This window comes from Pseudomonas sp. CFBP 13727 (assembly GCF_014841915.1).
Taxonomy (GTDB): domain Bacteria; phylum Pseudomonadota; class Gammaproteobacteria; order Pseudomonadales; family Pseudomonadaceae; genus Aquipseudomonas; species Aquipseudomonas baltica.
Window position 1 is genome coordinate 166901 of record NZ_JACYUT010000003.1, and the last position, 113929, is coordinate 280829.

The 113929-nt window shown below is 63.2% G+C and carries 102 protein-coding genes and 1 pseudogene (2 of these 103 cut by a window edge); 48 read left to right on the forward strand and 55 right to left on the reverse strand.

Annotation, left to right across the window (positions count from 1 at the left end; genetic code table 11):
• The 4 genes from IFT76_RS11405 to leuS all read right to left on the reverse strand — a co-directional run.
• On the reverse strand, window positions 1-604 hold the 5' end (the start) of the coding sequence (locus tag IFT76_RS11405; RefSeq protein ID WP_192058444.1) for a lytic murein transglycosylase. The gene continues 716 nt to the left of window position 1, outside the view; 604 of the gene's 1320 nt are visible here — the first part of the coding sequence; it begins with the start codon at window positions 602-604; its stop codon lies off the left edge, out of view.
• 271 nt (window positions 605-875) lie between these two features.
• Complete coding sequence (gene holA / locus IFT76_RS11410; protein ID WP_192058446.1) at window positions 876-1913, reverse strand: DNA polymerase III subunit delta; 1038 nt, start codon at window positions 1911-1913, stop codon at window positions 876-878.
• Window positions 1914-1987: 74 nt separating this feature from the next.
• Complete coding sequence (locus IFT76_RS11415) at window positions 1988-2593, reverse strand: LPS-assembly lipoprotein LptE (protein WP_122475517.1); 606 nt, start codon at window positions 2591-2593, stop codon at window positions 1988-1990.
• A 72-nt stretch (window positions 2594-2665) separates the two neighbouring features.
• On the reverse strand, window positions 2666-5272 hold the full coding sequence (gene leuS, locus IFT76_RS11420) for a leucine--tRNA ligase (protein ID WP_192058448.1): 2607 nt from the start codon (window positions 5270-5272) through the stop codon (window positions 2666-2668).
• Between the two features lie 250 nt (window positions 5273-5522).
• On the opposite strand from leuS, the gene IFT76_RS11425 reads away from it, so the two are divergent.
• Both IFT76_RS11425 and IFT76_RS11430 read left to right on the forward strand, forming a co-directional pair.
• The gene (locus IFT76_RS11425) at window positions 5523-5855 is read left to right on the forward strand and encodes a hypothetical protein (protein ID WP_122475513.1); all 333 of its coding nucleotides are present in this window, start codon (window positions 5523-5525) and stop codon (window positions 5853-5855) included.
• 59 nt (window positions 5856-5914) lie between these two features.
• Window positions 5915-6679: a YdcF family protein gene (locus IFT76_RS11430; RefSeq protein ID WP_192058450.1), complete on the forward strand. Its 765-nt coding sequence runs from the start codon at window positions 5915-5917 to the stop codon at window positions 6677-6679.
• Between the two features lie 119 nt (window positions 6680-6798).
• Here the strand turns inward: IFT76_RS11430 and lnt are convergent, their stop codons facing one another.
• The 5 genes from lnt to miaB all read right to left on the reverse strand — a co-directional run bounded on the left by lnt (window position 6799) and on the right by miaB (window position 12240).
• Window positions 6799-8316 (reverse strand): apolipoprotein N-acyltransferase, encoded by a 1518-nt coding sequence (lnt, locus tag IFT76_RS11435; RefSeq protein WP_192058452.1) that lies wholly within the window; start codon window positions 8314-8316, stop codon window positions 6799-6801.
• Between the two features lie 33 nt (window positions 8317-8349).
• Complete coding sequence (locus IFT76_RS11440) at window positions 8350-9189, reverse strand: HlyC/CorC family transporter (protein ID WP_122475507.1); 840 nt, start codon at window positions 9187-9189, stop codon at window positions 8350-8352.
• A 6-nt stretch (window positions 9190-9195) separates the two neighbouring features.
• Entirely contained in the window at window positions 9196-9696 is a 501-nt protein-coding gene (ybeY, locus tag IFT76_RS11445; RefSeq protein WP_185795146.1) for an rRNA maturation RNase YbeY, read from the reverse strand.
• Window positions 9689-10696 (reverse strand): PhoH family protein, encoded by a 1008-nt coding sequence (locus tag IFT76_RS11450; RefSeq protein WP_122475502.1) that lies wholly within the window; start codon window positions 10694-10696, stop codon window positions 9689-9691. Before IFT76_RS11450 ends, ybeY begins: the two co-directional genes overlap by 8 nt.
• 215 nt (window positions 10697-10911) lie before the next feature.
• Window positions 10912-12240 carry a tRNA (N6-isopentenyl adenosine(37)-C2)-methylthiotransferase MiaB gene (gene miaB, locus IFT76_RS11455; protein WP_122475500.1) on the reverse strand — a complete coding sequence of 443 codons (1329 nt, stop codon included), beginning with the start codon at window positions 12238-12240 and terminating at the stop codon, window positions 10912-10914.
• Between the two features lie 133 nt (window positions 12241-12373).
• On the opposite strand from miaB, the gene IFT76_RS11460 reads away from it, so the two are divergent.
• The gene (locus IFT76_RS11460; RefSeq protein WP_043192686.1) at window positions 12374-12700 is read left to right on the forward strand and encodes a DUF1820 family protein; all 327 of its coding nucleotides are present in this window, start codon (window positions 12374-12376) and stop codon (window positions 12698-12700) included.
• A gap of 24 nt (window positions 12701-12724) precedes the next feature.
• On the opposite strand, the gene IFT76_RS11465 is transcribed toward IFT76_RS11460, so the two are convergent.
• The 4 genes from IFT76_RS11465 to IFT76_RS11480 form a co-directional block, all read right to left on the reverse strand.
• On the reverse strand, window positions 12725-13276 hold the full coding sequence (locus IFT76_RS11465) for a tetratricopeptide repeat protein (RefSeq protein ID WP_192058454.1): 552 nt from the start codon (window positions 13274-13276) through the stop codon (window positions 12725-12727).
• 471 nt (window positions 13277-13747) lie between these two features.
• On the reverse strand, window positions 13748-15031 hold the full coding sequence (gene hemL, locus IFT76_RS11470) for a glutamate-1-semialdehyde 2,1-aminomutase (protein ID WP_122475496.1): 1284 nt from the start codon (window positions 15029-15031) through the stop codon (window positions 13748-13750).
• Window positions 15032-15048: 17 nt separating this feature from the next.
• Window positions 15049-15675 (reverse strand): thiamine phosphate synthase, encoded by a 627-nt coding sequence (gene thiE / locus IFT76_RS11475; RefSeq protein ID WP_122475493.1) that lies wholly within the window; start codon window positions 15673-15675, stop codon window positions 15049-15051.
• Between the two features lie 34 nt (window positions 15676-15709).
• Entirely contained in the window at window positions 15710-16507 is a 798-nt protein-coding gene (locus tag IFT76_RS11480; protein ID WP_122475492.1) for a hydroxymethylpyrimidine/phosphomethylpyrimidine kinase, read from the reverse strand.
• A 153-nt stretch (window positions 16508-16660) separates the two neighbouring features.
• Between IFT76_RS11480 and IFT76_RS11485 the strand changes: the two genes are divergently transcribed.
• From IFT76_RS11485 to IFT76_RS11495, 3 genes are all read left to right on the forward strand, one after another.
• Window positions 16661-19084: a hybrid sensor histidine kinase/response regulator gene (locus IFT76_RS11485; protein WP_192058456.1), complete on the forward strand. Its 2424-nt coding sequence runs from the start codon at window positions 16661-16663 to the stop codon at window positions 19082-19084.
• 81 nt (window positions 19085-19165) lie between these two features.
• The gene (gene amn / locus IFT76_RS11490) at window positions 19166-20635 is read left to right on the forward strand and encodes an AMP nucleosidase (RefSeq protein ID WP_192058457.1); all 1470 of its coding nucleotides are present in this window, start codon (window positions 19166-19168) and stop codon (window positions 20633-20635) included.
• Window positions 20636-20753: 118 nt separating this feature from the next.
• On the forward strand, window positions 20754-21320 hold the full coding sequence (locus tag IFT76_RS11495; RefSeq protein ID WP_192058753.1) for a pseudouridine synthase: 567 nt from the start codon (window positions 20754-20756) through the stop codon (window positions 21318-21320).
• A 69-nt stretch (window positions 21321-21389) separates the two neighbouring features.
• On the opposite strand, the gene IFT76_RS11500 is transcribed toward IFT76_RS11495, so the two are convergent.
• Window positions 21390-21866: an Lrp/AsnC family transcriptional regulator gene (locus IFT76_RS11500; RefSeq protein ID WP_122475484.1), complete on the reverse strand. Its 477-nt coding sequence runs from the start codon at window positions 21864-21866 to the stop codon at window positions 21390-21392.
• A gap of 472 nt (window positions 21867-22338) precedes the next feature.
• Here IFT76_RS11500 and IFT76_RS11505 point away from each other — a divergent pair, with 472 nt between their 5' ends.
• Window positions 22339-23370, forward strand: coding sequence for a DUF6515 family protein (locus tag IFT76_RS11505; protein ID WP_192058459.1), 1032 nt, complete (start codon window positions 22339-22341; stop codon window positions 23368-23370).
• Window positions 23371-23752: 382 nt separating this feature from the next.
• On the opposite strand, the gene IFT76_RS11510 is transcribed toward IFT76_RS11505, so the two are convergent.
• Window positions 23753-24622, reverse strand: coding sequence for a cation diffusion facilitator family transporter (locus IFT76_RS11510; protein ID WP_122475480.1), 870 nt, complete (start codon window positions 24620-24622; stop codon window positions 23753-23755).
• A 9-nt stretch (window positions 24623-24631) separates the two neighbouring features.
• On the reverse strand, window positions 24632-25051 hold the full coding sequence (locus tag IFT76_RS11515) for a polyribonucleotide nucleotidyltransferase (RefSeq protein ID WP_192058461.1): 420 nt from the start codon (window positions 25049-25051) through the stop codon (window positions 24632-24634).
• 166 nt (window positions 25052-25217) lie between these two features.
• Between IFT76_RS11515 and hrpB the strand changes: the two genes are divergently transcribed.
• A complete protein-coding gene (gene hrpB / locus IFT76_RS11520; protein ID WP_192058463.1) occupies window positions 25218-27725 on the forward strand; it encodes an ATP-dependent helicase HrpB in 2508 nt (835 codons plus the stop codon).
• A gap of 8 nt (window positions 27726-27733) precedes the next feature.
• On the opposite strand, the gene IFT76_RS11525 is transcribed toward hrpB, so the two are convergent.
• From IFT76_RS11525 to IFT76_RS11535, 3 genes are all read right to left on the reverse strand, one after another.
• Window positions 27734-28990, reverse strand: coding sequence for an OprD family porin (locus IFT76_RS11525; protein ID WP_192058464.1), 1257 nt, complete (start codon window positions 28988-28990; stop codon window positions 27734-27736).
• A 42-nt stretch (window positions 28991-29032) separates the two neighbouring features.
• Entirely contained in the window at window positions 29033-30337 is a 1305-nt protein-coding gene (locus IFT76_RS11530; RefSeq protein WP_192054825.1) for a CitMHS family transporter, read from the reverse strand.
• Window positions 30338-30414: 77 nt separating this feature from the next.
• Window positions 30415-31497, reverse strand: a complete 1083-nt coding sequence (locus IFT76_RS11535; protein ID WP_192058466.1) for a 4-oxalomesaconate tautomerase — start codon at window positions 31495-31497, stop codon at window positions 30415-30417.
• 157 nt (window positions 31498-31654) lie between these two features.
• Between IFT76_RS11535 and IFT76_RS11540 the strand changes: the two genes are divergently transcribed.
• Window positions 31655-32545, forward strand: coding sequence for a LysR family transcriptional regulator (locus IFT76_RS11540; RefSeq protein WP_043192710.1), 891 nt, complete (start codon window positions 31655-31657; stop codon window positions 32543-32545).
• Window positions 32546-32606: 61 nt separating this feature from the next.
• On the opposite strand, the gene IFT76_RS11545 is transcribed toward IFT76_RS11540, so the two are convergent.
• The 8 genes from IFT76_RS11545 to rutR form a co-directional block, all read right to left on the reverse strand.
• Window positions 32607-33383: a substrate-binding domain-containing protein gene (locus IFT76_RS11545; RefSeq protein WP_192058467.1), complete on the reverse strand. Its 777-nt coding sequence runs from the start codon at window positions 33381-33383 to the stop codon at window positions 32607-32609.
• A gap of 235 nt (window positions 33384-33618) precedes the next feature.
• Complete coding sequence (locus IFT76_RS11550) at window positions 33619-34410, reverse strand: outer membrane protein OmpK (protein WP_192058469.1); 792 nt, start codon at window positions 34408-34410, stop codon at window positions 33619-33621.
• A 180-nt stretch (window positions 34411-34590) separates the two neighbouring features.
• The gene (locus IFT76_RS11555) at window positions 34591-35349 is read right to left on the reverse strand and encodes an SDR family NAD(P)-dependent oxidoreductase (protein ID WP_192058471.1); all 759 of its coding nucleotides are present in this window, start codon (window positions 35347-35349) and stop codon (window positions 34591-34593) included.
• 27 nt (window positions 35350-35376) lie between these two features.
• A complete protein-coding gene (locus IFT76_RS11560) occupies window positions 35377-36303 on the reverse strand; it encodes an ABC transporter permease (RefSeq protein WP_192058473.1) in 927 nt (308 codons plus the stop codon).
• Window positions 36303-37415 carry an ABC transporter permease gene (locus tag IFT76_RS11565; RefSeq protein ID WP_192058475.1) on the reverse strand — a complete coding sequence of 371 codons (1113 nt, stop codon included), beginning with the start codon at window positions 37413-37415 and terminating at the stop codon, window positions 36303-36305. The genes IFT76_RS11560 and IFT76_RS11565 overlap by 1 nt, the downstream gene beginning before the upstream one ends.
• Window positions 37408-38922, reverse strand: a complete 1515-nt coding sequence (locus IFT76_RS11570; RefSeq protein WP_192058476.1) for an ABC transporter ATP-binding protein — start codon at window positions 38920-38922, stop codon at window positions 37408-37410. The genes IFT76_RS11565 and IFT76_RS11570 overlap by 8 nt, the downstream gene beginning before the upstream one ends.
• Window positions 38919-40010 (reverse strand): BMP family ABC transporter substrate-binding protein, encoded by a 1092-nt coding sequence (locus tag IFT76_RS11575; RefSeq protein WP_185795164.1) that lies wholly within the window; start codon window positions 40008-40010, stop codon window positions 38919-38921. The genes IFT76_RS11570 and IFT76_RS11575 overlap by 4 nt, the downstream gene beginning before the upstream one ends.
• Window positions 40011-40222: 212 nt before the next feature.
• The gene (gene rutR / locus IFT76_RS11580; RefSeq protein ID WP_192058478.1) at window positions 40223-40945 is read right to left on the reverse strand and encodes an HTH-type transcriptional regulator RutR; all 723 of its coding nucleotides are present in this window, start codon (window positions 40943-40945) and stop codon (window positions 40223-40225) included.
• A 281-nt stretch (window positions 40946-41226) separates the two neighbouring features.
• Here rutR and rutA point away from each other — a divergent pair, with 281 nt between their 5' ends.
• Genes rutA through rutF form a run of 5 tightly spaced genes read left to right on the forward strand, consistent with a single transcriptional unit; the run spans window position 41227 to window position 44758 of the window.
• A complete protein-coding gene (gene rutA / locus IFT76_RS11585) occupies window positions 41227-42309 on the forward strand; it encodes a pyrimidine utilization protein A (RefSeq protein ID WP_122475453.1) in 1083 nt (360 codons plus the stop codon).
• Window positions 42309-43049: a pyrimidine utilization protein B gene (rutB, locus tag IFT76_RS11590; protein ID WP_192058479.1), complete on the forward strand. Its 741-nt coding sequence runs from the start codon at window positions 42309-42311 to the stop codon at window positions 43047-43049. Before rutA ends, rutB begins: the two co-directional genes overlap by 1 nt.
• A gap of 10 nt (window positions 43050-43059) precedes the next feature.
• Window positions 43060-43443 carry a pyrimidine utilization protein C gene (gene rutC / locus IFT76_RS11595; RefSeq protein WP_122475450.1) on the forward strand — a complete coding sequence of 128 codons (384 nt, stop codon included), beginning with the start codon at window positions 43060-43062 and terminating at the stop codon, window positions 43441-43443.
• Window positions 43444-43463: 20 nt separating this feature from the next.
• Entirely contained in the window at window positions 43464-44246 is a 783-nt protein-coding gene (gene rutD / locus IFT76_RS11600; RefSeq protein WP_192058481.1) for a pyrimidine utilization protein D, read from the forward strand.
• Entirely contained in the window at window positions 44243-44758 is a 516-nt protein-coding gene (rutF, locus tag IFT76_RS11605) for an NADH-dependent FMN reductase RutF (protein WP_122795430.1), read from the forward strand. The genes rutD and rutF overlap by 4 nt, the downstream gene beginning before the upstream one ends.
• A gap of 9 nt (window positions 44759-44767) precedes the next feature.
• On the opposite strand, the gene IFT76_RS11610 is transcribed toward rutF, so the two are convergent.
• Window positions 44768-45421 (reverse strand): YciC family protein, encoded by a 654-nt coding sequence (locus tag IFT76_RS11610; protein WP_122475444.1) that lies wholly within the window; start codon window positions 45419-45421, stop codon window positions 44768-44770.
• A gap of 221 nt (window positions 45422-45642) precedes the next feature.
• On the opposite strand from IFT76_RS11610, the gene IFT76_RS11615 reads away from it, so the two are divergent.
• The 5 genes from IFT76_RS11615 (at window position 45643) to IFT76_RS11635 (ending at window position 50029) form a co-directional block, all read left to right on the forward strand.
• Complete coding sequence (locus IFT76_RS11615) at window positions 45643-46365, forward strand: DUF2076 domain-containing protein (RefSeq protein WP_192058483.1); 723 nt, start codon at window positions 45643-45645, stop codon at window positions 46363-46365.
• Window positions 46366-46560: 195 nt separating this feature from the next.
• Window positions 46561-47040 carry a LabA-like NYN domain-containing protein gene (locus IFT76_RS11620; protein ID WP_043192734.1) on the forward strand — a complete coding sequence of 160 codons (480 nt, stop codon included), beginning with the start codon at window positions 46561-46563 and terminating at the stop codon, window positions 47038-47040.
• 12 nt (window positions 47041-47052) lie between these two features.
• Complete coding sequence (locus tag IFT76_RS11625; RefSeq protein WP_185795169.1) at window positions 47053-47664, forward strand: 3'-5' exonuclease; 612 nt, start codon at window positions 47053-47055, stop codon at window positions 47662-47664.
• A gap of 91 nt (window positions 47665-47755) precedes the next feature.
• Window positions 47756-48655: a drug/metabolite exporter YedA gene (yedA, locus tag IFT76_RS11630; RefSeq protein WP_192054804.1), complete on the forward strand. Its 900-nt coding sequence runs from the start codon at window positions 47756-47758 to the stop codon at window positions 48653-48655.
• A 39-nt stretch (window positions 48656-48694) separates the two neighbouring features.
• A complete protein-coding gene (locus IFT76_RS11635; protein ID WP_192058484.1) occupies window positions 48695-50029 on the forward strand; it encodes a DEAD/DEAH box helicase in 1335 nt (444 codons plus the stop codon).
• Window positions 50030-50145: 116 nt separating this feature from the next.
• Here the strand turns inward: IFT76_RS11635 and IFT76_RS11640 are convergent, their stop codons facing one another.
• The 7 genes from IFT76_RS11640 to IFT76_RS11670 form a co-directional block, all read right to left on the reverse strand.
• Complete coding sequence (locus IFT76_RS11640; RefSeq protein ID WP_192058486.1) at window positions 50146-51372, reverse strand: TIGR03862 family flavoprotein; 1227 nt, start codon at window positions 51370-51372, stop codon at window positions 50146-50148.
• Window positions 51373-51710: 338 nt separating this feature from the next.
• Window positions 51711-52625: a lysine exporter LysO family protein gene (locus tag IFT76_RS11645; RefSeq protein WP_192058488.1), complete on the reverse strand. Its 915-nt coding sequence runs from the start codon at window positions 52623-52625 to the stop codon at window positions 51711-51713.
• Between the two features lie 140 nt (window positions 52626-52765).
• The gene (locus tag IFT76_RS11650) at window positions 52766-54505 is read right to left on the reverse strand and encodes an acetyl/propionyl/methylcrotonyl-CoA carboxylase subunit alpha (RefSeq protein WP_192058490.1); all 1740 of its coding nucleotides are present in this window, start codon (window positions 54503-54505) and stop codon (window positions 52766-52768) included.
• Complete coding sequence (locus IFT76_RS11655) at window positions 54502-56121, reverse strand: 5-oxoprolinase/urea amidolyase family protein (RefSeq protein ID WP_192058492.1); 1620 nt, start codon at window positions 56119-56121, stop codon at window positions 54502-54504. Before IFT76_RS11655 ends, IFT76_RS11650 begins: the two co-directional genes overlap by 4 nt.
• Window positions 56122-56130: 9 nt before the next feature.
• Complete coding sequence (locus IFT76_RS11660; protein ID WP_197975864.1) at window positions 56131-56928, reverse strand: putative hydro-lyase; 798 nt, start codon at window positions 56926-56928, stop codon at window positions 56131-56133.
• Window positions 56929-56933: 5 nt separating this feature from the next.
• Window positions 56934-57704, reverse strand: coding sequence for a LamB/YcsF family protein (locus tag IFT76_RS11665; RefSeq protein ID WP_192058494.1), 771 nt, complete (start codon window positions 57702-57704; stop codon window positions 56934-56936).
• A 28-nt stretch (window positions 57705-57732) separates the two neighbouring features.
• Complete coding sequence (locus IFT76_RS11670) at window positions 57733-58980, reverse strand: NRAMP family divalent metal transporter (protein ID WP_185795177.1); 1248 nt, start codon at window positions 58978-58980, stop codon at window positions 57733-57735.
• Window positions 58981-59234: 254 nt separating this feature from the next.
• Here IFT76_RS11670 and IFT76_RS11675 point away from each other — a divergent pair, with 254 nt between their 5' ends.
• From IFT76_RS11675 to IFT76_RS11690, 4 genes are all read left to right on the forward strand, one after another.
• Window positions 59235-59900 (forward strand): GntR family transcriptional regulator, encoded by a 666-nt coding sequence (locus IFT76_RS11675; protein ID WP_122475418.1) that lies wholly within the window; start codon window positions 59235-59237, stop codon window positions 59898-59900.
• Window positions 59901-60071: 171 nt separating this feature from the next.
• Window positions 60072-60632 (forward strand): GNAT family N-acetyltransferase, encoded by a 561-nt coding sequence (locus IFT76_RS11680; RefSeq protein ID WP_192058497.1) that lies wholly within the window; start codon window positions 60072-60074, stop codon window positions 60630-60632.
• Between the two features lie 93 nt (window positions 60633-60725).
• Window positions 60726-61595 carry an acyl-CoA thioesterase II gene (gene tesB / locus IFT76_RS11685; RefSeq protein WP_122475415.1) on the forward strand — a complete coding sequence of 290 codons (870 nt, stop codon included), beginning with the start codon at window positions 60726-60728 and terminating at the stop codon, window positions 61593-61595.
• A complete protein-coding gene (locus IFT76_RS11690; RefSeq protein ID WP_192058499.1) occupies window positions 61592-62179 on the forward strand; it encodes an HAD family hydrolase in 588 nt (195 codons plus the stop codon). Before tesB ends, IFT76_RS11690 begins: the two co-directional genes overlap by 4 nt.
• 42 nt (window positions 62180-62221) lie before the next feature.
• Here IFT76_RS11690 and ypfJ read toward each other — a convergent pair whose 3' ends face one another.
• Entirely contained in the window at window positions 62222-63109 is an 888-nt protein-coding gene (gene ypfJ / locus IFT76_RS11695; protein ID WP_122475412.1) for a KPN_02809 family neutral zinc metallopeptidase, read from the reverse strand.
• 142 nt (window positions 63110-63251) lie between these two features.
• On the opposite strand from ypfJ, the gene pcaH reads away from it, so the two are divergent.
• Window positions 63252-63971: a protocatechuate 3,4-dioxygenase subunit beta gene (gene pcaH, locus IFT76_RS11700; RefSeq protein WP_122475410.1), complete on the forward strand. Its 720-nt coding sequence runs from the start codon at window positions 63252-63254 to the stop codon at window positions 63969-63971.
• 11 nt (window positions 63972-63982) lie between these two features.
• Window positions 63983-64588: a protocatechuate 3,4-dioxygenase subunit alpha gene (gene pcaG / locus IFT76_RS11705; protein WP_192054795.1), complete on the forward strand. Its 606-nt coding sequence runs from the start codon at window positions 63983-63985 to the stop codon at window positions 64586-64588.
• Window positions 64589-64714: 126 nt separating this feature from the next.
• Here pcaG and IFT76_RS11710 read toward each other — a convergent pair whose 3' ends face one another.
• Window positions 64715-65539, reverse strand: a complete 825-nt coding sequence (locus tag IFT76_RS11710) for an aldo/keto reductase (protein ID WP_192058500.1) — start codon at window positions 65537-65539, stop codon at window positions 64715-64717.
• A gap of 24 nt (window positions 65540-65563) precedes the next feature.
• A complete protein-coding gene (locus IFT76_RS11715) occupies window positions 65564-67285 on the reverse strand; it encodes an FAD-dependent oxidoreductase (protein ID WP_192058502.1) in 1722 nt (573 codons plus the stop codon).
• 143 nt (window positions 67286-67428) lie between these two features.
• Here IFT76_RS11715 and IFT76_RS11720 point away from each other — a divergent pair, with 143 nt between their 5' ends.
• The 3 genes from IFT76_RS11720 to IFT76_RS11730 all read left to right on the forward strand — a co-directional run bounded on the left by IFT76_RS11720 (window position 67429) and on the right by IFT76_RS11730 (window position 70266).
• Complete coding sequence (locus IFT76_RS11720) at window positions 67429-68205, forward strand: IclR family transcriptional regulator (RefSeq protein ID WP_192058504.1); 777 nt, start codon at window positions 67429-67431, stop codon at window positions 68203-68205.
• Between the two features lie 123 nt (window positions 68206-68328).
• Window positions 68329-69381 (forward strand): Gfo/Idh/MocA family oxidoreductase, encoded by a 1053-nt coding sequence (locus IFT76_RS11725; protein ID WP_192058506.1) that lies wholly within the window; start codon window positions 68329-68331, stop codon window positions 69379-69381.
• A 69-nt stretch (window positions 69382-69450) separates the two neighbouring features.
• Window positions 69451-70266, forward strand: coding sequence for a sugar phosphate isomerase/epimerase family protein (locus tag IFT76_RS11730; protein ID WP_192058507.1), 816 nt, complete (start codon window positions 69451-69453; stop codon window positions 70264-70266).
• Window positions 70267-70336: 70 nt separating this feature from the next.
• Here IFT76_RS11730 and IFT76_RS11735 read toward each other — a convergent pair whose 3' ends face one another.
• Window positions 70337-71677 carry an MFS transporter gene (locus tag IFT76_RS11735; protein WP_122795411.1) on the reverse strand — a complete coding sequence of 447 codons (1341 nt, stop codon included), beginning with the start codon at window positions 71675-71677 and terminating at the stop codon, window positions 70337-70339.
• 543 nt (window positions 71678-72220) lie between these two features.
• Between IFT76_RS11735 and quiC the strand changes: the two genes are divergently transcribed.
• Window positions 72221-74131 (forward strand): 3-dehydroshikimate dehydratase QuiC, encoded by a 1911-nt coding sequence (gene quiC / locus IFT76_RS11740; RefSeq protein ID WP_192058509.1) that lies wholly within the window; start codon window positions 72221-72223, stop codon window positions 74129-74131.
• 94 nt (window positions 74132-74225) lie between these two features.
• Complete coding sequence (locus tag IFT76_RS11745) at window positions 74226-74897, forward strand: TetR/AcrR family transcriptional regulator (protein ID WP_122475393.1); 672 nt, start codon at window positions 74226-74228, stop codon at window positions 74895-74897.
• 80 nt (window positions 74898-74977) lie between these two features.
• Here the strand turns inward: IFT76_RS11745 and IFT76_RS11750 are convergent, their stop codons facing one another.
• The 3 genes from IFT76_RS11750 to IFT76_RS11760 all read right to left on the reverse strand — a co-directional run bounded on the left by IFT76_RS11750 (window position 74978) and on the right by IFT76_RS11760 (window position 78300).
• Window positions 74978-75829 carry a shikimate dehydrogenase gene (locus IFT76_RS11750; RefSeq protein ID WP_185795190.1) on the reverse strand — a complete coding sequence of 284 codons (852 nt, stop codon included), beginning with the start codon at window positions 75827-75829 and terminating at the stop codon, window positions 74978-74980.
• A 96-nt stretch (window positions 75830-75925) separates the two neighbouring features.
• Window positions 75926-77011, reverse strand: coding sequence for a tRNA (uridine(54)-C5)-methyltransferase TrmA (trmA, locus tag IFT76_RS11755; protein ID WP_122475390.1), 1086 nt, complete (start codon window positions 77009-77011; stop codon window positions 75926-75928).
• Window positions 77008-78300: an NCS2 family permease gene (locus IFT76_RS11760; protein ID WP_122475388.1), complete on the reverse strand. Its 1293-nt coding sequence runs from the start codon at window positions 78298-78300 to the stop codon at window positions 77008-77010. Before IFT76_RS11760 ends, trmA begins: the two co-directional genes overlap by 4 nt.
• 236 nt (window positions 78301-78536) lie before the next feature.
• Here IFT76_RS11760 and IFT76_RS11765 point away from each other — a divergent pair, with 236 nt between their 5' ends.
• The 10 genes from IFT76_RS11765 (at window position 78537) to IFT76_RS11810 (ending at window position 88763) form a co-directional block, all read left to right on the forward strand.
• Window positions 78537-79055 (forward strand): (2Fe-2S)-binding protein, encoded by a 519-nt coding sequence (locus IFT76_RS11765; RefSeq protein ID WP_192058757.1) that lies wholly within the window; start codon window positions 78537-78539, stop codon window positions 79053-79055.
• Entirely contained in the window at window positions 79052-80041 is a 990-nt protein-coding gene (locus IFT76_RS11770) for an FAD binding domain-containing protein (protein ID WP_122800663.1), read from the forward strand. The genes IFT76_RS11765 and IFT76_RS11770 overlap by 4 nt, the downstream gene beginning before the upstream one ends.
• Window positions 80038-82227: a xanthine dehydrogenase family protein molybdopterin-binding subunit gene (locus IFT76_RS11775; protein ID WP_122475385.1), complete on the forward strand. Its 2190-nt coding sequence runs from the start codon at window positions 80038-80040 to the stop codon at window positions 82225-82227. The genes IFT76_RS11770 and IFT76_RS11775 overlap by 4 nt, the downstream gene beginning before the upstream one ends.
• A 471-nt stretch (window positions 82228-82698) precedes the next feature.
• The gene (locus tag IFT76_RS11780) at window positions 82699-83289 is read left to right on the forward strand and encodes a hypothetical protein (protein ID WP_192058511.1); all 591 of its coding nucleotides are present in this window, start codon (window positions 82699-82701) and stop codon (window positions 83287-83289) included.
• Window positions 83290-83688: 399 nt separating this feature from the next.
• Window positions 83689-83826 (forward strand): hypothetical protein, encoded by a 138-nt coding sequence (locus IFT76_RS11785; RefSeq protein WP_192058513.1) that lies wholly within the window; start codon window positions 83689-83691, stop codon window positions 83824-83826.
• Between the two features lie 61 nt (window positions 83827-83887).
• Window positions 83888-85144 carry a transporter gene (locus IFT76_RS11790; RefSeq protein ID WP_192058514.1) on the forward strand — a complete coding sequence of 419 codons (1257 nt, stop codon included), beginning with the start codon at window positions 83888-83890 and terminating at the stop codon, window positions 85142-85144.
• Between the two features lie 29 nt (window positions 85145-85173).
• Entirely contained in the window at window positions 85174-85776 is a 603-nt protein-coding gene (locus tag IFT76_RS11795; protein ID WP_244647943.1) for a C39 family peptidase, read from the forward strand.
• A gap of 328 nt (window positions 85777-86104) precedes the next feature.
• Entirely contained in the window at window positions 86105-87541 is a 1437-nt protein-coding gene (locus IFT76_RS11800; protein ID WP_122475379.1) for a cytochrome ubiquinol oxidase subunit I, read from the forward strand.
• A gap of 2 nt (window positions 87542-87543) precedes the next feature.
• Window positions 87544-88551 (forward strand): cytochrome d ubiquinol oxidase subunit II, encoded by a 1008-nt coding sequence (cydB, locus tag IFT76_RS11805; RefSeq protein WP_122475377.1) that lies wholly within the window; start codon window positions 87544-87546, stop codon window positions 88549-88551.
• 50 nt (window positions 88552-88601) lie between these two features.
• A complete protein-coding gene (locus IFT76_RS11810) occupies window positions 88602-88763 on the forward strand; it encodes a DUF2474 domain-containing protein (RefSeq protein WP_082223659.1) in 162 nt (53 codons plus the stop codon).
• 96 nt (window positions 88764-88859) lie between these two features.
• On the opposite strand, the gene IFT76_RS11815 is transcribed toward IFT76_RS11810, so the two are convergent.
• Entirely contained in the window at window positions 88860-89984 is a 1125-nt protein-coding gene (locus tag IFT76_RS11815) for a methyltransferase (protein WP_192058518.1), read from the reverse strand.
• Window positions 89985-90283: 299 nt separating this feature from the next.
• Here IFT76_RS11815 and IFT76_RS11820 point away from each other — a divergent pair, with 299 nt between their 5' ends.
• The gene (locus tag IFT76_RS11820) at window positions 90284-91060 is read left to right on the forward strand and encodes a ferredoxin--NADP reductase (RefSeq protein WP_122475374.1); all 777 of its coding nucleotides are present in this window, start codon (window positions 90284-90286) and stop codon (window positions 91058-91060) included.
• Between the two features lie 228 nt (window positions 91061-91288).
• On the opposite strand, the gene mscL is transcribed toward IFT76_RS11820, so the two are convergent.
• The gene (gene mscL, locus IFT76_RS11825; protein ID WP_192058520.1) at window positions 91289-91741 is read right to left on the reverse strand and encodes a large-conductance mechanosensitive channel protein MscL; all 453 of its coding nucleotides are present in this window, start codon (window positions 91739-91741) and stop codon (window positions 91289-91291) included.
• 211 nt (window positions 91742-91952) lie between these two features.
• Here mscL and radA point away from each other — a divergent pair, with 211 nt between their 5' ends.
• From radA to IFT76_RS11840, 3 genes are all read left to right on the forward strand, one after another.
• Window positions 91953-93320 (forward strand): DNA repair protein RadA, encoded by a 1368-nt coding sequence (gene radA, locus IFT76_RS11830; protein ID WP_122475371.1) that lies wholly within the window; start codon window positions 91953-91955, stop codon window positions 93318-93320.
• A 151-nt stretch (window positions 93321-93471) separates the two neighbouring features.
• Window positions 93472-94707: a M20/M25/M40 family metallo-hydrolase gene (locus IFT76_RS11835; RefSeq protein ID WP_185795198.1), complete on the forward strand. Its 1236-nt coding sequence runs from the start codon at window positions 93472-93474 to the stop codon at window positions 94705-94707.
• A 112-nt stretch (window positions 94708-94819) separates the two neighbouring features.
• Window positions 94820-95512, forward strand: coding sequence for an HAD-IA family hydrolase (locus tag IFT76_RS11840; protein WP_185795199.1), 693 nt, complete (start codon window positions 94820-94822; stop codon window positions 95510-95512).
• 51 nt (window positions 95513-95563) lie between these two features.
• Here IFT76_RS11840 and IFT76_RS11845 read toward each other — a convergent pair whose 3' ends face one another.
• Together IFT76_RS11845 and IFT76_RS11850 are read right to left on the reverse strand one after the other, a co-directional pair.
• Window positions 95564-95932, reverse strand: coding sequence for a PilZ domain-containing protein (locus IFT76_RS11845; RefSeq protein WP_192058522.1), 369 nt, complete (start codon window positions 95930-95932; stop codon window positions 95564-95566).
• A 40-nt stretch (window positions 95933-95972) separates the two neighbouring features.
• Complete coding sequence (locus IFT76_RS11850) at window positions 95973-96434, reverse strand: methyltransferase family protein (RefSeq protein ID WP_122475364.1); 462 nt, start codon at window positions 96432-96434, stop codon at window positions 95973-95975.
• A 172-nt stretch (window positions 96435-96606) separates the two neighbouring features.
• On the opposite strand from IFT76_RS11850, the gene IFT76_RS11855 reads away from it, so the two are divergent.
• From IFT76_RS11855 to yjiA, 3 genes are all read left to right on the forward strand, one after another.
• Complete coding sequence (locus IFT76_RS11855; protein ID WP_192058524.1) at window positions 96607-98673, forward strand: carbon starvation CstA family protein; 2067 nt, start codon at window positions 96607-96609, stop codon at window positions 98671-98673.
• Window positions 98674-98691: 18 nt separating this feature from the next.
• On the forward strand, window positions 98692-98889 hold the full coding sequence (locus IFT76_RS11860; protein ID WP_122475360.1) for a YbdD/YjiX family protein: 198 nt from the start codon (window positions 98692-98694) through the stop codon (window positions 98887-98889).
• Between the two features lie 146 nt (window positions 98890-99035).
• Complete coding sequence (gene yjiA / locus IFT76_RS11865) at window positions 99036-99995, forward strand: GTPase (RefSeq protein ID WP_244647944.1); 960 nt, start codon at window positions 99036-99038, stop codon at window positions 99993-99995.
• A gap of 161 nt (window positions 99996-100156) precedes the next feature.
• On the opposite strand, the gene glyA is transcribed toward yjiA, so the two are convergent.
• Both glyA and IFT76_RS11875 read right to left on the reverse strand, forming a co-directional pair.
• Window positions 100157-101410, reverse strand: coding sequence for a serine hydroxymethyltransferase (gene glyA / locus IFT76_RS11870; protein WP_122475357.1), 1254 nt, complete (start codon window positions 101408-101410; stop codon window positions 100157-100159).
• A 231-nt stretch (window positions 101411-101641) separates the two neighbouring features.
• Window positions 101642-104257, reverse strand: a pseudogene (locus IFT76_RS11875) (sensor domain-containing protein); the annotation flags it as partial.
• 1099 nt (window positions 104258-105356) lie between these two features.
• Between IFT76_RS11875 and ettA the strand changes: the two are divergent.
• Window positions 105357-107021 (forward strand): energy-dependent translational throttle protein EttA, encoded by a 1665-nt coding sequence (ettA, locus tag IFT76_RS11880; RefSeq protein WP_122475355.1) that lies wholly within the window; start codon window positions 105357-105359, stop codon window positions 107019-107021.
• Between the two features lie 84 nt (window positions 107022-107105).
• Here the strand turns inward: ettA and IFT76_RS11885 are convergent, their stop codons facing one another.
• From IFT76_RS11885 to IFT76_RS11915, 7 genes are all read right to left on the reverse strand, one after another.
• Window positions 107106-107603, reverse strand: a complete 498-nt coding sequence (locus IFT76_RS11885) for a GreA/GreB family elongation factor (protein ID WP_122475353.1) — start codon at window positions 107601-107603, stop codon at window positions 107106-107108.
• A 178-nt stretch (window positions 107604-107781) separates the two neighbouring features.
• Window positions 107782-109023, reverse strand: coding sequence for an NAD(P)/FAD-dependent oxidoreductase (locus IFT76_RS11890; RefSeq protein WP_192058528.1), 1242 nt, complete (start codon window positions 109021-109023; stop codon window positions 107782-107784).
• Between the two features lie 11 nt (window positions 109024-109034).
• The gene (locus tag IFT76_RS11895) at window positions 109035-109751 is read right to left on the reverse strand and encodes an ABC transporter permease (protein WP_192054774.1); all 717 of its coding nucleotides are present in this window, start codon (window positions 109749-109751) and stop codon (window positions 109035-109037) included.
• Window positions 109751-110467: an ABC transporter permease gene (locus IFT76_RS11900; protein WP_192054773.1), complete on the reverse strand. Its 717-nt coding sequence runs from the start codon at window positions 110465-110467 to the stop codon at window positions 109751-109753. The genes IFT76_RS11895 and IFT76_RS11900 overlap by 1 nt, the downstream gene beginning before the upstream one ends.
• Window positions 110468-110517: 50 nt before the next feature.
• Window positions 110518-111276 carry a transporter substrate-binding domain-containing protein gene (locus tag IFT76_RS11905; protein WP_192058530.1) on the reverse strand — a complete coding sequence of 253 codons (759 nt, stop codon included), beginning with the start codon at window positions 111274-111276 and terminating at the stop codon, window positions 110518-110520.
• Window positions 111277-111305: 29 nt separating this feature from the next.
• Window positions 111306-112169 (reverse strand): MurR/RpiR family transcriptional regulator, encoded by an 864-nt coding sequence (locus IFT76_RS11910; RefSeq protein ID WP_192058532.1) that lies wholly within the window; start codon window positions 112167-112169, stop codon window positions 111306-111308.
• 141 nt (window positions 112170-112310) lie between these two features.
• A protein-coding gene (locus IFT76_RS11915; protein ID WP_192058534.1) for an Lnb N-terminal periplasmic domain-containing protein crosses the window boundary here: on the reverse strand, window positions 112311-113929 show its 3' portion. The gene runs 235 nt beyond the window's last position; only the last 1619 of its 1854 coding nucleotides appear in the window; the start codon falls outside the window, past its right edge — the gene reads right to left on this strand; the stop codon is at window positions 112311-112313.

A 113929-nucleotide genomic window follows, 5' to 3' on the forward strand; every position in this document is an offset into this window, starting at 1 on the left:
GGATCTGCAACGCCGCCAGCAGCTGGCTCTGGGCGAATTCGGGGCGACGGCCTTCGTAGGCCAGGGTCGCCAATGAGCGGATTACCGATTTGTCACCCTGGATCTGGCCGAAGCTGCTTTCCATGCCCCATACGGCAACCAGTACCTGGCGTTCGACGCCGTAGCGCTGTTCGATGCTCGAGAGCACGTCGGCGTACTGCTCGAGCATGGCCTGACCACGGCGCAGGCGGGTCGGGGAGATCGCCCCGTCCAGGTATTCCCATACCGGGCGGCTGAATTCGGGCTGGCTGCGATCGGCCTTGATCACGCTCATGTCCGGTGTGACGCCCTCGAAGGCGCGGTCGAATAGCTGCGCGTCGACGCCGCTGCGCAGGGCTTGCTGACGAAAGCCCTGCTGCCATTCGGCGAATGTCTGGGTGGGCAGCACCGGGGTGTCGACGCTGCTTGGCGCGGGCGCCATGGGCACCGGCAACGCAGGCTGGACGATGGGGGCAGGCAGGGTATCGGCGACGGTGGGTTTTTCCGCGCAGGCGACCAGCAAGGCCAGGCAGGTAGTCACGGCGAACTGGCGCATGGGCCAGCCTGAGGTACGACGAGAAGACATTCACAAGTCCAGGGCTTTCGGGGCAGAGGCAAACCTTAACATGCCAGCCGAATCAGTAGCATGGGTTTAGCCTTGTCAGCGATCACCCCGACAGACCGCAGTGCAGCTTTCGCGGCCACGGACCGCTCCTACGGGGATCACGGTCACCCTGTAGGAGCGGTCATCGGCCGCGAAGGGTTCGGCGCGGTTGACCAGCCATACCGCACGCCGCTTTCGCGGCCACACCGCAGGTCACCTGTGGGAGCGGGCTCTGCCCGCGAAGGGGGCGCTGCTATTCTGCGGGCAGGCTCAGCCGTTGGCCGGCCATCAGCAACGACAACCGCGACAGGCCTATCCATACCGACCCTGGCGCCTGGCCCTTGATCTGCGCGTCGATGCGCTGGGCATCCTGCAGCAGCTGTGCCCAGCGCAGCGCCGAATGCCGCTGCAGGGCCTTGCTCATCAATGGCTTGCGCTTGTCCCACACTGGCGGACGGGCCTGGCTGAAGGCCTTGTCCAACGGTACGCCCTGGCTGTACTGCTGCGACAGGCTGGCCAGCAAGCGCAGCTCACGGGCCAGCGCCCAGAGAATGACCGGTGGCTCGACACCCTCGCCACGCAGCCCTTCGAGCATGCGCAAGGCGTGTTCGGCCTGGCCGTTGAGGATCGCGTCGATAAGGCCGAACACGTCGAATCGGGCGCTGTCGGCAACCGCCGATTGCACCGTCTCCAGCGTCACCTGACTACCCTCGGCGAGCAGCTTGAGCTTCTCGATTTCCTGCGCTGCCGCCAACAGGTTGCCTTCCACCCGAGCGGCGATCAGCTCGACCGCCTCCGGTTGCGCAGCCAGCCCAGCCTGGGCCAGGCGCTGGCGGATCCACTGCGGCAACTGCTGCGCATCGACCGGCCAGATCTGCACGAACTGGGTCTGCGCGCCATCGACCAGCGCCTTGCCCCACTTGGTTTTCTGCGCACTACCGTCCAGTTTGGGCAGGCTGATCAACAGCACGGTATCTTCGGCGGGCCGCGAGCAATACTCGATCAGCGCCGCAGCGCCCTTGTCGCCTGGCTTGCCCGACGGCAGGCGCAGTTCCAGCAGGCGCCGCTCGGCGAACAGCGACAGGCTGGCGCCGGCCTGCAGCAGCGTGCCCCAGTCGAAATTGTTGTCGGCGCTGAACACCTGGCGCTCGTCGAAGCCCTGCTGGCGCGCCGCCGTGCGAATGGCGTCGGCCGCCTCCTGACAGAGCAGCGGATCGTCGCCACTCACCACGTAGACGGGCGCGAGCGGCCCTTGCAGGTGCTTGCCGAGTTGGGCGGGGCTGATCTTCATGGACGCATCGACAGGATTCAAATCTTCACGGGGGCAATGACAGCGAAAAGGGCGCTTGAGCGCCCTTGTCTGCCTTACTGGTTGGGAATCTGGATCGGCGACTGCTGTGGCGTCGAATCCATCACGCGCTGAGCTTCGGCAGCAGCGTCGGCTTCAGCCTTGGCACGGGCGTTGGCGTCCACCTGGAGCTTTTCCAGCTGTGCAGGGGTGATCTGCTGCAGACGCAGCATCATGCGCTGCACCAGTTCGTTGCGCATTTCACGGCGCACCTGGCTCGCCTCCTGATCGGAGCCGGTCAGGTTGTTGCCGTCGTGAACGTAAACCTTCTGCACTTCGAGCTTGTCGTTGAGCAGCGTCAGGTTGTTCTGCCCGCGGATCTCGTACTGCAGCGTGTTGCTCAACTCGTACTCGGACGAGCGCGCCGAACCGCTGTAGCTGGCCGTGCGCTGGTCGCCACGCTCGTCCACCAGGTCCAGGGTGTATGGAGCGCCGCTGGCCACGTTGACGCCGCTGCCCTGCAGCGCCTTGCGCAGTTGCACCACGGTCTGGCCGTAGGCGTCGCGGGCAGTGAGGTTGAGTTCCTTGATGGCCAGCTGGTTGGTGCCGGTACCCCGGAGCTGGAAACCACAGGCGCTCAGCAGGACAGCCAGGCCCATAACCAGCAGATTGCGTTTGATCATCTTGTTGCTCCCTTGAAACCTTGTTGGCTGTGGCGTGCTTGACGGGCGCCCGATGAAGCGGGCGCCGGTCGATCAGCTGGCGACGATGTTGACCAGTTTACCCGGTACGACGATGACCTTGCGGATGGTCAGGCCGTCGGTGAAACGCAGCACGTTCTCGTTGACCCGTGCGGCGGCTTCGATCTCTTCGCGGCTGGCGCTGGCAGGCATGTCGATCTGCCCACGCAGCTTGCCGTTGACCTGGATGACCAGCTGCAGGCTGTCCTGCACCAGCGCCGATTCGTCCAGCGTCGGCCAGTTGGCGTCGATCACGGCGTCGGTGTGGCCCAGTTGCTGCCACAGCTCATGGCTGATGTGCGGAGTGATCGGCGCCAGCAGCAAGGTCACGGCTTCCAGGCCCTCGTGCAGCAAGGCACGGTCCTGGTCGGTGGCCTGCGGGGCTTTTTCCAGCACGTTCATCAGGGTCATCACCTGGGCGATGGCCGTGTTGAACTTGTGGTTCTGGCCCACGTCCTGGCTGGCCTGCTTGATCGCCAGGTGAATGGCGCGGCGAATGGCCTTCTGCTCGTCATCGAGCGCGGCGACGTCGAGGGGCGCGTGCGAACCCTGGCCAACATGGGCCTGGGCCAGACGCCAGACGCGCTTGAGGAAGCGGTGCGAGCCTTCCACGCCGGAGTCGGACCACTCCAGGCTCATGTCGGGTGGCGAGGCGAACATCATGAACAGGCGGCAGGTGTCGGCGCCGTACTGGTCGATCATCGATTGCGGGTCGACGCCGTTGTTCTTCGACTTGGCCATCTTCTCGGTGCCGCCGATTTCCACCGGCAGGCCGTCGCTGATGAGCTTGGCCGAGATGATCTTGGCCTTGGCATCGCGTACAAGTTCGACGTCGGCCGGGTTGAACCAGGTCTTGCTGCCGTTGGCTTCGAGACGGTAGTAGGTTTCGGCGATGACCATGCCCTGGGTGAGCAGGTTCTTGAACGGCTCGTTGGAGCTGACCAGGCCTTCGTCGCGCATCAGCTTGTGGAAGAAGCGTGCGTACAGCAGGTGCAGGATCGCGTGCTCGATACCGCCGATGTACTGGTCCACGGGCAGCCAATGGTTGGCCGCTGCGGGGTCGACCATGCCGCCTTCATAGTGCGGCGACGCATAGCGGGCGAAGTACCAGGACGATTCCACGAAGGTGTCCATGGTGTCGGTTTCGCGCTTGGCCGGCGCGCCGCATTTTGGACAGCTGCACTCGTAGAACTGGGGCATGCGCGCCAACGGCGAACCGGCGCCATCGGGGACGACGTCTTCGGGCAACACGACCGGCAGTTGATCTTCCGGGACCGGCACGTCGCCGCAGGCGTCGCAGTGCACGATCGGAATCGGGCAGCCCCAGTAGCGCTGGCGGCTGATGCCCCAGTCGCGCAGGCGGAACTGGGTGCGCGACTTGCCCAGGTCCTTCTTGATCAAGGCCACTTCGATGGCATCGAAAGCACCTTCGAAATCGAGCCCGTCGAATTCGCCGGAATTGATCAGCGGACCGTGCTCGTTGTAGGCCGCGACCCAGGGCGCAGGCGTCAGGTCGCCCGCGCTGGTGCGCACCACCGGCTTGATCGGCAGGTCGTACTTCAAGGCGAACTCGAAGTCGCGCTCGTCGTGGGCCGGCACGGCCATGACCGCGCCGTCGCCGTAGTGCATCAGTACGTAGTTGGCGACCCAGACTGGCAGCTTCTCGCCACTGAGCGGGTGCTCGACGAACAGCGTGGTCGGCATGCCGCGTTTTTCCTGGGTGGCCACGTCGGCTTCGGCCACGCTGCCGCTCTTGCACTCGTCGATGAACGCCTGCAGCGCAGAATCGGAGCGTGCTGCCAGGGTGGCCAGGGGGTGCTCCGCAGCGACGGCCACGTAGGTGGCGCCCATCAGCGTGTCGGGACGGGTGGTGAAGACCTTCAGCGTGCCGGCTTCGCCAATGGAGGCCTGGTGGTACGGGAACTGGACTTCCATGCCCTTGGACTTGCCGATCCAGTTGCGCTGCATGGTCTTGACCTGTTCCGGCCAGCCCGGCAGTTCGTCGAGGCTTTCCAACAGCTCATCGGCGTATGCAGTGATCTTGAAGTAGTACATCGGTATTTCGCGCTTCTCGATCAGCGCGCCCGAACGCCAGCCACGACCGTCGATGACCTGCTCGTTGGCCAGTACCGTTTGGTCGACCGGGTCCCAGTTCACGGTGCCGTTCTTGCGGTAGATCACGCCTTTTTCGAACAGGCGGGTGAACAGCCACTGCTCCCAGCGATAGTAGTCGGGCTTGCAGGTGGTGACTTCGCGCGACCAGTCGATGGCCAGGCCCAGGCTCTTGAGCTGGGTCTTCATGTAGGCGATGTTTTCGTAGGTCCACTTGGCCGGCGCGACGTTGTTCTTCATGGCCGCGTTTTCCGCCGGCATGCCGAACGCATCCCAGCCCATCGGCTGCAGGACGTTCTTGCCCTGCATGCGCTGGTAGCGCGCGATCACGTCGCCGATGGTGTAGTTGCGCACGTGCCCCATGTGCAGTTTGCCGCTGGGGTAGGGGAACATCGACAGGCAGTAGTACGTGTCCTTGCCTGGCTGTTCACTCACTTCAAAAGACTTCTTCGCATCCCAGAAAGACTGGGCGGCGGCTTCGATTTCGCGGGGCTGATAGAGTTCGTGCATGGCTACTTTGCGCTGAGAAATGGGTGACCTTATCCGGCAGCTGCTAAATAGGCTGAGCCTGTTGGCAAGGTACGATGATATTAAACGCCGTAGCATACATGACCCCCCTCTATCGAGGGAAACCTTGATTGCAGCTGCCTGGACGTGGCAGGCACTTGACGCATTCCGTTGGTCGCTGCAACCGGCTGATTTTCCAGCCAGCGCTAAGCTGATGAAGCAAAGAACGTTTTTTCTCAAGTGAGGTGAGCGAATGCTGGAGCCGCCTATCAAAGCCACGCAGCCCGATGTCTACGAGCGACTCATCGACCGCTTGGGGCTAGCCCTGGATGTGGCCCGCACTGCGGTGCGCCTGCGCGATGAAAAACCTGCGGAACTGGAGTTGCGCGGTTTGAGCCGGGCCGAATACGAACTGATCGATGCCTACCTGCACGCTTGTGGCGAACGTGCCTGCGTCGAGCCCCAGGCTCCGGCCCCGGTCGCGCCTGCGCTGAAGCCGTCGGCGAAAGTGTACTGGCTGCACGAGCACGATCGGCGCCGTTCGCCAATCGGCAGGCACGGTCACGGGTATTCGGGAAAGTCGTGACGGCAGTTGTTCGTCATCGTGGCAACCCTTAGGCTTCGGGCATCTTCTGGAGATGCCCGATGTTTTCCCGCTTTGTGCTCAAACAGCTGTTATTGCCCCCCGGTATCTTTCTCGTCCTATTGTTGGCGGGCTGGTGGCTGCGCCGTCGTTGGCCGCGCCTGGCCGGGGCCTGTTTCGTGGTCGGGCTGGGCGGGCTGTGGTTGATGAGCCTGCCGGTGGTGGTGCAGGGTGCGGCTGGCTGGCTGGAAGACCAGCCGGCACTGCCTGTGCAAGAGTGGAGCAGCCTGGCGCAGCGTGCCGACGCCATCGTCATTCTCGGCGCCGGTCGCGAGCGCGGCGACCCGGCCTGGGATGGCATCGACCAGCCTACCGGCGTCGCGCTCGAGCGGGTTCGCTATGCGGCGCGGCTGGCCAAGGCATCCGGGTTGCCGGTGCTGACGTCCGGCGGCTTGCATTTCGGCTCGCCGCCCAGCGAAGCGTGGATCATGGCGCAGTCGTTGCGCGACGATTTCGGCACTTCCGCGCGCTGGATGGAAGAGCGCAGCCGCACGACCTGGGAGAACGCCCGGTTCAGCGCCGAACTGCTTGCCCAGCATGGCATCAAGCGTGTGGTGGTGGTGACCCAGGCCTGGCACATGCAGCGCTCGCGCTGGAGCTTCGAGCAGAACGGGTTGGAAGTGGTGCCGGCGCCGGTGGGGTTTCTGGGCACCGACAATGCACGGCCGCTGGGAGGCTGGCTGCCTGAGAGCAAAGCCATCTGGCAGAACGGCCAGCTGCTCAATGAAGCGGTGGGGTTGGTAGGGTACAAGATGTTTTATCGGTGATCTTGAGGGCCTCTTCGCGGGCAGAGGGCTCGCCGCCCGCCCCGCGCCCACAAAGAACGGGCTACAACACGAACCGGTGGGAGCGGGCTCTGCCCGCGAAGAGGCCAGCACAAACGCCATCAAACCCTGCCAGCAGCCCTTCTACGCAGCAACGCCCAACCCAGCAGCAATACGCACACTACTGTCATCGGCCACGAGCGCAGCAATAGATAAGGCGTCAAACCCTGCATGGGCGTCACCTCCCCATACAGCACCGCCTCTTCGAACTGCGGCACCTGAGTGGTGATGTTGCCGAACGGATCGATCAGCGCCGTGACCCCGTTGTTGGTAGCGCGAATCATCCAGCGCCCGGCCTCCAGCGCGCGCATCTGCGCCATTTGCAGGTGTTGCAGCGGGCCTATCGAGGTGCCGAACCAGGTGTCGTTGCTGATCGTCAGCAGCAGGTCGCTGCGCGCGGCCATGCTCGCCGCCAGTTCCGGATACACCACTTCGTAGCAGATGAACGGCGCGATCCGATACCCCTTGGCCTGCAGCAACGGCTGGTCGGCCGGGCCGCGGGCAAAGTCGGACATGGGCAGGTCGAAAAACGCGATCAGGCCGCGCAACAGATCCTGCAAGGGCACGTATTCACCGAAGGGTACCAGCTTCTGCTTGCGATACAGGCCTTCGCCTTCACCCACCACGGTGATGCCGTTATAGAACCGGCGCTGCCCGTCCTCGACCTGGCGAATGGGGACGCCGGTGATCAACGCCGAATGACGGTCGCTGGCAAACCGGCCCATCACGGCCAGGTAGCCCTGGGCCGAGTCCATGAGCACCGGCACCGCCGTTTCCGGCCAGACGATGATATCCGCCGGCTTGGAGACGAACGTCTTGTCGCGGTACAGCTGCAGTTGATGGTCGACCGCTTCGGGGTTCCATTTGATGCTCTGGGCAATGTTGCCCTGCACTGCGGCCACCGTGAGTGGCTCGCCCGCAGGCGCCGTCCACCCGTGCCCCTTGAATGCCAGGCCCAACAGCCAGGGCGCCAGCAGCAGGATCACGCCTGCGGCGAGCAACGGCTTGCGCTCGCGCAGGCGCGACAGGTTGCACAACAGCGCTGCGCTCAGGGCCAGGGCAAAGGACACCAGCCACATGCCGCCCATGGGTGCAAGGCCGGCGAGCGGGCCGTGCAGCTGGCTGTAGCCACTGTAGAGCCAGGGAAAACCGGTCAGAAACCAACCGCGGAACGCTTCCTGGCCCAGCCACAGCGCAGCGAAAGCAAGCGCGTCGGCCAGCGGCGCATCGGTGCGCCGGAACCAGCGCGCCCAGGCCCAGGCGGGCAGGGCGAAGAACAGTGCCACGGCGGCGACGAAGCCGAGCATCAGCAGCGCCGCCAGCACCACCGACGCACCGCCGTAGGTGTGGATGCTGACGTAGATCCAGCTGGTGCCGGCGCCGAACAGGCCGAAGCCATAGCACCAGCCACGGCCCAGCGCCTGGCGTGGTTTCAACTCGCGCAGACCAAGGTAGAACAGGGCCAGCGAAAGCAGGGCCAGCGGCCAGATATCGAATGGGGCCAGGAACAGCGGGGTCAACCCGCCGGCCGCCATGGCCAGCAGGTTACCGGGCCAGCCGGGGCGGGTGATCCAGCGCATTATTTTCCTTAACGAGGAGTCTGGGCAGAGGCCTCAGCGAGCGATTGGCGTGAGGCGCAGCAAATGGATGCGGCGGCTGTCGGCATTGAGGATGCGAAAGCGATAGGCACCGATCTCGGTCGTCTCGTTGCGCTTGGGCAGATGGCCGAAGGCACTCATCACCAGGCCGCCGACGGTGTCGAATTCGTCGTCCGAGAACTGGCTTTCGAAGAACTCGTTGAAGTTCTCGATCGGCGTCAGCGCCTTGATCAGGAAGTCACCGCTGGGCAGCGGCTTGATGTAGCTGTCTTCCTCGACGTCGTGCTCGTCCTCGATGTCGCCGACGATCTGTTCCAGCACGTCCTCGATGGTCACCAGGCCCGCCACACCGCCGTATTCGTCGATGACGATGGCCATGTGATTGTGGTTGGCGCGGAACTCGCGCAGCAGCACGTTCAGGCGCTTGGACTCGGGCACGAAGGTGGCCGGACGCAGCAGGTCCTTGATATTGAAGTTCGCGTGGTCGTTCTGCAGGATCAGCGGCAGCAAGTCCTTGGCCAGCAGCACGCCGATCACGTCGTCGTGATTCTCGCCGACCACCGGGTAGCGCGAGTGCGCAGCGTCGATGACCGCGGGCAGGAATTCCTGCAGCGTCTGGGTGGACTTGATGCTGATCAGCTGCGAGCGCGGCACCATGATGTCGCGCACTTGCAGGTCGGCGACCTGGATGGCGCCTTCCACGATGGTCAATGCTTCGCTGTCCAGGAGCTTGTTCTGGTGCGCTTCGCGCAGCAGTTCCAGCAGTTCCTGGCGGTTCTTGGGCTCATGGGCAAAAGCCTGGGTCAGTTTACCCAACCATGACTTCTGCCCGTTGCTCGATCGATCTTCGCTCATAGCCCTTTACTCGTGATCCTTGCCAATTGCTTTGGTGGGGGTGTCGTCGACGTGTTCGTCGGCGGCATAGGGGTCCGGATGACCCAATTGTGCAAGCAACTCTCGTTCCAGTGCTTCCATTTCCTCGGCCTCATCGTCGTCGATGTGGTCGTAGCCCAGCAGGTGCAGGCAGCCGTGCATCACCAGGTGCGCCCAGTGGGCGTCCAGGGCCTTGCCCTGTTCGGCGGCTTCGCGTTCCACCACCGGCACACAGATGACCAGGTCGCCCAGCAACGGGATGTCGAGCATCTCGTCCGGCACGTCCGCAGGGAATGAAAGCACGTTGGTTGCGTAATCTTTGTGACGATAGGTCAGATTCAGCTCGCGGCCTTCGGTTTCATCGACCAAGCGAATGGTCATCTCCGAATCGGCGCTGCGCTGGCGCAACGCCAGCTCGCACCAGCGGCGGAACTCGGCGTCGCTCGGGCCAGGCGCGGTGCTGGCCCGTTGCAGGTCAAGCTCAAGCATCGCGGCGTTTGTCCCCGGCCTCGTTGACGGTGGCGGGCTGGGCGTCGAAGCGCTCGTAGGCCTCGACGATGCGCTGCACCAGCGGGTGACGGACGACGTCCTTGGGCTTGAAGTGGGTGAAGCTGATGCCCGGTACGTCCTTGAGCACTTCGATGACCTGGCTCAGGCCCGACTTGGTGCCCTTGGGCAGGTCGACCTGGGTGATGTCACCGGTGATCACCGCCGTGGAGCCGAAACCGATCCGGGTCAGGAACATTTTCATCTGTTCCACGGTGGTGTTCTGGCTTTCATCGAGGATGATGAAGCTGTTGTTCAAGGTGCGTCCGCGCATGTAGGCCAGCGGCGCGATCTCGATGACCTGTTTCTCGATCAGCTTGGCGACGTGTTCGAAGCCGAGCATTTCGTAGAGCGCATCGTAGAGCGGGCGCAGGTAGGGGTCGATCTTCTGTGCCAGGTCGCCGGGCAGGAAGCCAAGCTTTTCGCCCGCTTCCACGGCAGGGCGCACCAGAAGAATGCGTCGGACCTGCTCGCGCTCGAGGGCATCGACGGCGGCGGCCACGGCCAGGTACGTCTTGCCAGTACCTGCCGGGCCGATCCCGAAGTTGATGTCGTTGCTCAGGATTTCCTTGACGTAGCGCTGCTGGTTCAAGCCGCGCGGCTTGATCATGCCCTTGCGGGTACGCAGCGCGACCGGGACTTCTCCGGACGCTGGATCGTCGAGTTCCTGGACCGCCGACTCCTGCAGAAACAGGTGGACCGTATCGGGGGACAGCTCGGTGGCCTTGGTTTCCCGGTACAGGCGGCGCAGCAGGTTTTCTGCTGAGCGCGTGTGTCGGGCGTCGCCGATCAGTTCGAACTGATTGCCACGGTTGCGGATTTCGATTTCCAGGCGCTGTTCGATCAAGCGCAGATGCTCGTCGAATTGCCCGCACAGGTTGGCGAAGCGGCGAGCCTCGAAAGGCTCGAGCAGGAAGCGATGTGGTTCGATAGGTGCGTTCAAGGTCGTATTCGGCCGCCCGACGGCAATTGAAATAAGTCCAAGGATAACCCCTGTCAGGGGCGGGGCGAAAGGGGTGGGCGGCGAATGGCCTTGGCCAGCGCCTGGCTGGCTGCCGGCGGTGCGGCTTTCGCGGCCACTGACCGCTCCTACAAGGATCGCGGTCACCCTGTAGGAGCGGTCATCGGCCGCGAACGTCGCGCCGCGGTGTGGATCTGTCAGGCCAGCAGTTCGCCGCGCAGCGAGTGGGGGCGGGCCTCGGCAATGTGGATGTCGACGAACTGGCCGATCAGCCGTGCATCCGAGCAGGTGAAGTTGACGATACGGTTGTTCTCGGTACGCCCCTGCAACTGGCCGGGATCCTTGCGCGAATAATCGGTGACCAGAATGCGCTGGGTAGTGCCCACCATCTGACGACTGATCTCGAAGCCCTGCTGGTTCAGCCGATGCTGCAGCGCATCCAGGCGCTGTTTCTTCACCGTCTCGGGCGTGTCGTCGGCCAGATCCGCCGCCGGCGTACCAGGCCGCTGGCTATAGATGAAGGAGTACGAGAAATCCATGCCCACATCGGTAACCAGTTTCAGGGTCTGCTCGAAGTCTTTCTCGGTTTCGCCGGGGAAACCGATGATGAAGTCCGAGCTGATGCAGATGTCCGGTACCGCCGCCTTGAGCTTGCGCAGCTTGGATTTGTATTCCAGCACCGTGTGGCCGCGTTTCATGGCCGCCAGCACGCGGTCCGAGCCCGATTGCACCGGCAGGTGCAGGTGCTTCACCAACTGCGGCACTTCGGCATGGGCCAGGATCAGGCTGTCGGAAAACTCCAGTGGGTGCGAGGTGGTGTAGCGGATGCGCTCGATCCCGTCGATCTGTGCCACCACCCGGATCAGCTCGGCCAGGTCGGCCAGGCGACCGTCGTCGGTCTGGCCGCGGTAGCCGTTGACGTTCTGCCCCAGCAGGGTGACTTCGCGCACGCCGTTGTCGGCCAGGTGCATGACCTCGGCCAGGACATCGTCGAACGGTCGGCTGACTTCTTCGCCGCGGGTGTAGGGCACCACGCAGAACGTGCAGTATTTGCTGCAGCCTTCCATCACCGAGACGTAGGCGGTCGGGCCGTCGATGCGCGGTTCGGGCAGGTGGTCGAACTTCTCGATCTCGGGGAAGGAGATGTCCACCTGCGGCAGGCGGGTGATGCGCGCCGCGTCGATCATCTCGGGCAGGCGATGCAGGGTTTGCGGGCCGAACACCACATCGACGTAGGGCGCGCGATCGCGGATGGCTGCGCCTTCCTGGCTGGCCACGCAGCCGCCGACCGCAATGACCATGTCCGGCTTGGCCAGCTTCAGTTCGCGCCAGCGGCCCAGTTGCGAATAGACGCGGTCCTGGGCGCGCTCGCGGATCGAGCAGGTATTGAGCAGGATCACGTCGGCGTCTTCTGCGCGTGCCGTGACTTCCAGGGCTTGATGTTCACCCAGCAGGTCGACCATGCGCGAGCTGTCGTACTCGTTCATCTGGCAACCGTGGGTTTCGATATAAAGCTTCTTGGCCATGGGGTGATCATCAAGTGGTTCAAAGAACCGCGCATTATAGTGCCCGTGGTCGGTGGTTCCTAGCATTGCCTGTCGGGCGGCTATGCTATAGTTTTCGCCCTCTTTCAAGCTCACGACCTTATATCTGCCGACGATGACCAAACGCGAAGCTCCAATCTACAAAGTGATTTTCCTCAACCAGGGCCAGGTATTCGAGATGTACGCCAAGCAGATCTACCAGAGTGATCTGTGGGGCTTTCTGGAGGTCGAGGAATTCGTCTTTGGCGAGCGCACCACCGTGGTCGTCGACCCCAGCGAAGAAAAGCTCAAGGCTCAGTTCGAAGGCGTGACGCGCAGCTTCGTGCCCATGCACTCGATCGTGCGGATCGACGAAGTGGAGCGTCTGGGCACGCCGAAGATCAGCGAGGCACGCATGACCGGCAATGTAATGCCATTCCCGATGCCGATGCCCGACAAGTAGTCATCAGTCGGGCCGCTGCCAGGCTCAGGGCAGCGGGGCGAAAGGCGAGCGGCGGTCATCGGCCGTCTGCAATTCGAGCAGGTACTTGCGGAAAATCTGCCCCAGCACCTGAGTGGCCACTTCGAGGTCTTCGCGGCGCATCTGCCCGGACACCTCGTCGGCGACGTCCAGTGCATCCTCGGCGCCATTGACCGCTGCCATCTTCAGCACGATATAGGCCTGGATGTTGTTGGCCGCCACGCCTTCGCCCTTGAAGAACATGGTGCCCAGGTGATACTGGGCCTCGGCATGGCCTTGCAGGGAGGCTAGTTCGAAGTAGCTGAGGGCCTGGTTCAAGTCGCGTTCGGTTCGAGTACCGTCGTAATAGAACTGACCGAGTTCGAATTGCGCCTGGGCGTCGCCGTCCTTTGCAGCCTGCTGACACGCAGTCAGCGCCGCGGGCAATGCCTGGGCAGAGGTATTGAGGGTGCAGCGACCCACCGCCGGAATCAACAACGAATTGCCGCCTGCGGTAGCCATTAGCGGCTGAAGAAGCAACAGGCAGCCCAATGCAAGGGCGCGGCCGGTGCGGTTCATGGGGATCGACTTACCTCTGCGAAATGCGGGCGGACCCGACGTCGAAACGTGGCGGGTGCTGCATTATGAAATAAGCGGGGGGGCTGTTACAAAGTCTTTACTCGTTTTTCTGCGATATCGCCCAGATGGCAATGTTTCACGGGGTGCCAGCCGCGGCAGCGGTCCGTGGCCGTAGACAATCCAGCACGCTGTGTCAGGCGCACCGTGTTGCCTTCTTCGCGGCCGCTGACCGCTCCTACGGATTTAGATGCAACCCTCTGCGTAGGAGCGGTCCGTGGCCGCGAACGATGCGCTGCGGTCGGCCAGGCATACCGCAGCGTCCTTTTCGCGGTCGCTGACCGCTCCTACGGATTTAGATGCAACCTTCTGCGTAGGAGCGGTCCGTGGCCGCGAACGATGCGCTGCGGTCGGCCAGGCATACCGCAGCGTCCTTTTCGCGGCCGCTGACCGCTCCTACGGGAGTGAAGGTGGTTATTTCAGCGCAGCAAACGCTTTCTCGGCAGCATCCAGGGTAATCGCCAGCTCGGCATCGCCGTGGGCGATGGACGTGAAGCCTGCCTCGAATGCACTTGGCGCCAGGTACACGCCGCCGTCGAGCATCAGGTGGAAGAAGCGCTTGAAGCGATCGGCGTCGCTGGTCATGACGTCTTCGAAGGTGACGATGTCATCGGCGCCGCTGAAGTACAGGCCGAACATGCCCCCGGCCTGAGTGGTGACGAACGGGATGCCCGCGGCATCGGCACGCTGCTGCAGGCCGTCGAGCAGGCGTGCGGTGTAGTCGCTCAGCTCGTCATGGAAACCGGGGCGGCTGATCAGCTTCAGGGTGGTCAGGCCAGCGGCCATGGCCAGCGGGTTGCCCGACAACGTGCCGGCCTGATAGACCGGACCCAGCGGCGCAATGTGCGACATGATCTCGCGCTTGCCGCCGAAACAGCCGACGGGCATGCCACCACCGATGATCTTGCCGAAGGTGCTCAGGTCCGGCGTCACGCCATAGTAGGCCTGGGCACCACCGAGGGCCACGCGGAAACCGGTCATGACTTCGTCGAAGATCAGCACCACACCGTACTGGTCACAGAGGCGACGCAGGCCTTCCAGAAAACCGGGCGCTGGCGGTACGCAGTTCATGTTGCCCGCCACCGGTTCGACGATGATGCACGCCACTTCATCGGCGACTTCGGCGAGCATCTGCTCTACTGCGGCAATGTCGTTGAACGGCAGGGTCAGGGTGTGTTTGGCGAACGCCGCCGGCACGCCAGGCGAGCTGGGCACGCCAAGGGTCAGGGCGCCGGAACCGGCCTTGACCAGCAGGCTGTCGGAATGACCGTGGTAGCAACCCTCGAACTTGATGATGCTGTCGCGCCCGGTGAAACCACGGGCCAGGCGAATGGCGCTCATGGTTGCCTCGGTCCCCGAGCTGACCATGCGCACCATTTCCATGGACGGCACGATCGCGCAGACCAGGTCTGCCATCTGCGTTTCCATTTCGGTGGGGGCGCCGTACGACAGACCATGTTCAAGCTGCCTGCGCACCGCATCGAGCACGTCCGGGTGGCTGTGGCCGAGAATCATCGGACCCCATGAACCCACGTAGTCGACGTAGCGCTTGTCGTCTTCGTCGGTGACATAGGCGCCGGCGGCGTGCTTGAAGAACAGCGGCGTGCCGCCCACGCTCTTGAAGGCGCGCACGGGCGAGTTGACGCCCCCGGGGATGTGCTTCTGGGCGTTGGCGAACAAGGTTTCGGAACGGGACATAGATAAGCTCTCTTGCATCAGGCAGTTTCGAACAACGCGTTCAGCGCGCGGGCGCGGCGGGTGACTTCCTGGGCCGTGTCGGCGCCGAACAGCGCATGCACCACGGCCAGCAGGTTGGCACCCTGGGCCACCAGCGGGGCGGCGTTGTCCAGGGTGATGCCGCCAATGACGGCAATCGGCAATTTCAATTCGGCACGCGCCTGCGCCAACAGTTCCAGGCTGGCAGGCGATGCGTCGGGCTTGGTCTGGGAGGCGAAGAAGCGTCCGAAGGCCACGTAGCTGGCCCCTTCGCGGGCGGCCTGGTGGGCCAGGTCGAGACGGTTGTGGCACGTGCTGCCAATGATCGCCCTGCGCCCAAGCAAGGCGCGTGCAGGCGTCAGCGGGCCATCGGTCTGCCCCAGGTGCACGCCGACGTTGAGCCGCGCGGCCAACTCGGCGTCGTCGTTGATGATCAGGTGCGCCTTGTAGCGCTCGCACAGCTGGCGCAATTTCTCGGCTTCGCGCAGGCGCCGGGCGTCGTCGTTGCTCTTGTCACGGTATTGCAGCAGGGTAATGCCGCCGTCCAGTGCAGCCTCGACGTACTTGAGGAACTTGCCGGCCAACAGCTGGCTGTCGGTGATGGCATAGACGCCACGTAGGTTCATCGCTCGGTCCTGAGGCAGGGGGCAGGGGTTCGGCTCAAGAGCAGAAATCCAGGGGCAGGCGGCGCGGCACGAATTGCCCGTGGCCCAACTGCTCGGCGTCGCGCAAGGTGCGCCAGGTGTAGTCGAGCGCCGACTGCACCGCGCTTTCCAGGCCTTCGCCCAACGCCAGGCGGCCGGCCAGGGCGCTGGCCAGGGTGCATCCGGAGCCATGGTAACTGCCAGGCAGACGCTGGCAGGTGAACGTGCGACGACTGCCGTCGCGGCTGTACAGGCGGTTGTGCACTTCGTGCTCGTCGCCATGGCCGCCGGTGATCAACAGGTGCTTGCAGAACGGCAGCAGCTTGTGTGCGCATTCATCGGCGCTGCCGTCGGGCAGGTCGGCGAGAATGCGCGCTTCGGGCAGGTTCGGCGTCGCGATGGTCGCCAGCGGCAGCAGCTGTTCGCGCATCGCGTAGCCGACCTCGTCCTTGCCCAGGCTACCGCCACCACCGGCGCGCAATACCGGGTCACAGACCATCGGCAGATGGGGGTGGGCGGACAACAGCTCGACCACGGTTGCGACCATGTCTACCGAACCGAGCATGCCCAGCTTGACCGCCGCCACCGGCGAGTCGCTGAGCACGGCATTGGCCTGGGCCAGGATCCACTCGCGGTCGAGCACGCGGAAATCGCTGACATTGACCGTGTTCTGCACGGTCAGCGCCGTGATCGTCGGCGCGGCATGGCAGCCCTGCGCGAGCAAGGCTTCGATATCTGCCTGCAGGCCGGCGCCGCCACTGGGGTCGTGGCCGGAGAGACAGAGGACAACGGGGCGGGAACTATAGATATTCATGGTGCGCGAGCTTATCACGGCGCACGCCGTTGTAGCAGGGCCGCAAGCGGCGGTGCGCGTGTCTGACGGTCTGCGTTGGCGACCGGCGTTCGCGCTTTGCAGGGGGGGTATGTATCATATTGACACTACGCTGCAACACATCCCGAAGGCACCATGCGCTATTTGCTTATCTTGATAATGGCCTGGCTGCCCATGCTGGCAGGTGCGGTCGACTTCGACGAGACCACCCGCAGCCTCGCCCTGGGCCGCACGATGCAGGTCTACGAAGATGTGTCGGGCGACGCCACCATCGAGCAGATCACCACCGACCTGGCCCCTGCCTTTCGTCAGCATCACAGCGACGTGCTCAATGCCGGTTACTCGCAGTCCGTGTACTGGCTGCGCATCGATCTGCGCTATGTACCGCGCGCCGACGGATCATCGCACAGCTGGTTGCTGGAGCTGGCCTATCCGCCCATGGACCATCTGGAACTGTTCTTGCCCGATGCCGCCGGCCAGTACCACTCGGTGCAGCGAACCGGCGATGCCTTGCCGTATGCCAGCCGCCAGATCAAACAGAACAACTACTTGTTCGAACTGCCGTTCCAGCCAGGTGAAGCGAAGACCGTGTATCTGCGCCTGCACAGCCAGGGCTCGGTGCAGGCGCCGGTCAGCCTGTGGTCGGCCAACGCGTACCTCGAGGCACAACCTTCAAGGCTGTACGTGCTCGGGCTGATCTACGGCGTGCTGCTGGGCATGCTGGTGTACAACCTGTTCATCTTCCTCAGCGTGCGTGATCGCAGCTACCTGTACTACATCGTCTATATCGCGTCGTTCGGCCTGTATCAGGTGTCAGTGAACGGTGCCGGGGTCGAGTATTTCTGGCCCGACAACCCATGGTGGGCCAACGCGGCCACGCCGTTCTTCATTGGCGCGGCCGGCTTCTTCGGTTGCCAGTTCTCGCGCAGCTTCCTGCAGACGGCGCGGCACAGCCGCTGGATGGATCGACTACTGCTCGGCCTGATGGTCTACGGCGCCGTGGTCATGGTGCTGTCGCTGTCGACCAGCTACGCCTTGGCATTGCGCCTGGCCACGTTGCTGGCGCTGTGTTTCACCGTGGTGATCTTCTCCGCTGGCATCCTCGCCTGGCTGCGTGGCATGCGGCTGGCGCGTTACTTCATCATTGCCTGGAGCGCGTTCCTGCTGGGCGGCATCGTCAATACCCTGATGGTGCTGGGCTATCTGCCCAATGTGTTCATCACCATGTACGCCAGCCAGATCGGTTCGGCGCTGGAGGTCGGCCTGCTGTCGCTGGCCCTGGCCGACCGGATCAATGTGCTGCGCGACCAGCAGGCGCAGACCTTGAAGGAAGCCGGGCTGAAGCTTGAGCAGGCGAACCAGGAACTGGCGGCCAGCAACCGGCTCAAGGACGAATTTCTCGCCACCGTCACCCATGAGCTGCGCACCCCGATGAATGGCGTGATCGGCTCCCTGGAACTGATGCAGACCGTGCCCATGGGGCCGGAGCTGGCGCAGTACCAGCACACCGCGGCAGGTTCGGCGCGGCACATGATGCGCATGGTCGACGACATCCTGATCCTCACCGAGCTGCAGGCCGGGCGGCTCTATCCGCGCAACGAACCGTTCAGCCTGCAGGCGCTGCTGGACAGCATGCAGATGCAATTCAGCCGCCAGGCCCAGAGCAAGGGGCTGGCGTTCACCGTGGAGCGCGTAGCCGGTCTGCCCGACCGCCTGCAGGGCGATTCGCAGAAGCTTGCCCTGTGCCTGGGCTGCCTGATCGACAACGGCATCAAGTTCACCCGCGAAGGCAGTGTCAATGTGCGCGTCAGTGGCGGCGAGCCAGCAAGTGATCACCTGCAGATAACCTTCACGGTCAGCGACAGCGGCATCGGTTTCAGTCATCGCGACGAAGAGACCCTCTACCAACGCTTCTACCAGCTCGACGGCTCGGTGACCCGCGAGTACGGCGGATTGGGTATAGGCCTGGCGATCTGTCGGCAGCTGGCCGAGCTGGTAGGCGGGCAGCTTCATCATCAGTCCGAGCCCGGACGCGGCAGCTGTTTCGAACTGAGCGTGCGCCTGGGGGTTGTCGAAGCGCATCCGGGCCGTGCCTTGAGCACCCGCGCCGGTGCCCTTGGCGCGCAGCGCGCCGCCCATGAATGCACCGTATTGCTGGTGGACGCCAACAGCGTCGACCAGTTGGTGGTGCGGGCCATGCTGCTCAAGCTCGGCTACCGCGTGCGCACCGCCGAGGACGGCGCCGGTGCGCTGGCCCTGCTGGCTCGCGAGCGTTTCGATGCCGTGCTCATCGAGCACAGCCTGCCCGCAGAGAGCGCTCTGCACACCACCCGCGAACTGCGCAGCGTGCCGGGGTGCGAGCAATTGCCGGTGCTGGCGATCACCGAACCCGGCCAGGCCCGGCGCGAGGCGTGCCTGGCTGCCGGGGTATCGATCTGCCTGGCGCGCCCGGTACGCTTCGAAGAGCTTCAGGCGGTTCTGCACGGCTGCATCCTCAGCCATCCCAAGCCTGTGTCGCCACCGATTGCAGATGCGCCCCCCGGCGCTGCCCCGGCGTAACCAACGCCGTCGCACCGGGGGTGCCTTTCGTCGGCATTGCAGGCAAGATGCAAGCCTGCCAGATCAGCCAGGACATGCCCCATGAGTAATGCTCCAGACTTCGTAGTTGTGCAAACTGCCGAACAAGCCGTGGATCGGTTGGCAGAACTGCACGAACGGGCCACTCGCGCCTTGAGCCAGGCGCTCAAGCGCTACCTTAAGGATCGCAGCGAGCCGGATGCGGCCGAGCGCGATCTGTTTCGCTACCCTGAACTGCGCCTGACCTACGCCTACGGCGGCGAACTGCCTGCCATCACCCGAGCCTACGCCAAGGTCAACCTGCCTGGCGTGTACTCGGTAACCGTGACCCAGCCGGCCGCCTTCCGCGGTTATCTGCTGGACCAGTTGCGGCCGCTGATGCGCGACTTCGCGGTCACCATCGAAGTCGGTGTCAGCGAGCAGAACATCCCTTATCCCTATGTCGTCGACCAGGGCGACGAGCTGGCCGGCAGCGGTGTGACCGCGGCCGCTCTGGCGCGGGTGTTCCCCAGCACCGACCTGTCTGCCGCCACCGACGGCATCGCCGACGGCCTGTACGACTGGGCCACTGCCGATCCGCTGCCGTTGGCGCTGTTCGACGCCGCGCGGGTGGATTTCTCCCTGCGTCGCCTGATCCACTACACCGGCAGCGACTGGAAGCACGTGCAGCCGTGGATCCTGCTGACCAACTACCATCGCTACGTCGACCAGTTCGTCACCCACGGCCTGGAACAGCTGCGCAACGACCCGCGCTTCGTGCGCCTGGTGATGCCCGGCAATGTGATCATCGAAAAGAGCATGGACAACGGCGAGGCCCAGGCGCTGGTGGCCAGCGTGGTATGGCACCGCTATCAGATGCCGGCGTATCACCTGATTGCCGAGGACGGCGACGGCGTGACCCTGGTGAACATCGGCGTCGGCCCTTCGAACGCCAAGAACATCACCGACCACCTGGCCGTGCTGCGCCCGCATTGCTGGCTGATGATCGGCCACTGCGGTGGCCTGCGACAGTCGCAGACCATCGGCGACTATGTGCTGGCCCACGCCTACATGCGCCAGGACGGCATTCTCGATCGCGTCCTGCCACCGAACATCCCCATTCCGGCCCTGGCCGAAGTGCAGCTGGCATTGCAGGAAGCGGCGGCACAGGTCACCGGCGAGCGTGGCGACGACCTCAAGAAGCGCCTGCGCACCGGCACCGTGCTGACCTACGATGACCGCAACTGGGAGCTGCGCTGGGCCCAGGAGCGACCGCTGATCAATCTGTCGCGCGCCGTGGCGGTGGACATGGAGAGCGGCACCATTGCCGCCCAGGGTTATCGCCTGCGGGTGCCGTACGGCACTCTGCTGTGCGTGTCGGACAAGCCGTTGCACAGTGAGATCAAGCTGCCGGGCTCGGCCAACGCGTTCTACAACCGCGCGGTCAGCCAGCATCTGAACATCGGCATCACGGCCTTGAACCTGCTGCGTACCCAGCTCAATTCGCTGCACTCACGCAAGCTGCGCAGCTTCGACGAGCCGCCGTTCCGCTGACAGGTTTGCCGTGGCTGGCAAGGGCCTCTAGCATGAGCGCCCTTGCCAGCCCGAAAGCCGCTTCGTCATGCCTCTTCCTCCTCGCTTCAACAAACGTCCACCCACCAGCGGCCGCCGTGTGGCCAAAGCCCCGCCGGCCCAACCGCGGCTGGTGCTGTTCAACAAGCCGTTCGATGTGCTGACCCAGTTCAGCGACGGTGAAGGGCGGGCGACGCTGAAGGATTTCATCGACATTGCCGGGGTCTATCCGGCCGGTCGCCTGGACCGTGACAGCGAGGGGCTGCTGTTGCTGACCAACGACGGCCAGTTGCAGGCGCGCATTGCCGACCCGAAGCACAAGCTGGCCAAGACCTATTGGGTGCAGGTGGAAGGCGTACCCGACGAAGACCAGTTGCAGCGTCTGCGCACCGGGGTCGAGCTCAACGATGGCATGACTCTGCCGGCGCAAGCGCGGCTGCTGGACGAGCCGGACCTGTGGCCGCGCGATCCGCCCGTGCGCTTTCGCAAGAGCATACCTACCCATTGGCTGGAGCTGGTGATCAAAGAGGGGCGCAACCGTCAGGTGCGGCGCATGACGGCGGCGGTGGGCCTGCCGACCCTGCGCCTGGTGCGGGTGCGCATCGGCGACTGGAGCCTCGAGGGCCTGGGGCAGGGCGAGTGGCGCGAGGTGCCGGCCAGTCTCTAGCCAGCCTGCACCCCTGTGGGAGCGGGTTCTACCCGCGAAGGAGCTTCAAGTCTGGCTCAGGCCTGAAGCTCAGCGTAGATGGGTCAACGGCAGTTCAGTGCTGGCCATGACCTGGTTGAGAACGAAGCTGGAACGCACGCTGGTGACGCCCTCGATCCGCGTCAGGTGGCCCAGCAGCAGCTTCTGGTAGTGGTCCATGTCCGGCACCACCACCTTGAGCTGATAGTCGGCATCCATCCCGGTCACCAGGCTGCATTCGAGTACCTGAGGCAGTCCGCGAATCGCCGCTTCGAAGGTTTCGAAGCGTTCCGGCGTGTGCCGGTCCATGCCGATCAGCACGTAGGCAGTCAGGCTCAACCCCAGCTTCTTGCGGTCCAGCAGGGCGACCTGACGGGAAATGTAGCCGTCGTCTTCGAGCTGCTTGACGCGCCGTGAGCAGGGCGACGGCGAGAGACCGATGCGTTCGGCCAGTTCCTGGTTGGAAATGCGCGCGTCACGCTGCAGTTCCGCCAGAATGCTCAGGTCATAGCGATCAAGCTTGCTCATCAAATCTGCCTTCGTGTTTTGCGTTGCGGCAAATTATCTATCCGAAGGCAAAAATTGCGCAAGTGCTGTGTAAATCAGCAATGTTCGCAATCGGCTGCTGCGTCCGTGGCGCTATTGTTATTCACAGAATCACTGCCCGGACACACGTCCACTGCGATCCGCTGAATCAAGCGAATTGCGGCCACCGCCCCCACCGGGGTCGCGCTGGCCCCCGGGCTGCATGCGGCCCAGAAGGCAGCGTGAGGTGAGCCGACGTCACAAGCGTCGAGCAAGGACACAGTTTCGCGAGAGGAGGCCTGCGGGTCTCCTCTTTTTTCGTCTGCGAAATATGTGTGACCGGTGCCTGGCGTGCGGTCATGAACGCGCGGTACGTGCCGATATCCTTTGCAGGCACCTGACGGGATCTTCACAGAACCGCGTTCGGGTTTGTCAGTCTGATACTGGGTCGCCCCCTTTTTCTACGAGGAACAGCATGAACTTGCCCCTATGGCGTATGGCCGGTGTCGCTGTGCTCTGCCTGGCTGTGGGCGCGCCTGCGTATGCGGAAGGCCCGCAAGACCAGTTGCGCGGCAGTTCCAATGGTGGCCAGCGTGGGCAGGGAGGGGGTAATGCCGGGCCTGGGCAGCCGCAAGGCGGTGGGCAGTACCGCCCACAGCAAGGTGGCAATCAGGGTCAGTGGCAGGGGCGACCGCCGCAAGGCAATCAGGGCCAGTGGCAAGGTCGGCCAGGCGGCGGCAGCCAGAACCAGTGGCAAGGCAACCAGCCGGAGCAGGGTCGTCCAGAACAGGGTCGCCCGGATCAGGGTCGTCCCGAAGGTGGCCAGCAGGACAATCGGCCGCCGATCATCGGCAAGCCCGACGCAGTGCGCCAGACCCAGGCGCCGCTGCGCGGCAGTTATCCAGACCTGCGGCGCGACAACGACAGGCGCTGGGAGGGCGGTCGAGACCGTTGGCCCGGCGGCCACGGCGGTGGTTGGGGGCCTGGCCCGCAGTATCGTCCGGGGCAGGTGATTGATCGCTTCCCCGGCCAGAATTATCGCGTGCCGTATCGGGGGCAGGATTACTACTACTCCGGTGGGTACTGGTATCGGCCGCAGGGTCCGCAATACGTGGTGATCGAGCCGCCGCGCGGCGTTCGGGTGCGCGTCTTGCCCGACTACGCCCAGCGCATGTGGATCGGTAGTTCGGTGTTCTTCGTCGCGGCCGGTACCTACTATCAATGGGCCGACAATACCCAGGAATACGTGGTGGTTAATCCCCCAGTGAATGCCAGCACCCCGCAACCAGCGCCGACCTTGACCAACTATGACGTCGCAGCCTATCCGGCCCAGGGCCAGAGTCCGCAGCAGATCGCTCAGGATCAATACGAGTGCAAGCGCTGGGCTGTCGAACAGAGCCGCTTCGACCCAGCCAGTGCTACCTATGCGCCGTCGCCGGAAGTGGTCAGCGTGTACCGGCAGAGCCTGGCCAATTGCTTCGCGTCACGTGGGTACACGGTGAATTGATAGGCCTTGCAGCGCTGCAATGGGGCACCGCGTTCTGGCTGACACATCGCATCCACCGCCGACGCGGCTCGCGCCGCTGCTACGGGGACTGCGTTTTGGCTGACATACCGCATCGGCCGCCGACGCGGCTTGCGCCGCTGCTACGGGGACTGCGTTTTGGCTGACATACCGCATTCGTCGCCGACGCGGCTTGCGCCGCTGCTACAGGTATCGCGTTTTGCCTGAGACACTGCATTCGCTGCCGACGCGGCTTGCGCCGCTGCTACAGGCATCGCGTTTTGTCGGCACGCGGCATGGGTTTACGTGGTGCCGAGATCCCCTGTAGCAGCGGCGCGAGCCGCGTCCGGGGACACTGCGGTTTTGCAGGCTGACCGCGCTTCTCTCAAATGGGGTCTGCGTGAACCAGCACTTCGGCACGTGGATACCGGCTTTCAATGGCAACTTCCACGCTCTCGCAGATGCCATGGGCCTCGGCCAGCGACAGCTGCCCCGGCAACTCGAGATGCAACTGCACGAACCAATGATTGCCCGACATGCGCGTGCGCAGGTCATGGGCGCCAAGCACGCCCGGCACATCGCACGCCAGCGCCAGCATCTGTTCACTGACATCCACTGGCAACTCCTTGTCCATCAGAATCGCCGTGCTTTCGCGAGCGATCTGCACCGCGCTCCACAAGATGTACAGCGCAATGCCCAGGCCAAAGAAAGCATCCAGCTGCGGCCAACCGTAGCTGGCCAGGACCAGCGCTACTAAAATGCTGCCATTGAGCAGCAAGTCGGAACGGTAGTGCAGCGAGTCCGCCCGCACGGCGGTCGAACCGGTTTCGCGAACGACCTTGTATTGCAGGGCCAGCAGCGCCACGGTCAGCGCCAGCGAAAGAATCATCACCGCGATGCCCACCCCGGCCGCGCCCAGCGGCTGCGGGTCCTGCAGCTGTTTCCATGCCTGGTACCCGATCAACACCGCGCTAGAACCGATGAACAACGCCTGGGCCATCCCCGCCAGAGCCTCGGCCTTGCCGTGTCCATACCGATGATCGTCATCGGCCGGACGCAGCGCATAGTGCACCGCCAGCAGGTTGAGAAACGACGCCGCGCCATCCAGCACCGAATCGGTGAGCCCCGCCAGCAGACTCACCGAACCACTGAGCCACCAGGCAACGGCCTTGGCCACGATGAGAATGCTGGCGACCGCCAGTGACGCCCTTGTCGCCAGTCGGAGCAGGCGTGCGTGTTCCTTGCTGGTTGCCATTACAAATCCCTAGATGACCGGCTTCAAGCCATACATGGCCAGCTGTTCGACGCTGCCGGTGTGCTGGATCAGGCGCGGATCGTCGAGCGGCAAACTGCGGCCCAGCTCGGTTTCCAGGATGGCCTGCAGCTTCAGGTTATCGACCTTGCCGTCGCGATCAATCGCATGCTGCAGCTTTTCCGGCGCTACCTGCGCGGTCTTGCCGTCGTTGAGGTAGATCGCGCCGGTGGCGAAGTCCACACCGAAGGCAATCAGCCCAGGCAGCACATAGAAGAGGATGCCGATGGCGTCCAGCGCGGCCACCACAGGGTCGATACGCCCTTCGATCTGCCCGCGCCGATCCGGCCAGAACAGGGTGCCGCAGGCGGTCAGTTGGGTCACCAGGGCAGCGACAACGGCGCCGCCGATCAAACGTGAAGGAATACGCATGGCAATCTCCGCAAAATAGGCCGCAACGATACAAGCAAATGGTCAAGCCGAGTAGATGGACCTTGTTACCTGAGGGTCAGTTCGCTGACCTTGGCGTGCTATCCATACGTGCTCGGCGCCCGCACCTCGGAGCGGCGTTATACTTCGCTCCCGACCTGGAGCCTTCATGATCTCGCTACCCATCGACGCCGTCCTGCCTGCCCTGCGCCAAGCCCTGGCCGAGCGCCATGAAGCGGTGCTCGAAGCCCCGCCCGGCGCGGGCAAGACCACTCGCGTGCCTTTGGCGCTGCTGCACGAGCCTTGGCTGGCCGGGCAGACCATTCTCATGCTCGAACCGCGGCGCCTGGCCGCGCGGGCGGCGGCGGAGCGGCTGGCCAGTGAGTTGGGCGAACAGGTCGGCGAGACGGTCGGCTACCGCATTCGGCTGGACAGCAAGGTAGGTCCGAACACCCGTATCGAGGTCGTGACCGAGGGTATTCTTACCCGGCGCCTGCAGGATGATCCGGCCCTGGACGGGGTGGGGCTGGTGATCTTCGACGAGTACCACGAACGCAGTCTGGATGCCGACCTCGCGCTGGCCTTGAGCCTCAATGGCCGGGAGCTGCTGCGCGACGAGCCGCCGCTGAAGATCCTGCTGATGTCCGCCACCCTGGAAGGCGAGCGCCTGTCGGCATTGCTCGACGATGCCCCGGTGTTGCGCAGCGAGGGCCGCATGTACCCGGTGGATGTGCGCTGGGGGCGGCCGTGGCAGCCGGGTGAGTTCATCGAGCCACGAGTGGTGCAGACCTGCCTCGATGCCCTCGATGAACAGGCTGGCAGCCTGCTGGTGTTCCTGCCGGGGCAGGCCGAGATCCGCCGCGTGCATCAGCAGTTGGCCGAAGCCCTGGCTGGCGATGTAAATGTGCTGCTGTGCCCGCTGCATGGCGAGCTTGATCTCAATGCCCAGCGCGCCGCCATCGAGCCTGCGCCCGCCGGCAAGCGCAAGGTCGTGCTGGCGACCAACATTGCCGAAACCAGCCTGACCATCGATGGCGTGCGCGTAGTCATCGACGCCGGCCTGGCGAGGGTGCCGCGTTTCGACCCCGGCAGCGGCATGACCCGCCTGGATACCCAGCGCATCTCCCGCGCCAGTGCCACCCAGCGGGCCGGACGAGCAGGGCGCCTGGAGCCGGGCGTGTGTTATCGGTTGTGGTCCGAAGACCAGCACGCCCAGTTGGCGGCCTACGGCAGCCCGGAAATCCTCCAGGCAGACCTCGCCAGCCTGGCCCTGCAACTGTCACGCTGGGGTGTCGAGCCGGCTCAATTGACCTGGCTGGACGAGCCGCCCAGCGCGGCGTATGCGCAGGCGCAGGACCTGTTGCTGCGCCTCGGCGCACGCCTGCCCGACGGCCGTCTCAGCCCTCATGGCCAAGCCATGGCGCAGCTGCCGGCGCACCCGCGCATCGCTCATCTGTTGTTGCGCGGCCATGCCTTGGGCCTCGGCGACATGGCCTGCGATGTGGCAGCATTGTTAGGTGAACGCGACATTTTGCGCGGTGCCGGTGCCGACCTGCACAGCCGTATTGTGTTGCTGTCCGGCGAGCACAAGGCCCAGCGCCAGAGCCACGGCGCCGTGCAACGCATACGGCAGTTGTCCCGGCAGTACCGCGGCTACTTGCGTGGCAGGCCGGCGACGCCGGTCGAGAACCCTGCGCACCCGCGCTGGCTGGGCTGCCTGCTGGCCCTGGCCTACCCGGATCGCGTGGCGCAGCAGCGTCGCGAAGGCGGCGCCGAGTACCGCCTTGCCAACGGCCGCGCTGCCTTGTTCGGCGAGGTGGACGGCTTGATGAAACAGGCCTGGATCGTCATCGCCGACCTGGGCAGCCGCCAGGGACAGCGCGAAGAACGTATCTACCTGGCTGCCGAGTTCGATCCCGCGTTGTTCGATACGGTGCTGGCCGAACAGGTCAGCCGCGTCGATCACCTGGAATGGGACGAACGTGAAGGTGTGTTGCGCGCCGAACGCCAGCGCAAGGTCGGTGAACTGATCCTCAGCCGCGAACCCCTGCCTGGGCTGGACGCCGACGCGCGCGCCACCGCGCTGCTCGGGCTGGTGCGGCGCAAGGGCTTGGAGCTGCTGCCCTGGACCCCGGAACTGCGCCAGTGGCAGGCGCGGGTCGCGCTGCTGCGCGCGCTGGACACCCAGAACCCCTGGCCGGACGTCAGCGACGCGGCGTTGTTGCAGCAGCTGGAACACTGGCTGCAGCCGTACCTGGGCAAGGTCACACGCCTCAGCCACTTCGGCCAGCTCGACCTGTCCTCCATCCTGCGCAACAGCTTGCCCTGGCCGCTGCCACAGAAACTCGACGAGCTGGCGCCAACCCACATCGCCGTGCCATCGGGGTCGTCGGTGCGCCTGGACTACAGCGAGCAACCGCCGATTCTGGCGGTGCGTTTGCAGGAGCTGTTCGGCCTGGCTGAAACCCCGCGCATCGCCGGTGGACGACAGGCGGTGAAGTTGCATCTGCTGTCACCGGCGCGGCGACCGGTGCAGGTGACCCAGGACCTGGCGAGTTTCTGGGCCAACACCTACGAGGAAGTGAAGAAGGATTTGAAGGGGCGGTATCCAAAGCATTATTGGCCGGATAACCCACTGGTGGCCGAACCCACGGCGCGCATCAAACCCCGCAAGTAAAACCCCACCTACCACAGCGCAATGTCATACGTGAGGTACAGCCGATTGCTGTCGCGCCCGCGCGCGGTGTCGGAGCGATAGACGTAGTTGCGCAGCTTCACCCCCAGGCCCTTCAAGGTGCCGGCCGGTACCACGTAGGCGAGTTCGATGTCGCGCTCCCACTCGTTCACGCCGGCAGGGCCCGACTTGCCGTCCGAGCCGCTGATGTAGCGGGTCATGAAGCTCAGGCCGGGCATCCCAAGCTGCTTGAAGTCGTAGCCGTAACTGGCGAGCCAGGTCTTTTCATCTTCTTCGATGAATTTGCCGATGCCGACGTTGCTGAACGAGTACACGGTAGCACCGTTGATGTAGGGCAAGCCGCCGTCGCCGTGCAGCTGCTGGTAGCCGGCGGCAACGGTGTGGCCCGCAATCGCGAAGCTCAGCTGACCGCTGAGCATGCCGTTGTCGATCTGTCCGGAATAGTGGTTGCCTTCGTCCCGGCTGAGGAAATACCGCAGGTCGCTGGTCAATGTGCCGGTGCCCAGCGGCAGGGTGTGCAGCAGGCCGAAGAAGTCCTGGCTGTAGAAGTCATCGAGCTGGCCGCGAAAGTAGCTGAGTCGCAGCTGCTTGTTCACCGTGTAGTCGGCGCCGGCATAGGTGAAGTCGCCACCTTCTTTGCCGGAATAGCCGTCGGGGATGATCGAACGGCTGTCTGTGGAGTCACGCAGCTTGAACTGATCGAGTTGGCCGGCGGTGAGCAGCCAGCCCTCGAAGTCCTTGCTGACGAGTTGAGTGCCTTGATAGGTCTGCGGCACCAGGCGTGCATCGTTGTAGACCAGTACCGGGGTCTTGGGCAGCAGGGTGCCATGCTTGACCACGGTTTGCGCGACGCGGGCCTTGGCGGTGAGGCCAAGGCTGGTCGACTCGCCGGCGGCGCGGCCATCGCTGTGCACGGGCAGCAGCCCTGTGCCGCTGCGGCCGCGACCGGAGTCGAGCTTGACGCCCAGCAGGCCCAGGGCATCGAAGCCCACGCCGACGGTGCCTGGGGTATAGCCGGATTGGAAGTCCAGCAGCACGCCCTGCGCCCATTCGGTTCGCTCGCTTTTGGCAGTGGCCGCCGCGCGTGCGCTCAGGCCGTTTTCATCGCGAAAGTTTTCGTTGAAGTACACGTTGCGTAGTTGCAGTTTCAAGGTGCTGTCTTCGATAAAACCTTGGGCCAGGGCCGAGCCTTGGAGCAATACGCTCAGGCACGGCAAGGCGAACCCGCCGATCAGGGTTGTACGCATCAGATGGACTCTCTTCTTGTTATGAATAGCGGGGGATCAGGTTCACGCGAACAAGGTGATTGCACCTGTCAGCAGTGCCAGGGCGGTCACTACCAGGGAGGTCAGCACCGCCCATTTGACGGTTGCCTTCTGAAAGTCGCCGATGTCGCGGTCGACCATGCCGACCAGCAATAACGTGGACGCTACCAGCGGGCTCATCAGGTGCACCGGTTGGCCAAGGATGGAAGCTCGGGCGATTTCCACGGGGGAGATGCCATAGGCGGCCGCAGCGTTGGCCAGGATCGGCACTACGCCGAAATAGTAGGCGTCGTTGGACAGCACGAAGGTCAACGGCATGCTGGTAACCGCAACCACCAGGGGAAACAGGTGGCCCCAGGACGGCGGAATCATGTCGACCAGCGACTGTGCCAGGGCGTCGACCATCTTGGTGCCGCTGAAGATGCCCGCGAATACACCCGCTGCAAACACCAGCAGCACCACCGTCATGGCGTTGCCGGAATGGGCGAGGATGCGTTCTTTCTGGATGTCGAGTTGCGGGTAGTTGATCATCAGTGCCAGCACGAAGCCGATCAGAAACAGTACCGCCGAGTGAGCCAGGCCCATCACCAGCGCCACCATCACGCCGATCACCAGCAGCAGGTTGATCCAGACCAGCTTGGGCCGCTTGTACGGTTGATCGCCAAGGATCGCCTCGATATAGCATTCGCCGCCGCCGCTTTGCAGCTGCACGCTGCCGATGCGCTTGCGCTCGGCCCTGCCCAGCAGGTACGCCGTGAACACCACCCAGGCGGCGCCCCCGGCCATGGTCGGCAGCAACGGAATGAAATACTCGCTCGCGTCGATGCCCAGCACGGCGATGGCTCGGGTGGCAGGGCCACCCCAGGGCGACATGCCGCTCATGATGCCAAGCGCCAGCATCGCCACGGTGGCCAGGACCATCGGGTTCATGCCGATGCGCTTGTACAGGGGCAACATGGCCGCGCAGGTGATCATGTAGGTGGTGGTGCCATCGCCATCCAGCGCAACGGTCAGCGACAACAGCGCGGTGCCGATGGCGATCTTCACCGGGTCGCCATTGACCTTCTTGAGAATCTTGCGAATCAGCGGGTCGAACAGGCCGGAGTCGATCATCAGGCCGAAGAACAGGATGGCGAACAACAGCAGCGCGGCAGACGGCGCGACCACTTTCAGGCCATCGAGGATCATCTTGCCGGTGGATCCGCCGAACCCGCCAATGACGGCGAACACGATCGGCACCACGGTCAGTGCAACGATGGGCGACAAGCGTTTGGACATGATCAGGTAGGTGAACACGACCACCATGGCTAAGCCTAACAGCGCCAGCATATGAGTTATCTCTTGTAGTTATTTGAGGAGTTGCGCTGATGCAGAAGCAGGTCGATCAGGGTGAAGCGGGTATTGCCTCAACCGGCCAGCCGGTGAGCATTAGGAACATGGACATTGCCTGAGAACAGCCTGCGCGCGGTTCTGACCACCGACGCCCGTACGATGCTGGCATTGTGCCCGACGTAAGACAGGCCGACTTCGATGGCGCCACTGGGGTGTTCGAGCTTCACAGTGGTCAGACGCTTCTCATGGCGCTGGCCGAGCATGCGTTCCAGCACCGTGCCGTCGGTGACACAGGCGGTCGCCAAGCCGATCGAACCGGTAATGGCCAGCGCCGTGTGGCAATTGTGCGGCATGAAGTAGCGCACCTGCAGCGTACCGCCGGCCTGGGCCGGGGCAACCAGTACAGGCTTGGGAATGACTTTGTCGGTAACGTCACCCAGCCCCATCAGTTGGCCGGCGCGCAGGCGAAGGGTTTCCAGTTTGTGCAGGAAGTCCTTGTCGGCGTCGAGTTCAGCCGGGCTTTCGCTGCCGGTCTTGCCCAGCTGAGCCGCTTCGACCAGCATCATCGGCATGGCCATGTCGATACAGGTGACGGGTACGTCGCCCAGCCAGTCCACCGTGGCACCGGTGGGAAACAGCTTGCCGGTCTTGCTGCCGGCGGCATCGAGAAAGGTCAGCCCCACCGGGGCGGCCGTACCGGGTACACCGTCGATCGCGGTATCGCCTTCGTAGGTGACCTTGCCGTCGGGCGTGCACACATCGGCGCAGACGAACGTACCGGTATTGAGGTTGCGAATGCGTACTTGGGTCACGCCCGACTGCGCCTGGACCAGGCCTTGGTCGATGGCGAACGGGCCGACTGCGCAGAGCATGTTGCCGCAGTTGGGCGCGGTGTCCACGCGTCGTTGCGAAACCATCACTTGGACGAACAGGTAGTCCACGTCCGCGTCCGGGTGATCGGAGCGCGACACGATGGCCACCTTGCTGGTCTGCGGGCTGCCGCCGCCAATGCCGTCGATCTCGAGCTCATGCCCCGAGCCCATCGCGTCCAGCAGCATCTCGTCGCGCTCGTCGGATCTGACCGGTAAATCGGACGCCAGAAACACTGGCCCTTTGGAGGTCCCGCCACGCATCAGTACGCAAGGAATCAGTTGCATAAGTCACGACTCTGGTAATCAATGGACGTCATTGATGTATTGGAGTGAAGATTTACACAGCTTGAATTGCTAGATCCAATGCAAATATCGTAGCGATTATTCCATCAAACGAAATAAACAAGCGGCTGGAGCGTTCCGGCAGGGGAGAGCGAAATTCATGCAATATGAGCTGGTCGACATACGATCATTCGTGAAAATCGCCGAAGTGGGCAGTTTTCACGAGGCGGCGGATCAGCTGCACATTTCTCAGCCGGCACTGACCCGGCGTATCAAGAAGCTTGAAGAAGGTCTGGGCACATCACTGCTCGACCGGACCACTCGCCGAGTCAGCCTGACCAGCGTCGGGCGCGACTTCCTGCCCAAGGCACGGCGCCTGCTCGACGATTTCGAAGACTCCATTCTCAACATCAAGGAGTTGGCCGAGCGGCAGGTAGGGCAGGTGACGTTGGCGTGCATTCCCACGGCGGCGTTCTATTTCCTGCCTTCGGTCATTCGTATCTACAACCAGCAATACCCGCAGATTCGCATCAGGCTTCTGGACCTCAGTGCCAACGAGGGGCTGGAGGCCGTTCTGCGTGGCGAGGCGGATTTCGGTATCAACATGATGAGCGGCCAGCATCCGGACATCGAGTTCCATGCCCTGGTCAAGGAGCCGTTCGTGCTGGCTTGCCGGCGCGATCATGAGCTGGCGAGCCGCAAGTCGGTGAAGTGGACCGAACTGGCGGGCCATCAACTGATCGGGGTCGGCAGGCTGAGCGGCAATCGCATGCTGCTCGACAACGCCCTGGCAGGCTTGCCCTGGCGCTTGAAATGGTTCTACGAGGTGCAGCATCTGTCCACGTCGCTGGGCTTGGTGGAGGCCGGCTTGGGTATTTCAGTGATGCCCAGCCTGGCCATGCCGGCCGGGGAGCATCCCACCCTGGTGAGCGTACCGCTGATCGAACCGGTCGTGGACCGAACCCTGGGCCTGGTCACGCGACGGGGCAGCTCGCTGTCGCCCGCCGCCGAGAAGTTCGTCGCGATCTTGCTGGAGCAGTGGCCGCAATAGTCACCCGACCTGAGACGCAGGCGCCGCAGGTCGAACGATCATTGGTCCGCTGCCAGAGCGCTTAGCGTGGCACCGAATCCAGCCCGGTGGCACGTACCGCTTGCTGTGCAGCGGGTGAGGCCAGGTACTGGAGCAGTTGTTTGGCTTCGGCGGGATGCTGGGCGTTTTTCGGAATGCCGGCGGCATAGCGAGTCACTGATTGTACGTCTTCCGGGATCTTGCCAACGAAGGTGATGCCGGGAATCGGCAGCAGTTCGGCGACTTGCTGGAAGCCCAGTTGGTAGTCGCCCTTGGCAACCACGGAAGCCACGGGAATGCGCTCGATCATCTTGCTCTTGGGCGCCAGTTGATCTTCGATGCCCAGTTTCTTGTACAGCTGTTTCTCGATATAGACGCCACTGGCGCTGTCGGAGTAGGCCACCGACTTCGCCGCCAGCAAGGTCTGCTTGAGTTCGGCGTCAGTGCCGATGGCAGGTTTCGCCGCGCCCGCCTTGACCGCCAGGCCAATGCGCGAATCGGCAAGTTCGACCCGCGAGCTGGCGTCGACCTTGCCCTGCTTGATCAGCTCATCCAGCGCGTAGCCCACCATGATCACCACGTCGGCGTGTTCTCCACGGTCCAGTCGATTGGGAATGGCTTCCTGGGCCTTGCCCATGGACGGTCCCAGAAGGGTGTTCAGGGTGTTACCAGTGTCTTTGGTGTAGCCGGGAGCCAAGCTTTTGTAGGCGGCAGTGAAGCCACCGGAAGTCATTACGGTCAGCTCTTGGGCTTGGGCGAGAGGACTTAGCACAAAGGCGGCGAGGGCCAGTGCGGGCAGGGTTTTGACGAACGATTTCATGGTGACTCCAGCGCTTTCGAGAGTGTTTGTAACTAGGTGTAACAGAGCATTCTCGGGTAAACCGGACGTCAGGGTAATTGTTGATTTCGCATGAATCGATGCATGAACGCGATCAATGCGCTATTGAAGTTCGATATTCGCTTGGCCACGGCCGCCGTTCAGGTGCGGAAAATCTCGGCGGCCTGGTCGATCCTGCCGTGCCCGGTCAACCACCTGGCGAGCACGGCAATGAAACCTAGAACTGGTACTTCACCAACAAACTCGCAGTGTTCTGGTCGGTGGTGAAAGAGCCGTCATCCTTGATGCCATATTTGTCGGACCAGTAATCGTATTCCACGCCGACATACAGATGCTTGGCCTCATAACCGAGGCTTTTGCCAAGGTCATATTTGATCTGGGGGTTGAAATGCAGGTTGGCGTGGTAGTCGGACTGGTTGTTGCCATGGCCGCTCTTGTTGTTCACCACCCAGTCGATGAAACCGTCGATCAGCAGGTTCGAGTTGCCCAGCGGCAGGGTGTAGGACCAGGCCGGAGTGATCTGCCAGGCGCCTGACGGGACGCGGTTGCCATCGGGTTTGCGGTAGTAGAAGTTCAACTGGAAATAGTCGAAGCCGGGAATGGCCAGATCGAAGCCCGGACCTATCAGGTAAGCGTCTACGTCGTCATCGCCGAACTCGTAGGTGGTGGCCAGCAGTATGTCTTTCACCGGCCCGAACGACAGGTCCTGGCCCAGCAGCTTGCCGGCGCTGAAGCGCGGGCTGAACTCGCCATACAAACTGTAATTGCCGTTGCCGGACCGGGCGCCGTTGTACCAACTGTTGTCGACGAAGGCGAACAGATCGCCCCACGTCCATGCGCTGGCATGTTCCAGTGTAATGGTTTGCTGGATGGCCGGATCGACGTTGTAATTCTTGCCATACAAATACGACACACTTTCGCCATGCCACAACAGTGGTCCTTGTGCATGAACGCTTCCTGCTCCCAGCAGACCCAACATGCACAGTGATGCTCCCCAAGCGTTTTTCATGTTTTACCCATCAATCAATGTTTTATTCAGAGCGCACCGGTATTGGTTGGACGCATGTCCAGGACCGGGCACCGTATTGGTGGGCAGACCACGCAGTTCGATAGCTGAACCTGCACAAGGCGCAGGGGTGTAGCGCAATGGCGTCTTGAAAACCGAAACCGGTTGTACGACGCTTCTTGTTCAATCGCGGTCAATCGCAAAGGGTCCCCAGGCCTGGCGCACGGGGACCATTTCCAGGCGGTTGATATTGATGTGGGCGGGCAGTGTGGCGACGTGGAAAATCTGCTCGGCGATATCGTCCGCCGTCAGTGGGGTCGTGCCTTGATACACCTGGCCTGCAGCCTTCTCGTCGCCCTGGGTGCGCACCAGGGTGAATTCGGTTTCGGCGATGCCGGGGGCCACGTCGGTGACGCGTACGCCCGTGCTGAGTAAATCGCAGCGCAGGTTATAGGAAAACTGTTTGACGAAGGCCTTGCTCGCGCCATACACGTGACTGCCGGGATAGGGGCATGCACCGGCGATCGAGCCAATGTTGATGATGCTGGTGCCGGCGCCGGTTTCCAACAGCGCCGGCAGGACCGCATGGGTGACATTGACCAGGCCGGTGACGTTGGTGTCGATCATGGTGTGCCAGTCGTCGAGGCTGGCCTGCTGCGCCGGCACGGGTGCCAGGGCCAGGCCGGCATTGTTGATCAGTGCCGTCACGCCCTGGAAAGCCTCGGGCAAGCCGGCGACCACTGCGGCGACGGCCGCGGCATCGCGCACATCCATGGCGGCGACATGCACGGGCACGCGCGCAACCAGTTCATCCTGCAGGGCATGCAAGCGCTCCAGGCGCCGCCCGGTGAGAATCAACGACCAGCCTGCCTGCGCAAAACGACGGGCCGTTGCCCGGCCGAAACCGGACGTTGCGCCGGTGATGAAAACAGTACCGCTCATGTTGAAACCTCGACAGGTGAAAATCGGTCAACGTCGCTCTTCGCGAACATAGGGCTCACCCAGCGCGCCGGGCTGGCTGGCGCCCGCACGCTTGCTGGCGGCAACCCAGACCATGACCGCCAGGGTCACGGCATAGGGCGTCATCAGCATGAAATATTGCGGCAGTTGCACCCCGGCGGCGGCCAGTTGCGGAATCAATGCCTCGATGCTGCCGAACAGCAGGGCACCGGCGAAGGCGCGCCAGGGCGACCAGCGGGCGAAGATCACCAGCGCAATGGCGATCCAGCCACGACCGCCGGTCATGTCGGCGATCCACATCTTGGTACTGAGCACGGCGATGAACCCACCGGCCAACCCCATCAGCGCACTGCCGGCCAGAATCGCGGCCAGTCGATAGCGCAGCACTGGCAGGCCCGCGGCATCGGCAGCCTGGGGGTTTTCGCCAACGGCCCGCAGCTTCAGCCCCGTGCGCGTTCGATTCAGAAACCAGACCACCGCAACAAAGATCAGCACGGTGAGGAACACCATCGGGTTCTGCCTGAACAGACCGCCGACCACCGGTAGCTCGCTCAATGGCCAGAGCTCCACGGCCTGCAAACCGCTGACCGGGCGATTGGTCCAGCCCAGCAGGGTGCCGAGCAGCCCGGTAAGGCCCTGACAGAAAAACACCAGGGCCAGGCCGGCGATCACTTGGTTGATGCGCAGCACCAGCACCATCAGCGCGAACAGCAGCGAGACCGCACTGGCGGCAAGCATGGCGGCGAGCATCGACAGCCCCGGCAGGCCGAGCGTCAACTGCATGCCGATGCCTGCCAGGGCGCCGACCAGCATCATGCCTTCGGCACCCAGGGCCAGCACGCCGGCGCGCTCGATGATGATCAAGCCCAGCGCCGCGAGGGCGAAGGGCACGGCGAATTCGGGAACGCTGCTCAGCCAGTAAGTCACCAGATCCATCACTGTTCTCCTGCCTGGATGCGCCGCAAACGGTGGCGTATGAAGAAGTCCGACGAGGCCACGCAGATCACCAGGATGGCCTGAATCAGCTGCACCATCGAAAAGGGCACCTGGTAGAACACCTGCAGGTTGCGCCCGGCGACGAACAGCATCGCCACCAGAAGCGCGACCACGGCGGCCGCGAACGGGTTGTTGCGGGCCAGGAACGCAATGAGGATTCCGGAGAAGCCGTAGCCCTGGTAGAACGACTGGGTCAGCCGACCTTCCTGGCCCGCGCTGACGATGAAGCCTGCCACCCCGGCCAGAGCGCCGGAGAGCAACACGGTGCCGAGGATCATCCGCCGTACGGGGACGCCGACCGCGCTGGCGACCTTGGGGTTGGCATCGACGAAGCGCAGGTACAGTCCGGCGCGCGATACGCTGATGAACCACACGGCCAGGGCCATGATGACCAGGGCGATAACGATCGCCACGTTGTAGCCGGCGAACAGGTCCGGCAGGCGTTCGAACGGCTGGAAGGCCGGTGAGTAGGGGAAGTTGTCCCGCGGGTCTTTCCAACTGCCGTAGAGCAGGTGCAGCAGAAAGTTGGCGGCGATGTAGTTGAGCATCAGGGTCGAGATCACTTCGTTGACCTTCAGGCGCAACTTCAGCAGAACCGGAGCCAGGGTCCAGAGCATCGCGCAGGCGATGGCAGAAGCCATCATCAACGGCAGGCGCAATGCTTCGGGGCCGATCTGGAAGATCGAGACGGCCGCGGCGCCAATGCCACCCCAGATCATCTGGCCTTCCAGGCCCAGGTTCCAGAACCTGGCGCGGAATGCCAGGCAGCCAGCCATGCCGACCAGGATCATCGGCGCCGCCTGGAACAGCACGGCCTTGAAGTTGCCGGCATCGAGCAGCGTCTGCCCGACGAACTCTTCCAGCAGTTGATCGGCCGGCATGCCCGCTGCCACCAGAATGGCTGTGCTCAAGGCCAGGCCGACGATCACCGCGAGGCCGATCACCAGGGCTTGGCCGCTCCAGCCCATCTGCTGGCGCAGCTCCAGGGTGTAGCGTCTGCCGAGCAAGGGTTGGCGTGGCGCCTTGGCCAGCGGTTGGGAGAGTTCAGTCATGGCTTACCATCGCTTTGCCAATGGCCTGGCGGTCTGCCGGGCAGTCGAATTCGGCGACGATGCGGCCGCCATTCATCACACCGATGCGATCGGCCAAGGCCATGACCTCGTCAAGGTCTTCGCTGATCACCAGCACGGCGGCCCCGGCGTCACGCGCGGCGCGCAGGCGTGCATGCACCGCCTGGCTCGCGCGCACGTCCAGGCCACGGCTGGGGCTATGCACCAGGATCAGCCGCGGATCACGGCTGAACTCGCGTGCGATCACCAGCTTCTGGGCGTTGCCGCCCGACAGCAGCGCCGCTTTCTGCTGCAGCGAGCGCACACCCTGCACATCGAAATCGGCCACGGCCTGGGCGGCATCGTCCAGCATGCGTTGGCCGCGCAAGCGCAGGAAGGAGCCGTAGCGCCCATCGTGCAATTGGCCGATGGCGAAGTTTTCCGCTACCGAGAGCGAGCCGGCCAGCGCGGCGCCGTATCGATCGGCAGGGATGGCAGCGATACGCAGGGCCCGGCGCTGTGCCGCGCTGGCGTTGCGCAGGTCGCCGAAGGGCTGCAGATGGATATCCCCTTCGGTGGGCTGTTCAAGGCCCATCAGGGCATTGGCCAATTCGCCCTGGCCGTTGCCACCGACGCCGGCAATGCCGTAGATCTGCCCGGCGCAGAGCGTCATGTCGACACCCCGCAGCGCGCCGGTGCCGGCCACGCTGGTGAGGTTCCTGACCCGCAGCAACGGCTCGCCAGGCGTTGCCGGCAACACCGCGCCGCGGGGCGCCGACTCGCCCACCGTCAGGCGCACCAGTTCTTCGATGCTGACGCCTTGCGGGTCCAGGGTCTTTATCGTGCGGCCGCCGCGCATGACCGTGACCCGGTCGGCATAGCGTTTGACATCGGCCATTTTGTGAGTGACCAGCACTACGGCGGCGCCCTGGCGGGCAAAGGACTGCACGGTGCTCAACAAACGCTCGGCTTCCTGGTCGGTAAGCACGGCGGTCGGCTCATCGAGAATCAGGATGCGCGCCCCGGCCAGCAGCACCTTGAGGATTTCCACGCGCTGCTGCTCGGCCACCGACAGGGTCTCTACCACCTGGCGCGGATCGAGGACGAAGCCCAGTTCCTCGGCCTTGCTGGCGATGGTCTGTTCCAGCGCTGCAAGCCGCTTGCGATAGCTGCCTTCACCCGGTTGCTCGGGCAGGGCCAGCAGGATGTTCTGCGCCACGGTGAAGGGGCGCACCAGTTTGAAGTGCTGGTGAACCATGCCGATGCGGTGCCGGCTGGCATCCTTCGGGCTGTTCAGCCGCACGCTGTTATCGTCGATCAGCACGCTGCCGGTTTCCGGTGCGTACAGGCCTGCGGCAATGTTCATCAGGGACGACTTGCCGGCGCCGTTCTCGCCGAGCAGGGCATGCACCTCGCCCCAGCGTGCGCTGAAGTCGGCTTCGCTGAGCGCCTTGAAACCGTCGAACGACTTGCTGATACCGGTGAGTTGAAGCGCGTTGGCCTGGCTCATTTCTGCGTCTTCACGCCTTCGACGAACCAGTCCATTTTCCACAGGTCCGGATCGCTCATGACCTGGTCGGGAGCAAGCCGCTGTTGGCCATCGCGGTCGGCCATGGGGCCTTTGTAGAGGGTTTTCGTGCCCGCCAGCAGTTCAGCCCGGGCGGCTTCGATCTTCGCCCGATTCTCGGGGCTGATCGCGGCGTCCTTGGTCAGGCTGATATCGGTGCCGCCCTGCTGCATCGACAGCAACGCGCCGTTGGCCTCGGGTACCCAGTTGCCCGCCATGATTTTCTTGATTTCAGGCGTAAGGAAGCGATCCCACACCCACATCGACGAGCACACCGTGGCTTTGGGCGCGAACTCGCTCAGATCCCGATGATGACCGGTGCCATGAATACCGCGCTCTTGTGCCACGATCTGCGGAGTAGGGCTGTCGACATGCTGGCCGATCACGTCGATGCCGTTGTCGATCAGCGCCATGGTCGCGGCGCGCTCCTTCACCGGGTCGTTCCACGCACCGGTGTAGATGACGGTGACCGTGGCGGCGGGATTGATTTGCTGAGCGCCCAGTTCGTACGCGTTGATGGTCCAGTTGACCTGGCCGAAGGGGTTGGCGGCAACGAAGCCCAGCTTGCCTGACTTCGACGCCGCCCCAGCCGCCATGCCGCACAGGTATTGGCTTTCGTAGGTGCGGCCGTAGAAGGATTCGAGGTTGGCGGCGTTGGTGGTGCCCGAACCATTGAGGAAGGCTACCTCGGGGTATTTCTTCGCCAGCGCCAGGAAGGTGTCGGAGTAGCCGAATGCGGTGCCGATGATGATGTTGGCGCCGCGCGCGATCAGCCGGTCGACCACGGGGGTGACGGCCGCAGCGTTTTCAGGGACGCTTTCGACGTACTGGATTTTCTGATCCAGGCTTTTTTCCAGCTTGAGGCGAGCTTCGTCGAAAGCCTGGGTCCAGCCACCGTCGTTGCGCGGGCTGATGTAGACCATGGCGATCTTGGCCGGGCCCTTGAGGGTCAGGCCCTCGGCGTATGCCGCACTCCCTGTCCCGTAGGCCGAAGCGGCGAGCAGCATTCCTGGCAGCAGTGTCTTGAGCATGAGGCGCCTTCCTGAAATATGAGCGTGGGGCAGCAGGGCGCTGCCAGGGCCAGGAATCTGCCCTTGGCCGCCCGAAGCTCGAAAGCAGCATCCGTGCCATATCAGAAAAACGCTTGTTTAACAGTTGCTTGAGTTATTCATCAAGCTTAATTCAGAGCAGTTGGTCCGAAGTAGAGCACTTGGTTTGTGCGCCCGGCACGATTACGGGGCGCTCAGCTGGCTCGGGGACGCACGCCATCGAGTATCAACCCGCGCAACCCCACCAGGACCTCTTCGAAGAACACCGGATCGTGCAAGGTCTTGCCGGTCACTGCCTCCACCTGGGTGCGGAAGTCGGCGTAGTGCTGGGTGGTTGCCCACAGCGAAAAGATGAAGTGGTGCGGGTTGACCGGCGCCAGTTGGCCCGTCGCGATCCAGTGCTCGATCACCGCGACCTTGGTGTCGACGGTTTCGCGCAGGGGCTGCTGCAGTTCACTGAGCATCAGCGGGGCGCCCTGCATGATCTCCATGCAGAACAGGCGCGATTCCGCTGCGTGATCCCGGGACAGTTCGAGCTTGGCTTTTATATAGGCACCGATGGCCTCTACCGGGTTCTTGTCGGCAGTGAAGTACTGCAGGGGGCTCAGCCAGACCTCCAGCAACTGCCTGAGCACGCTCAGGTAAAGGTCGTCCTTGCTGGAAAAGTAGTACAGCAGATTGGTCTTGGACACGTCGGCCCGGGTGGCTACCTGATCAAGACTGCTGCCGTGCAGGCCATAGCGCGAGAACACATCCAGTGCGGCGCCCAGTATCGCGGTGCGCTTGCTTTCCATCAGTTGCAGCCGGCGCTTGAGTGCCGCGGCGCTGGGCTCTCGGGTCGCCTTGACCGCAGGCTTGGGCTTGACGTTGCGCGCGCGCTTGGCACGGGGCTCGTTGGCGGGTGGCTGTTCTTTCACGCGACTGGAACCTGCAGCTGGATGTAGGCGGCCATGATAACGGGCGAATGTCTGCCGACGATACAGGCAGGGCAGCGGCGTGCATCGTTTTGCACCGGCAGCCGGAAAAAGCGCACAAACCAAGTGCTCTACTTCGGACCAATTGGTCCACCAATACGCCTGTTTAATTCATAAGTTTATGAAAAGCATAGCTTAATCAAACCTGGCCCGATCCCTGCTAAGTACCCTTTCATGCGCAACCTGTCCGGTGCGTAACGCTCATTACTCAGAGAGGGACCCACATGGATATCGGTGTTTTCACTCCTATTGGCAACAACGGCTGGCTGATTTCCGAAAACGCGCCGCAGTACCTGCCCACCTTCGAATTGAACAAGCAGATCGTGCAGAAGGCCGAGCACTATGGCTTCGACTTTGCGCTGTCGATGATCAAACTGCGCGGCTTCGGCGGCAAGACCGAGTTCTGGGAACACAACATGGAGTCGTTCACGCTGATGGCTGGCCTGGCCGCCGTGACCAGCAAGATCCAGTTGTTCGCCACCGTAGCCACCTTGACCATTCCGCCGGCCATCACCGCACGCATGGCGGCAACCATCGACTCGATTTCCAATGGCCGCTTCGGCGTCAATCTGGTCACCGGCTGGCAGAAACCGGAGTACGAACAGATGGGCCTGTGGCCCGGCGACGAGTTCTTCGGTACCCGCTACCAGTACCTGGGCGAATACGCGCAGGTACTGCGCGATCTGTGGAGTACCGGGCGCAGCGACTTCAAGGGTGAACATTTCACCATGCAGGACTGCCGTGTCAGCCCGCGTCCGCAGGCCGACATGAAGCTGATCTGCGCCGGCCAGAGCGAAGCGGGCATGGCCTTCTCGGCGCAATACGCCGACTACAACTTCTGCTTCGGCAAAGGCGTCAACACCCCGACCGCGTTCGCCCCCACCGCCCAGGCGCTGGTCGAGGCCAACAAGAAGACCGGGCGCCACGTGACCTCCTGCGTGCTGTTCATGATCATCGCCGCCGACAGCGACGAGGCAGCACGTGCGCGCTGGGAGCACATCAAGGCCGGTGCCGACCAGGAAGCCATTGCCTGGCTGGGCGAGAAGGGCTCGGCAGACAAAAGTGCCAGCTCCAACCTGCGGCAGATGGCCGACCCCACCTCGGCGGTCAACATCAACATGGGCACCCTGGTCGGCTCGTGGGCCAATGTGGCGCGCATGCTCGACGAAGTCGCCAGCGTGCCGGGCACCCAGGGCGTGATGCTGACGTTCGACGATTTCGTGCAAGGCATCGAAGACTTCGGGCAAAAGATACAGCCGCTGATGAGCAGCCGTCGCCACGTGCTGCGCACCCTGGAGGCCGTGTGATGAATACGCCCGTGAACGTTTCCGGCGTGTCCCTGCCGCTGGACCCGCACCCTGCCCGTGAACTGCCCGCCCGCCCCGAAGCGCTGCGCATGAAAGCCAGCGAAACCGCGCTGGTGGTGGTCGACATGCAGAACGCCTACGCCACGCTGGGTGGCTACCTGGACCTGGCCGGCTTCGATGTGTCGAGCACGGGGCCGGTGATCGCCGCCATTCAGCGATCCATTTCGGCAGCCCGCGCCGCTGGCATCCCGGTGATTTTCTTCCAGAACGGCTGGGACCCGTCCTACGTCGAGGCCGGCGGGCCCGGCTCGCCCAACTGGCACAAGTCCAATGCGCTGAAAACCATGCGCAAGCGCCCCGAACTGCAAGGGCAGCTGCTGGCCAAGGGCGGTTGGGATTATGCCCTGGTCGACCAGCTCAAGCCCCAGCCGGGCGACATCGTGGTTGCGAAGACCCGCTACAGCGGCTTCTTCAACTCCACCTTCGACAGCACGCTGCGCGCGCGCGGCATCCGCAACCTGGTGTTCACCGGCATTGCCACCAACGTGTGCGTCGAGTCGACCCTGCGCGACGGCTTCCATCTGGAGTACTTCGGCGTGGTGCTGGCCGATGCCACTCATCAGGCGGGCCCCGCATTCGCTCAGCAAGCCGCGTTGTTCAACATCGAAACCTTCTTCGGCTGGGTCTCCAGCGTCGATGACTTCTGCACCACCTTCGCCCCTGTCGGGCAACCCTCCTGAGGACGCACAGATGACCAAGCAATCGATTATCCCTGCAGGCACCGGCAAGCCCCTGGCGCCGTTCGTTCCGGGTTCGCTGGCCGATGGCGTGCTGTACGTCTCGGGCACCCTGCCGTTCGACAAGGACAACAACGTGGTGCACGTCGGTGACGCGGCAGCGCAGACCCGTCACGTGCTGGAGACCATCAAGGGTGTGGTGGAAACGGCCGGCGGTACCCTGGATGACGTGACCTTCAACATGATCATGATCCGCGACTGGGCCGACTACCCCAAGGTCAACGAGGTGTATGCCGAGTACTTTGCCGGCGAGAAACCTGCGCGTTATTGCATCCAGTGCGGTCTGGTCAAGCCCGATGCGCTGATCGAAATCGCCAGCATCGCTCACGTCGGCTGACGCTCAACCCGGAGGTTTCCATGTATCACTCCATTCAAGGTCGCCAGGACCCCAGCGCGCCTACTTTGCTGCTCAGTTCCGGTCTCGGCGGCTCGGCCGGGTTCTGGGCCGGTGATCTGGCGCTGCTCGGCGAGCATTTCCGGGTCGTGACCTACGATCACGCCGGCACCGGGCGCAGCCCTGCGCAACTGCCCGAAGGCTACTGCATCGCGCACATGGCCGAAGAGCTGCTGGCACTGCTCGATGAACTCGACATCGAACAGTGCCATTTCATGGGCCATGCCCTGGGTGGACTGGTTGGGCTGGAACTGGCAGCGATGTGCCCGGAGCGGTTGAGCAGCCTGGTGCTGATCAACGCCTGGAGCAGCCCCAATCCGCACAGCGCCCGTTGTTTTGCGGTACGCAAGAACCTGCTGCGCCACTGCGGCTCGCAGGCTTACGTACAAGCGCAGGCGTTGTTCCTGTATCCCGCCGACTGGATCGCCAGCAACGGCGCGCGTCTGGCCGAAGACGAGGCCCATGCTCTGGCCCACTTTCCCAGCCATGACAACCTGCTGCGGCGGATCAACGCGCTGGAAACCTTCGACATCGAATCGCGGCTGCAAGGCATTCACACGCCCACGCTGCTGATCGCCAACAGGGATGACATGCTGGTGCCGTGGCAGCGTTCCCGGCACCTGGCCGATCGGCTGCCCAATGCCACGCTGGTGGTACTCGAATACGGCGGGCACGCGTCAAGCGTCAGCGACCCGCAACCCTTCCATCATGCTGTGCTGGACTACTTTCAAGGACTCTCACTATGACCGTGCCTCATTCGCTTCCCGTCGAGCGTCAAGCCTTTCGTGACGCCATGGCCGGCCTGGCCGCCGCCGTGAACGTCATCACCACCGACGGCCCCCATGGGCGCGCGGGTTTCACTGCCACGGCGGTGTGCAGCGTGACCGACCAGCCGCCGACGCTGCTGGTGTGCATCAATCGCACTGCATCGGTGTACGAGTCGTTCACGGGCAACGGCACGGTGTGCGTCAACACCCTGGGCAATGGCCAGCAAGCCTTGTCCAATGCCTTTGGCGGCAAGACGCCCCAGGCGCAGCGCTTCGAGGGCGGCTGCTGGAGCCAGGGGGTCACCGGTGCGCCGATACTGGAAGGTGCCAAGCTGTCTTTCGACTGCAAGATCACCAGCAGTACCAGCGTCGGTACCCACGACATTCTGGTGTGCGAAGTACTGGATATTCGCCAGCAAAACGAAGCCGATGTGCTGGTCTACTTCGCTCGCCGCTACCACGAGCTGGCCGGCACCCAGGCCAGCGCCTGAACGCAGTGGTCAGTCAGGCTTGCTCATCAACATGAACAGGCGAAACAACACCACGCTGGGCAGCAGCTGCAGGAAGCTGTTGACGCTGTCCACCAGCAGCCGCACCAGCGTGGGCTGGGTGTCGGTCCAGGCCATGGCGCTCAGGCCGTCGAGCAGCCACAGCGGGATCATGATCGCCAGCAGGGTGAACAGGATCGGCCAGAACTTGCCCTTGGTCATGTCGAAGCTTTCGCGCATGGCCTGCAAGGGGGTGATGTTGCGCAGCACCAGCAGGTATTCCGAGAACGACAGCTTGATCATCAGGTACAGGCCCGGCAGCACGAACAGCCACATGCCGAACATGATCAGCAGTGTGCTGAGGGCAGCCATCAGGGCGAAGCGTGGCCACAGGTGCAAGGCCTTGCCCAGCAGGTGCCGACCCTGCGGCTCGTAGCCGTCGGTGCGGGCGTCGAGAAACAGGATCAGTGCGGCGGTGTACAGCGGGTAGAACAGCAAGCCCACCGCCACGTCGTACATGACAGTGGCGTCGGGGCCACTGGCGCGCGCCACCAGTTCGCGCGCCAGGGCCTCGCAGACCACCAGCGGCAGGCACAGGCGCAGAATCGCCCACAGGTTGATGCGGAAGAAATAGAACGAGTCGCGCAATACGATCAGCGGGTTCATGGGGCCGGGTCACAGGTCAAAAAGCAGGTCGACACTTTAGCCGATGGTGGCGCTTTTCAACACCCGGCCCGCAGGCTGCGAACGGCGGCAACGGGGGAGGGTGAACAAAGTTTAATCGCGGCCGGTCATTGAAAGGCGGGGCGCCAGCCCCATCATTGAAGCAGAACCGACGCACTGTGCGCCGGCTGTACCCATTTTGTGGGCAATCGAGCGAGGTCGCCATGAACACTGATGAACAAAGCTTGATCGACGGTCTGTTCACCCGCCTCCAGCAGGCCGAAAAAGATGGCAGTGCGCGTGATGCGCAGGCTGACGAACGCATCAAGGGGCATGTGGCCGCCCAGCCGGCCGCGCCTTATTACATGGCGCAGGCGATCCTGGTCCAGGAAGCGGCGATCAAGCACCTGAGCGAGCAGAACCAGCAGCTGCAGACCGAATTGCAACAGGCGCGCAGCCAATCGGCAGCACCGGCACAGCAGGGCGGTGGTGGTTTCCTGTCGAGCATTTTCGGTGGCGGCACTCGCGATGCACAGCAGCCTGCGCGGGCAGTGCAGCCGCAGGGCAATGGCTGGCGCGAGCCGGCCCGCCAGGCGCCGGCGTACCAGCCACCGCCACAGCAGAACTACGCCGCCCCAGGTGCTCAGGCGCCGGCCGCAGGTGGCGGTTTCATGCGCGGCGCCCTGCAGACGGCCGCGGGTGTGGCCGGTGGTGTGATGCTGGCGCAGGGCATCAGCAGTCTGTTTCATCACGACAATCCGCAGGAGGTCGTCGAGGTGATCAAGGAAGAGCCCGCCCAGGCCAGCGACGGCGGTGGCTGGAACGAAAGCGGCGATGCCCAACAGGTCAGCAATGACAGCTGGAATGAACAGGGTGGTTTGGCGGATGCCGGTTATGACAGCGGCGATGACGGCGGCTTCATGTCCGAGGATGATGATTTCGTGTAAAGGCCGAGGGCCTCTTCGCGGGCAGAGGGCTCGCCGCCCGCCCCGCTCCCACAGGATCGCGCACAACCCTGTAGGAGCGGGTCTCTGCCCGCGAAGAGGCCGGCACAGTCACCCCCATCTCCACCCCATCCTTGCCCCAACACTGGCATACTGGCTATCCAGAAGCTCAGGCGCCCAGCGCGACGAGGAAGTGCGGTGAAGAAGATCGCGGTGTTCGCCGATGTACAGAACCTTTACTACACCGTGCGCCAGGCCTACGGCTGCCATTTCAATTACGCCGCGCTGTGGGCCGACATCGGCCAGCGTGGACAGATCGTCGAAGCCTATGCCTACGCCATCGACCGTGGCGACAGCAAGCAGCAGCAATTCCAGCAGATCCTGCGCAACCTCGGCTTCACGGTCAAACTCAAGCCCTATATCCAGCGCAGCGATGGCTCGGCCAAGGGCGACTGGGACGTGGGCATCACCATTGATATCATGGACGCCGCCGATCACGTCGACGAAATCGTGCTTGCTTCGGGCGACGGCGACTTCGACCTGCTGCTCGACCGCATTATCGGCAAGCACGGGGTCGAGGCCGTGGCCTATGGGGTTCCGGGCCTGACCGCCAACTCACTGATCCGCGCCGCCACCCGCTACGTGCCCATCGAAGGCGCGTTGCTGCTGAAGAACTGAGGTTTCACCGCTTTGGAACGCATTGCTGTCATCGACTTCGAAACCACTGGCATCTCGCCGAACATGGGCTGTCGCGCCACGGAAATCGCCGTGGTCATGCTCGAGCGCGGCGAAATCGTCGGGCGCTACCAGAGCCTGATGAACGCCGGCCTGCCCGTGCCTGGCTTCGTTGCCAGCCTCACCGGCATCACCACGGCCATGGTACGCAAGGCCCCACCGGCCGCCGAGGTCATGGCCGAAGTGGCCGAGTTCGTCGGCAGCACGCCGTTGCTTGCGCACAATGCTTCCTTCGACCAGAAGTTCTGGGACCACGAGCTGAGCCTGCTGCGCCGGGCACGGGTGCAGAGTTTCGCCTGCTCGATGTTGATGGCCCGGCGCCTGTTCCCTGGCGCGCCGAATCACAAGCTGGGCACCTTGACCCAGTGGGCGAAACTGCCACACACCGGCCAGGCTCACCGGGCCATGGCCGACGCCGAGATGGCCGCCAACCTGACCCAGCACCTGGCGCTGGAACTGCGCGAACGCCACGGGCTGGCCGAGGTGTCCCATGGGTTGTTCTGCACGCTGCAGAAAGTGCCGATGGCGAAGATGCGCGAGGTGTTGCAGAAGTATCGGATGGGCTAGGGCTGGAGGGCCTCTTCGCGGGTAGAGGGGAGTGCCGCCCGCGCCGTTCCCATCAGGAAAGAATAAAAACACACCATGGATGACCTTTGAAATGCCTGCCAAGTCCCGCTTCCCCCTGCTGCTCATCGGCGCTTTTCTGGCCCTGTACTTCGTCTGGGGCTCGACGTACCTGTTCATCCGTATCGGCGTCGAGTCCTGGCCACCGTTGCTGATGGCCGGGGTGCGCTTTCTCATCGCCGGAACCCTGCTGTACAGCTTCCTGCGCCTGCGCGGGGCGCCCAACCCCAGCTGGCCGCAATGGCGCGCAGCCGGGTGCGTGGGCATCCTGCTGCTCAGTTGCGGCAATGGTGGGGTCACGGTCGCCGAGCACGCCGGGGTGTCCTCCGGCGTGGCGGCGCTGGCCGTGGCCACCGTGCCGCTGTTCACCCTGTTCTTCGGCCTGTTTCGCGGCCAGCGCAATACTCGTCTGGAGTGGGCCGGCATCGTCCTCGGGCTGATCGGCATTGGTCTGCTCAACCTGGGCTCCAACCTGCAGGCCAGCCCGCTGGGCGCCGCCTTGCTGATTTTCGCGGCGGCCGCCTGGGCCTTTGGCTCGGTATGGAGCCGCAGCCTGCCATTGCCCCAGGGCGCCATGGCAGCAGCGGCGGAAATGCTCATCGGCGGCGCGGTGCTGCTGCTCGGCAGCCTGATTTCCGGCGAGCGCCTGCAGCAATGGCCGACCGCCGCCGGCTGGGGCGCGCTGGCCTACCTGGTGTTCTTCGGTTCGATCGTGGCCTTCAGTGCCTATATGTACCTGCTCAAGCACGTGCGTCCGGCAGCCGCCACCAGTTATGCATACGTCAACCCGGCAGTGGCCGTGCTGCTGGGCATTCTCTTCGCCGGCGAGCACATCGGCGTCGAGGAGTGCGTGGCGATGGCGGTGATCATCGGTGCGGTGGTGTTGATCGGGGTGCCGCAATGGCGCAAGGCGAAAGCGCTGCCGACAGGGTAAACTGCCGGCCATTGCGAAACATCTTCTGACGGTAGACCCATGACATTCGCCACCCTTGGCCTGATCGAACCCCTGCAGCGCGCCCTTGAAACGCTTGGCTACCAGACGCCGACCCCGGTGCAGACCCAAGCCATTCCGGCAGTGCTGGCCGGCCGCGACCTGATGGCTGCGGCCCAGACCGGCACCGGCAAGACCGCCGGTTTCGCCCTGCCATTGCTGCAGTTGCTGGCCATGGAAGGGCCCAAGGTGGCAAGCAATTCGGTGCGCGCGCTGGTGCTGTGCCCCACGCGCGAGCTGGCCGAGCAGGTCCACGCCAATATCGTCGAGTACGGCGAGCACCTGCCGTTGAGCACTTATGCCGTGTACGGCGGGGTCAGCATCAATCCGCAGATGATGAAGCTGCGCAAGGGCGTCGACCTGCTGGTGGCGACGCCTGGGCGTCTGCTCGATCTGTATCGGCAGAACGCGGTCAAGTTTTCCCAGCTGCAGACCCTGGTGCTGGATGAAGCGGATCGCATGCTCGACCTGGGCTTTTCCGAGGAGCTGCGCGACATCTATGCGGCCTTGCCGAAGAAGCGTCAGACCTTGCTGTTCTCGGCGACCTTTTCCGATGCCATTCGCTTGCTCGCCGGGCAGATGCTCAACGACCCGCTGAGCATCGAAGTCAGCCCGCGCAACGTGGCGGCCAGCTCGGTGCAGCAGTGGATCGTGCCGGTGGACAAGAAGCGCAAGGCCGAGCTGTTCTGCCATCTGTTGAAGAAGCAGCGCTGGAAACAGGTGCTGGTGTTCGCCAAGACCCGTAACGGCGTCGACGCGTTGGTCGAGAAGCTGCAAGGTCTGGGTGTCAACGCTGATGGCATCCACGGCGACAAGCCCCAGGCCACGCGCCAGCGCGCGCTGGATCGCTTCAAGGCCTCGGAGGTGCAGATCCTGGTGGCCACCGATGTTGCCGCGCGCGGCCTGGACATCGAAGACCTGCCGTTGGTGGTCAACTTCGACCTGCCCATCGTTGCCGAAGACTACATTCACCGCATCGGTCGCACCGGTCGCGCCGGGGCCACCGGTGAGGCTATCTCGTTGGTCTGCGCCGACGAAGTGCAGTTGCTGTCGGCCATCGAAACGCTCACCCGGCAGACGCTGAAGCGCGTCGACGAGCCTGACTTCGTGCCCGACCACCGCGTGCCGGACACCGATGCCAGCGGCCAGGTGGTGAAGAAACCGAAAAAGCCGAAGAAGCCCAAGGTCAGTGGCAGCAAGAGGAACCTGGGCAAGTGGGTCGACAGCGGTGACTCACCGGTGGATGCGGTGCCGGTGGTCAAGCCAGTGCGCAAGGTCCCGGTGTTCAATACCGGGCCGCGCAAGCGCAAGCCTTGAGGTGTGTGGGGGGCTGAGGGCCTCTTCGCGGGCAGAGCCCGCTCCCACAGGTTAAAGGGAATGCCGACCCTGTGGGAGCGGGTCTCTGCCCGCGAAGAGGCCCCCTGCGGTAAACATCACCCCCGCGCCAGCCACTCCAGCACGCCATCCGCCGCGCGCCGCCCGCTGGCGAAACAGGCTGTCAGCAGATAGCCGCCGGTAGGCGCTTCCCAGTCCAGCATTTCACCCGCGCAGAAGGTGCCTGGCACGGCGTTGAGCATCAGGTGCCGATCCAACCCTTGCAAGTCCACACCGCCCGCCGTGCTGATGGCCTCGTCCAGCGGCCGCGCGCGCACCAGCGTCAGCGGCAGGGCCTTGATCGCCAAGGTCAGCGCATCGAGGTCGGCAAAGGCTTGCGCATCGGTCAGCTCCCGCAGAAGGCCGGCCTTCACCCCTTCCAGGCCCAGTTGCCCCTGCAGGTGCCGGGCCATGCTTTTAGACCCCCGCGGCTTATGCAACGCGGCCCGAACCTTATCCACAGGACGGTCCGGCAGCAGGTCCAGATGCAGGGTCGCTTTGCCTGTGCGGTTGATCGCCTCGCGAATCCCGGCTGACAGTGCATACACCAAACTGCCTTCCACCCCTGTTTCGGTCAGCACGAATTCACCCCTGCGCAAGGGCTCGCCAGCCAGCCCGAGGGCAACGTTCTTCAACGGTACGCCGGCAAACTTCTCCCGCAGCAGCGCGCTCCAGCCCGGCACTTCGAAGCCGCAGTTGGAGGGTTGCAGCGGCTTGATCGGTACACCGCGATCATGCAACCACGGCACCCAGGCGCCGTCGGAACCCAGCCGCGCCCAGCTAGCGCCACCCAACGCCAACACCGTGGCATCCGCAGGTATGGCCAACTCGCCTTGTGGATTGGCGATGCGCAAGCTGCCGTCGGCGTTCCAGCCCAGCCAGCGGTGGCGGGTGTGGATAACCACGCCGGATTCGCGCAGGCGCTTGAGCCAGGCCCGCAGCAGCGGTGCGGCCTTCATGTCGGCGGGGAACACCCGCCCGGAGGTGCCGACGAAGGTGTCGATACCCAGGCCATGAATCCATTCGCGCAGCCGTGACCCATCGAATGGGTCCAGCCATGCTCGAACGTCCTGCGCACGTTCCGCATACCGCGAAACGAAAGCCGGGTAGGGCTCGGAATGGGTGATGTTCATGCCGCCGACGCCTGCCAGGAGGAATTTGCGGCCCACCGAGGGCATGCCGTCGTAGACGTCGACGGCCACGCCGGCAAGGCTCAGCACTTCGGCGGCCATCAGGCCCGCCGGGCCGCCGCCGATCACGGCGACGCGAGGGGAAGAAGAGTGCATGTATGCGGATCGACAGGGAAAGAACGAGAATTCTACACGGCTCGTTCCGCTCCTGTATCCACAGCCGTCGCTGATCAAAATGTGATCACATCACTGAAAGCCCCACAGCGCAAGGCCTGCAGCCTGTTTTGCGCAGGTTATCCACATGCGGTTGCACAGCGGATGTGGGTAACTGGCGCGTGCGCTTGCAAAACCGCTCGACATCACTGATCAAAAAATGACCGCTTCGCTCATACCCCCGCCTGCACGGCACGCCAGGCGCTTATGCGCAGATTATCCACAGGCAGTTGCACAGCGATTGTGCGTAACTTATCCACCGCTGCGCCGGTGTGCATAACTCATACGGTCAGGAAGAACACCATCAACAAGGGCCCGACCACCGTCAGCAGAAAACCGCTGACCAGGGCCACCGGGAGCAATTGTGGCGGGCACTTCTGCTTGATGATCGGCAAGGTCGAGTCCAGGGATGTGGCACCGCCTGCAGCGATGCATTGCAGCGGACGCCGCGCGCCCAGGCTGTAGAGCAGACCGATGGCGAGGATCTCGCGGAACAGATCGGTCAGCAGGGCCATGGCGCCGAAGGCTTCACCGGCATGGTGGCCCACCAGCACGCCGGACAAGGTGAACCAGCCAAAGCCACTGGACAGCGCCATGGAAATGGCCAGCGGCTGGCCGGTGGCCCAGGCTGCGAGCAGGCCGCCCAGCAACGAGCCGATCACCACCATCGCGGGAATCTTCAGCGTGCGCAGCGAGTACCACGACGGGTCGGGCCGGACTCCGTAGAGGTCCAGCCCAACCAGCACGATCAGTACATAGAGGAAGTAGCTGGTCGAAGGCCAGGCGAAACCCGAGCCGTCGGCCGCGCCCCACAGGTGATACATGCCGACGCCCAGCGCCAGGGCGAGCAGCGCGATCAGACACTCCTTGAGCGGTGGGACAATGCCCGCCAGCCCCTGACGCGCCGACGCTGGGTGGGCCACTGCAGCAGCGGTGCCCCACGACAGCATCAACCAGGGCACGGCGGTGGTGAGCAGGGCGAAGACCAGCGCGGTGAGCGCCGATTCGCGTGCCGAGTTCAAGGCGCCCAAGACATTGCCGAATTCGTAGCCGATCGAAAACAGCAGCAGCCAGATGAATGGGGTGATCAGCTTCACCAGCCGCTGGCGCAGTGCGGGGCTGATGAAGATTGCCAGCAGCCAGCCGCCGGCCAGCGCCAGCAGAATGGGCAGGAGTGAAGCGACGATCGAAAGCATTGTTGCAGGCCTTGTGCAAAATCCATGGAGTGGTGCGGGTGACGAAGGCCGGCATTATTCCAGATGCGCAGCGCGTTCGGCTGGGCTTTTTCCAGGTAACGGCACCTGGGCCATGACCCGGTGCCGCCTGCTGCCATGGGTCAGTCGTCGGCCTGGATACGACCGATCACGGCGCCTGCCTCGAAGTAGTCACCGGCCTGCTGGCTGATGCGTACACGGCCTGCACACGGGGCCAGCACCGAGCTTTCCATCTTCATCGCTTCGACCACTGCCACTACCTGGCCGCTGGACACCGTCGCACCGTCTTCCACTACCCAAGTGTGCAGGTTACCCGCCACCGGGGTGAGCAAGGCCTGGGGATCCACGTCTGCAGCGGCCGTTGCGTGCGGTGGGGCCGCGGCCGGCGCATTCAGGCTCATGCCACGCAACAGCGCGCTTGGCAGGCCGAGGGCGTGGCGCTTGCCATCGATCTCAACGAAGGTGCGCAGAATGTCCGTGTCGGCCACGGGTGCGGCCCGCGGCGCAAGGCTGATGGTCTCGGCGAAGTCGGTTTCGATCCAGCGCGTGTGCACGGCAAAACCGTCGCTGCCGGTGAAGTCCGGGTGATCCATCACGGCGCGGTGGAACGGCAGCACCGAGGCGATCCCCTCGATGCGGAACTCGGCCAGGGCGCGCCGGGCGCGGGCAATCGCCTGCTCACGGGTGGCGCCGGTGACGATCAGCTTGGCCATCATCGAATCGAAGTGGCTGGGCACGCTCGACCCGCTGGTCACACCGCTGTCCAGGCGCACGCCTGGGCCGAACGGTGGCATGAACTCGTCGATCTGGCCGGGAGTGGGCAGAAAGCCCTTGCCCGGATCCTCGGCATTGATGCGAAATTCGAAACTGTGACCGCGCGGCGCCGGGGTTTCATCGAACGACAGCGGCAAGCCGTCGGCGATGCGCAGTTGCTCGATCACCAGGTCCACGCCGGTGGTCTCTTCGGTGACCGGGTGTTCGACCTGCAGGCGCGTGTTGACCTCCAGGAACGACAGGGTGCCATCCTGGCTGAGCAGGAATTCGACCGTGCCGGCGCCGACATAACCGGCCTTGACGCAGATGTCGCGGGCCGATTGATGAATACGCTCGCGCTGCTGTTCGGTGATGAACGGCGCGGGCGCTTCTTCCACCAGCTTCTGGTTGCGGCGCTGCAGGGAGCAGTCGCGCGTGCCCACCACCACCACCTGGCCATGCTTGTCGGCCAGTATCTGCGCTTCGATGTGCCGGGGCCGGTCGAGAAACTGTTCCACGTAGCATTCGCCACGGCCGAAGGCGGCCTCTGCCTCGCGCACCGCCGAGGCGAACAGCTCAGCCACTTCGTCCAGGCGCCAGGCGACCTTCATGCCGCGTCCGCCACCCCCGAATGCGGCCTTGATGGCGATGGGCAGGCCGTGCTGTTCGGCAAAGGCCAGCACCTCGTCGGCGCTTGCCACCGGCCCCGGCGTACCGGCAACCAGAGGCGCGCCCACGGCCTGGGCGATCTTGCGCGCTTCGACCTTGTCGCCAAGTATGTCGATGGTCTCGGGATTGGGGCCGACCCAGATCAGCCCCGCGTCGATGACCGCGCGGGCGAAATCAGCCCGTTCCGAGAGAAAGCCATAGCCCGGATGCACGGCGTCGGCGCCACTGCGCCGGGCCACCTCCAGGAGTTTCTGGATGTTGAGATAGGTCTCGGCGGGCCGCTGGCCATCGAGCCCGTAGGCTTCATCGGCGTGGCGAACATGTAGGGCGTCGATGTCGGCATCGGCGTACACCGCCACGCATTGCACGCCATGGTCGCGGCAGGCACGGGCAATGCGCACGGCGATCTCGCCGCGGTTGGCAATCAGGAGTTTTTTCATGGAAGTCTTTCCACATCGGCAGGGGAAGAAAGGGCTGGCGCGGTGGGCTGGATGTCTTCGAAGGCGGCCACCGGGTTGAAGCGGATCCGTGCATTGACCGGTATCTGCCCTGCCAGGTCGAGGTGGTAGCTGGCGACCACGGCGATGACCGGGTAGCCGCCGGTCAGCGGGTGGTCGGCCAGGAACAATACGGGCTGGCCGCTGGCCGGCACCTGGATCGCGCCCACGGCGGTGCCTTCGCTGGGCAGCTCCTGGGGGTTGCTGCGCGTAAGCGGCGTTTCACCGGCCAGGCGGATGCCGACGCGGTTGGATTGCGGGGTGACCTGCCAGAGCTGGCTGCTCAAGCGCTCGATGGCGTCGGTGGTGAACCAGTCACTGCGTGGCCCCATCAGCACATCCAGGGTGACGATGTCGGCCGTCTTGGGCAGGGCGAACGCCGGGGCTTCGCTCAGCGACACGCTGGTGCCGCCCTTGGGCGGGGTGAACCCCAACTGGTCTCCCGCAGCCAGGGCGGGCGGGCCGACCTGGGCCAGGGTGTCGGTCGACAGGCTGCCGAGCACCGGCGCCACGTCGAAGCCGCCGCGGATCGCCAGGTAGCTGCGCAGCCCGGCGCTGGGCGTACCCACGGTGACCGTGTCACCCGGTACCAGTTCGAGGGGTCGATAGTTGTCCACAGGCCATTGCAGGCCACTGGCGCTGGTCAGGGTAACCGGGGTTTGCGCGCCGGTGACGGCGATCACGGCGTGGCCGTGGCAGACGAAGCGCAGGCCGCCGAGCACGGTTTCCACGCAGGCCATGTCCGAGCGGTTGCCGACGGCGCGGTTGGCGGCCCGCAACGCGCCCAGGTCCAGCGCACCGGAGCGGGACACGCCCTGGCCGGTCTGGCCAATGCGGCCGGTGTCCTGCAGCACGCTGTGCAGGCCAGGGCTGAGGATCTGCAGGTACGCGCCGCTCGGTGGCAGGGCCGCAGCGGGCTGGCTGGGCACCGGCAAGCCACCTACAGGCAGCGGCCCGGCATCGATGAAACGTACCTTGTAGCCGGGGCGCAACAGAGCCGGTTCGGCGCGGTCCAGGTCCCACATCTGCAAGGGCGTGACGCCGATGATCTGCCAGCCACCGGGGCTGGCCTTGGGGTAGATGCCACTGAATTCGCCGGCCAGCGCCACGGCACCGGCCGGAATGCGCGTGCGCGGCGTCTGCCGGCGCGGTACCTGGAATCCGGCGCCGCCGGTCAGGTAGCCGAAGCCCGGCGCGAAGCCGCAGAACGCCACGCTGTAATCCTCTGCGGTATGGCGGCGGATCACTTCGTCGCGGCTGATCTGCAGCAGCGCGGCGACCTCGTCGAGGTCTTCGCCGTTGTAGTGCACGGGAATTTCCACCCGGCGCTGCTCGGCGGCCCGGCGTTGACCCAGATCCTGACGGGCGACGTGGTCGACCAGCGCCTGGCGGGTAATGGCGCTGGGGCGGAACTGGATCAGCAGCGTCCGCGCGGCCGGGATGATCTCTTCCACCCCCAACAGCGGCTCGGCGCTCAAGGCGTCGAACAGGGCCAGGGTCTGCTCCAGGTCGTTCAGCTCGACCAGCAGGGTGTCCAGGTTGACCGGTAGAAAACGCACGGCAATCTCCTAGACGTGGTACGTGCTGTCAGGCACGTCGGTGATGAACATATGGCCCGGCGAATGGGTGATGGCGAACGGCACGCCCGACGCCATGACCGCCGCCTGGGGCGTGACGCCACAGGCCCAGAACACCGGCACCTCGCCCGGTTCGATGCGCACGGCTTCGCCGAAGTCGGGATGGGCCAGGTCGGCGATGCCCAGCAGCGCTGGATCACCGACGTGCACCGGCGCGCCATGCACCGAGGGATAGCGGGCGGTGATGGTGCAGGCTTCGGCCACCCGGTCGGCGCGGATAGGGCGCATGGACACCACCATGTCACCGCGCAGTCGCCCGGCGGGGCGGCAGGCACGGTTGCTCAGGTACATCGGCACATTGCTGCCGTCGGCGATGTGCCGGACTTCGATACCGGCTTCCTGCAGCGCGGTTTCGAAGGTAAAGCTGCAGCCAATGAGAAAGGTCACCATGTCGTCGTGCTCGGCCCAGGCGGGGCGGGCGTCGCTGATCTCTTCGGCCAACTGGCCGTTGCGCCAGACCCGGTACAGCGGCAGATCGGTGCGCAGGTCGGCGCCTTCTGCCAGTACGGTGTGCGGGCTGCCCGCATCGGTGACGTCGAGGATGGGGCAGGCTTTCGGATTGCGCTGCGCGTACAGCAGGAAGTCATAGGCCCAGTCGCGGGGCAGGGCGATCAGGTTGGCCTGGGTCATGCCCGGCGCGATCCCGGCAGAAGGTGCAACCAGACCACCACGGTAGCCCGCGCGCGCTGCGCGGGCGGCGTCGACAGCGCGCCGGGCGGCGAGCTTCAGGGCGCTCACGGTCGGTCTCCGGCAAACGCTTGCAGGCGCATGTTCGCCTGCTCCATTACCCGGCGCAGCTCACGGGCCATGGCCACGGCGGCCGGGCTGTCGCCGTGCACGCAGATCGAGTCGGCCTGGATGCGCGTGATGCTGCCGTCGATCGCTTCCAGGGTGCCGTCTTCGACCAGGCGCAGCATGCGCTGGGCGATGAGTTGCGGATCGTGCAGCACCGCGCCCGGCTCGCGCCGTGAAACCAGCGTGCCCTGCGGGGTGTAGGCGCGGTCGGCGAAGGCCTCGGCAATGCAGGTCAGGCCTTGCTCACGTGCCAGTTCGATCAGGCTCGAGCCGGCCAGAGCGACCAGCACCAGGCGCGAGTCGACTGCGCGGATCGCGGCGATCACCGCCAGCGCCTGACGGCGGTCGTGGGCGATGGTGTTGTACAAAGCGCCATGGGGCTTCACGTAGCTGACGCGGGTGCCGGCGGCCTGGGCCAGGCCCTGCAGGGCGCCAATCTGGTAGATCACGTCGGCGGTCAGCTCGTCGCTGGCCACATCCATGTTGCGGCGGCCGAAGCCGACCTTGTCCGGGTAGGACACATGGGCGCCAATGCTGACCTGCCGGGCCGCGGCAGCCTTGAGAGTGCGCAGGATGCCGGCCGGATCGCCGGCGTGGAAGCCGCAGGCAACGTTGGCGCTGGTGACGATGTCGAGCATGGCATCGTCGTCGCCCATGCTCCAGGCGCCGAAGCTTTCACCCAGGTCGCTGTTGATATCGATGCTTGGCATTGCAGAGATTCCTTGTAATTGTTCTGGTTCATACGACCTTGAGGAAGGCAAAGATCGGCCCGACCGATTTGATCGCCATGTACCAGGTCAGCAGGCACGTCAGCAGGCCCAGCACCAGCAGCCAGCGAGGGTAATGGTAGCCGCCCATCAGGTCGGACCGGCGCCAGCCCACGTAGATGAAGATGCTCAAACCGATGGGCAGGATCAAGCCATTGAAACCACCCGCAAAGAGCAGCAGCGCGGCAGGCGCCGTGCCCATCAGGACATAGATCAGCAGCGACACAGCAATGAACACGGTGGTGGCACGGTTACGTGCCTTTTCGCTGATAGTGGGCGAAAACACAGTGATGAAGGAGATGGAGGTATAGGCCGCACCGATCACACTGGTGATGGCGGCCGCCCAGAGAATCAGTCCGAAGATGCGCAGGCCGAACTCGCCTGCGGTGGCCTGGAAGGCCTGCGCCGCCGGATTTGCGCCCTGACCCGAAATGTCGATGACCACGCCACTGGCTACCACGCCAAGAATGGCGAGGAACAGGATGTAGCGCATGAGGCCGGTGACCAGGATGCCGCTCAAAGCCGCCTTGTTCACCGCCTGTAGATTCTCGATCCCGGTGGTGCCGCGATCGAGCAGGCGATGGGCGCCGGCGTAGGTGATGTAGCCCCCCACCGTGCCACCGACGATGGTGGTGATGATGGCGAAATCCACGGTTTCCGGCAGGATGGTTTGGTACAACGCCTGACCCAGCGGCGGGTTGGAAGCGAAGGCGACGAACAGCGTCATGCCAATCATCACCAGGCCCAGCACCACAATCATTCGGTCCACGGCCAGGCCTGCACGGCGAGACAGGAAAATGCCGATGGCCATCAGCGCACTCAAGGCGCCCCCCCATTTCGGATCCAGCCCCATCAGTGCATTCAGGCCCAGGCCTGCACCGGCAATGTTGCCGACGTTGAACACCACACCGCCGAAGATGACCAGTACGGCCAGCAAGTAGCCGCTGCCTGGAATCGCCTTGTTGGCGATGTCGGCCGCCCGCATGCGCGTCAGCGTGACGATGCGCCAGATGTTCAACTGGACCACGAAGTCGATGAGAATCGACGCCAGGATGCCGAACGCGAACGCCGCGCCCATTTTTGCCGTGAACGTGGCGGTCTGAGTGATGAAGCCCGGGCCGATGGCCGAGGTCGCCATCATGAAGATCGCGGCGATCAGGGAAGAGCGACGCGCCTTGGTGAAATCCTTGGCGGTCTGTGTCGCGGCTGTCTGTGTCACGGCATCGTTCCTGCGATGGGAGATGACAGGGACAGAGCAATGAACATGCCAGAGCCTGCCAATCCAGCGGAAGGTGTTGATCTGTATGCTTTGGATTGTTCAACAATACGTTTTAAAGTAACCCACAATGTGCACCAGTTTGTAACGCTTGCAAGGATCGCTGTTACTTAATGATGCACAGAAGTGCCATTCGCCTTGCCTGAGATCTGGCAGTGGGTGAACATCGAATCGACTTTTCCGACCCTGGACCGTACATGACCGACCTCTCACTTTCTGCGCCTCGTTCCCTGGGTGAATCCATTACCCAGGAGATTCGCCGGATGCTGGTGGAAGGTGAACTGGTCCCTGGCCAGCGCCTGTCCGAGGCCGCCCTGGCGGAAACCCTGCAGATCTCGCGCAACACCCTGCGCGAGGCCTTCAGGGGCCTGACCCGTGAAGGCTTGCTGAAACACGAGCCAAACCGCGGCGTGACCGTGGCGGTGCCCGACATGGCGTCGATCATCGACATCTACCGGGTACGCCGCTTCATCGAGTGCCAGGCCCTTGCCCAAGGCTATCCGCTGCACCCAGGCACAGTGCGCATGCGCGAAGCGGTTGCCATGGGCAAGCAGGCTGGCGAGGCCAAGGACTGGAAGGCCGTGGGCACGGCCAACATGATGTTCCACCAGGCGGTCGTCGAACTGGCCGACAGCCCGCGCCTGGAGGCGTTCTATGCGCAGATATCGGCGCAATTGCGGCTGGCCTTCGGCTTGCTCGACGATCCGCGCTTCCTGCACATGCCCTACCTGGACATGAACGGTTGCATTCTGCATTGCCTGGAAGAGGGGCGTGCGCAAGAGGCCACGCAGTTGCTCGAGGCCTATCTGGTGCGTTCGGAGCGTACGGTGCTGGCCGCCTGGGAGCGCAGTACCCGGCGCTAGCCCGCCAGGCCGAGCGAAACGCGTCCGGTCGAAATGGCTGCTCGACATGCCTGCATGCGCCGTTGGTCTTGCCGTGAAAACTCCCTTGCCACCTCGCGTTCGAAATGAGCGGGAAGGTGCTTGCCAGGCCGAATCGGGTCGGGGCGGGCGGGTATCGACAAGGAATCAGCAATGAGCGGGATCCTCCAACTTGAAAGTGCGCGACTGATCTTGCGTCAGTGGCGTGACAGCGATCTGCCCGCGTTTGCCGACATGTGCGCCGATCCGCGGGTCATGCGTTATTTTCCCGAAACCTTGGGACGGCTGCAGAGCGCAGCGGTCATCGGTCGTGTGCGCGGTCACTTTGCCGAATTGGGCTATGGCCTGTGGGCGCTGGAGCGCAAGGACAGTGGGCAGTTCATCGGCTTCGCCGGGCTGGGCCAGGTAGGTTTCGATGCGCCTTTTGCCCCGGCTACCGAGGTTGGCTGGCGTCTGGCCTATGAGCATTGGGGGTTGGGTTTTGCCAGTGAAGCGGCCTGGACCTGCCTGGCTTGCGCCTTCGATCGCTTGGGGCTGGATGAGGTGGTGGCGTTCACGGCGGTGGCCAATGTGTCGTCGGAAAAGGTGATGCAATCGATCGGCATGTTGCGCGACCACGAGGGCGACTTCGACCACCCGAACCTGCCCGGGCATGAATTGCAGCGGCACATGCTGTACCGCATCACCCAGGATCAGTGGCAGCACACCCGCTAGCGCCCCCGCAGGTGTCCGCAGTACAAGTGTCCGCTATCATTGCGCCCATTTGGTTCTGCCTATGTGGGTGTTGCCTATGCCGAGGAGTTTTGAATGAGCCATGTGTTGGACGATCTGGTCGAGCTGCTGAGCCTGGAACCCATAGAAGAAAACCTGTTCCGCGGCCGCAGCCAGGACCTGGGCTTTCGCCAGCTGTTCGGTGGCCAGGTGCTGGGCCAGTCGTTGTCGGCCGCCAGCCAGACGGTGGAGCCCGATCGCCACGTGCATTCGCTGCATGGCTACTTCCTGCGCCCCGGCGATGCCCAGCTGCCGGTGGTGTACATGGTCGACCGAGTGCGTGACGGCGGCAGTTTCAGCACGCGCCGGGTGACCGCCGTGCAGAAGGGCCAACCGATCTTTACCGGTACCACCTCGTTCCAGTACGACGAAGAAGGCTTTGCCCACCAGAGTGTGATGCCCGAGGTGGTCGGCCCGGAAAACCTGCCCACCGAGCTCGAGCTGATGCAGCAGGTGGCCCATCTTATCCCTGCGCACATGCGCGACAAGCTGTTGTGCGGCAAACCCATCGAGATGCGCCCGGTGGCCGAGCGCGACCCGTACAACCCCACGCCGACCGACCCGATCAAATACATCTGGTTTCGCGCCGACGGCGCACTCGCCCAGACCCCGGCCTTGCACAAGTACGTCATGGCCTATGCCTCGGACTTCAACCTGTTGACCACCTCGCTGCTGCCTCACGGCAAGTCGGTGTGGCACCGTGACATGCAGATCGCCAGCCTCGATCACTCGCTGTGGTTCCACGGCAACCTGGTCGCCGACGACTGGCTGTTATATGCACTGGACAGCCCCTGGGCGGGCAACGCACGTGGTTTCGCCCGCGGCAGCGTGTACAACCGCGCCGGCCAGTTGGTGGCCTCTTCGGCCCAGGAAGGTCTGATCCGCCATCGGCAGGACTGGTCATGAGCCTGGCGCGGGTTCGCCACTGGGTGTTCGACCTGGACGGCACCCTGACGGTGGCCGTGCACGACTTTGCTGCCATCCGCCGTCATCTTGAGATTCCGCCGGAGGCCGACATCCTCGGTCACCTGGCCGCCTTGCCAGCCGATGAGTCGAAAGCCAAGCATGCCTGGTTGCTGGAGCACGAGCGTGCTCTGGCAGTGGGCTCGACGGCGGCGCCCGGGGCTGTGCAACTGGTGCGCGAACTGGCCGATCGGGGCCACCGCCTGGGGATTCTCACGCGCAACGCGCGCGAACTGGCGCACATCAGCCTGCAGGCGATCGGCATCGCCGACTGCTTTCAAACCGACGATGTGCTGGGCCGCGACGAAGCTGCGCACAAGCCCGACCCGGCCGGGCTATTGCACCTGGCCGACGCCTGGGGGGTACGCCAGCCGGAGATGGTCATGGTGGGGGATCATCGAATGGACCTGCTGGCAGGTCGGGCGGCGGGCACCGCCACGGTGCTGGTGAATCAGCCAGAAAACCTCTGGCCGGAACTGGCGGACTGGCATGCGCTGGACTGCAAACACCTGCGCGAACTGATCTGAACCCGCTACCACCTGCTGGGCAGGTGGTGGTTGGCAAACCATTCAGAGGCTCTTGGCCGCAAACGTGTCGCACTGGGCAATCTGGCCTTGGGCGAAGCCGGCCTTGAACCAGCGTACGCGCTGTGCCGAAGTGCCGTGAGTGAACGAATCGGGCACTACACGGCCCTGGCCCTGCTGCTGCAGACGATCGTCGCCGATGGCATTGGCGGCGTTCAAGGCTTCTTCGATGTCACCCGGCTCCAGCCAGTTCAAGCGCTTCTGCCCATTGAACGCCCAGACCCCGGCGAAGCAATCGGCCTGCAGTTCCTGACGCACCAGCAACCCATTGGCACCTTCCATGCGCTGGCCACCCTGACGCGCTTTCTGCACCTGATCCGACACACCCAGCAAGGTCTGCACGTGGTGACCCACCTCGTGAGCGATCACGTAGGCCTGGGCGAAATCACCGGCGGCGCCGAAACGCTGGGACATTTCGCGGAAGAACGCCATGTCCAGATACACCTGCTGGTCGGCCGGGCAATAGAACGGTCCGCTGGCTGCCGTCGCGTGGCCACAGGCCGATTGCACCTGGCCGCTGAACAGCACCAGCTTGGGTTCCTTGTAGGTCTGGCCGCCTTGCTGGAAGATCTGCTTCCAGGTGTCCTCGGTATCGCCCAGTACCGTGCTGACGAATTCGGCCTGCTCATCGTTGGCCGGTGGCGCCTTGCGCTGGCTGGTGTCGACCGGCGCGGCCTGCTGACCCTGGCCGGTCAGTTCGCCGAGAATCTGCATGGGGTCCTGCCCGGTCAGCAGGCCGAAGCCGACGATCAGCACCACGGCGGTCAGGCTCAGGCCCTTGCCGCCCATGCGCATCCCGCCGCCGCCACTGCCGCCACCATCACCGCGGGCATCCACGACGTTATCGCTGCGTCGGCCTTTCTTCCATAACATGGCAAATCCTCACTCGATTCATGCATAACCATTCGGGTATGCCTGTGACCGTGTTTTTCAATATTCGTTGTCGGCCATTTCCTTGAGACTAGTACGAAGCCTGAAAACAGGTCCTCTATAAATCGAATAACAGGAGAACGGCATGTCTTCCCAAGACAGCAGTCGCTTCATCATCCGTGATCGCAACTGGCACCCCAAGGCGCTGACGCCGGACTACAAGACCTCGACCATGCGCTCGCCGCGCCAGGCCTTGGTGAGCATTCCGCAGTCGGCCAGTGAAAGCACCGGCCCTAATTTCGCCCACCTCAAGTTCGGCGAGTTCGACAATGACCTGCTGCTCAACTACAACCATGGTGGCTTGCCGATCGGTGAGCGGATCATTCTGGCCGGGCGCGTCTGCGACCAATTCGGCAAACCGATTGCCAACACCCTGGTGGAAATGTGGCAGGCCAACGCCGGTGGCCGCTACCGGCACAAGAACGACCGCTACCTGGCGCCGCTGGACCCCAACTTCGGCGGCGTCGGTCGCACGCTGACCGACAGCGAGGGCTACTACAGTTTCCGTACCATCAAGCCGGGCCCGTACCCATGGCGCAACGGGCCGAACGACTGGCGCCCGGCCCACGTGCATTTCTCGGTGAGCGGCCCGTCGATCGCCACCAAGTTGATCACCCAGCTGTATTTCGAAGGCGACCCGTTGATCCCGATGTGCCCCATCGTCAAGTCGATCAACGACCCCGAGGCGGTGCAGAGCCTGATCGCCAGGCTGGACATGGCCAACGCCAATCCCATGGATTGCCTGGCCTACCGTTTCGACATCGTGCTGCGCGGTCAGCGCAAGACTCACTTCGAAAACCGTTGAGGGGAATCGACATGCCTATCGAACTGCTTAAAGAAACCCCGTCACAAACGGCTGGCCCCTACGTTCACATCGGCCTGGCCCTGGCGGCCGCCGGCATCGAGCCGCGCGAGCATGAAATCTGGAACCAGATGGCCAAGCCCGAAGCGCCGGGTGAACACATCCTGCTGCTGGGCAATGTCTACGACGGCAATGGCCATCTGGTGCGCGACTCGTTCCTGGAACTGTGGCAGGCCGATGATCAGGGCCACTACCACATCGATTTCGACCAGGAACAACCCTTCAACAGCTTTGGCCGTACCGCCACCACGTTCGATGCCGGCGAATGGACCGTGCAGACGATCAAGCCGGGCATGGTGAACAACGCCGCTGGCGTACCGATGGCGCCGCACATCAACATCAGTCTGTTCGCCCGCGGGGTGAACATTCACCTGCACACGCGGCTGTATTTCAGCGATGAGGCCGAGGCCAATGGCAAGGATCCGGTGTTGAATCTGATCGAACAACCCGCGCGTCGGGAAACCCTGATTGCAACGCGCTGCGAGGTGGACGGCAAGCTGGCCTACCGTTTCGATATGCGTATCCAAGGGGAAGGGGAGACGGTGTTTTTCGATTTCTGATCGGATAATGCGGTGCCTTGATTCGCGGGCAGAGCCCGCTCCCACAGGTCTCCCATGTGACCTCTGGGCAATCTGTGGGAGCGGGCTCTGCCCGCGAATGGGAGCACCGCGATTCAAAGCCCTGCCTCAATCCCACTCAGGCGCAAAATCCGGGCTGACCAACCGCTGATCCTTGGGCAGCGCCGCAATGATCCGACGATCTTCATCGTCCAACTGCACCTTCAGTGCATCCAGGTTGCTCTGCTGGTTGGCTTTGCTCGCCGCCTTCGGAATTGCCGCCACGTTCTCCTGATCCAGCAGCCACTTGAGTGCCACCTGGGTCGGCAGCACACCGTGCTTGCTGGCGATCTGCTGCAGCTCGGGAATCTGCGACACCTGGTTGCGCACCAACGGGCTGTAGGCGGTCAGCGCCAGGTCATGTTTGCGGGCGTAGTCGAGCAGGGCGTTCTGGCCCAGGGTCACATGGTATTCAACCTGGATCGCCGCCAACGGGGCGTTCAACTCCTCCATGACATGGCGCAGCAGCGGCAGTGGAAAGTTCGCCACGCCGATGTTCAGCGCACGGCCGTCCTGCTTGAACGACACCAGGGTGTCGATGGCCGCTTTCACATCCCAGCCCTCCTGGCCGGGCCAGTGGATCAGGAACAGGTCGATGTAGTCGCTTTGCAGGGCGTTCAGGGTGTTCTGGAACGATTCGCGCATGGCGTCGGGCGCCAGCTTGTCCCACCAGACCTTGCTGGTGACATGAATGTCCCCGCGTGGCACGCCGGACTCGGTCAAGGCACGGCCCACCGCGGCCTCGTTGTTGTAGCCAGCAGCCGTGTCGATATGTCGGTAACCCAGGTCCAGGGCTTGAATCACAGCTGTGGTGCATTCGTCGCCGAGCATTGGCCACGTGCCAAGCCCCAGTTTCGGCATCTTCAGGTGCTGCGCGTTGGTGATGAGTTGCATGTCGGTCTCCTGTTCCGCTGGCGGTCATTCGTGATGGGTGGCCCCGGCCATGTGTCGGGCGGCGATATAGCCGAAGGTGGCGGCAGGGCCCAGGTTGATACCCCCGGCCGGGTAATGGCCGCCCATGATGCTGGCCATGTCGCTGCCCGCGGCGTACAGCCCGGCAATCGGCAGGCCTTGCTTGTCGAGCACCTGCGCCTGTGCGTTGGTCTTGAGCCCGGCGAAGGTGCCGAAGCTGCCCGCTTCAACCTTGACCGCATAGAAAGGCCCCCGTTCGATCGGCGCCACGCACGGGTTGGGCCGGTGCAGCGCATCGCCCTGCTTGCGGTTGTAGGCGCTGCCGCCGCGGCCGAACTGCGGGTCTCGGCCTAGGTGCGCGTGCTCGTTGAAGTGGTCTACGGTAGATCGCAGCCCGTTCGGGTCGATGCCGCATAGAGCGGCCAGCGCCTCCAGCGTGTCGCCCACCTTGAGATAGCCGCTGTCGATGTGCGGCTTGAGCGGTAGCGGAAACGGCCGTGAGATGCCCAGCCCGTAGCGGCGCTGGAAGGTGTGACTGCAAATCAGCCATGAGGCAACTTCCTCGCCGGGGGCATGGGCTACCATGGCTTTCACGTAATCATAGTAGCCGTCGGCTTCGTTGACGAAACGCTTGCCGTTGGCCAGCACGGCAATGATGCCCGGCTTCGCGCGCTCGATGATGTGCGGGAAGTGGCCGATGCTGCCGTCGCGGTAGGGCACTCGAGACACCGGGCACCAGGCTGCGGCCGAGGCCAATCCGGTGGCCACCTCGCCACCGGCGGTCTCGCCCAGGCGCAGGCCATCGCCGTTTACGCCCAGCGGCGGCAGAGCCAGGTGTTCGTGGCCGCTGGGCGTTCGCGGGAACAGTGCCCGGCGTCGGTCGATATCATGAGCGAAGCCGCCGGTGGCCAGCATCACGGCCTTGCGCGCCTTGATCACCACTTCGCCCTCGGCAGTCTCGATCACGGCGCCGCAGACGCGTGAGCCTTCCTTCGACAGGCGCCGGACAGGCGCGGACTCCCACAGCAGCACGCCCAGGTCATCGGCCGACTTGGCCAGGCGTGCGACCAGTGCCACCCCGTTGCACAGCTGCATGGCGCGGCCGTGTCGGGCCAGGTCCAGCATATGTCGAGCCACGCGCCGGCTCACGTGCAGCAGCGAGCGCCACGAGCGGGTCAGGGTCAGAAAGGCGGTCAGGTCGGCGCCGGCCATGATCGGCATGCCCAGGAAGGAGGTTTCGCGCATCGTTCTGCGCAGTCGCTTGAGCAACGGCTTGTCCAGTTGGCGTGCGTCATAGGGGGCCGCGATCACCGAACGGCCACCGGTGCCGGCCCCCGGTGTATCGCCGTGGATATCGGCGATGGCATTGCCATCGGCGAACTGCAGGCTGGTGTGTTTCTCGAAAAACGCCACCATGTGCGGGGCCGCCTCGAGAAAGGCATCGATGCGAGCCGGATCGAAGTGCTCACCCAACTCATGTTGCAGGTAGGTGCGCGGCAACCCCGGATCTTCGTCAATGCCGGCGCGGCGCGCCAGCGGATTGCGTGGCACCCACATCCAGCCGCCGGACCAGGCGGTTGCGCCGCCAAAGGTGCTGTCCTTTTCGACCACGATCACACGCAGCCCGTGGTAGGCGGCGGTCACTGCGGTGGCCAGACCAGCAGCGCCGGAGCCGATGACCAGCACGTCGCAATCCACGCTCTTCGTTTCGCTGTCAGGCCCCTGCATTGGATGAATCTCCGAGATATACACGTCTGGTGAATTGTAATTTTATGGAACCTAGTTCCACATTCTATGGATTGCCGCCCGAATCGCCAAGTGTAGAATCAGCGGAATTTCTCATCGCGTTCCAACTTCACGAGAGCCTCACCATGGCCGGCAGTCAGATCGAACGGGCGTTCAGCGTGCTTGAAAGCCTTGCCAACGAACCACGCGGCCAAGCCTTGCAAGCCCTTGCCGAACAGCTGGGAATGCCCAAAAGCGCGGCTCACCGCATGCTCACCGAGTTGGCCCGACTGGGCTATGTACGGCAGAGCGCGGAAACCCTGCGCTATCACTTGTCGACCAAGTTGGTGGCGCTGGGTTTTCAATACTTGGCCGGCAGCGGCGCCGATATCGTCCAGCCGATTCTCGATCGCCTGGCCCAGGCAACCGGTGAGCTGGTCCGGCTGGGCGTGGTCGAGGGCGACCGTCAGACGTGGATCGCCAAATCCCAGGGCGCTCGTTCCGGCCTGCGCTACGACCCGGAAATGGGGCGTGATGCGCCTTTGTTCTATACCGCTTCAGGGCATGCCTGGCTGGCTTCGCTCAGTGATGCCAAGGCACTGGCGTTGGTGGAGCAGCAGGGGATTACCGCTGGTGAAGACTTCGGGCCCAATGCGCCGCGGTCCAATGCCGATCTGCTGGAGCGTCTGCGCCTGGCCCGCGAGGCCGGCTATGCCTGGGTCGTCGAGAGTTCGGCATTGGGCACCTCGGCGCTGGCGGCGGTGATACGGCATCCGCGGGACGGCCATGTGGTGGGCGTACTGAGTGTGGCCGGGCCCAGCGCGCGACTGTCCGAGACACGCATGCACGAATTGGCCAATGGGCTGTTGGCTGCGGCACAGGAGCTGTCTCAGGTCAGCCTGGCGTCGGAGCTGTTCAGCTGAGCGCTGGAACCAGCGGTGTGGTCTTGGTCCGCCGATTCCTCGCCAATCCGTTATCCGTGACTTGAAATATTCCGGAACTAGGTTCTAAATAAGTGGAGAGAATAATAAACAAAGGACTTCATCGTGACCGTCCCCCTGCGAATTGCCCTGATCGGTGCCGGCACTATGGGCCGGCAGCATTACCAGCACCTGCGCGAGATGCACGCAGCCCAACTCTGCGCCATCGCCGACCCCGGCCCTGACGCTGAGGCCTTTGCCGCTGAATGCGCGGTGCCGCATTTCACCGATCATCGGCAGATGCTGGCACAGGTAGCGCCCGCAGCCGTCATCGTGGCCAACCCCAATGCTCAGCATGTGCGCACGGCACTGGATTGTTTGGCAGCCGGTGTGCCCGTGCTGTTGGAAAAACCGGTCGGGGTCGATCTGGACGAAGTGGCCGCGCTGGTGGCTGCCAGCGCCGCCAGCGGCGTACCGGTCCTGGTCGGTCATCACCGGCGGCACAACCCGATGATCAGCCGGGCCCGACACGTCGTGCAAAGCGGCGTGCTCGGCCGCCTGACCACGGTGACGGCGCTGTGGCAGCTGCAGAAGCCCGACAGTTACTTCGACATCGCCTGGCGTCGCGAACCAGGGGCGGGAATGCTGCTGACCAACCTGATTCATGACCTCGATCTGCTGCGCTACCTGTGCGGCGAAGTCCGCCAGGTGCAGGCCTTCGGCAGCAATGGCATTCGCGGCTTCGGCAACGAAGACAGTCTGGCCGTGTTGCTGCAGTTCGAAAACGGCGCGCTGGGCACCTTGACCGGTTCCGACGGTGTGGCTGCGCCCTGGAGCTGGGAGCTCGGCTCGGGCGAGAACCCGGTCTATCCAGGCCAGGCCGATCAGCCGTGCTACCTGCTGGCTGGCACTGCGGGTGCGCTGAGCGTGCCGCAACTCAGGCGCTGGCATTACGCTGAACCGGGTGCGGGTTGGCATGAGCCGTTGCTGCAGGTGCGGGAAACCTTTGATTCCGCAGAGGCGCTGCGCATGCAGCTGGAGCATTTCGTCGAGGTCGCGCATGGGCGCGCCGAGCCACTGGTGAGCGCAGCGGATGCCGCGCGCACCCTGGCGTTGGTCGACGCCATCGGCGAAGCGATGCGTAGTGGATGCGCCTGTGCGCCACGCGCCTTGGGCTAGCCCGGTGGGTTGGCTGACATCCTCGTGCCCTGGCCACCGTCGTCCCTTTCACGCCCCAAGGAGCCGCCCATGACTCACCGCATCCTGTCCCTGGCCGCATTGACCGTGCTCGAGCTGTCGCCCCCCGAAATGGTCGAAGTCGCTGCCCGCGCCGGCTACAGCCACGTCGGCCTGCGTACCGAGCCGGCTACCGCCGAAGAGCACCATTATCCTTTGCTGCGCGACAAGTCATTGCAACGCCAGACTGCCGCACGGTTGCGTGACACCGGCATCAAGGTGCTGGACATCGAAATCCTGCGGCTCAAGCCGTTTACCCGCGTGGCGGAGTTCGAAGCTCACCTGGCCTTGGGCGCCGAGTTCGGCGCGAGCGAGTTGCTGGTGGCGGGTAATGATCCAGACGTGCAAAGAGCCAGCGACAACTTGGCCCAGCTGTGCGACCTGGCGCGGCCCTATGGCATCCATCCGCACCTGGAATTCATGCCTTGGACCGACTGCCCGGACTTGGCCAGCGCGATGGTCATGCTAGACAAGGCCGGTCGCGACAATGCCTGCATCCTAATCGATGCCTTTCATTTCGACCGCTCCAACTCGCGACTCGAAGACCTGCGCAGCCTGCCAGCGCACCGCTTGCGTTATGCCCAGCTGTGCGACGTGGCGGGCCCGCGTCCCGATGACATGGCGGAGATACTGCGCCAGGCGCGCCAGGAACGACGTTTTCCCGGAGACGGTGATTGCGACCTGATCGGCCTGCTGCGGGCACTGCCTGACGATGTGCCATTGAGCCTGGAGATACCCACGGCGCGCCTGCTGGAACAGGGTGTGAGCGCTTATGAAAGAGCGCGGATGGCCCTCGAGAAAACCCAGGCGTTATTGGCTGGGATCTAGGGTGGGGTCACCGGCCTCTGTGGGAGCGGGCTCTGCCCGCGAAGAGCTCCACCGCAAATCCGCGCCTGGCTCAACCCCCCTGCGGCACCTTGCGCGGTGCCATCAGGTACAGCCACACCAGGGCAATGAAATACATCGCCGGAATGATCGTGAACAACACCGTGTAGTTGTTGTTGGTCACCGTCAGGATGTAGCCCACCACCTGGGTCATGAACATCCCGCCCACCGCTGCGCACATGCCGCCGAAGCCGAACACCGTGCTCATCATGTGCTTGGGCGTGTAGTCCATCACCACGCTCCAGATGTTGGCCGTCCACGCCTGGTGCGCGGCAATGGCCAGCGAAATCGCCGCCACCGCCACCCACAGGTTGGCCGCGCCAGCGGCGAACACCACGCTGATGATCGCTAGAGCAAACACCAGCATCGACAACAGCCGCGCCTTCACCGGCTGCATGCCGCGGCCGATCAGGAACGACGACAGCACGCCACCGCCTACGCTGCCGACATCGGCACTCAGGTAGATGATGATCAACGGAATGCCCATCTGGGTGACGTTGATGCCCAACTGGTATTGTTGGTTGAGGAACGGCGGCAGCCAGTACAGGTAAAACCAGAACACCGGGGCCGTCATCATGAACGCCCCGGCGAAGGCCCAGGTGCCGCGCATGGTCATGATCTTCCAGAACGGCACGCCCGCTTGTTCAGGCGCTTCCTGATCCTGAATGTATTCCAGTTCGCTGGCCTTGACCCGGGGGTGCTGGTCCGGGTCGAAGTACTTCAGGCCCCAGAACACCGCCCAGGCCAGGCCCAGCAGGGCGATGGTGAGAAACGCCGCCTGCCAGCCCCAGACGCTGAGGATCAGCGGCAGCATCATCGGCGTCAGCAGGGCGCCCACGTTGGTGCCGGCATTGAAGATGCCCGTGGCCACCGCGCGCTCCCTGGCCGGGAACCACAGTCGGGTGGTCTTCACGCAGGCCGGGTAGTTGGCCGCCTCGGTGAGCCCGAGAATGAACCGACAGACCATGAAGCCCACCGCCGAAGTGGCCAGGCCATGGGCGCCGGTGGCCAGGCTCCAGAGCAGCACCGCGCAGAAGAACACGCGCTTGACGCCGATCCTGTCGATCAACCGGCCCTGCAGCAGGAAGCCGATGGCGTAGCCCACCTGAAACCAGAAATTGATGTTGGCGTAGTCCATCGCCGTCCAGTTCATTTCCTTGGCCAGGATCGGCTGCATCACACCCAGCGCGGCGCGGTCGATGTAGTTCAGGGTGGTCGCGAAGAACACCAGGGCGAGCATGCCCCAGCGAGTCTTGCCGACCGCGGCGCCGGCTTTGACCATGTCCCGGAAACCGACTTTGGCATCGGGCGCCTGTTGGGCGCGGGGCAGGGCGGAGCTGTGGGGTTGTGTCATGGTTGTGGCCTTCCGTACAGGCGCGGTGGGCAGGAGCCACCGCCGAACTTCGACTCAGCGCGGCGCAGTCCGATACAGGGGCGTGCACGGTATCAGAGACGTCGCCGTCAGGGGTGCGCTCGGTGGGGTCAGACAGGTGCGTCTTGGTAGTCTTCGACGCAACCGGGGGCGGGTACGGACACGGCGCAGGAGCAGATAGGGGTGTGCATGAGCGATTACCTGGGTTCTTGAAATTCTTATGGGGTGTTGACCGGCGGTGCTGACGGTCCGCGCTCGGTCGATTGGCAAAATGTGCATCGACCAGCTTCACTGTCGGGAACGATGGTGGGCACACGGCCCCGGCGAATCAATCGACCCATGCGGTAATTGGTCGATAATCGCACGCAAAACTAACTGGTTGGTACGTGCTCGGGTAGAGTAGCAAGCTGATACAACCACTTCTTTCATCACGGTTTTGCCTGCTCGCAAGGGCATGGCAGAACTGCAGAAAAGGCTCGTTTCGAGGCCTCCCCGTAAGCCCTCGAACAGCCATTGGAGCGTGCCATGCAGCGTTCGATCGCCACTGTGTCCCTGAGCGGTACCCTGCCGGAAAAACTCGAAGCCATTGCCGCCGCCGGTTTCGATGGTGTGGAAATCTTCGAAAACGACCTGCTGTACTACGACGGCAGCCCCCGGGAAGTTCGGCAGATGTGCGCCGACCTGGGCATCGCCATCACCCTGTTCCAGCCGTTCCGTGACTTCGAAGGCGGCAACCGTTCGCGCATGGCGCGCAACTTCGACCGCGCCGAGCACAAGTTCGACTTGATGCAGGAACTGGGTACCGACCTGGTGCTGGTATGCAGCAATACCGCTGCCGACTCCCTGGGCGAACAGCAGATTCTCGTCGACGACCTGCGCCAATTGGCCGAACGCGCCGATAAGCGTGGCCTGCGCATCGGCTACGAAGCCCTGGCCTGGGGCCGCCACGTCAACACCTACCAGCAGGTCTGGGACATCGTTCGCCAGGCCGACCACAAGGCACTAGGCGTGTTGCTCGACAGCTTTCACACGCTGTCGCTCAAGGGCGATCCGCGAGCGATCGCCGACATTCCCGGTGACAAGATCTTCTTCGTGCAGATGGCCGATGCGCCCATTCTGGCCATGGACGTGCTGGAGTGGAGCCGACATTTCCGCTGCTTCCCCGGGCAGGGCGAGTTCGACCTGCCGGGCTTTCTCGCGCCGATCATCAAGACCGGCTACAGCGGGCCGTTGTCCCTGGAAATCTTCAACGACGGTTTCCGTGCCGCACCGCCTCGGGCCAACGCGGCCGACGGTTTGCGCTCGCTGCTGTACCTCGAGGAAAAGACCCGCAAGCTGCTGGAGCAGGAGGCTACGCCGGTGCCCAACCTGGATATTCTCTTCGCGCCCCCGGCTGCGGATGAATACCAGGGCATCGAGTTTCTCGAGTTCGCCGTGGACGAAAGCCTGGGCGCCAAGCTCAGCCACTGGCTGCAGCAACTGGGCTTCGCCAAGGCCGGTCAGCACCGTTCCAAGAACGTCAGCCTGCTGCGCCAAGGCGATATCAACCTGATCCTCAACGCCGAACCGTACTCCTTCGCCCACAACTTCTTCGAATCCCACGGCCCTTCACTGTGTGCCACGGCGTTGCGGGTCAAGGACAGCGCCAAGGCGCTGGAGCGCGCCGTGGCCTACAAGGCTCAGCCCTTCCGCGGTCTGGTCGGCCCCAACGAGCGCCAGCTGGCCGCCGTGCGGGCCCTGGATGGCAGCCTGATCTACCTGGTAGACGAAGCCAGCGACGGGCCGACCATCTACGAGTCCGATTTCAGCCTCAGTGCACCCGCGGCGACACCCGGCATGCTCAAGTCCATCGACCACATGGCCATGGCCATACCGCCGGACACCCTCGACAGCTGGGTGCTGTTCTACAAGACCGTGCTGGACTTCAAGGCCGACGACGAGGTGGTGCTGCCCGACCCCTACGGCCTGGTGAAAAGCCGTGCGGTGCGCAGCCAGTGCAGCTCGATCCGCCTGCCGCTGAACATCTCGGAGAACCGCAACACGGCGATCTCCCATGCGCTGTCGACTTATCGCGGCTCGGGCGTGCATCACATCGCCTTCGATTGCGACGACATATTCGCGGCCGTGAGCAAGGCCAAGGAGGCGGGGGTGGCACTGCTGGACATCCCGCTCAACTATTACGACGACCTGGGCGCGCGGTTCGATTTCGACGATGAATTCCTCAGCGAGCTGGCGTACTACAACGTGCTGTACGACCGTGACGCCAACGGCGGCGAGCTGTTCCACGTGTACACGGAGCCGTTCGAGGAGCGTTTTTTCTTCGAGGTGCTGCAGCGTCGTGGTGGCTATGCCGGCTATGGCGCGGCCAACGTCGCCGTACGGCTGTCGGCCATGGCCAAGGCGCGCGCCGGTGGCATCCGTCACGCCAAGCTGTGAAGGCGTGCCCGCAGCGCAGGTGTGCTGCGGGCTTTCCATGGGCGCGCGGCGCGCCGCATAATGGCCCCTGACCAACGACGGCCGTGAGCCCAGCATGACTACGATCTCAGAGGCGGACGCGCAATCGACCGACGTTCCTCGCAAGCCCCGCAAGAACAACCCCGAGAAGACCCGCGAGAACATCCTGCAGGCCGCTATCACCGAATTCGTCGAGCAGGGCCTGGCTGGCGCGCGCGTGGATGCCATCGCCGAGCGTACGCACACCTCCAAGCGCATGATCTATTACTATTTCAGCAGCAAGGAGCAGCTGTATCTGGAGGTGCTGGAAAAGCTCTACGGCGATATTCGCGGTACCGAAGCCAAGCTGCATCTGGACGAGCTGACGCCGGTGGAAGGCATCCGGCGGTTGGTGGAGTTCAGCTTCGATCACCATGATCGCAACGAGGATTTCGTGCGTATCGTGTGCAACGAAAACATGCACAAGGGCGAGTACGTCAAGAAGTCCACGAGCATTCGCGAGTTGAACAAGACCGTGCTGCTGGCGTTGGCCGACCTGCTGCGGCGCGGTACCGAGCAGGGCGTGTTTCGTCCGGGCCTGGATGCCATGGACGTGCATTTGCTGATCAGCTCGTTCTGCTTCTACCGAGTGTCCAACAAGCACACCTTCGGCGAGTTGTTCCAGGTCGATTTCAACGAAGCCACGTTGAAGCTGCACCACCGCGAAATGCTCTGCGAATCGCTCCTGCGCTTCATCCAGGCCCCGTAGCCGCATTCCACCTGACACACCACCCTGGCCGCCGACGCGGCTCGCGCCGCTGCTAGACGGGTCGTGATCGGGGTCCTGGCTTATCCGTTCATTTCGGCGAAATGCGCCATCATGCGTTCGGCATCGGCTTGCCGGCCGCTGAACAGCTCGAAGGCCTTCACTGCCTGGAACACCGCCATGGTGCCACCGTCCAGCGTACGGCAACCCAGGGCGCGAGCTTCACGCAGCAGTTCGGTCTCAAGCGGAAAATAGACGATTTCGGCCACCCACAACCCCGGGTGCAAGGCCGCCTTGGGCACAGGCATTCCCGGCAGCTTGGCCATGCCCATCGGCGTGGTATTGACCAGGCCGTCGGCCTCGGACAAGGCCGCCAGCAGGTCACTGCCCACCCGCGCCGGCTGCCCCGGGAAATGCTGATTGAGGTTGTCCGCCAACGCCTGCGCCCGTGCCGGCTCGACATCGAAAATGCTCAGTTGCCCCACACCCTCGAGCAGCAACGCATGGGCCACTGCCGCACCGGCGCCACCGGCGCCCATCTGCACCACGCGGTCGCGCTTGGCACCCTGCATGCCGCGGCGAAAACCTTCGGCGAAACCCAGGCAGTCGGTGTTGTGGCCCACCCGTTTGCCATCCTTGAGCACCACGGTATTCACCGCGCCGATCCCGGCCGCTTCCGGCGACAGCTCATCGAGCAGGGGAATGATCGCCTGCTTGGCAGGGAAGGTGATGTTCAAGCCGGTAAAGCTCATGCGCTGAGCGGCAGTGAGCAGTTCTTCGAGGGCGCCGTTGTCGAGCTTCAGCGCATCCAGATCGATCAATCGGTAGACATAACCCAAGCCTTGCGCGGCGCCTTCGCGCTCGTGCATGGCCGGGGTACGGGACTGCTGGATACCGGCGCCGATCAGGCCTGCCAGGACGTTATTGCCGCTCATCGAGTGACTCCATTGTTATTGTTTGTTTAATGGAGATAAATTGTACGAACTAGTTACTTACGTCAAATGGTTTTCGCCGATGGCGCACGGCGCGCCTCAACGGCGCACCAGCAGGACCCCCGATTCCATGTGGTGGGTATACGGAAATTGGTCGAACAGCGCGCACTTGGCCACTTTGTGGGTGTCATGCAGCTGCTGGATGTTGGCCGCCAGGGTTTCCGGATTGCAGGAGATGTACAGGATGTTGTCGAAGCGCCGGGTCAGCTCGCAGGTGTCCGCATCCATGCCGGCCCGTGGTGGGTCGACGAATACGCTGCCGAAGTCATAGGCCTTGAGATCGATGCCCTGCAAACGGCGGAACGGCCGCACCTCGTTCAGCGCCTCGGTCAGCTCTTCGGCCGACAGGCGCACCAGCGTCACGTTATCGACCCCGTTGTCGTCGAGGTTGTGCAGGGCAGCGGCAACCGACGTCTTGCTGATCTCCGTGGCCAGGACCTTGCGCACTCGTGTGGCCAGCGGCAGGGTGAAATTGCCATTGCCGCAATACAGCTCCAGCAGATCATCGTCACGCGGGCCCAACGCCTCGTACGCCCAGTTGAGCATCTTCTGGTTGACCGTGCCGTTGGGCTGGGTGAACGCGCCCTCGGGCTGGCGATAGCGGAAGGTACGGCCAGCGACTTCGAGCGCCTCGACTGCATAGTCGCGGCCGATGACCACACGCTTGCCCTTGGAACGACCGATGAGGCTCACGCCCAGATCGCTCGCCAACTGCTCGGCTGCGCGCTGCCAGTGCTCGTCCAGCGGGCGGTGGTAGCACAGGGTGACCATGGCGTCGCCATCCAGGGTGGTCAGGAACTCCACCTGGAACAGCTTGTTGCTCAACGCTGCATCGTTCTGCCAGGCAGCTTTGAGGCGCGGCATCAGCTCGTTGATGCGGATGCTGGCAATGGGGAAGCTGTCGATCAGGATCGGCACATGCTTCTCGCCGGGAGCGAACATCGCATAGTGCCGCTGGCCAGCCTCGCGCCACAGGCGAAATTCCGCACGCAGCCGGTAGTGCTCGCGCGGCGAATCGAAGACAGCCGGTTCCGGGGCGTCGAACGGCGCCAGCAGCGCGCGCAGGCGCGCCACTTTTTCATCCAGTTGCTGGGTGTAGGAGGAGGGGTCGAGAACAGCACTCATGGATACCAGCCCAGTTTCACAACGAACAGAATGGAAAGAATCACCAGTGCCGAATTCAAGTCGCGGGTACGGCCCGCCAGCAGCTTGATCAAGGTCCAGGCGATGAAGCCGAAGGCGATACCGTTGGCGATCGAATAGGTCAGTGGCATGGCCAAAGCGGTGACCACCACTGGTGCGGCTTCGGTGATGTCGTCCCAGTCGATTTCAGCCAGCCCCGAGGCCATCAATACCGCCACGAAGAACAGCGCCGGTGCCGTGGCATAGGCCGGTACGCTGCCGGCCAGCGGAGCGAAGAACAGCGCCAGCAAAAACAGCACCGCAACCACGATGGCGGTCAGCCCGGTGCGGCCACCGGCACTCACACCTGCAGCCGACTCGATGTAGCTGGTCGTGGTGGAGGTGCCCAGCAGCGAGCCGGCCATGGCCGCCGTGCTGTCGGCGATCAACGCGCGGCCCATCTTCGGCATGTGGCCGTCCTTGCCCATCAGGCCGGCGCGCTTGGCGACGCCGATCAAGGTCCCGGAGTTGTCGAACAGGTCCACGAAAAGGAAGGCGAAGATCACGCTCAGCAGGCCGATGTCCAGGGCCCCGGCGATGTCCAGCTGCATGAACGTCGGTGCCAGCGAAGGCGGCATCGACACCAGCCCGTTGAACGGGCTGAAGCCCAGCAGAATAGAGGCCGTGGTCACCACCAGAATGCCGATCAGCACCGCCCCGCGAACCTTGCGCGCCTCCAGGGCGACGATCAGGAAGAAGCCCAGTATCGCCAGCACCGCGCCAGGCTTGGTCAGGTCGCCCATGCCCACCACCGTGGCCGGATTGCCGACCACGATGCCAGCGCCCTGCAAGGCGATCAGCGCCAGGAACAGGCCAATGCCGGCGGCGATGGCCGAGCGCAGCGGCAGGGGAATGCTGTTGACGATCCATTCGCGGATGCGAAAGATCGACAGCAGGAAAAAGCACACGGCCGAGATGAACACCGCACCCAGCGCCACTTGCCAGGTGTGGCCCATGTGCAGGACCACGGTGTAGGTGAAGAAGGCGTTCAGGCCCATGCCAGGCGCCAGGGCGATCGGGTAGTTGGCGATCAGGCCCATGATCGTCGAGCCGATGGCGGCAGCCAGGCAGGTCGCGACGAAGACCGCGCCCTTGTCCATGCCGGTTTCGCCCAGGATGCTGGGGTTGACGAACAGGATGTAGGCCATCGCCAGGAAGGTCGTCACCCCGGCGAGTATTTCCGTGCGCACGTTGGTGTTGTGCGCCTTGAGTTGAAACAGCCTTTCCAGCATGCCTGCTCCCTGTGGCGCTTTTTGCGCCGTTGCCGTTGTTGTCGAGTGTTGTAGTGTCGACCCTGATAGCAAAGCACATCCGGGCGGTAAAAAAAGCCGCGCATCATACCAGCAGCACCGCATGGAAACACTCATCAGCTCGTCTGAACGAATGGCGACCGCTCAAAGTCGTACCTGCAAACGACGCGACAAGAAAAATGTCGCGCAGCAAGCTGAATTACCGTGAGGTCGACCCGATGAACACGCTTTCTACAAGCTCTGGTGCGCAGCCGTACGCCAGCCACAGCATTTCCCTGCAACTCAATGGCCAATCACGTCAACTCGACGTGCTGCCCTGGACCACGCTGCTGGACCTGTTGCGCGAACAACTCGACCTGGTCGGCAGCAAGAAAGGCTGCGACCACGGCCAGTGCGGCGCCTGCACCGTGCTGCTCAATGGCAAACGCGTCAATGCCTGCCTGACCCTGGCCGTGATGTGCGATGGCGCCGAACTGACCACCATCGAAGGGCTGGCGCAGGGTGACCAACTGCATCCGGTCCAGGCGGCGTTCATCAAGCACGACGCTTTCCAGTGCGGTTACTGCACGCCTGGGCAGATCTGTTCCGCCGTCGGCCTGATCAACGAGGGTCGCGCCGAATCCAGCGCCGACATCAAGGAATTGATGAGCGGCAACCTGTGCCGTTGCGGTGCCTACAGCAATATTCGCGCGGCCATCGAAGAAGTGGTCGAAGTGCAGGGGGGTGAGCGCTCATGAATCCGTTTACCTACGCAAAGCCTGCAGGCGTCGATGAAGCCGTACGCCTGGCCGGCCCGCACTCGCGCTTCATCGCCGGCGGCACCAACCTGCTCGACCTGATGAAAGAAAACGTCCTGCAGCCCGAGCAGCTCATCGACATCACCGGGCTGCCGCTGCGCGAAGTCGAGGAGACCGCCGACGGCGGCGTGCGCATCGGCGCATTGGTGAGCAATGCCGACCTGGCCTGGCACCCGTTGATCGAGCAGCGTTACCCATTGCTCAGCCAGGCGATTCTGGCGGGCGCATCGCCGCAGCTGCGCAACATGGCCAGCACTGGTGGCAACCTGCTGCAACGCACGCGTTGCTACTACTTCTATGATTCGAAGATGCCGTGCAACAAGCGCGAGCCTGGCACCGGCTGCCCGGCCAAGGACGGCCTGAATCGCATTCACGCCATTCTTGGCGCCAGCGAGCAATGCGTGGCCACCCACCCGTCGGACATGTGCGTGGCCCTGGCGGCCCTGGCTGCCGTGGTCCATGTGCAAGGCCCGAACGGCGCACGTACCATCGAGTTCGCCGACTTTCATCGCTTGCCTGCCGATGCTCCCGAGCGCGACAACCAACTGGCCGATGACGAGTTGATCACCGCGGTGGAACTGCCTGCCGCCGGCTTCACCGCCCACAGCCAGTACCTGAAGATTCGCGATCGGGCGTCCTATGCCTTCGCACTGGTTTCGGTTGCGGCCGCTCTGGAACTCGACGGCGAGACCATCCGCGACGCCCGCCTGGCGCTGGGCGGGGTGGCTCACAAGCCATGGCGCGATGAGGCGGTGGAACGTCTGCTGATCGGCCAGCCCGCCACTGCCGAAACCTTCGGCAAAGCCGCCGACCTGTTGCTGCAGGACGCTCGCGGCCTGCAACACAACACCTTCAAGATCAAGCTGGCCCGCCGCGCGATAGTCCGTGCCCTGAGCGATGCCGCAAAAGGGGAGATGCAGCCATGAGCACACTCGGCCAACCCATGGACCGCGTCGACGGTCTGCTCAAAGTGACGGGTCAAGCGCGCTACGCCGGCGAGTTCCCGGAAGACGGCCTGCTGTTCGGCAGCGTTGTCTCCAGCACCATCGCCAATGGTCGAGTGGTTTCCATCGACGCTTCCAGGGCGCTGGCGCTGCCCGGTGTGGTGGCCGTGATCGACCACAGCAACCGGCCGAAGCTGGCCAGCTACGACGAAAAATACGAAGACGACGACTCCGCCGACGGCTCGCCGTTTCGTCCGCTGTACAACGACAATGTGTTGTACAGCGGCCAGCCACTGGCCCTGGTCGTCGCTGACAACCTGGAGCTTGCCCGCCATGCAGGCTCGCTGGTGCACATCGAGTACGCCCAGGAATCCCACCAGACCGACCTGCGCGCCCAGCTGTCCGCCGCCAAGCCGGCACCTGCCGAGCTGCCCGAGCCACGTGGCGATTTCGCCGGGCAATTCGCAGCTGCGCCGATCACCGTCGACGCGACCTACGACACACCGGTCGAGCACCACAACCCGATGGAGCCGCACGCCAGCACCGCGCTCTACCAGGCCGATGGCAGCCTGGTCATCCACGACAAGACCCAGAGCACGCAGAACTGTCAGACCTACCTGTCCAACGTGTTCGGCCTGGACAAGAAAAAGATCCGCGTCATGGCCGCCTTTGTCGGCGGCGCCTTTGGTTCCGGCCTGCGTCCGCAGTATCAGCTGCCCTTGGCCGTAATGGCGGCCCTGCACCTCAAGCGTTCGGTGCGCGTGACTCTGACCCGCCAGCAGATGTTCACCTTCGGCTACCGTCCACGCACCGTGCAGCAGTTGCAACTGGCCTGTAGCGCCGACGGCAAGTTGCAGGCGGTCGGTCACACTGCGACCGGGCAGACTTCGCGCTTCGAAGACTTCTCGGAGCACGTCGTGGAATGGAGCGGCATGCTCTACCACTGTGACAACGTCAAGTTGACCTACAACCTGGTGCCGTTGGACGTGTTCACGCCGCTGGACATGCGCGCACCGGGTGCCGCCCTGGGCATGATCGGCCTGGAGTGCGCGATGGACGAGCTGGCCGTGGCAGCCAAAATCGACCCGGTCCAGCTGCGCCTGGTCAACTTCTCCGACACCAACCAGAACGAAGGCAAGCCGTATTCCAGCAAAGAGCTCAAGGCCTGCTATCAGCAGGGTGCCGAACGCTTCGGCTGGAGCCAGCGCAAGGTCGAGCCGCGCAGCATGCGCCGCGCTAACCAACTGGTGGGCATGGGCATGGCCGGTGGGGTCTGGGAAGCCATGCAGATGCCGGCCAGCGCCAAGGCCAGGCTGGATAAGCAAGGCAAGCTGGTGGTGAGCAGTGCAACCACCGACATCGGCACCGGCACCTACACCGTGATGACCCAGATTGCCGCTGCGGCGGCCGGCGTCGCCGCGCAGGACGTGGAGTTCAAGCTGGGCGATTCGTCGCTGCCTACGGCGCCGCTGCAGGGCGGCTCGTTCACCGTGTCTTCGGTGGGTACGGCCGTGCAGCAGGCCTGCGAAGCGCTCAAGGCCAAGCTCATCCATGCCGCCAGCCAGGTGCAGCCGGCGTTTGCCGACGCCGATCCTGCGCAGGTGTTCGTCGAGGGCGGCGAACTGCGTTGCCCTGGCCACCATTTGTCGCTGGCAAACCTGGCCAGCATCGACGGCTCGGACACTTTCGAAGCGCAGGTCGACGCCAAGCCGGACAAGAAGCGCGAAGGCTATGCCACGGCCACCCATTCGGCGGTGTTCGTTGAAGTGGAGGTCGACGAAGACCTGGGCACCATCCGCGTGACCCGTGTGGTCAGCGCCGTGGCCGCTGGGCGCGTGGTCAATCCGAAGATGGCCCGCAGCCAGATTCTCGGTGGCGTGGTCTGGGGCCTGGGCATGGCGCTGCAGGAAGAAACCCAGACCGACCATAACCTGGGCCGATTCATGAACCACAGCCTGGCCGAGTACCACATTCCTGTGAACGCGGACATCAACGACATCGAAGTGATCTTCGTCGACGAGCCCGACGACATCGTCAACGCCCTGGGTTCCAAGGGCGTTGGCGAAATCGGCATCGTCGGGGTTGCCGCTGCAGTGGCCAACGCCATCTACCACGCCACCGGCAAGCGTGTCCGCGAGTTTCCGATCACGCTGGACAAGGTGATGTAACGCATCTGGTGTCTTGGTAGGACAGTGCACTCCTCAAGAGCCGTTTAGGTTTTTTGGGGAGTGTTCTTGCAGGTGCAAGCCAAGTACGCAAACCAGAAGAATCTTTCGATCGCGACTGCGTATCCGCGTTGATCAGTGCAGGCTCCGTCGCCCGCCTACCCATAATCATGGGCATCAGCTATCTGAGCAAACCCGCAGGAAGAAGGAATATTTCACTATCTCTCCAGCGGATTTTGCGCGCTAAGTATGTAGCGACGCGGTTTTTTTCAGAATGTTCTTACAGCTTGTTGCGAATAGTCTTTGGTCGGGCTGCTATCTTGCAATGTTTTTTAACTTTCCAGATTATGGCGCGCCTTGACGTCGGTAGGGTTAAGTCGACTACAGTACCGTCGCGCTGCAGTCAGGCGCATGATTGTTAACGCTCAATTTCTGCAAAATTCGCAACGGACATTACTTGCCAGGAGGCAACCGATGAATGTATCGAAAGTCGATTTTAATCGAGTTGTAAATCCGTTGGTTAAAGAGTCAAAGCCAGCATCGGACACAACGGAAAGTTTCAAGCAGATACTGAACCTATCATCGGAAACGCCACCTTCTCGGCACGATAACGTAACGCTTTCTCCAGCTGCCGTGAGTCTGGCTGACAAAGAACGGGAAATCGAGCGAGTGCGGGCGCAGGGGCGGGAATTGAGTGAGTGCGGGGTGAGTCGCGCAGAGTTGGCGATATGCCAAGTGCCGAGTTGGATGATTGGCTTTGCCAATTCCATTGTTGAAGTCGTGGGTTCACAAACTATCGAAACCCGTCTGACCCACAACGTTTCAGACGGTCAGATGCAAGAGTTCCGCGAGCGCCTGCAGGCCGTACAGCAAACGGTGTCGGAGGGTCATGGTTTGTGGGGGGTCGATGATTTGGAACATTACGTGATCATGAATACCACGCCGGGCATTGAAGCTACCCTGCATCGAGAGATGAACGAGGCAATCCGTTCGGACGCCCGACTTGTGGCACTTATCGCTGAAATAGGCTTTTACATGACGGACATTGAATCGCCTGACGTATAAGTCCCGATTTTTTAATAAAGGAGTACAGAAATATGTCCATGCAATGGAAAGCCCTTTCGATAGGCATAATGTTGGTCGCGGCGTCAGTGGGCAGTTATGCTGCGGTTCCCATGGTTGAAGCACTGCGCGGCGCGGGTATGGAAGTGCGCACACTTGACGATGGACAAATGGCGCTAATATAAAGGTGCGGCCCGCATCACTGGATACGCCCGACCCAGTGTCACCCAAGGTATCAAAACTCATCAGGTCACATGGAAAAAGCGCGGTAGTCAGTCTGATTATCGAGCCTATCAATATCAAGGATTCGATCATAGCCCGCATGAATATAAGTGGTATCGAGATGGCGGGACGCTGGAGCTTGTTGCAGGCGATGTCTGGCTGGCCGATTCAACTAGCCGTATGAACGCCTGGAATCGTGCCAATGCCCGCGAAATCGAGCATCACTACCAGGCTCTGGATCGCGAGACCAAGGCGCCGCGCAACTATGGCTTCCGCGCCAGTCAATGGTCACGGCCCATCTCCACATTCCGCTGGTGACCCATAAGCGCAGCCTTGATACGTGCTGCGCCTACTTTTGTCGATAACCGCAAGGACGCCAATGTCTATCCCGTCTTCACTCACGCACTTTGCCGCGAGTGTCAGCATTCTGTTATCTACCGCTCCTGTTGCAATGGCTGATACTGTCCACCTGAAGAATGGCGACAGCCTCTCAGGCAGGTTGATCAGCTATGAGGGCGACGTCTGCGTTTTCAGCGCTTCCTACGGCACGGGGTTGAATATTCCGGGTCCGGAAATTGCGTCATTGCAAACCGACCATGATTATGAAGTGCGATTCAAGAATGGCGAACTAGCCTCGGGGCGCTTGATGAGTAATGGCGCAACGTTGACCTTGCTCACATCCACGACCTTCGGTGAGGTCGAGGTCAGGATGACCGAAATACAAGCACTGACTCGCAGCTTCGTCGAAGAGCGGAATCCCGAAGCCGAGGATGTTCCCGCCGAATACGGCGAACGTACCGAACAACCGCCGCTGGATTTCCTGGTGGGCTCTACGGTATTGCTCGGGCCGGGTGAGTATGAGTTCGATATGGGGCTTGTTTACAAGCAAAGCCGCCGGCAACACAATCTGTTTGACGTTGGCTATTTCCAGAAATCCTCCTACAGTGCACGCGTCATCCAGTTCGAACCTACGCTTCGCGCAGGGCTTTTCGACCGGTTGGAAGGGCATCTTGCAGTGCCCTTCACTTATACGAGCGTCGAAGATGTCTCTTCCAATGAGTATGTAAGTACCACCGGCGCGTGGGACCTCGCGGACATAGGCTTTGGAGTCCAGTATCAGTGGCTGGACGAAACCTCCGCGCATCCAGCTCTCTCGTTCACGTTCGACATCGGCGCCCCCACCGGCCGAAAACGCTACAACGACGCAGCCAACAGATGGAAGGACCCGTTGAACAACGGCTCGGGACACTGGAACGTAGCGCCAGGCATTGCGTGGGTGCGCAGCACAGACCCTGCCATTTTGTTTGGCGGTCTCAGCTATCAGCACTTCTTTAAGAGCACCATAGACGGCTATGCCGTGAAGCCGGGCTGGGCGTTGCGGAGTTACTTGGGTGCAGGTTTTGCACTGAATGAGAAGCTGTCCATAGGGGCGAGATTCTCATATAGCTACAGCGCCAACTTGAAGGCAGATAGACAAATCATCAAAGGTACTGATATCGATCCGGCGGACCTTGCCTTCAATCTGTCCTACCGGCTTCATGACGATTGGGTGGTCTCTCCTCAAATCATGCTTGGGCTAAATGACGATGCAGGGCCGGCTTCCATGTCATTGAACCTCAAGCGCCAGTTCAATTGATGCGTCATCTAGCGGTTGGCCTGGCGTTCATGTTTGGGTTGACCATCATGGCGAGCGCTTCGCCATTCCAGGCTCCCAGATCCTTTGTCGCATTGCGCATGGCTAACATTGATCGCCAAACGCTGGATTACTCCTGTGGTGCTGCGTCATTGACCATTCTGCTCAACTTGTATTTCGGCGAGACCCTGAGTGAGCAGGACGTACTCGCCGACATGGTTGCCAGGCTTACCAATGAGCAGGCTATGGAGCGAACCACTCAAGGATTTTCCTTGCTTGACCTCAAAACCACCGCCCAGCGTTTAGGCTATCTGGCCGAAGGTGTGATGTTGCCTCGTCAGGCATTGGCCTTGCTGAAAGGTCCGGTGATCATCCTGCTCAGGCAAAAAACGCTGAATCATTTTGTCGTGCTCAAAGGTATAAGCAGTGGTAGTGCTTTGGTGGCAGATCCCGCACGGGGACATATCCGTATGCCCCTGTTTGAACTGTTCGAACAATGGCAGGGTGAAACGCTTGCACTGGGCCGAGACCATTTCGGACTGCCATCGGAGCATGGGTTAAGGCTGCCATCGCGTCGCTTGATTGCATCCGAGCGGGAAACTGTTCGGACAATGCAACGAACCCCAGTGCAATGATGCCGTACGGCTACCTTGCGCCTAGGTATCAGATCCACCAAAGCCGTACAGATAGCCTTTCCAAACCCCATACCAGAGGAAAGTAAACCGGGTGCGACATCTGGTCGTGCGGCACTAAACCACACAGGCCAAGGCTGCAAACAAGGCTACTCTTTGAAGGTGTCTTCATCCATGTCAACGCCTCGTCTGGCGCGGCATGGCGGCCAAACGGCCACAATCCCTGCGACGTGGACTCCACTAGAACGAAGTCATCAGACCGCGCTCCCCTCGCAGGGGCCGCTGGCATGGGCCGCCCGCCTGCGCCGGTTCACCTGATAGAGGAAGCCCCATGTTCGGTTTAGAGGCAATCGATCTCGCCCGAATGCAGTTTGCGTTTACGGTCTCGTTCCACATTCTGTTTCCCGCCATCACCATCGGTCTGGCCAGCTACCTGGCCGTGCTCGAAGGCATGTGGCTGAAAACCCGTGACGACACCTATCGCGATCTGTATCACTTCTGGTCGAAGATATTCGCAGTCAACTTCGGCATGGGCGTCGTGTCCGGTCTGGTGATGGCCTACCAATTCGGCACCAACTGGAGCCGCTTCTCCGACTTCGCCGGTGCCGTCACCGGGCCGTTGCTGACCTACGAAGTGCTCACTGCGTTCTTCCTGGAAGCGGGCTTCCTGGGTGTCATGCTGTTCGGCTGGAACCGCGTGGGCCGTGGCCTGCACTTCTTCTCCACGATAATGGTGGCAATCGGCACGCTGATTTCCACGTTCTGGATTCTTGCGTCCAACAGCTGGATGCAGACCCCCCAGGGCCATGCGATCATCGACGGCCGGGTGATCCCGGTCGACTGGTTCGCAGTCATCTTCAACCCCTCGTTCCCGTATCGCCTGGTGCACATGTCCATTGCCGCGTTCGTGGCCACGGCGTTCTTCGTCGGCGCCTCGGCGGCCTGGCACCTGCTGCGCGGTCGCAACACCCCGGCCATCCGCCGGATGTTCTCCATGGCCATGTGGATGGCACTGATCGTGGCGCCGGTGCAGGCCTTCGTGGGTGACATGCACGGCTTGAACACGCTCGAGCACCAGCCGGCCAAGATCGCCGCGATCGAAGGCCACTGGGAAAACAAGGGTGACGAGGCAACGCCGCTGATCCTGTTCGGCTGGCCCGACATGGAAGCGGAGAAGACCCGTTTCGCCGTCGAGATTCCGTACCTGGGCAGCCTGATCCTGACCCACAGCCTGGACAAGCAGGTACCCGCGCTCAAGTCGTTTGCCAAGGAAGACCGTCCCAACTCCACCATCATCTTCTGGTCGTTCCGCGTCATGGCAGGACTGGGCATGCTGATGATCTTCGTCGGTCTGTGGAGCGTGTGGCTGCGCAAGAAAGATGCGCTGTTCACCTGCCGCCCGTTCCTCTACCTCACCCTGTGGATGGGGCCATCGGGCCTGATCGCGATACTGGCGGGCTGGTTCACCACCGAGATCGGCCGTCAGCCGTGGGTGGTCTACGGCCTGATGCGCACTGCCGACGCATCCTCCAACCACAGCATCGGCCAGATGACCTTCACCCTGGTGATGTTCGTCGTGGTGTATTTCGCGCTGTTCGGCGTGGGCCTGGGCTACATGATGCGCCTGGTGCGCAAGGGTCCGAAGGCGCACGAAGACAAGATCAACACCGGTGGCCCTGGTACCCAGCGCACGCCTGCACGTCCTCTTTCGGCTGCCCATGAAGGCACCGAAGAAGGCCACACCGACACCTTGAGCAAGGGGCACTAAGCATGGGTATCGACCTTCCGTTCATCTGGGCCGTGATCATCATCTTCGGCATCATGATGTACGTGATCATGGACGGCTTCGATCTGGGCATCGGCATCCTGTTCCCCTTCATGCAGGACGAAGGTGACCGCGATGTCATGATGAATACCGTGGCGCCGGTCTGGGACGGCAACGAAACCTGGCTGGTCCTGGGCGGTGCGGCGTTGTTCGGCGCCTTCCCGCTGGCCTACTCGGTGGTGTTGTCGGCGCTGTACCTGCCGCTGATCCTGATGCTGATGGGCCTGATCTTTCGTGGCGTGGCGTTCGAGTTCCGCTTCAAGGCCACTGCGGCCAAGCGCCATGTCTGGGACAAGGCGTTCATTGGCGGCTCGCTGGCGGCCACGTTCTTCCAGGGCGTGGCACTGGGTGCGTACATCGACGGCATTGCCGTGGTCGACCGCAACTATGCCGGTGGTGGCTTCGACTGGTTGACGCCGTTCAGCCTGTTCTGTGGGTTGGCACTGATCGTTGCCTACGCGTTGCTCGGTTGCACCTGGTTGATCATGAAAACCGAAGGCAGCCTGCAGCAGGCCATGCACAAACTGGCGCCGCCGCTGACCTACGGGCTGCTGATCGTGACCGGTATCGTCAGCATCTGGACGCCGCTGGCCCATGACGACATCGCCACGCGCTGGTTCAGCACGCCGAACCTGTTCTACTTCCTGCCCGTGCCGATTCTGGTGCTGGCCACGGTCGTCGGCCTGCTGCGCTCGGTGAAACGCAACGCGCACTACACGCCGTTCCTGCTGACCCTGCTGCTGGTGTTCCTGGGCTACAGCGGGCTGGGCATCAGCCTGTGGCCGAACATCATCCCGCCGTCGATCTCGATCTGGGACGCGTCGTCGCCGCCGCAGAGCCAGGGGTTCATCCTGGTGGGCACGCTGTTCATCATTCCGATCATCCTGGTGTACACCTTCTGGAGCTACTACGTGTTCCGCGGCAAGGTTACCCACGAAGACGGCTACCACTAGTCCAACCGCCGCTGCCCAGGCCAACGCCTGGGTTGGGCAGGAGTAGAAGCATGAGCGAGAAACCGATCGTGACGCACAGCGAAGAGAAAAAGCCCTTGTGGAAACGCTTGGGCTGGCTGGTGGTGATCTATGCCGGCAGCGTCGTCGCGCTGGGCTTGTTTGCCATGTTGATCCGCCTGTTCATGACGGCGGCGGGGATGAAATCTCATTGAATCCCATCAGTGCTGCCCTGGCAGTGCTCATTTTACAGCCCTCCTTGCGGAGGGCTTTTTTTTGCCTGAGGGCAACTGCGCGCCTGTGCAGTGCGCTTACTTGCGGGCGCGCAGCACCACGAACTTGGGCGTGGACGCCACCTGTTCTACGGCCCGGAACAGCCGCGCCAGTTTGCTGTGATAGCCCAGGTGGCGATTGCCGACGATGTACAGGTCGCCCCCGGTAACCAGGGCTTCGCGTGCTTGCTGGAACATCCGCCACGCCAGGAAATCGCCCACTACTTGCTGCTGGTGGAACGGCGGGTTGCACAACACCACGTCCAGCGACTGCGGTGCCTGGCCCGCAAGTCCGTCACCGGCACGGACCTCGACCTCGCGGGCACCCAGGGCTGCTTGCCAGTTCTCCCGCGCCGATTGCACGGCCATGAACGATTCATCGACCAGCGTGTAGTGCGCCTCCGGGTTGGCCAGGGCGCTGGCGATGGCCAGCACGCCGTTGCCGCAGCCCAGGTCGGCCACCCGCGCCGAGCCCAGGTTGCGCGGCAGGTGGGGGAGGAATGCGCGAGTGCCGATGTCCAGGCCCTCGCGGCAGAACACGTTGGCGTGGTTGAGCAGCGTCAGCGCAGGTTCGTCCAGCGCATAGCGGGTAGGGTAGGGCGATGCTTGTGCGGGTTTGTCTTCATGGGTGGCGATCAGCAGCCTGGCCTTCTTGACGGCCAGTGAGGGTCGCATCGTGCCGATGTATTTTTCCAGCAGCTCGCCAGCGGCGTGAGGCAGGTGCTTGACCATGCCGGCGGCCACCACCTCGGCGCCAGGCTTCAGGTGGCCGTGCAGGCGGATGAGTTGTTCTTCGAGCAGCGCGAGGGTCTTGGGCACGCGCACCAGCACACGGTCGAACGGACCTTGCACATCGGTGCTGGCCGGGATGAGCTCGACGCTGTCGAATGGCAGGCCGTTGCGCGTGAGGTTCTTTTCCAGCCCTAGCGCGCCCAGAAACGAATCGCCGCTGCTGACCACCTGCACGACGCTCTGCAGACTGATGGCCAGAGCACCGAAGCTGTCGTTGAGAATCAGCACGCGGGCCTGGGCTGGCAGCGCGTGCTCGGCCATGTAGGCCAGCAAGTACTCGTCCGCCGCATCGAACGCCTGCAACGGTTCGTTGGGTTGATCGGGCTGGCGGATCAGATCGAGTTCAGCGAAGGGCGAGGTCAGTACAGGCATGGCGAAGGGCACGAAAGCGGCAATAAAGCCGCGATTCTACCCGATCGCACGCGGAGCCTGTAGAAGCGGTCATCGGCCACGAAAGCCGCGCCGCAGCCATACCTTGCGCAAGCGGGTTTCACCCTGCAGCTGTACCCTGTGGGAGCGGGTTCTACCCGCGAAGGGCTCACCGCGCAACATCAGACTCACTGCGGTACGAACTTCGCGAGCAGATGGCTCACCGGTCGCCACACAAACCAGCGGTGTTTATCTTCAGCGGTTTGCGGGAAAATGCCGGCACTTGAACAACGGAGCGCCTCATGACCGCCAGCGCAGAAAAATTCACTCGCCAGACCCTCATTGAGGTCCAGCCGCTGACCCCCAGCCTGTTCACCCTGCGCACAACCCGCGATGCCGGTTTCCGCTTCGTCGCCGGTCAGTTCGCTCGTCTGGGTGTGACCAAGGCCGACGGCACCGTGGTGTGGCGCGCCTATTCGATGGTGTCGTCGCCCCACGACGAGTTTCTCGAGTTCTTCTCCATCGTCGTACCGGGTGGCGAGTTCACCAGCGAATTGAGCCGGCTCCGCGCAGGGGACGAACTGCTGGTGGAAAAGATGGCCACCGGGTTCCTTACCCTGGACCGCTTCGTCGACGGTCGGGACCTGTGGATGCTGGCAACCGGCACCGGCGTGGCGCCCTTCGTTTCGATCCTGCAGGATTTTCCCGTGTGGGAGAAATTCGAACGGATCAAACTGGTGTACAGCGCCAGACAGGGCCAGGAGCTGGCCTATCGTGAGCTGATCGCCGGGCTTGAACAGCGCGACTATTTGGCCGAGTTCGCCGGCAAGCTGCAATTCATCCCGATCGTGACCCGGGAAAGGGTGCCTGGGACCTTGCACGGGCGCATTACCGACCTGATTCAAAGCGGCGAACTGGAAAGGGCCGCAGGGCTGGAACTGACCCCCGAGCATTCACGGGTGATGATCTGCGGCAATCCGCAGATGATCGACGACACCCGGCAACTGCTCAAAGGCCGCGCCATGAACCTCAGCCTCAGCCGCCGTCCCGGCCAGGTCGCGGTCGAAAACTACTGGTAGCAATCGCCCCACCACCTGACCCACCGCATCAACCATTCGCGAACCGATGATCGCTCCTGCAGCAGCTTCCACCCGTAGGAGCGGTCATCGGCCGCGAAGGGCTCACCGCGTTGTACCTGGCTCACCGCATCAACCTTTCGCGGCCACAGACCGCTCCTACAGTGGATCAGTGCCCACCCCGGCCCACCCGTAGGAGCGGTCATCGGCCGCGAAGGCAGCACTGCGGTATCAGATCTGCGGCCCGGGCGTCGGCGCAGTGGTGACCACGGTGCCCTTGCCGTTCTGCTCCTTGAGCAGGTCACGGATTTCGCCCAGCAACAGCTCTTCCTTGGTAGGCGCAGCCGGCGCTGCTGGCTTCTTTTCTTCCTGGTGGCGCAGGCGGTTGATCGCCTTCACGCCCAAGAAGATGGCGAACGCCACGATGATGAAGTCGATGACCGTCTGGATGAACTTGCCATAGGCCAGCACCACCGCCGGCGCATCGCCAACCGCGGCGCGCAGGGTAATGCCCAGGTCGCTGAAATCCACGCCCCCGATCAGCAACCCGAGCGGCGGCATGATCACATCGCCCACGAAGGATGAAACGATCTTGCCGAACGCTGCACCGATGATGATACCAACGGCCATGTCGACTACATTGCCTTTGACCGCAAAGGCCTTGAATTCACTTAGCACGCTCATGAGGTTATTCCTTATTACAGATGAGGTTGGTCAACGCATTCCAAATCAGCGAGATGCTTCATTTTCCATGCCTGCTGCAAGGGACCCAACTGCGCCCTAGAAGTTTTGTCAAAGTACAGACTAGACGTTTTTCCGCGCTGCAAGGGCTTGATTTGCCCACTATTCCAGCGCGCTCGATTATCATGAACGCACTTTTCGAACAGGAATTTTCATGGCCAAGGCAAAGCGCATGTACGGCTGCACCGAGTGCGGTGCCACGTTTCCCAAATGGGCAGGCCAGTGCGGCGAGTGCGGTGCCTGGAACACCCTGGTGGAGACCGTCATCGAAAGCGGCGCTGCCGCACCGCCCAGTGGCCGCACCGGCTGGACAGGGCAGCAGGCGCAACTCAAGACCCTGGCCGAAGTCAGCATCGAAGAGATCCCGCGCTTCTCGACTGCATCCGCCGAACTGGACCGCGTGCTCGGCGGCGGCCTGGTCGACGGCTCGGTGGTGCTGATCGGCGGCGATCCGGGCATCGGCAAATCCACCATCCTGCTGCAGACCCTGTGCAACATCGCCATGCGCATGCCCGCGCTGTACGTCACCGGCGAAGAATCGCAGCAACAGGTGGCCATGCGCGCGCGACGCCTGGGCCTGCCCCAGGACAAACTCAAGGTCATGACCGAGACCTGCATCGAAACCATCATCGCCACCGCCAAGGTCGAGCAGCCCAAGGTCATGGTGATCGACTCGATCCAGACCATCTTCACCGAAAACCTGCAGTCCGCGCCCGGCGGCGTGTCGCAGGTGCGCGAAAGCGCCGCGCTGCTGGTGCGTTATGCCAAACAGAGCGGCACGGCCATCTTTCTGGTTGGCCACGTGACCAAGGAAGGCGCCCTGGCCGGCCCCCGCGTGCTCGAGCACATGGTCGATACCGTGCTGTACTTCGAAGGCGAATCCGATGGCCGCCTGCGCTTGTTGCGGGCCGTGAAGAACCGCTTCGGCGCGATCAACGAGCTGGGCGTGTTCGGCATGACCGACAAGGGCTTGAAAGAAGTCTCCAACCCGTCGGCGATCTTTCTCACCCGCGCCCAGGAAGAAGTCCCCGGCAGTGTCGTGATGGCCACCTGGGAAGGCACCCGGCCGATGCTGGTGGAAGTGCAGGCGCTGGTGGACGACAGCCACCTGTCCAACCCGCGCCGGGTCACCCTGGGCCTGGACCAGAACCGCCTGGCCATGCTGCTGGCAGTACTGCATCGGCATGGCGGCATCCCCACCCATGACCAAGACGTGTTCCTCAACGTGGTCGGCGGCGTGAAAGTGCTGGAAACCGCTTCCGACCTGGCGTTGCTCGCGGCAATCATGTCCAGCCTGCGCAACCGTCCGCTGCCGCACGACTTGCTGGTGTTCGGCGAAGTCGGCCTGTCCGGCGAGGTGCGCCCGGTTCCCAGTGGTCAGGAACGGCTCAAGGAAGCGGCCAAGCATGGCTTCAAGCGCGCCATCGTGCCCAAGGCCAATGCGCCCAAGGAAGCGCCGCCAGGCCTGCAGGTCATTGCCGTGACGCGTCTGGAACAAGCGCTGGATGCCTTGTTCGAGTAGCACGAACGCCGCAGTAGGCTAAGGTTGTTGGGTGTCAGGACTTGCCCTATCGGCGTAGACGCTCCCGCTGTTCCATTGTGGGAGCGGGTCTCTGCCCGCGAAGAGGCCAATCCTGCCTACAAAAACCACACCCGCCCGAGGCTCCCGACCTATGCCCGTTCGACCTTCACGCGTCACCGCAATCGCTGCAGCCTGCCTGTTTTCGCTGTCGACGCAGGCTGCCGAACTGCCTGCCGCCGATCTCTACAAACAGGCCCAGGCCGAACAACCCAGCTACCTGGAAACGGTCAAGGAGCTGGTCTCGGTAGACACCGGCACCGGCCAGGAAAAAGGCCTGGCCACGGTCAGCGCGCTGCTGGTCAAGCGCCTCAAGGAGCTGGGTGCCACGGTCCAGACCAACCCGGCCACGCCGTCGGTGGGCGACAACATCGTCGGCACCTTCAAGGGCAGCGGCAGCAAGAACTTCCTGCTCATGGTCCACTACGACACGGTCTTCCTGCCCGGCACTGCGGCCAAGCGTCCGTTCCGCACCGATGAAGCACGCGCCTATGGCCCTGGCGTGGCCGATGCCAAAGGCGGCGTGGCGATGATCCTGCACGCGTTGAAACTGCTCAAGGCCCAAGGCTTCGACGGCTACGGCACGCTCACTGTGCTGTTCAACCCGGACGAGGAAATGGGCTCGGCCGGCTCGAAGAAAATCATCGCCGAACTGGCTGCCCAGAACGATTACGTCTTTTCCTACGAGCCACCGAACAAGGACGCGGTGACCACTGCCACCAACGGTATCAACGGCTTGGTCCTGGAAGTCAAAGGGCGCTCGTCCCACGCCGGCTCCGCGCCCGAAGAGGGCCGCAACGCGCTCACCGAACTGGCCCACCAGCTGGTCCAGCTCAAGGACCTGGGCGATCCCGACAAGGGCACCACCGTGAACTGGACCATGGCCAAGGCAGGCGAGAAGCGCAACATCATCCCGGCCCTTGCAACAGCTGAAGCCGACATGCGCTACTCGGACATCGAGGAAACCGACCGCGTGCTTGCGCAAGGCCAGCGTCTGATCCGCAAGCAATTGATCGACGACACTCAAGTCAGCCTGCGCCTGGAGAAGGGCCGCCCACCGCTGGCCAAGAACAGTGGTTCTGAACAACTGGCCGGCGTGGCGCAGAAAGCCTATGCCGCCATCGACAAATCCATCGAGCCGATCGCCATGCGCTTCGGTACCGATGCCGGCTATGCCTACGTGCCCGGCAGCGACAAGCCAGCAGTGCTGGAAACCATGGGCGTGGTTGGGGCGGGGTTGCATGCCGACGACGAATACATCGAACTGGACAGCATCGCGCCGCGGCTGTATCTGACCTTGTCGATGATTCGCACGCTGTCGGTACCGTGATCCACTGCAGTGCGGGCGCCTGGCACAGGCGCCCGCACTGCCATGCAAACTTGCTCAACCCCCGGCGCGCCCCGTACTCTGAGGTCCTCTCACCGACCATGGAGCGCGCCCTATGAATACTGCAGTGCCGGGCATGGGCCCCGTCAAGGCTGTCATCTTCGACATGGATGGCTTGCTGCTGAACACCGAAGGCATCTACACCGAAGTCACGCAGATGATTGCCGAGCGTTACGGCAAGGTCTTCGACTGGAGTATCAAGCAGAACACCATCGGCCTGGGTGCCACTGACCTGTCGACCTATATCGTTGAGACATTGGGCCTGCCGCTGACGCCCGCTGAATTCATCGAAGCGCGCGCGCCGCTGATGGCCGAGCGCTTTCCCCACGCGCAGGCCATGGCTGGCGCCGAGGCGCTGGTGCGGCATTTGAAGGCGCACAATATTCCTATCGCCGTAGGTACCAGTTCGTCTCGCGGGCACTTTGCGATGAAAACCACCCTGCATCAGGAGTGGTTTGCGCTGTTCGACACGGTTGTCACTGCCGATGACCCCGAGGTGGGTGCGGCCAAGCCTGCGCCGGATATTTTCCTGGTCGCGGCCAGGCGTCTGGGGGTGGAGCCCAAGGATTGTCTGGTGTTCGAGGATTCGCCCTTCGGCGTCACCGCCGCCAAGGCTGCCGGCATGTTCGCCGTGGCCGTGCCGGATGCCGCCATGGCGCCAGAACGCTATCACCACGCCGACGATCGCCTGCAAAGCCTGCTGGGCTTCGACCCCGCCCAGTGGGGGCTGCCGGCTCACTTGGTGTAGCAATACTCGCCGTAGGAGCGGTCATCGGCCGCGAAGGTCTCGCCGCCGACCTCAAACCTCCAACAAAGCCCCCAGCTCCCGTTCCAGCTCCTCGGGGTCGCCCAGGTTGAGTTCGATCAACCGACGCAGATGGCTGATCGAATCCAGGCCAATATGGGTGCACACGAAACCCAGCTGCCCATGATCGTCATGGGCCAGCTTGACCTCCATCACCACATCTTCCTGCGGCCCCAGCTTCACATCCACATTGAAGGGTTGGCTGGCATCACCCAGCCAGGGCGACGGCTTTTCGATCAACAGCCCCTTCAATGACAGATCGAGCAGCTTCACCGGCCAGCGCTCGGTGCCTTGGCGCAGTTCGGTCTTGGCATCGAAGGCGATGCGCTTGAAGCGCCGGCGTTCGGTATGGGTTTGCGTCATGATCGGGTTCTCCAGTTTTGCTGGACTATAGCGCAGTGACTCAAAGCCAGCGGCGAACCCGTCGACAATACTGGCGATAAGTCTCGCCAAACAGCCCTTCCAACTGGATTTCGTCAGGCCTGATCACCAGCCAGTTCATCAGGTACAACAACACCGGCAGCAACAGCCACGGCCACAGGCTACCCATCAGCAACGACAGCGCGACATAGGCAAGGGTGTCACCCAGATTGATCGGGTTGCGTGACAACGCGAACGGGCCGTCGCGCAGCAACTCGTGGGGGGCGTCGAAATTGCTGGTTGCCGTGTGTTGGCGCTTGAAACGCAGCATGGCCCAGAAGGAGAGGCTCTGGCCGAGGATGATCAAGGCCGCCGCCGTGGCGGCGGTCCAGCTGTTGACCGGCAACGCAATGGGCAGCGCATAGCTCAGGGCCATGGCCACCGCGATGAACGCCATATACAGCAACGGTGGCGGCAGAACGGCTTGGGCAGGTGGCTTGGGCATGGGTCGACTCGCTTTGGACACCTTAAGTGCGACCCACACCGGCTGCAGGTGTTCCGATTCGTCCCTGCCTCACGCGCCGCACCGCTCTAGACCAACGTGGGGATGGCCATCGAGCAAAAAATCGCTAGACTCGATAAGGCTGACACTCATCCACTGAGCTGGAAACAATAATATGAAGAATAATAGCAGTGCGTTCCGCCACGTTCCGTGGCTGATCGTGGCGATCATTGGTGCCTGTGCCCTGGGCGTTGTTGCACTTCGCCGCGGTGAAGCAATCAATGCGTTATGGATCGTCGTCGCGGCAGTGGCCATCTACCTGGTCGCCTACCGCTACTACAGCCTGTTCATCGCCAACCACGTCATGCAGCTGGACTCGCGCCGGGCCACGCCCGCGGTGCTCAACAACGACGGTCTGGACTACGTACCGACCAACAAGCACATTCTCTTCGGCCACCACTTCGCAGCCATTGCCGGCGCTGGCCCTCTGGTCGGGCCGGTGCTGGCCGCGCAGATGGGCTATCTGCCCGGCACGCTGTGGCTGATTGCAGGCGTGGTCCTGGCCGGCGCCGTGCAGGATTTCATGGTGCTGTTCCTGTCCACCCGCCGCAACGGCCGCTCGCTGGGCGACATGGTGCGCGAGGAAATGGGCCGCATCCCCGGCACCATCGCCCTTTTCGGTTGCTTCCTGATCATGATCATCATCCTCGCGGTGCTGGCGCTGATCGTGGTCAAGGCACTTGCCGAAAGCCCGTGGGGCATCTTCACGGTCATGGCCACTATCCCGATCGCCATGTTCATGGGCGTGTACATGCGCTACATCCGCCCGGGCCGCATCGGTGAAATCTCCATCATCGGCGTGTTTCTGCTGTTGCTCTCGATCTGGTTGGGGGGCCAGGTGGCGGCCGACCCGGTCTGGGCCAAGGCCTTCACCTTCACCGGCATTCAGATCACCTGGATGTTGGTGGGCTATGGCTTTGTCGCTGCCGTGCTGCCTGTGTGGCTGATCCTGGCACCGCGCGACTACCTCTCCACCTTCCTCAAGATCGGTACCATCATCGCCCTGGCCATCGGTATTCTGGTGACCATGCCGGAACTGAAGATGCCTGCGCTGACCCAGTTCACCGACGGCACCGGCCCGGTATGGAAGGGCGGTCTGTTCCCGTTCCTGTTCATCACCATCGCCTGCGGCGCGGTGTCCGGTTTCCATGCGCTGATCTCCTCGGGCACCACGCCCAAGCTGCTGGACAACGAAACCAACGCCCGCTACATCGGCTACGGTGCCATGTTGATGGAATCGTTCGTGGCGATCATGGCCATGGTCGCCGCTTCGGTCATCGAACCGGGCGTGTACTTCGCCATGAACAGCCCGGCCGCAGTGGTCGGTACCGATGTGGTCGCAGTGGCAACGGCGGTCAGCAGCTGGGGCTTTGCCATTACCCCGGAAGCGCTGCAGGCGGTGGCCCATGACATCGGCGAAACCACCATCCTGGCGCGTGCCGGCGGTGCACCGACCCTGGCCGTGGGTATCGCGCAGATCCTGCACTCGGTGCTGCCGGGTGAAAACACCATGGCTTTCTGGTACCACTTCGCAATCCTGTTCGAGGCGTTGTTCATCCTGACCGCCGTGGACGCCGGTACCCGTGCCGGACGCTTCATGCTGCAAGACCTGCTCGGCTCGTTCGTCCCGGCGCTCAAACGCACCGAGTCGTGGACCGCCAACGTCATCGCCACTGCCGGTTGCGTGACGCTGTGGGGCTGGTTGCTGTACCAGGGCGTGATCGATCCGCTGGGTGGCATCAATACCCTGTGGCCGCTGTTCGGCATCTCCAACCAGATGCTGGCCGGTATTGCCCTGATGCTCGCGACCGTCGTGCTGATCAAGATGAAGCGTCAGCGTTACATCTGGGTCACCATGCTGCCGGCTGTGTGGCTGCTGATCTGCACCACCACTGCAGGCTTCATCAAGCTGTTCGACGCCAACCCCGCAGTTGGCTTCCTGGCGCTGGCCAAGAAGTACAGCGACGCGTTGGCCCAGGGCCAAGTCATTGCACCGGCCAAGAGCGTCGAGCAGATGCAACACGTAATCTTCAATGCCTACACCAACGCAACCTTGACCGTACTGTTCCTGCTGGTGGTCTTCAGCATCCTGTTCTTCGCCTTGAAGGTCGGCGTCGCCGCCTGGGGCAAGAAGGAACGTACCGACAAGGAAGCACCGTTCCAGCCGTTCCCTAATGCGTGATGATCGAGGGCTGCCGCCATGTTCAATGACTTGAGCAAGTTGGGAAAATACCTGGGCCAGGCGGCACGTCTGATGGTGGGCATGCCGGACTACGACAACTATGTCGAACACATGCAGACCAAGCACCCGGACAAGCCGATGATGGATTACCAGGCGTTCTTCCGCGAACGCCAGGAGGCCAGGTACGGCGGCAAGGGTGGGCCCAAGTGTTGTTGAGGCATGCCATCTCGTAGAGATGTGTCGTGAGTGACGGCCCTTTCGCGGCCACTGGCCGCTCCTACAAGTGATCGATTATCCCTGTAGGAGCGGCCAGTGGCCGCGAAGAGGCCATTTGCATTTAAATGATTCCGGAGCCAACAAACTTGTCCGAAGCCGCACCCCCGATTCCCGTCACCATCCTCAGCGGCTTTCTCGGCGCCGGCAAGACCACCTTGCTGCGCCACATGCTCAAGGCCGAACATGGCTTGAAGATCGCCGTGATCGAGAACGAATTCAGTGACGCCGGCATCGACACCCAGCTGCTGGGCGACGAGCCGGTGCAAATCATGACGCTGGCCAACGGCTGCGTCTGCTGCACCATCCACACCGACCTGACCAAGGCGCTGTACCTGTTGCTCGAACGCCTGGACAGTGGCGAGATCGCCTTCGATCGACTGGTCATCGAGTGCACTGGCCTGGCCGACCCAGCGCCCGTCGCGCAGACCTTTTTCATCGATGAAGAGCTGCGCGAGCGCTACATCCTGGATGGCATCCTGACCTTGGTCGACGCTGCCCATGCCGGCATTCATCTGGCCCAGACCATCGCCCAGGCGCAGGTCGGGTTCGCCGATCGCCTGTTGATCAGCAAGACCGATCTGGTGCCACCGACGGTGCTGGAGGAACTGAGCGAGCGCCTGACCCGCATCAACCGTCGGGCCCCGATCCGAGTGGTCGAACATGGGTGTATCGACCTGGCAGAACTGCTCGATGTGCGGGGCTTCAATCTCAATGCAGGCCTGGCGTTGCGCCCGGTCAACCAGGGTCCTAGCGTCGACCGCATTGCCAGCCTGGTGCTGCGCACCGACAAGCCGCTGGACATCGATCGGCTCAGTACCTTCATGAATGAACTGCTGGAAGAGCACGGCAAGCAACTGCTGCGCTACAAGGGCGTTTTGAATATCGCTGGGGACGATCGACGCCTGGTGTTCCAGGGCGTGCTGAAACTCTACGGCTTCGACTGGGACACCGAATGGGCCGAGGGGGAGGTACGCGAAAGCGTGATGGTGTTCATCGCCGATGATCTACCCGAAGCCAAGATCCGCGCCGGATTCGAAACCCTCTAAAGCCTGTGCCGGCCTTATCGCGGGCAGAGCCCGCTCCCACAGGGATCTCCAGCACGACAACGATCCCTGTGGGAGCGGGCTCTGCCCGCGATAGGGCCGCCCCTGATACATAAAAAAGCCCGACTCAATGAGCCGGGCTTTTTCATATCAAGGCACAGCTATCAGTCGGCATACACCGGCAGCTTCGCGCAGATGGCCTTGACCTTCTCGCGCACGGCTTCGATCACCGCGTCGTTGTTCAGGTCAGCCAGAATGTCGCAGATCCAGCCGGCCAGCTCCTGGCACTCGGCTTCCTTGAAACCGCGAGTGGTCACTGCAGGCGTACCAAAGCGCAGGCCCGAGGTGACGAACGGCGAGCGTGGGTCATTCGGCACCGAGTTCTTGTTGACAGTGATGAATGCCTTGCCCAGCGCGGCATCGGCGTCTTTGCCGGAAATGTCCTGCTTGATCAGCGACAGCAGGAACAGATGGTTCTCGGTACCACCGGACACCACGTCGAAACCACGGTCGATGAACACCTTGGCCATTGCCTTGGCGTTCTTCACGACCTGTTGCTGGTAGGTCTTGAATTCAGGCTGCAGCGCTTCCTTGAAACACACGGCCTTGGCAGCGATGACGTGCTCCAGCGGGCCACCCTGGGCGCCCGGGAAGACTGCCGAGTTGAGCTTCTTCTCGATCTCGGCGTTGGCACGCGCCAGGATCAAACCACCACGTGGACCGCGCAGGGTCTTGTGGGTGGTGGTGGTGACCACGTCGGCGAACGGCACCGGGTTCGGGTACACGCCAGCGGCGACCAGGCCTGCCACGTGGGCCATATCGACGAACAGATAGGCACCGACCTTGTCGGCGATCTCACGGAAGCGTGGGAAGTCGAGGATCTGCGAGTAGGCGGAGAAACCGGCCACGATCATCTTCGGCTTGTGCTCGACGGCCAGGCGCTCGACTTCGTCGTAGTCGATCAGGCCTTGGGCATCGATACCGTACTGAACGGCGTTGTACAACTTGCCCGACGACGAAACGCTGGCGCCGTGGGTCAGGTGACCGCCGTGGGCCAGGCTCATGCCCAGGATGGTGTCGCCTGCCTGCAGCAGAGCCAGGTACACCGCGCTGTTGGCCTGAGAGCCGGCATGCGGCTGGACGTTGGCGTAGTCGGCGCCGAACAGTTCCTTGGCGCGATCGATGGCCAGCTGCTCGACCACGTCGACGTACTCGCAGCCTCCGTAGTAACGCTTGCCTGGATAGCCTTCGGCGTACTTGTTGGTCAGCACCGAGCCCTGGGCTTCCATGACAGCGGGGCTGGTGTAGTTTTCCGAGGCGATCAGCTCGATGTGCTCTTCCTGACGCAGGGCTTCTTGCTCCATGGCGGCAAAGAGATCGGCATCGTACTTGGCGAGTGTCTGGCTACGGCTGAACATGGCGGTCCTCAAGGATCGGGATGTTGGGAAAGGCGAGCATTCTACCCCATAGGCTTTTATCTGGCATATGAAAGGCAGTCACTGCGTGAACAAGCGGGCCTCATGTCCACCGGCACCCCGGCACCCCGGCACCCCGTAGGAGCGGTCATTGGCCGCGAAAGCCACGCCGCGGTTCCACTGATCTACCGCAGGGCGCCCTTCGCGGCCACTGACCGCTCCCACAAGCGAGGGTCACTGAAACAGGAACAGCGCGTCGTTACTGAACTGCGACTCGAAGCGATGAGCCTGCATCGGCCGGCCGAACAGGTAGCCCTGAACCTCGTCGCAGCCATGCTCGCGCAGAAACTCCAGCTGCTCGTGGGTCTCCACGCCTTCGGCGATCACCGACAGATTGAGGCTGTGCGCCATGGCAATGATGGCCCGGGCGATCTGCGCATCCTGTTCGCCGGAGGGCAGACCGTCGACGAAGGTGCGGTCGATCTTCAGCACGTCGATGGGGAATTGCTTGAGGTAGTTGAGCGACGAGTAGCCAGTACCGAAATCGTCGATGGCGATGCTCAGGCCGAGGTTCTTCAAGATATCGAGGATCACCATGGCCTCGTTGACCTCGCGCATCAGGATGCTCTCGGTCAGTTCGAGCTCCAGGCACGCCGGTGGCAGGCCGATACGTTCCAGCATTCGGGCAATCCGATTGCCCAGCTGGCCGTCGGCGAACTGCCGCGCGGAGATGTTCACCGACACCTTGGGCACCCGCACCTTGGCCAGATGCCAGGCCTTGAGCTGACGACACGCCTCGGCCAGCACCCAATCGCCCACGTCCACCACCAGGCCGAGCTCCTCGAGCACCGGAATGAACTCGCCAGGCGGCACCAGGCCGCGCCGTGGATGGTTCCAGCGCAACAGCGCCTCGGCACCGGTCAGACGCTTGCCGTCGCCGCTGAACTGCGGCTGGTAGTACAGCACGAATTCTTCTTGCTCCAGGGCATGGCGCAAGTCGCTTTCCAGCTCCAGACGTTCCAGCGCCGTAGCGTTCATGTCGGCCTGATAGAACTGGAAATTGTTCTTGCCGCGCTCCTTGGCGTGGTACATCGCGGTGTCGGCGTTCTTCATCAATTGGCTGAGCTCGCCGCCATCCTGGGGGCTCAAGGCAATGCCCACGCTCGCCGTGACGAAGAACTCGCGGCCTTCGAGCACGAACGGTTTGACCAGGCTGCCGAGAATCTGCTCCGCCACATGGATGGCCTGGTTCAAGGCCAGCTCACGGGTCGCGCGGGGTTGCAGCAGCAGGGTGAATTCGTCGCCGCCCATGCGCGCCACGGTGTCATCGTCGTCGACGCAACCCAGCAGGCGCGTGGCCATGTCCTTGAGCATGCGGTCGCCGGCGGCGTGGCCGAGCGAATCGTTGATCGGCTTGAAGCGGTCAAGGTCGAGGAACATCAGCACCACCCACGACTGCTGGCGTTCGGCCTGCTGCAGGGCGTTGTACAGGCGGTCCTGAAACAGCGTGCGGTTGGGCAGGTGGGTCAGGGCATCGTAGTAGGCCAGGCGATGAATACGCTGTTCGCTGGCCTTGCGCTCGCTGATGTCGCTGAAGAAGCACACGTAGCTGGCCAGATCGCCTTCGTCATCGAGCACCGCGGTGATGCCGACCCAGGCCGGGTAGTGCTCGCCATTGCGCCGCTTGAGCCAGACTTCGCCTTCCCAGGTGCCGCGCAGTTGCAGTTGCTTGAGCACATAGCGCAGGTGGGCTTCCTGCTGGTCATCCACGGTCAGCATGTTGGGCAGTTGGTCCAGCACCTGGGCCACGGCATAACCGCTGACGCGGCTGAAGGCTTCGTTGGCCTGGACGATATAGCCCGCCGGGTCGGTGATGAGAATCGCCGACGTCGAATGTTCGAACACCGTGGCAGCCATGCGCAGGTCCTTCTCTGCTCGGCGCTGCTGGCTGACGTCGCGCCCTACGCCCAGCATGCCTTCCAGAGCCCCGTGGGTGTCCCAGATCAACACCAGGCGCAGCTCGATGGGAATCTTGCGGCCATCGTTGCGCATGCAGTCGAACATGAAGACCTGGGTCTTGAGGTCGCTGCGCAGCGCGGCCAGCTCGGCCGGCACATGCAACGCCCGACGGACCTGCGTCAGCAGCGCATTGATCCCCGTCATCTGTGCGGGATTGGCCAGCATGCCCTGCCAACCGTGCTCCAGCACCCAGTCTGCCTCGTAGCCCAGCACGCTTTGCACCGAAGGGCTGACGTAGTTCAGTTCCAAGCGGTTGTTGGTCGAGAAGATCACGTCGCTGATGCTCTCGGCGAGCATGCGGTGGCGTTTTTCGCTCTGGCGCAGCGATTCGCTCGCCGTCCTGTGGCTGGTGATGTCGGTGATGCTGAGAATGACCGCACGGTAGTCCTCCGGGCGCTCGGGAAAGCGCACGGTCAGCCACAGGTACTGGTCCTGGCCCTGCTGGTTGACCAGGCGGATTTCCTGTTCCAATTGCTGTTGGCGCTCCAGCAGCGCAGCGATCAGACGGTGGCCGATGCCGGTGGCCGAGCCGCCTTCGATGAGCTTGCGCCACGCCTGTTCGCCGGTGTCCACCTGCAGCACCCGCAAGGCAACCTGGTTCACTTCGGTGATGCGCAGTGCCTGCAGCAGGTCGAGGCGCTTGGTCGGGTTGTCCTGCAGCCACTGTGCAGAGTCGGTGTGCCCGTTGAGCCCGACCCGCTCGAAGAACGCCAGGACGCCCGACAGGTCGAGCACGCACAGCGCCACTCCGGCGCCTTCGAAGATGTCCTGATAGCGGCGACGCTCTTCGTTGAGCTCGCGCTGGCGGCGGCGCATGCCCAGCAGCGCGAGCAATGGCACCAGCGACACCAGAAGGCCCAGCAGGCATTTGCCCACCAGCGGCGGCAAGAGCGCCAGGCGCGCCTGTCTGGCGTCGAACAGGCTGCGCAGTTGCCAGTCGCTATGGCTCAGCGGGGTCACCAGTACACTCTGCGCAAGCTCGGTGGCGCTCAGTTCCGAGGCGGTGAGCGGGGCTGGGCCGGCGCGGCCGATGATGTGCTTGTTCGCGTGATTTTCCAGGACCCAGCTGGGGTTCTCCTCGCGCTCGACCTGGTGGATGAGGCGGCTGATGACGGTCGGGCTCATGCGCAGCAGCCAATAGCCGTTGGTGTTTTCGCCAGGCTGGCGGATCAGCAGATAGACCAGGTCTGCGGCTGTGTTGTTGGTGTAGTAGTGGCTATCGCCATCCAGGCGACCTGTCAGCAGGGCAATGAACGGCGCGTCAGTGGCGTCCGGCAGGGTGTCGGCAATGACTCGGGCATCGCCGCTGAGCCAGGCCAGGCTTTGCAGTTCCGGCACCGAGCGGCGGACGCGAGTGAGCGTTTCGGCCCGTTCCCGCGCGCTGGGGAAGGGCTGAGTCGTGAGCAACTGGTTCAGCGCGATCTGCGCATTGAGCGCCATGTTCAGGTTGACGTGATCGGCCAGGTCCGCGCTGTAGTCGATGCTGTGCTGGCGCTGGTCGGCCTGGGTGCGCTGGAACTGGTCGAGCAGCTGCCAGAACAACAGCATCAGCAACATCAAAACCACGAATGCCAGCGCGCCTTTCAACGAACCGTGCAGCGGCGTACCTGACCCTTGGACAGGCGGGCGCAAGGAGGACGGCTGATTGAAATTGGTCAAACTGAAATCCTGCGATATGACAGTCGGGGGCAGGCATAGGCGCGGGCCCCACCAGAGGGCACGTGAATCATGCGTGTTACACCTCGCACTATAAGCGCTAGCGCCCAAGGCCGGCTAGCGCAGCGTAAAACCACCGTGCTGCGCCTGACACACCGCGTCACCGGGCGCGCCCTGGTTTGCCCTGACTCCCGCATTCCGGTAGCTTTGAACACCTTGCGGGGGCCCAAGCTTCCATCCTCTATCTCGCACCTTCTTTATCCAGGTTCATTCCATGGCTCAATACGTCTACACCATGCATCGGCTGAGCAAAGTCGTTCCGCCGAAGCGGGAAATCCTCAAGAACATTTCGCTGTCCTTTTTCCCCGGCGCCAAGATCGGCGTGCTCGGCCTGAACGGCTCGGGCAAATCCACCTTGCTGAAGATCATGGCTGGTGTCGACAAGGAATTCGACGGCGAAGCCCGCCCGATGCCCGAGCTCAACGTTGGCTACCTGCCTCAGGAACCACAGCTCGACCCGACCAAGACCGTGCGCGAAGTGGTCGAGGAAGCGGTCAGCGTGATCAAGGACGCCCAGGCCCGCCTGGACGAGGTCTACGCCGCCTATGCCGAACCGGACGCCGACTTCGACAAGCTGGCTGCCGAACAGGCCAAGCTCGAGTCCATCCTCCAGGCCAGCGACGGCCATAACCTGGAACGGCAACTGGAGGTCGCTGCCGACGCTCTGCGCCTGCCGGCCTGGGATGCCAAGATCGAGCACCTGTCCGGTGGTGAGAAACGCCGCGTGGCCCTGTGCCGCCTGCTGCTTTCGGCCCCCGACATGCTGCTGCTCGACGAACCGACCAACCACCTGGATGCCGACTCCGTCGCCTGGCTGGAGCACTTCCTGCACGACTTCCCCGGCACCGTGGTCGCGATCACCCACGACCGGTACTTCCTCGACAACGTCGCCGGCTGGATCCTGGAGCTCGACCGCGGCGCCGGCATTCCGTACGAAGGCAACTACTCGGGCTGGCTCGAAGCCAAGTCCGATCGCCTGGCGGCCGAATCCAAGCAGCAGTCGGCCCACGAAAAAGCCATGAAAGAAGAACTGGAGTGGGTGCGCAAAGGCGCCAAGGCCCGCCAGTCGAAATCCAAGGCCCGCCTGCAGCGCTTCGAGGAAATGCAGTCGCAGGAATTCCAGAAGCGTTCGGAAACCAACGAAATCTACATTCCGGCCGGTCCGCGCCTGGGTGACAAGGTCATCGAATTCAAGAACGTCACCAAGGGCTACGGCGACCGCGTGCTGATCGACAACCTGTCGTTCGCCATGCCCAAAGGCGCCATCGTCGGCGTGATTGGCGGCAACGGTGCCGGTAAATCCACCCTGTTCCGCATGCTCATGGGCAAGGAACAGCCGGATTCGGGCAGCATCGAAGTGGGCGAAACCGTGCAGCTGGCGTGCGTGGATCAAAGCCGAGACGACCTGGACGGCAGCAAGACCGTGTTCCAGCAGGTCTCCGACGGTTCGGACAATATCCGCATCGGCAACTACGAAATTCCGTCACGCACCTACGTAGGCCGCTTCAACTTCAAGGGCGGCGACCAGCAGAAGTTCGTCAAGGACCTCTCTGGTGGTGAACGCGGTCGCCTGCACTTGGCGCTGACGCTGAAGGAAGGCGGTAACGTCCTGCTGCTCGACGAACCGTCCAACGACCTCGACGTGGAAACCCTGCGTTCGCTCGAAGAGGCCCTGCTGGACTTCCCCGGCGCGGCCATCGTGATCTCTCACGATCGCTGGTTCCTCGACCGCGTGGCCACGCACATCCTCGCCTACGAGGACGACTCCCAGGCCGTGTTCTTCGAAGGCAACTACACCGAGTACGAAGCCGATCGCAAGAAACGCCTGGGTGAAGCGGCTGCCCAGCCGCACCGGGTCCGCCACAAGAAACTGGCGTGAATGAAAAATGGGGTCCTCTTTGCAGGGCCCCATTTTTTTGCTTGGTGAATGGATATCGGCTGGCCAACAGAGCCGGCGTATCACTCAGGGGCCTGTCTGGATGCCCGTGACTTCCACGGTCAGGTCACCCGCAGGCCGACGCCATACGCGTTCTTCACCGACTTCCGCGCCCAGCAGTGCGCGACCCAGCGGCGACGCCCAGTTGATCAAACCAACGCCTGCGTCCGCCTGGTCTTCGCCGACCAGACACACGCGCTGCTCGGCGCCCTGGTCATCGGCAAAGGTCACCCAGCTGCCGATCTGCACCTTGGCGGTGGACGTGACCGGTGCCACCACTTGTGCATGTTGCAGGCGGTGCTGGTAGTAGCGCATGTCCCGGCTCAGGTCGGCCACACGCTGACGGTCGGCACGCTCACCCATTGCCATCTGCTCGGCCTGCAGTATTTGCACTTCAGCGACCCGCGCCTGCAACTGGGCCAGGCCACTGGCGGTCACGTAGTTGGGCTGCGTACTGATCAGTCGCTCCACGGGTTGGCTCGCCTGTTCGGCGGCCTGGTCTTCATTCACGAATGCGCGGCTCATGGTCTTCCTCCCTTGAGGGGCGGTACAACTCGCCCAGCTTGCTGTAGGGGAGCCGAGATGTGCCAACCGAGAGGCTGTACGAGGATCGCGGTCAAGCCCTACTCCTACAAGAACGGATGCTTGTAGAAGATTGGGCCGCAAAACCGCATCAGAGTTGCATAAGCCGTCTCCAGCCGGCTCAGTTGAATCGAGCGGGGCTGTACGGCGCAGGATCGGTAAAGGTCGCCGCGCCGGCCATCATCTGCGCCAACAGCCGGCCACAGACAGGACCCAGCGTCAAACCGTGGTGGGCATGGCCAAAATTGAGCCACAACCCGGGGTGTCGACCTGCCGGACCTATCACCGGGCGCATGTCCGGCAGGCACGGGCGGCGGCCCAGCCAGGGCTTGACGTCGAGGCGTTCGCCCAGTGGGTAGAAGCGCCTGGCCAGCGCCTCGCAGCGCAGCAGCTGGATATCATTGGCGGGGGCATCTTCGGCCGCGAACTCGATCCCGGTCGTCAGACGCAAGCCCTGGTTCATCGGCGCCAGCACGAACCCTCCCAGCGGGTCGCAGACGGGGTGGTTGAGGGTTGCGCCCGCAGCGGTCTGGTAATGCATGTGGTAGCCGCGCTTGCTTTGCAGGGGAATGCGATAGCCCAAGGGTGACAGCAACCGATTGCTTTGTGGCCCCAGGGCCACCACGACTTCGCGCGCGTGCAGCGTGCCCGCCGCCGTCTCGAGCTGCCAGTGATTGCCCTGCTGGCGCAGCGTCAATGCATCGGCATCCATGAAGCGCCCGCCGCGCTGCATGAACAGCGCGGTGTAGCCCAGGGCCAGGGCGCCCGGGTCCTGCACGGTCATGGGGTCATGCCAGTGCACGGCACCGGCAGCGCCTTGGCCGAGACTGGGCTCGACGGCCTGTAATTGCCCAGCGTCGAGCAAGCTGTAGCGCAAATGATGAGCGTGCAGCTGTGCGGCATCCGCCTGGGCTCTGGCGAAAGCCTTGTGGCTGCGGTAGATCTCGATCCAGCCAGTATCGCGAAGCAATCCTTGCTGGCCGGATGCTGCAGCCAGTGCGCAGTGTTCCTCCACGCAGCGTTGCACCAGTGGCAACATCGCGTCGGCTGCACGCTGCAGGTTGCGTTTGGAAGATGCCTGCCAGTACTTCCACAACCAGGGCGCAACCTGCGGTAGGTAGCGCCAGTCGTAGCGCACGTCGGGCTGCTGATTGAGGGCGTAGAGCATCAATCGCCGCAGGTCACGCGGAAACGCATAGGGCACGATGCTGGAGCGTTCGATCAAGCCAGCATTGCCGTAGCTGGTGCCGCTGCCAGGCGCTGCACGGTCGACCAGTACCACCTCACGTCCCAGAGCCTGCAAGTGCAGTGCACTGCAAACACCAACGATGCCGGCACCCAGTACCAGCGTTTCACATTGCATGGCTTCGCTCCTCAGTGGTCGTGCAGATGGCGACTGAGCCGAGCGTCGAGGCGCCGCAGTACGCGGCGCAGCGTTTCGACGATCAGCAGGTAAAGCACCGCGGCCCAGAGGTAGATCTGGAAATCGAAACTGCGCGAGAAACCCAGTTTGGTCACCCCCATCAAGTCATACAGGGTGACCAGCGAGGCAATGGCACTGGCCTTGATCATCAGGATCAGTTCATTGCCCAATGGCCCGATGGCGACCATCAGCGACTGCGGCATGATGATCTTCACGAACGTTACCCACGGCCTGAGCCCCAGCGCCCGAGCAGCTTCGCGCTGGCCCTGGCCGATGGCTATGAAGCTGCCGCGCAGGATTTCCGCCTGGTAGGCTGCCGTATTGAGGGTGAAGGCCAGCAAGGTGCAATACCAGGCATCGCGAAACAGCCACCACAAGCCGACGTCCTGCCAGAACTCGCGAAACGAACCCAGGCCGTAATACAGCAGGAACAACTGCGCCAGCAACGGCGAGCCGCGCAGGCAATAGATGTAGAAACCACTGGCATGGCGTAGCAGCGGGTTGCTCGACAGTCTGCCAAGGGCCAGCACCGTGGCGAGCAGCATCCCCAGGGTAAAGGCAATGGCGACCAGCTTGGCGGTCACCCACAGCCCCGCCAGCATGCGCCAGCCATAGCGCTGAAGCAGGTCGGGGTCGACGAAGAAGTAGGCAATGTCCTGGAGAATCATCAGCGCACACTCCGCAGATGGCGGCTGTAGTAGCGCTCCAGAAACGCCAGCGCTCTGCCGCTCAGCGCACTGAACAGGAGGTAGACCAGGCAGGCTACGCCATAGAAGAACAGCGGCTCCTTGGTAGCACTGACCGCCAGGTTGGTCTGGCGCATCAGGTCGACCAGGGAAATGGTGGATACCAGCGAAGTGTCCTTGAGCAGCGACAGCCAATTGTTGGACAGCCCAGGCAGGGCGACCCGGGTCAGCTGCGGCAAGAGTACCCGCATGAACGTTATCCGACGGCTCAGCCCCAGCGCCGCTGCGCCTTCGTACTGGCCTTTGCCGATGGTCTTGAATGCCGCCAGCCAGACCTGGGCCGAGAATGCGGCGAACACCAGGCCGAACGCGACCATGGCTGCCGCAAAGGCGTTGATCGAGACGGCTTGGGGGTGGCCAGCCGCGCTCAGCAGCTTCTGCATGGCGATCTGGCAACCGTAGTAGATGATCAGCAGCGTCAGCAGTTCTGGAAGGCCGCGGAACACCGTGCCGAACAGCGTTGCAAAGCTGCGCAGGAGCCGGTATCGCGAGCGCTCGGCGAGTGCCAGGGCCAGCCCCAGCGGCACGCCGATCGGTAGACAGGCAAGCGCCAAGGCCAGGGTCATCAGGGCGCCTGCCAGCAAAGCAAGGCCCCAGCCGCCCTCGGCCAGGGACAACAAGGCAAGGTGTTCGAGCATGCTTTTATCTCCGGCGACGCCCGATCAGAGGCGCCGCCACGCCTGGTCGATCAGTTGTAGATATCGAAGTCGAAATACCGGCTGGCGATCTTCTGGTAGGTACCGTCGCCAACGATCTCATCCAGCGCCTTGTTCAGGCGCAGGCGTAACGAGTCGTCGTCCTGGCGTACGGCTATCGCCGCATTGGCCGTGGTGCCATCGACGTCACCGAGCATGCGGCAGCACGCCGCGCCTGATTTCTTGAGCCATTCCTGCAGGGGAAACTTGTCGCCGATCACCACATCCAGACGGCCGGCCGCAAGGTCGGCATTGGCCGCATCGGCGGTAGGGTAGAGTTTTACCTCGGCGCCAGCCTTGCCGTAGACGTCTTCGGCATGAATCGACTGGGTGGAGGAGGACTGCGCGCCCACCACCAGGCCCTTGAACGTGGACTGCGCGTCATCGAGCTTCGACTGCTTGCCCACGGCTACCGACAAGGGGGTCTTGTAGTAGTGATTGGTGAAGCTGATTTTCTTGCGTCGCTCTTCGGTATCGATCATCGACGCCACGACGGCATCGTACTTGCGCGCCAGCAGCGCAGGAATGATGCCGTCCCAATCCTGGGCCACGATCGTGCAGCGCGCCTGCATCTTGTCGCACAGCGCCATCGCGATATCGACGTCGAAGCCCTGGGGCTTGTTGTTGGAATCCACATAGTTGAAGGGTGGATAGGCGCCTTCCGTGGCGATTTTCAGGTCTTGGGCAGTGGCGTTGTTCACGCCTGCCAGCAGAACTGCCAGTACCCCTGCAAAACGAATGCTCCGTTTCATGTTGCACCTCGGTGGTGGTGTTGGGTCAGCTAGTGTTGTCCGCCCGTGGTCAGTGACGTGTAGCCCACGAACTCGTGGTGAAGTGCTGCGGTGGCTTCCAGGCGCTTTTCGACGTCCGGTCCGAGCCGCTTGCACACTTCGTTGACCAGAAGATTCACCAGCGACAGCATGGCCGAGGTGGACTCCCAGAACAGGTTGAACTCGGTAGGCACGCGAAACACCTCATCGGCGTTCTGCTCGGCCCAGTCGCAGAAGGTGTCGGTTACCAGGGTGACCGGAATGCCGGCCTCACGTGCCTTGCGACACAGCATCAGCGCGTGGCGCGAGTAGCGTCGTGCTTCGAACACCACCAGAGCGGTCTGCTGCGGTGGGCTCAGCAACACCTCGGCATAGTGCCCACTGGCACCATCGATCCCGTGCACGCCGTCGCGCAGGTACTGCATCAGGTGAACCATCGAACAGGCAATGCCACGTTCGGTCTGGAACCCGGCAACGAACACTCGAGGCCGACGGGCCAGACGCTCGGCGACCTGCTGCCAGGCTTCACCCTGACTGTATTCATGGACACGCATCAGTGCCGCCACCTCCAGATCGAGGCCGCGAGAAGGGCCGGACTGTTGGCGAAATTCGCGCAGGCGGTCGCCCATCAGCCACGGTCCCTGCCCCAGGTCTTCTTTGAGATCCGCCTTGAGCGCCTTGAGGTGCGGGTAACCAATGGCTCGGCAGAAGCGGCCGACACTGGATTCGCTGACACCCAGCGTGGCGGCCAGGGAAGCAGCAGTGAGGAACGGCAATTCCGTGGTATTGGCCAGCATGTAGCTGGCAATCATGCGCGCGGACGATGAGGCGGTTGGCAAGATGGCTTCGAGACGCTGCTTGAGGGACTGGCTCATGAGGATGCCTTGGGGTAGGTAGCGCGTGAAAATGAATCTGATCTTTTTCTGTCATCGTGTCAATAATGGCAGATACCTGTCATTTGTTGCCAAAAGAAACGCAGCCGTTGCAGCTGCGTTCATTGACCGATCAGTGACCGATCAGTAGTGGTACCACTTCACCTCGAGCATGACCTCGTTGCGCGGCGAGCTCAAGTGGCTGAATTCGCGCTGAGCGCTCAGGCGCAGGCCCAGGTTGCGAGAAATTTCCCACTGCTGATTCAGACTCAGGCTGCGGCGCACTTCGCCATTGGTGAAGTAGTCACCCTTGCCCTCCAGGCTGAAATTGCCCAAGTCGTTCTTCCACAGCACACCGCTGTTGAAACCCGCCGCCGGCGTGACGAACTGGGCAAAGTCGTTGTTGTGTTCCACCCGTGCCGTGCCAAGGGCAAAGCCCAGCAGGTGCTCGCCAAGCTGCCACGTACCGCCGGCACCGCCGTTCACATGGGACACCAGGTTTTCGTCGCCATGCTTGCCCAGCACCCGTTCCAGGCCGCCGGTGACCTGCCAGGAGAGGGGTTGCAACAGCTCGTTGCGCGGCGTCAGCGAACGGATCGTTGCCAGGTCAAGCTGCTGCAATTGCCAGTCATTGCCCTCGTACTGGCGCACTTTCAAGCCCAGGATCTCGATCTGCGCGCCCAGCGGAAAGCCCTCGGCGTTGTCGTTGAGGTCGTGATACGCCATGCGCAGCCCGTACTCGGCGAACGCGGTATCACCGCGGGTACCCACACCCGCGCTCCAGGTGCGTGACTGATGGCCATCCTCGGGCAAGCCCGGCCGGGCGATGTCCAGCGGGGGCGGGGGGTTGCGGTTGATCGCGCGCAGCAACTGGAAACTGCGCTGGGTCCTCGCCGGATCGCGCTCCTGGCCGGTGGCCCGATAGCGCTCGAGACGAAACGCGGCATCCTGGATCAGCGCCTGACGCTCCCTGCCCAGCGCCTGAAAACCTTCACTGTCGATCTGCGCCGTGTCGGCAGCGATCCGCTGTACCCATTGCTGCTCGCTGCTGTCCAGCGGCTTGGCGCGTTCGAGCAACTCGCGCTCGCGAGATGCGCGATAGTCGATCTTCTCGACCAGCCCGGCAGCCTTCACCGCCTTCACCGTGTCGGTGGGAATGGCGGTCAGGGGGAATTGTGAGGTCAGGTCCAGGCCTGGCCTGGCCACCTGAAGCAGTTCGAGCAGACGATACGAGCAGTTTTCATCGAAGAAGAAATAGTCGAACTGCACCTGCTTGAGTTCCCACACATGCTCGACCATGCGCCCGGTTTCTTCCGGCGTGAGGTTGAGCCGGTATTCCCACAGGTCGCGGTTTTCCAGGCTGCGGTATTCGGAAAGCTTTTCCTGGTAGGGCACCAGGGCGAACAAGCCAGGATAGCCGCCGGCCAGGCCCTTCCAGGCGTAGAGAATGCTGTTGTCACCGCCTTCGACATAGGCGCCGAAGTTGATCGCATAGCTGAGCAGCGCAGTGTTGTTGCTTTGCACATCGGCCTGATCGATGCGCAGCAGGGTATGCCCGAACATCGACGAGGGGCTGTTCAGGTACGCCGCCGGGAATATCAGCACGGCGCTGTGGGGGGCCACGTCCGAGAACCACTTGCGGAACTCGGCGCAGTCCACGGTCGGCAGGTCGCTCAGGCCAAGCTGCTCGCGCAACCAGCGGGTACGCGCTGGGAACACGCACTGTGCATGGCGATCGCCCGTGCCTGCGGGTGCATAGATGG

What these genes read in the sequence shown, in the direction of transcription:
- holA (WP_192058446.1), bottom strand. Translation starts at nt 1,913, where the DNA reads ATGAAGATCAGCCCCGCCCAACTCGGCAAGCACCTGCAAGGGCCGCTC.
- IFT76_RS11415 (WP_122475517.1), bottom strand. Translation starts at nt 2,593, where the DNA reads ATGATCAAACGCAATCTGCTGGTTATGGGCCTGGCTGTCCTGCTGAGC.
- leuS (WP_192058448.1), bottom strand. Translation starts at nt 5,272, where the DNA reads ATGCACGAACTCTATCAGCCCCGCGAAATCGAAGCCGCCGCCCAGTCT.
- IFT76_RS11425 (WP_122475513.1), top strand. Translation starts at nt 5,523, where the DNA reads ATGCTGGAGCCGCCTATCAAAGCCACGCAGCCCGATGTCTACGAGCGA.
- IFT76_RS11430 (WP_192058450.1), top strand. Translation starts at nt 5,915, where the DNA reads ATGTTTTCCCGCTTTGTGCTCAAACAGCTGTTATTGCCCCCCGGTATC.
- lnt (WP_192058452.1), bottom strand. Translation starts at nt 8,316, where the DNA reads ATGCGCTGGATCACCCGCCCCGGCTGGCCCGGTAACCTGCTGGCCATG.
- IFT76_RS11440 (WP_122475507.1), bottom strand. Translation starts at nt 9,189, where the DNA reads ATGAGCGAAGATCGATCGAGCAACGGGCAGAAGTCATGGTTGGGTAAA.
- ybeY (WP_185795146.1), bottom strand. Translation starts at nt 9,696, where the DNA reads ATGCTTGAGCTTGACCTGCAACGGGCCAGCACCGCGCCTGGCCCGAGC.
- miaB (WP_122475500.1), bottom strand. Translation starts at nt 12,240, where the DNA reads ATGGCCAAGAAGCTTTATATCGAAACCCACGGTTGCCAGATGAACGAG.
- IFT76_RS11460 (WP_043192686.1), top strand. Translation starts at nt 12,374, where the DNA reads ATGACCAAACGCGAAGCTCCAATCTACAAAGTGATTTTCCTCAACCAG.
- IFT76_RS11465 (WP_192058454.1), bottom strand. Translation starts at nt 13,276, where the DNA reads ATGAACCGCACCGGCCGCGCCCTTGCATTGGGCTGCCTGTTGCTTCTT.
- hemL (WP_122475496.1), bottom strand. Translation starts at nt 15,031, where the DNA reads ATGTCCCGTTCCGAAACCTTGTTCGCCAACGCCCAGAAGCACATCCCC.
- thiE (WP_122475493.1), bottom strand. Translation starts at nt 15,675, where the DNA reads ATGAACCTACGTGGCGTCTATGCCATCACCGACAGCCAGCTGTTGGCC.
- IFT76_RS11480 (WP_122475492.1), bottom strand. Translation starts at nt 16,507, where the DNA reads ATGAATATCTATAGTTCCCGCCCCGTTGTCCTCTGTCTCTCCGGCCAC.
- IFT76_RS11485 (WP_192058456.1), top strand. Translation starts at nt 16,661, where the DNA reads ATGCGCTATTTGCTTATCTTGATAATGGCCTGGCTGCCCATGCTGGCA.
- amn (WP_192058457.1), top strand. Translation starts at nt 19,166, where the DNA reads ATGAGTAATGCTCCAGACTTCGTAGTTGTGCAAACTGCCGAACAAGCC.
- IFT76_RS11500 (WP_122475484.1), bottom strand. Translation starts at nt 21,866, where the DNA reads ATGAGCAAGCTTGATCGCTATGACCTGAGCATTCTGGCGGAACTGCAG.
- IFT76_RS11505 (WP_192058459.1), top strand. Translation starts at nt 22,339, where the DNA reads ATGAACTTGCCCCTATGGCGTATGGCCGGTGTCGCTGTGCTCTGCCTG.
- IFT76_RS11510 (WP_122475480.1), bottom strand. Translation starts at nt 24,622, where the DNA reads ATGGCAACCAGCAAGGAACACGCACGCCTGCTCCGACTGGCGACAAGG.
- IFT76_RS11515 (WP_192058461.1), bottom strand. Translation starts at nt 25,051, where the DNA reads ATGCGTATTCCTTCACGTTTGATCGGCGGCGCCGTTGTCGCTGCCCTG.
- hrpB (WP_192058463.1), top strand. Translation starts at nt 25,218, where the DNA reads ATGATCTCGCTACCCATCGACGCCGTCCTGCCTGCCCTGCGCCAAGCC.
- IFT76_RS11525 (WP_192058464.1), bottom strand. Translation starts at nt 28,990, where the DNA reads ATGCGTACAACCCTGATCGGCGGGTTCGCCTTGCCGTGCCTGAGCGTA.
- IFT76_RS11530 (WP_192054825.1), bottom strand. Translation starts at nt 30,337, where the DNA reads ATGCTGGCGCTGTTAGGCTTAGCCATGGTGGTCGTGTTCACCTACCTG.
- IFT76_RS11535 (WP_192058466.1), bottom strand. Translation starts at nt 31,497, where the DNA reads ATGCAACTGATTCCTTGCGTACTGATGCGTGGCGGGACCTCCAAAGGG.
- IFT76_RS11540 (WP_043192710.1), top strand. Translation starts at nt 31,655, where the DNA reads ATGCAATATGAGCTGGTCGACATACGATCATTCGTGAAAATCGCCGAA.
- IFT76_RS11545 (WP_192058467.1), bottom strand. Translation starts at nt 33,383, where the DNA reads ATGAAATCGTTCGTCAAAACCCTGCCCGCACTGGCCCTCGCCGCCTTT.
- IFT76_RS11550 (WP_192058469.1), bottom strand. Translation starts at nt 34,410, where the DNA reads ATGAAAAACGCTTGGGGAGCATCACTGTGCATGTTGGGTCTGCTGGGA.
- IFT76_RS11555 (WP_192058471.1), bottom strand. Translation starts at nt 35,349, where the DNA reads ATGAGCGGTACTGTTTTCATCACCGGCGCAACGTCCGGTTTCGGCCGG.
- IFT76_RS11560 (WP_192058473.1), bottom strand. Translation starts at nt 36,303, where the DNA reads ATGGATCTGGTGACTTACTGGCTGAGCAGCGTTCCCGAATTCGCCGTG.
- IFT76_RS11565 (WP_192058475.1), bottom strand. Translation starts at nt 37,415, where the DNA reads ATGACTGAACTCTCCCAACCGCTGGCCAAGGCGCCACGCCAACCCTTG.
- IFT76_RS11570 (WP_192058476.1), bottom strand. Translation starts at nt 38,922, where the DNA reads ATGAGCCAGGCCAACGCGCTTCAACTCACCGGTATCAGCAAGTCGTTC.
- IFT76_RS11575 (WP_185795164.1), bottom strand. Translation starts at nt 40,010, where the DNA reads ATGCTCAAGACACTGCTGCCAGGAATGCTGCTCGCCGCTTCGGCCTAC.
- rutA (WP_122475453.1), top strand. Translation starts at nt 41,227, where the DNA reads ATGGATATCGGTGTTTTCACTCCTATTGGCAACAACGGCTGGCTGATT.
- rutB (WP_192058479.1), top strand. Translation starts at nt 42,309, where the DNA reads ATGAATACGCCCGTGAACGTTTCCGGCGTGTCCCTGCCGCTGGACCCG.
- rutC (WP_122475450.1), top strand. Translation starts at nt 43,060, where the DNA reads ATGACCAAGCAATCGATTATCCCTGCAGGCACCGGCAAGCCCCTGGCG.
- rutD (WP_192058481.1), top strand. Translation starts at nt 43,464, where the DNA reads ATGTATCACTCCATTCAAGGTCGCCAGGACCCCAGCGCGCCTACTTTG.
- rutF (WP_122795430.1), top strand. Translation starts at nt 44,243, where the DNA reads ATGACCGTGCCTCATTCGCTTCCCGTCGAGCGTCAAGCCTTTCGTGAC.
- IFT76_RS11610 (WP_122475444.1), bottom strand. Translation starts at nt 45,421, where the DNA reads ATGAACCCGCTGATCGTATTGCGCGACTCGTTCTATTTCTTCCGCATC.
- IFT76_RS11615 (WP_192058483.1), top strand. Translation starts at nt 45,643, where the DNA reads ATGAACACTGATGAACAAAGCTTGATCGACGGTCTGTTCACCCGCCTC.
- yedA (WP_192054804.1), top strand. Translation starts at nt 47,756, where the DNA reads ATGCCTGCCAAGTCCCGCTTCCCCCTGCTGCTCATCGGCGCTTTTCTG.
- IFT76_RS11635 (WP_192058484.1), top strand. Translation starts at nt 48,695, where the DNA reads ATGACATTCGCCACCCTTGGCCTGATCGAACCCCTGCAGCGCGCCCTT.
- IFT76_RS11640 (WP_192058486.1), bottom strand. Translation starts at nt 51,372, where the DNA reads ATGCACTCTTCTTCCCCTCGCGTCGCCGTGATCGGCGGCGGCCCGGCG.
- IFT76_RS11645 (WP_192058488.1), bottom strand. Translation starts at nt 52,625, where the DNA reads ATGCTTTCGATCGTCGCTTCACTCCTGCCCATTCTGCTGGCGCTGGCC.
- IFT76_RS11650 (WP_192058490.1), bottom strand. Translation starts at nt 54,505, where the DNA reads ATGAAAAAACTCCTGATTGCCAACCGCGGCGAGATCGCCGTGCGCATT.
- IFT76_RS11665 (WP_192058494.1), bottom strand. Translation starts at nt 57,704, where the DNA reads ATGCCAAGCATCGATATCAACAGCGACCTGGGTGAAAGCTTCGGCGCC.
- IFT76_RS11675 (WP_122475418.1), top strand. Translation starts at nt 59,235, where the DNA reads ATGACCGACCTCTCACTTTCTGCGCCTCGTTCCCTGGGTGAATCCATT.
- IFT76_RS11680 (WP_192058497.1), top strand. Translation starts at nt 60,072, where the DNA reads ATGAGCGGGATCCTCCAACTTGAAAGTGCGCGACTGATCTTGCGTCAG.
- tesB (WP_122475415.1), top strand. Translation starts at nt 60,726, where the DNA reads ATGAGCCATGTGTTGGACGATCTGGTCGAGCTGCTGAGCCTGGAACCC.
- IFT76_RS11690 (WP_192058499.1), top strand. Translation starts at nt 61,592, where the DNA reads ATGAGCCTGGCGCGGGTTCGCCACTGGGTGTTCGACCTGGACGGCACC.
- ypfJ (WP_122475412.1), bottom strand. Translation starts at nt 63,109, where the DNA reads ATGTTATGGAAGAAAGGCCGACGCAGCGATAACGTCGTGGATGCCCGC.
- pcaH (WP_122475410.1), top strand. Translation starts at nt 63,252, where the DNA reads ATGTCTTCCCAAGACAGCAGTCGCTTCATCATCCGTGATCGCAACTGG.
- pcaG (WP_192054795.1), top strand. Translation starts at nt 63,983, where the DNA reads ATGCCTATCGAACTGCTTAAAGAAACCCCGTCACAAACGGCTGGCCCC.
- IFT76_RS11710 (WP_192058500.1), bottom strand. Translation starts at nt 65,539, where the DNA reads ATGCAACTCATCACCAACGCGCAGCACCTGAAGATGCCGAAACTGGGG.
- IFT76_RS11715 (WP_192058502.1), bottom strand. Translation starts at nt 67,285, where the DNA reads ATGCAGGGGCCTGACAGCGAAACGAAGAGCGTGGATTGCGACGTGCTG.
- IFT76_RS11720 (WP_192058504.1), top strand. Translation starts at nt 67,429, where the DNA reads ATGGCCGGCAGTCAGATCGAACGGGCGTTCAGCGTGCTTGAAAGCCTT.
- IFT76_RS11730 (WP_192058507.1), top strand. Translation starts at nt 69,451, where the DNA reads ATGACTCACCGCATCCTGTCCCTGGCCGCATTGACCGTGCTCGAGCTG.
- IFT76_RS11735 (WP_122795411.1), bottom strand. Translation starts at nt 71,677, where the DNA reads ATGACACAACCCCACAGCTCCGCCCTGCCCCGCGCCCAACAGGCGCCC.
- quiC (WP_192058509.1), top strand. Translation starts at nt 72,221, where the DNA reads ATGCAGCGTTCGATCGCCACTGTGTCCCTGAGCGGTACCCTGCCGGAA.
- IFT76_RS11745 (WP_122475393.1), top strand. Translation starts at nt 74,226, where the DNA reads ATGACTACGATCTCAGAGGCGGACGCGCAATCGACCGACGTTCCTCGC.
- IFT76_RS11750 (WP_185795190.1), bottom strand. Translation starts at nt 75,829, where the DNA reads ATGAGCGGCAATAACGTCCTGGCAGGCCTGATCGGCGCCGGTATCCAG.
- trmA (WP_122475390.1), bottom strand. Translation starts at nt 77,011, where the DNA reads ATGAGTGCTGTTCTCGACCCCTCCTCCTACACCCAGCAACTGGATGAA.
- IFT76_RS11760 (WP_122475388.1), bottom strand. Translation starts at nt 78,300, where the DNA reads ATGCTGGAAAGGCTGTTTCAACTCAAGGCGCACAACACCAACGTGCGC.
- IFT76_RS11765 (WP_192058757.1), top strand. Translation starts at nt 78,537, where the DNA reads ATGAACACGCTTTCTACAAGCTCTGGTGCGCAGCCGTACGCCAGCCAC.
- IFT76_RS11770 (WP_122800663.1), top strand. Translation starts at nt 79,052, where the DNA reads ATGAATCCGTTTACCTACGCAAAGCCTGCAGGCGTCGATGAAGCCGTA.
- IFT76_RS11775 (WP_122475385.1), top strand. Translation starts at nt 80,038, where the DNA reads ATGAGCACACTCGGCCAACCCATGGACCGCGTCGACGGTCTGCTCAAA.
- IFT76_RS11780 (WP_192058511.1), top strand. Translation starts at nt 82,699, where the DNA reads ATGAATGTATCGAAAGTCGATTTTAATCGAGTTGTAAATCCGTTGGTT.
- IFT76_RS11785 (WP_192058513.1), top strand. Translation starts at nt 83,689, where the DNA reads ATGAACGCCTGGAATCGTGCCAATGCCCGCGAAATCGAGCATCACTAC.
- IFT76_RS11790 (WP_192058514.1), top strand. Translation starts at nt 83,888, where the DNA reads ATGTCTATCCCGTCTTCACTCACGCACTTTGCCGCGAGTGTCAGCATT.
- IFT76_RS11795 (WP_244647943.1), top strand. Translation starts at nt 85,174, where the DNA reads ATGTTTGGGTTGACCATCATGGCGAGCGCTTCGCCATTCCAGGCTCCC.
- IFT76_RS11800 (WP_122475379.1), top strand. Translation starts at nt 86,105, where the DNA reads ATGTTCGGTTTAGAGGCAATCGATCTCGCCCGAATGCAGTTTGCGTTT.
- cydB (WP_122475377.1), top strand. Translation starts at nt 87,544, where the DNA reads ATGGGTATCGACCTTCCGTTCATCTGGGCCGTGATCATCATCTTCGGC.
- IFT76_RS11810 (WP_082223659.1), top strand. Translation starts at nt 88,602, where the DNA reads ATGAGCGAGAAACCGATCGTGACGCACAGCGAAGAGAAAAAGCCCTTG.
- IFT76_RS11815 (WP_192058518.1), bottom strand. Translation starts at nt 89,984, where the DNA reads ATGCCTGTACTGACCTCGCCCTTCGCTGAACTCGATCTGATCCGCCAG.
- IFT76_RS11820 (WP_122475374.1), top strand. Translation starts at nt 90,284, where the DNA reads ATGACCGCCAGCGCAGAAAAATTCACTCGCCAGACCCTCATTGAGGTC.
- mscL (WP_192058520.1), bottom strand. Translation starts at nt 91,741, where the DNA reads ATGAGCGTGCTAAGTGAATTCAAGGCCTTTGCGGTCAAAGGCAATGTA.
- radA (WP_122475371.1), top strand. Translation starts at nt 91,953, where the DNA reads ATGGCCAAGGCAAAGCGCATGTACGGCTGCACCGAGTGCGGTGCCACG.
- IFT76_RS11835 (WP_185795198.1), top strand. Translation starts at nt 93,472, where the DNA reads ATGCCCGTTCGACCTTCACGCGTCACCGCAATCGCTGCAGCCTGCCTG.
- IFT76_RS11840 (WP_185795199.1), top strand. Translation starts at nt 94,820, where the DNA reads ATGAATACTGCAGTGCCGGGCATGGGCCCCGTCAAGGCTGTCATCTTC.
- IFT76_RS11845 (WP_192058522.1), bottom strand. Translation starts at nt 95,932, where the DNA reads ATGACGCAAACCCATACCGAACGCCGGCGCTTCAAGCGCATCGCCTTC.
- IFT76_RS11850 (WP_122475364.1), bottom strand. Translation starts at nt 96,434, where the DNA reads ATGCCCAAGCCACCTGCCCAAGCCGTTCTGCCGCCACCGTTGCTGTAT.
- IFT76_RS11855 (WP_192058524.1), top strand. Translation starts at nt 96,607, where the DNA reads ATGAAGAATAATAGCAGTGCGTTCCGCCACGTTCCGTGGCTGATCGTG.
- IFT76_RS11860 (WP_122475360.1), top strand. Translation starts at nt 98,692, where the DNA reads ATGTTCAATGACTTGAGCAAGTTGGGAAAATACCTGGGCCAGGCGGCA.
- glyA (WP_122475357.1), bottom strand. Translation starts at nt 101,410, where the DNA reads ATGTTCAGCCGTAGCCAGACACTCGCCAAGTACGATGCCGATCTCTTT.
- ettA (WP_122475355.1), top strand. Translation starts at nt 105,357, where the DNA reads ATGGCTCAATACGTCTACACCATGCATCGGCTGAGCAAAGTCGTTCCG.
- IFT76_RS11885 (WP_122475353.1), bottom strand. Translation starts at nt 107,603, where the DNA reads ATGAGCCGCGCATTCGTGAATGAAGACCAGGCCGCCGAACAGGCGAGC.
- IFT76_RS11890 (WP_192058528.1), bottom strand. Translation starts at nt 109,023, where the DNA reads ATGCAATGTGAAACGCTGGTACTGGGTGCCGGCATCGTTGGTGTTTGC.
- IFT76_RS11895 (WP_192054774.1), bottom strand. Translation starts at nt 109,751, where the DNA reads ATGATTCTCCAGGACATTGCCTACTTCTTCGTCGACCCCGACCTGCTT.
- IFT76_RS11900 (WP_192054773.1), bottom strand. Translation starts at nt 110,467, where the DNA reads ATGCTCGAACACCTTGCCTTGTTGTCCCTGGCCGAGGGCGGCTGGGGC.
- IFT76_RS11905 (WP_192058530.1), bottom strand. Translation starts at nt 111,276, where the DNA reads ATGAAACGGAGCATTCGTTTTGCAGGGGTACTGGCAGTTCTGCTGGCA.
- IFT76_RS11910 (WP_192058532.1), bottom strand. Translation starts at nt 112,169, where the DNA reads ATGAGCCAGTCCCTCAAGCAGCGTCTCGAAGCCATCTTGCCAACCGCC.